This window comes from Pseudoalteromonas luteoviolacea (assembly GCF_001696455.1).
GTDB classification, from domain to species: Bacteria; Pseudomonadota; Gammaproteobacteria; order Enterobacterales; family Alteromonadaceae; genus Pseudoalteromonas; species Pseudoalteromonas luteoviolacea_C.
On the sequence record NZ_MAUJ01000001.1, the window covers coordinates 807,401 to 922,743 of the forward strand.

The window sequence follows — 115,343 nt, forward strand, 5'->3', positions numbered from 1 at the left end:
GGTATTTGTGTCCTTCATGGCAAAGTCGTTTAAAGAAGCGCAATCCTATGTGGCATTTGTACTCTTTGTTCCGATTGGCTTGAGCATGATGACAACGTATGACATAGGTACTGATTACGTGCAATGGATACCCATTGCCGCGCAGCAATACGCGATGATTGAAGTCATAAAGGGAAATGAGCTGCCTTTGTTACAGGTCTTATTGTCCTCAATTAGTACACTGGGTCTATTTGCTATTTTTGCAGCATTAAGTAGCAGAATGCTCAAAAGTGAAAAGGTGGTATTTGGACTTTAATGTCAGTTGTGTAAGCCAATCAAGTTTTTACTTGGTTGGCTATGTCGCACAGATAACTCGTTGGAATCTAGTAACGGAGACACTAAGCTTTCACCACACAGTTTCTTCCTCTATTTTTAGCGTCATAGAGCGCAACATCAAGTTTGCTATAAATTTTGTCTAAATTACTTAAATGATTTTGGTAGGTCAACGTTGAAAAGCTTGCCGTCACAGTCATCTTTTCTCTTGTTTCAGTTGTAATATCATGAGTGCTGAGGCGCTCACGAAATTGGTTGGCTAATTCAAATATTTCGTCATCGGTGACATTAGGAATAAATACCATAAACTCTTCCCCTCCAAATCTTGCGAATAACGCTGTTTGAGGGAAAAAGTTTCTTACAAGTTCTGCAGTTTGGATAAGTACAAGATCACCTGTGGGGTGGCCATATGCATCATTTACCTGTTTAAAATGGTCTAAATCAAACAACATCAACGCATGTTTTTTGCCTAGAGTGGGGTTGCCAAATCTGGTGACGCGACCTACAAATGCCCCACGATTTAATGCGCCTGTTAAGTTATCATGCTGAGCGCGATATTTGTGTTTGTTGTAGCCCCTTAGGCTCAAAAATAACAGAATTAAAGAGAAAACAATTATAACCGCCTGATAACGCTGCCTTTCCTCTAATCTAGAGATCTGTTGTTGTTGTAAGTTGTTGCTTTTTTCAAGGCGGACATTCTCGAGCTGCTGAGCGGTAACTTCTAACTCTGACTCTAATGCAATCATGGCTTGCATGCTCTTTTGAGCATTCAATTGCTCTTTTTCCATAAGTAGTTTGGTATTGAATTGATAAGCTTGTTCATAGTTACCAAGCTTTGCGGTAAGGTCTGAAAGTAATTCCAAGCTTTGAATCAAGTGGGATTTATCATTTACGCTCAATGCTAAGTCATGGGCAATCATTGCTTGTTCTATAGCAGCATCCACCTTTCCTAAAGTAAGCATGTTTTCAGCTGCATGAATGCGTATGTCAGTAATCAAGTTGATATTGTCAGTAACACTAATAAGCGACAGAGCTTGCTCGATTGCGTTTGTTGCTTTTGTTGTCTGTTTTAGCTTTGTATAAACCTTTGCTTTTTGCACCAGTGTATAAGCTTTACGATACGAGTTATTGAATTCAACGTAGAGTTGATAAGCTTTGTCTAACCAAGTTAATGCATCTTGATGTTGGTTGGCTCGGTTAGCAACTATTCCCAAATTAAGCATGGTTAAAGCAATTTTAAATTGGTTATTCTGTTGCTCTCTTAATTTCAAAGATTTTTTTAAATACTTAGTTGCGTCAGAGAAATTGCCTAAATCTAGGTATGTTAATGCCAAGTTGTTGTAATAGGGGGCTTTATTCGCTTCATGTACTGTGTTTGCAATAGCTTGTTGATACATTTCAATAGCCAAAGCATGATCACCATTAAAATTAGCATTGAGGGCTTTAACATTATGTAAGGAATTGACGCCCCAAAAAAGATCATTCATTAGCTGAACATTGCGTTCCACCTCTTTAATGTGGTGATTGAGCTGTACGTAGTTTGCGAGTGAGATTTTTACATTAATGTAGAAAAGTTCTACAGTCGCAATCACTGCGGGCTCTTCTAACGTGTAGGCCTTCGAGATGGCTTGCTTAAATTCGGCCATTGTTTGCGAATAGATATTCTCGTGTGCGAAGAGCAGTGCAGCAACTATGTGCTGCAGTATTTCGTCGTTGATGTTGTTAGAGTACACAATACTGCTGGTAAGAGATTGACCTTCACGAAGTGATATTGCTGTTCTCGCAAGTGTTGCCCCTACATAGATGCGTTCGGAGCCCGGCGCTAGTCGATTTACATGTGATTGCAAATACTCAAAAGCAAGTCGAGTATCCTCGGCCCTTAATTTATCGTAAGTTTGTTGCCAGCTGTTTTCTGGTTGAGGCGAAGCTAATACGGGTAGGGGAGCTATAAGGAGCAATAAAAAGACAACGAAAATGCGCAAAAAACCAGACCTAAAGAAACTATAATTGCATATATTAACATAATCATTAGGTGATTTTACAGTCAGGAAGTTGTTATGATTTGTAATCGTGATTGGTGTGAAAAAACGCCAGCCAAGCTGGCGTTTTTTATATTAGGGGTTATGCAAGGTCTTCTTGCGTGTCTGTATGGTCTTTTTGGTGATGTTCAGAGATTTCTTTCGCGAGTTCATGTTTAGAGCGCTTTTCCGTAAACTTGCGCGCAGTTAACCAATAAAAGAATAGAGGAACAAAGAACACCGCAAGGAACGTAGCTGCCATCATACCACCCATAACACCTGTACCCACACTATGCCTTGCGCCTGCACCAGCTCCTGAACTCAGAACTAGCGGAACAACACCCAATATAAAGGCTAGGGACGTCATGATGATAGGACGAAAGCGAAGCCTTGCGGCCTCAAGTGCTGCCGTGCTCGCGCTCCAGCCCTGCTGATACTTCATTAGCGCATACTCGACGATAAGAATGGCGTTTTTACTTGCAAGACCAAGTAAAGTGACTAGTCCAATCTGGAAGTAGACATCATTGGTTAATCCCGCTATCCAAATTGATACCAACGCACCAAAAGTACCAAAGGGCAGTGCTAACAAAACAGATATTGGCAATGACCAGCGCTCGTACAGTGCCGCGAGGATTAAAAACACCATGACGACCGCAAGCCCCAATGCTAATCCTGTAGTGCCCGTGCTACGCTTTTCTTGGAATGCGGATGCAGTCCACTCAAAAGTCATATCGGGTGGCAACACTTCTGCTGCGATACGTTCGATTTCTGCAATTGCTTGCCCTGAGCTATAACCTGGCGCTGCATTACCCATCAGCTTAACGGCCGATAAGTTATTATAGCGGTGTAAGCTCTCAGGACCTCGCGCAAACTCTATATCGGTAAACGCTGAGATTGGCACCATGTCACCTTGATTATTCTTCACATAAATTCGGCCAACATCTTGAGGTGTCATCCTAAACTGAGCTTCTGCAGATAAAATCACTTGCCAAGAACGACCAAACTTGTTGAAGTCGTTGACATAGTAGTTACCCAGGTTTGCCGCTAATGCATTGAACGCCGAGTTGATGTTAACGCCCATAGCGCGTGCTTGCTCTCTATCCATATGGACTTCTAGCTGCGGTGCATCTGGACGCCAAAGCGTTTGCAGCCCACCTAGAACAGGGCTTTGTTGCGCTGCATTCATCATCAGCTGCATACCTTGTTTCAACTTCTCAGGATCAGCGCCAGTTTTATTTTGAAGGTAGAACTCAAAGCCACCAGTTGTGCCTAGACCAAATATTGCTGGTGGGTTAAACGCTAACACTAACGCTTCATTAATATGCGCTGTTTTCATGAACAGCTCACCGACCAGTGATTTGGTGTCGACTTCACGCTCATCCCAATGAGTTTGCGTTATAAATAGCGTCGCTGCATTGTTCTTATAACCACCACCCAAAAAGTCGAAGCCTGTAAATGCAACCACGTTTTCATTTGCAGGGTTTGACTGGGCAGCTTCTACAACCTGTTTGGTCACTTCTGTGGTTCTTTCTAAAGAGGTTCCATCAGGTAAAAATACTGCACTAATATAAAACCCTTGATCTTCATCAGGCACGAGTGAACCAGGCGTTTTTTGCCATAGAAAGACTGTAGAGCCTATCATTGCAGACATTAATATGAAGCCCAGTGCACCGCGGCGGATCATGAAGCTAACTGAGCCAACATATTTGCCCGTTACACGAGTAAACCAATCATTAAACCACAAGAAGAAGCGCGCAGTTTGTTTGTCTTCATGTTTTAAGATCAGTACACACAAAGCAGGCGTCATGGTGAGTGCAACGACACCTGATAAGCTTACCGAGATTGAAATCGTAATAGCAAACTGACGGAATAGTTCACCTGTCAACCCGCCTAAAAACGCGATAGGAATAAATACAGAGCAAAGCACCAATACTATGGCAACAACTGGACCACTCACTTCTTCCATCGCTTTGTAGGCAGCTTCTCGAGCACTGACATGCTGTTCATGCATAATACGTTCGACATTTTCGAGCACGACGATTGCATCGTCTACCACAATACCAATAGATAACACCATGCCAAATAGGGTCAATGTATTGATTGAATATCCCAGCATGTAAAGGCCTGCAAAGGTGCCTAACAAAGATACAGGGACGGCCAAAGTTGGGATTAGAGTCGCTCGCCAGTTTTGTAAGAATAGGTACACGACAAGGAACACAAGTACCATTGCTTCGCCCAGTGTGATCAGCACTTCTCTGATAGAAACCTCTACGAAACGCGTTGTATCGTAAGAGTTTAAGTGTGCCAAACCCTGTGGGAACTGTGTTTTTAGTTTAGCGATTTCTGCCTCTACTTCATTGGCGACATCTAGCGCATTAGCGCCTGGCTGAAGAAAAATACCCAACAGAACAGCATCTTTACCATTAATAGTCCCGTTGAAATTATAATCCTTAGAGCCAAGCTCAACGCGTGCGATATCTTTAAGCCTTAACGTAGAACCATCTGAGTTCGCGCGGATTATGATGTTTTCGAATTCTTCTGGTGTAGATAAGCGACCTTGTGCTGTTACGCTGTATACCAGTTCCTGTGGGCTTTCGGAAGTAGGAGTTGCTCCAATACTACCTGCGGCGTATTGTGAGTTTTGCTCGCGAATTGCACTGGTAACTTCTTCGACAGTGACTTTCAATTGGCTCATGATATCTGGACGTAACCAAATGCGCATCGCGTAGTCTCTAGCACCAAATATTTGCACATTAGTAGTACCTGGAATTCGCTTGATATTATCCAAGATGTTCATGGTTACATAGTTAGAAGTCCACAAACTCGAGCGACTGTTGTCCGGAGAGTAAAAGGCGTGCACCTGTAGGAAACTAGACGAGCCTTTTGCCACGACAACACCTTGCCTGCGGGTTTCTTCTGGCAACCTTGCTTCGACCTGTTTGACGCGGTTATTAACGTCTACAGCTGCTTGGTCTACATCTGTGCCAATTTCAAATGTGACAGTAATCGTTGTCGCACCAGAACTACTGCTGATTGACTCCATGTACATCATGCCTTCAACACCGGTTATGGCGTTTTCAATAGGCGCAGCTACAGTCTGCTCTAAGACATCCGCCGAAGCACCAGGGTATACGGCGGTAACCTGTACTTGGGGAGGCGATATTTCTGGGTACTGAGCGACCGGTAGAGTACGCATTGCAGCTAAACCAGCCAGCACAATTACGATTGAAATGACAAACGCAAAAATGGGCCTATCGATAAAATATTTTGAGAACATAGGGCTTATTCTCCTTCAGCCGCTACGTTAACAGGCATACCTGGGAAGAAGATTCGCGCCATACCTTCAACGATAACTGGTTGTTGAGGTTGAAGTCCTGAGCGTATTACCCACATATTTTCACCATTTAGTTGCACCCATTCGCCTACTTGAACTGGTGCTGGAAGTGCTACGGTCATGCCTTTTTCATTTTCTGTTGCAACATAGACAAACTTACCAGTTCCGTTGTCTAAAACTGCACGTTGAGGTACTACAATAGCTTCGTTTCTGACAGCGCCACTTAACTGTACACGAACGAACTGGCCAGGCCTTAACTCTCCATTAGGGTTGGCAATTAGAGCTTGTAGCTCAGAAGTCCCTGTGAAGCGGTTGACTCGTACATCTGAGAAATTAACCTTACCTTGCTTTGCGTATAACGAACCGTCTTGCAAGATGATAGTTGCATCAAACTCATTGTTTTTAGGGAGTGTTAACGTTCCTGATTCCACGTCTTTACGCATGGCAAGCTGTTCTCGCTCAGAAAAGCCAAAACGCGCTCTCATTGTGCTTGTGTCTGTTAACTCAGTGAGTAAAACGGTAGGTCCTGAAACATAGCTGCCTTGGGACTCTCGTTCTCGACCGATAATTCCGGACACTGGCGCTTTTACTTGCGCATAATCTAAATCAAGCTGAGCTTCGTTAAGTGCTACTTTTGCAGACTCTAAATTGGCTAGAGCGATGTCATAAGCCGAAACAGCATTATCAAAATCACGTTTCGATACGGAGCGCTCATCTTTTAGCTTTTCTAGTCTGTTTTTTTCTCTTTTAGCCTGCTCTACATTTGCTTCTGCTGCATGTAAATCAGCTTGCGCTTTTTCTAACTCAAGTTGAAAGGGTTTTAATTCAATTGTGAAAAGGGACTGACCGGCAGTAATATACTGACCTTCGTCAAAGTTTCTTGACTCTATTAAACCAGAGACTCGAGCTCGAATTTCAACCTCTTTGTTGCCTAGTAATGTTGCAGGTAATTCAATATTGAATGGTACGCTTTGTGTGGTCACATGCGTGACGCTGACTTTAGCTGGTTGCATACCAAACCCAGCTTGTTGCTGGGGAGCTTCCGAACAGCCACTGATTATACCTGTTGTAAGCAATGCCAGTGAAAGGTGTTTAAGTTTGCGTTTAAATGATGCTGGATACATGAACACTCCAAATCCTATTTTATATCGTGCTTACTAAACCAAACAACGAAGACGATGGTCCGTTGTTCAGTGTAGCGTACTGCCTTGTATAAACTAGTTCACAGAGCGTGAATTAGCGGGCACTTTGTCATTTGATACCTTCCTCACACCAAAGTAAAGGCTAAATACTCGACAATTATACAAGTAAACGCTAGTGTATACCTGTTGAGGTTAAAGGTAAACGGGGTCGTGTACTTTTATTTTTGTGAATAAACGCAAGTGTTTACTTTTTATTGTCCCTAATATTGGTTAAACTTATGTTAATTGATAAGTGAGAGAGAGATTGATGACACAATTATCCGCCAAAAAGCAGGCGATACTCAGTGCTGCAATCGACCAGTTTGCATTGATGGGATTGCAAGCTACAACCATGGAAGCAATATGCCAAAAAGCAGGAGTATCAAAACGTACACTGTATAAGCACTATCCAAACAAAGAAGACTTATTTGATGCGGTTGTAATTTCCCTTATTGAACGAATCCAACCTTTGTCTGCTATTCAGTTTATTCCAAACTATGATTTTGAAGTTCAACTCAAACATTTGGCAAATAGTGCGGTAGGGTTATTGAGTGATCCTGACTACATTAGGCTGTCTCGAATTGTTATGATTGAATCTATGCGTAGCGAAGAGCAGGCGCAAAGGTTAAATGAAAAGTTCAGTGATTGTGAAAAGTCGATGGTTTTATGGTTTGAGGAAGCTTCATTGGCTGGATGTTTAGGGGAGTGTGACGCAGATTTTGCCGCTGCTTTTTTCTGGGGAGGTCTTAAAAGGCTGACTTTTTGGGAAATGGCGATTCGATGGCAACCGCCGATCGACGAAAAGCAACTTACAGAGTTTATTTCGCAGGCATGTAGACTATTTTGCAATGGTGTTACCCCACGGTAGTAAAAATTGCCTGTTTGGAGGTATCCAAAGCATTGTTTGTTCAATGCCTACTCGTGAGTTTTGTTTATGTACTGCAATGATGGCACTTGTATCATTGGCAGCTTAACCGTGTTTGAAAAGTCTTTTATATTAGCAATGGTAAAAAGTGGTTCTTGATACGGCTTGCAATTATAGTGAGTGGTAAAAGAATTTGTGGAGAAGGGGTGAGCGTGAACAGCTCACCAAAATGTCATCGAAGTGCGTTATTCAGCTTCAACTTCGTCATGACCATAAGTTTTGCGCATGATCAATACATAGGCGTTTGTAAAAGCCTGCTCTTGATACTTTCTTAAACCAGTATCTGCATAATCTACCGGAACAGGGTTACGTTTTAATTGCTCTTTAACTTCTGTTGCATTCAATAGGTGAACTTCTGCACCTTCAATAAGTTGCAACGCAGCTTCCATTTTAAAGCCGGCTGCACTGCCTGCAAACTTGCCTTTATGTGCACGTTGGCGGATTGCAATCGTGTCTATCTGATAGTCTTCGACGAGCTTTGTTAGGTCGAAGTGAAACTTGCGCATAGCCTCTTGATCATGGCCTATGTTCGGTAAAGTAAAGCGTGTTTGTCGAATGTCACGAATATCGAATACGTCGCTTTCTTTTGATAAAAGACAAAGCATTGCTTCGCTGCCTGTGATTTCTACGCCTAATGTTCTCATTATGTTTTCCAATTTGTATCTAATGGCAGCGATCATAGCATAGCTTTTTCATTTAATAGTAATTTCTATTGCAATCGCAGCATGATCTGAATAACGAATGTCCTCTTCATCTCTTTTGGGGTCTAAATGACTGGCATAATTATAGTAAGTTAGCGTTTCAACCTTACTGTCAGGGTGGGTGGGAGAGAATTCTTTAGACGTTAATATATAGTCGAGTACATTACCTTCTCCTTGAAAGTAATGGGTGGGTGGTTTGCTGTCAAATTCGAGTTGATTGTCTGAAACAACAAAGCTTTCATATAACCCAACACTGTCAAACTTAGACGGCTCTATAGTAACAGGAAATTGCTGAGTCATAAAAGACAGGGCAGGGCTAGAAATATGTGCATTAAAGTCGCCCATGACCAGAGTGGCGGCAGCTTTTTCTCGTTGAGTTCTTAAGGCATCGTAGTACACAACAGATGCTTCAAGCGAGCGTGATATTTGTGATTGCATTGCGCCAACAGTTTGATTGAGCAAGGTTAAGAATGGGTCTTCTGGATCTGGTTCCCCTAAGATTTGGGCCATTGAATGAACACGCTGCGATTTAAAGTGAACTGCATACACAATTAATGGGCCAAACCCCTCAATGTCGAACGTACACTTTATTGGGGTACGATTGAACTTAAACTGCCCCAAATTATTTAAGTATTCAAGTAGCTCGTGACTCGGTTCAAGCGGTTTGCATTGTGTGAATGGGAGTTTAGACGCGATGGCTACGACAGGGTTAAACAGCACATTTTCATAGACTGGGTCTTGCGAGGGCGTATCGACAGTTGCAAAGTGTTTTAACCCTAAATCGTCGCATAGTGTTGCCAAAATGTCAGGGTTGAATACTTCTTGAAATACTATTACGGTTGGATCAATGTGCTGAATTAGACCCGTAATAAACTGTGTTTTAGTGACCCACTGCATATCACTGTAGGTTTCTTCAGGTTGGTAAAACGCGTAAGGGGGTGCTGCAAAATTCAGTAAATTAAAAGACGCAAATTTCAGCGATTTTGGTCGCACCATATAATTCCCTCATTTTTTAGTAAATATCGACTATTTAATCTTAGTCTTTTCCTTGCAACTCGTCACGCATCAGGTCACAATACCGTCAGGACTGTAAGACCCCAGTCAAATTTAGCATACCACTGAATAACCAATGCTTATTCGTAAAAGCGTTGATGGGCATACATTACATTAAGATAAATTGAATACATGTGACGCGGCGTAGGTGTCACCACTGTAAATAGGACTAAAAATGCCAGTAATTACTCTTCCTGACGGCAGTCAGCGTATTTTCGAAAACCCAGTTTCCACTTTAGATGTAGCCAAAGATATCGGCCCAGGTCTTGCAAAAGCAACCATCGCCGGACGTGTAAATGGCGAACGCGTTGATGCGTGTGACATCATTGAGCAAGATGCGAGCCTTGAAATCATCACCGCTAAAGATGAAGACGGTCTCGAGATTATTCGTCACTCTTGTGCACACTTAATCGGTCATGCCGTTAAGCAACTTTTCCCTGAAGCTAAAATGGCGATAGGTCCTACTATCGACAATGGCTTTTACTATGACATCGACATGGAGCATTCATTAACTCAAGAAGATCTTGATGCAATTGAAAAGCGCATGTTGCAATTGGCTAAAACCAATTACGATGTAGTGAAAAAGAAAGTTAGTTGGCAAGAAGCGAGAGATACGTTTGAATCTCGCGGCGAAACCTACAAAATGGAAATCCTAGACGAAAACGTTGCTAAGGATGACCGTCCGGGTTTGTATCACCACGAAGAATATATCGATATGTGTCGTGGCCCTCACGTGCCAAACATGAAATTCTGCCAACACTTCAAAATTATGAAAGTGGCAGGAGCTTACTGGCGTGGTAATGCAGAAAACAAAATGCTACAACGTATCTATGGTACGGCGTGGGCAGATAAAAAACAGTTAAAAGCATACCTTAAACGTCTTGAAGAAGCAGAAAAGCGCGACCACCGTAAGATCGGTAAAGCGTTAGACCTATGGCACTGGCAAGAAGAAGCGCCGGGCATGGTATTCTGGCACAATGATGGTTGGAGCATTTACCGCGAATTAGAAGACTTTGTTCGTGAAAAGCTACGCGAGTATGACTACGAAGAAGTAAAAGGTCCATTAATGATGGACAGAGGACTTTGGGAAAAATCTGGCCACTGGGACAAGTACTCAGACGCAATGTTCACAACTGAGTCTGAAAAGCGTGAATATGCGATCAAACCGATGAACTGCCCTGGTCACGTACAAATATTCAACCAAGGCCTTAAGTCTTATCGTGACTTACCGCTGCGCATGGCTGAGTTTGGCTGTTGTCACCGTAATGAGCCTTCTGGTGCACTACACGGCTTAATGCGTGTGCGCGGATTTACACAAGATGATGCGCATGTATTCTGTACTGAAGAGCAGATCATGGACGAAGTGTCATCGTGTATTAAAATGGTGTATGACACGTACGAAACTTTCGGATTTGAAAAGATCGTTGTTAAGCTGTCGACGCGTCCTGAAAAGCGCATCGGTGAAGATGAAATGTGGGACAAGGCAGAAGCAGCCCTTGCTGAAGCATTGCAAACGAACGACATTGAGTTTGACTACCTGCCGGGCGAAGGTGCTTTCTACGGCCCTAAAATTGAATTTACATTGTACGATTGCCTAGAACGAGCTTGGCAATGTGGCACAGTGCAGCTAGACTTTGCTCTACCGGGTCGTTTGGGGGCTACTTACGTTGCTGAAAACAACGAACGTAAGACGCCAGTAATGATCCACCGCGCGATTTTAGGTTCAATTGAGCGTTTCATTGGTATTCTGACAGAAGAATATGCTGGATTCTTCCCAACTTGGTTAGCACCGAAACAAGTTGTGATCATGAATATCACAGACAAACAAGCAGATTATGTCCAAGAAGTTGTACAAAAACTGAATAAACTTGGAATAAGAGCTTGTGCTGACTTGAGAAATGAGAAGATTGGCTTTAAAATCCGCGAGCATACTTTAAAACGTATACCTTATTTGCTTGTTGTTGGTGATAAAGAAGTCGAACAACAAGAGCTAGCAGTAAGAACTCGCAAAGGTGAAGACCTTGGCAAATTCTCTGTAGACGATTTTGTTGCTAAAATCAGCGAAGAAATCAAGAACAGAGTATAATTTAGAACCCGTGCGGCAAAACACTATTTCAACGGTGCCGCACGTTTAATTTTGGATTTTTTGGAGGAACGTACCATTAGAGGCGGCAAAAAAGGGCAAACTACTGCTCAAAAGAATCGTATCAATGATGAAATCACAGCGAAAGAAGTTCGCTTAATCGATGCTGAAGGTGAGCAAGCGGGCATTGTCTCGTTACGAGATGCACTGGCGCAAGCAGAAAACGCAAGTTTAGACCTTGTTGAAATCAGTCCAAACGCTGAACCACCAGTGTGTAAAGTAATGGACTATGGTAAGTTCCTTTTTGAAAAAGCAAAATTACAAAAAGAACAAAAGAAAAAGCAAAAACAGATCCAAGTTAAAGAAATCAAGTTCCGCCCAGGAACTGATGAAGGTGACTATCAAGTTAAACTTCGTAACTTGCGTAAGTTTTTAGAAGCTGGCGACAAAGCTAAAATCACTATCCGTTTCCGTGGTCGTGAAATGGCTCACCAAGAAATCGCAATTGACATGCTTAACCGTTTGAAAGCAGATTTGGAAGAGATCGCACAAGTTGAGTCTTTCCCAAATCGTGTTGAAGGTCGTCAAATGGTTATGATGATGGCACCTGTTGCCAAGAAAGCATAAGTCAGGCATAATACGCGCCGATTTTTAAAGAATTTAACACAGGTATAAAAGTACTCTGGCTTTTGTCACGGTCACCTGTGTTGACCGGCTTTAAGTAAACTTTTTGATTTCATTTAGTTTCGCCGGAATAAGGGTGTAAGCTAGGCCAAAAAAGTGATGTTCTCATCCGCCTACTTGCATATATTAAACGCAATATCATTTGGAGTTATTGCAATGGCTTATAAGCTAAAAACACACAGAGGTGCTGCAAAGCGCTTCAAAAAGACTGCTTCAGGCGGTTACAAGCGTAAACAGTCGCATCTTCGTCACATTCTGACTAAGAAGTCTTCAAAGCGTAAACTACACCTACGTGCTAAGTCTATGGTTCATAAGAATGACCTAGGCCTTATCGATCGTATGTTACCATTCGCTTAATAGAGGATATCAGAAATGGCAAGAGTTAAACGCGGTGTTATCGCACGTGCACGTCACAAAAAAGTATTAAAGCAAGCTAAAGGTTACTACGGAGCACGTTCACGTGTTTACCGCGTAGCGTTCCAAGCTGTAACTAAAGCTGGTCAATATGCATACCGTGACCGTCGCGCTAAGAAACGTACTTTCCGTCAACTATGGATTGCACGTATCAACGCTGCAGCACGTCAAAACGGCCTATCTTACAGCCGCTTCATTAACGGCCTTAAAAAGTCGTCAATCGAAATCGATCGTAAGATCCTAGCTGATATCGCAGTATACGACCAAGTAGCTTTCGCTGCTCTAGTAGAGAAAGCAAAAGAAGGTCTTGCAGCTTAATTTTTAATTAAGTTTAAGCGATTTAAAAAGGAGCCTATGGCTCCTTTTTTAGTTTATGCGTTTCATTAATCTACAAGGTTCAAATCGCTGCACCTGTTAATGACATTCCCCCTCGTTTATCACCTATTCTTTAACAGGATTTTGTCCAGAATCGCAGAGCTTAGAATTCGTTTCAGGTATCCCATAAGGTACGTAGGGAATGTCACATAGTATCTAGCTTTTGCTTTTGGTGCCGTGATAGCGTGCAGCAGTTTGTCATAAACAGCTTCTGGACCAAGTGTAAATTTCTGAGGCGCAGTTTGAGCTTTTAATCTGGTTAATTGTGCTTGATATTCTGTTTTATGAAAGCTGTCATTAATGTTGATATGCTCCTCAAACGCAATACGTGCATTTTTTCTAAATTCAGACAAAATCGGACCGGGCTCGATAAGGCTAATTTGGATATTAGTATTGGCCAATTCCATTCTTAAAGTATCCGTGAGCCCTTCTAACGCAAATTTACTGGCATTGTAAGCGCCGCGATAGGGGAGTGCTACAAGTCCAAGCACAGAGGAGTTTTGAATAATTCTACCTTGTCCATTTTCCCGCATGTGTTTTACCGCTAACGTAGTCAATGAATGCCAGCCAAAAAAGTTGACTTCAAATTGCTTTCGTAACACGTCTGTGGGTAGGTCTTCAACGGCACCTGGTTGGCCATATGCGCCATTATTAAACAAAACATCTAGTTTTCCATCACATAAAGACAAGGCCTCTGTAAAGCCTTTTTGTATTGACTGTTCGTCGGCAAGATCGAGCAAGACACAAGGAATACCAAGCGTTTCAAAATGATTAAGATGCTCAGTGTTTCTCACTGAAGCGATGACTTTGAAGCCTTCGTTATGCAATGTTTCAGCACAATATAACCCGATTCCTGTTGAACAGCCTGTAATTAATATGCTTTTACTCATTGGTTTAGTTAAATTTTCCTTAGCTTTGCAGTGTATTAGTGCGATTAACTGTGAATTTTTGTTGAATCACCGCACATTGTAAGCCGTTAAAAAAAATATTGATATAATCAACTTTATACAAAAAAGACACAAAGAATGTTTATGAGTTTAGGTATTGTTCTGCTTTCCGCAACACTAAGTTTAAATAGCCATCTCCCGCCATTACAACCGTGGCAAGGTCAAAGCTTAAGCCTTATGCAACAAGATGGACTATTGACGACGGACTTTGAGCTAAGTGCGGGAAAAGAATCGCCCAACTATGAGCAAACTAATGCATTTATAAAGCGCTTGGTCGCGGCAAATCCTACCCAGTTTAAATCGATCACAATTGGTCAAAGTGATCAGGGTAGAGATATCAATATGCTGCTAGCTGTGGAAGACAGTCAATTTTCTCCTGCAATGATGACAAACAACAATAAGCCCACCATTTTAATCCAAGCTGGAATACACGCAGGTGAGATTGATGGTAAAGATGCGATGTTTATGTTGCTAAGAGACATTGCGACGGGAAAGCGACGCGATATTCTGAGCAAGGTTAATATTCTCTTTATTCCTATTCTAAACGTTGATGGGCACGAGCGAAGCAGTCAGTTTAATCGTATTAATCAACGCGGACCGTTGACTATGGGGTTCAGAACAAACGCAAAAAACCTGAACCTAAACCGTGACTATACAAAGCTTGATACGCCCGGAGTCAGAGCTGTAATGAAGGTTATAAATGACTTTAAGCCTTCGCTTTATATAGATGTTCATGTTACAGATGGTGCGGACTATCAGTATGATATTACATATGGGTTTAACCCCAGTTTTGCGAGTGACTCTCCTGCGATCGCTAAAGTACTTGAAGAGCAGTTTGTTCCTATCATTGATGAAAAATTGACCAAGCAGGGCCATATTCCCGGGCCATTAGTATTTGTCATGAATAAGCGCAATTTAAAGGAAGGTTTAGCTGGTTGGGTAGCATCTCCGAGGTTTTCTAATGGTTGGGGAGATATTAAAGGAATACCGACTATCTTAGTTGAAAACCACTCTTTAAAGCCGTATAAACAGCGTGTATTGGGCACCTATGTATTTCTTGATGGGGCGATAGATGCGTTGTCAAAACAGTACAAATCACTACACAAAGCCATTGAAACTGAGCGTCACAATTTTCCATCTGAATTAATCGTTGAAAGAAGCTATAGCCAAACTCCAGATTATATTAGCTTTAAAGGTATTAAATTTAAGCAATTTAATAGTGCTTTGTCTGGCCATCAGGAAGTAAAGTATCTTGGTGAATCCATTGAATACGAAAAACTGCCTGTATTTTGGCAAAAAGACGTAAAAACTAAAGTCAAAGTTCCAAACGCATTCTACATACCTCCTCAATATAGTGAGATAGTGCAGAAGCTATCTCTTCATGGAATTGAGGTCGAATCTGTGTCTGCTCCTACAGAACAGCATAGTGGCCTGACACAGCTCAAAGTCTCTAGCTACGAATTTGCAAAGCAACCTTTTGAAGCGCGTTTTCGAGTGAGTGCGCAATTCGAAGAGTTACAGCTCAAAGAATCCCCAGTGACTGAAGGCTGGTACAAGGTATCGACACAACAACCTTACTCTGAGTTGGTAACACATCTATTGCACCCACTCGCGCCTGACTCATTTTTTGCGTGGGGAGATTTTCTGAGTATTTTTCAACGTACAGAATATGTTGAAAATTATGCACTTGAGCCATATGCTAGAAAAATGCTAAAAGAGAGTCCTAAGTTGGCGTTAGCATTTGACGAGCGCATAAGTAAAGACGATACGTTTGCAAAAAGTGATGAGCAAAGGCTTGAATGGTTATATGAAAAAACGCCATATTACGACCAAGCCTATTTGAAATATCCAATTTTATTGTCTTACCAGAGCAAATAGTATGAAAGTAATTACAATACCAGTAACCCCTTTTATGCAAAACTGTAGAGTTATCGCTTGCGATAGAACGGGTAAAGCTGCCATAGTGGATCCTGGCGGTGATGTAGAAAAAATTCTATCTGCCGTTGAACAGCACAAGATTACGGTGGAGTTTATACTGCTCACACATGGTCATTTGGATCATGTAGGAGCAAGCATTGAGTTGGCCGAGTCTCTAAACATAGAAATTATTGGTCCTCATATTGAAGATAAATTTTGGTTAGATGGTTTACCAATGCAGGCGCAAATGTTTGGTTTTGAGCCACAAGCTGGGTTCACCCCACATAAATGGTTAAGTGAGGGTGATGTGATTGAGCTTGGCGAACTAAAGTTGACTGTAAAACATTGCCCCGGTCATACCCCTGGGCATGTGGTTTTTTATGAGCCTGAAAGTGCGTCGGTGCTTGTTGGAGATGTATTGTTTAAGGGCTCTGTGGGGCGTACTGATTTTCCAAAAGGAGACGCCGCACAACTTAAGCACGCTATAGAAACTAAACTCTTTACACTTGACGATAATACAAGAGTAATGAGTGGTCACGGAGAAGATACCAGTATAGGGTATGAGAAACGCAATAACCCGTTTATGAGTGGGCGTTTTGGGTAGTACTGCGTGAATAGCGTAAAGTTTAACACTAAAATATAAAGATAAATATGTCATTAAATCAAGTTGATCGTCAGATATTAGCGTTGTTACAGCAGGATGCTAGCCTGTCTACAGCAGAAATTGCAGACAAAGTTGGATTGTCACAATCTCCGTGCTGGAGACGAATAGCTAAGTTGGAACAAGATGGGTTTATTAAAGGGAAGGTTGCATTGCTAGATGAGAAGCAACTTGGCTTTGATATGCTCGTCTATGCTCATGTGAAGTTGTCCAACCATGGACGAAACAACCTCGCTGAATTTGAAAAGCTGATAATGAGCTATGATGAGGTTACAGAATGCTACACCATGGCGGGTACAATGGACTTCATGCTGCGCATTATTTCTAAAGGAATTGAAGGCTACGAGCTTTTTGTCAGAGACAATCTACTAAATCTAGAATATGTTCAGGAAGTACATTCAAATGTAACCATGACGTGCGTCAAGCGTTCAACTGCTTTACCTATCATTTAGTGTCATACAGACATCTCAAATTAACACTATAATGTATCATGTTTGTTAAAAGCGCTGGATTTTGTTAGGATCCAGCGCTTTTCTGTCGTAGTAAAAAACACTGGGGATATAAATGTTTAATCTTATAGGCAAAGCGCCAAGCTCTGCTAAGAACGACGTGCTGTCAGGGTTAACAGTTGCTTTAGCACTGGTACCTGAAGCGGTCGCTTTCGCATTTGTTGCACAAGTCGATCCATTGGTTGGCCTTTATGCAGCATTCATCGTTGGACTTATCACTTCGATATTTGGTGGTCGTCCGGGTATGATTTCAGGTGCTACCGGTGCACTTGCAGTAGTTATGGTAAGCCTTGTGGTTGAACATGGGGTCGAATACCTCTTTGCAACTGTATTATTAATGGGTATTTTACAGATTCTGGCAGGTATCTTTAAGTTGGGTAAATTCATCCGAATGGTGCCTCACCCAGTCATGCTTGGCTTTGTTAATGGCCTCGCCATTGTTATTTTCCTAGCGCAACTTGGTCAATTCAAAGTGATGGATGACTCTGGAACGCTGCAATGGATGCAAGGCTCAGAGCTTTACATCATGGCTGGCCTTGTTGCTTTAACCATGGGAATTATTCACTTCCTACCTAAATTAACTACGGCGATTCCTTCGAGCCTTGCGGCTATTTTGGTCGTAACTGGTATTGTAATTGGCTTTGATTTAGATGCGCGAAATGTACTTGATTATCTAAAGGATATGAGTGGTAATGCTGACGCAACGATTGCTGGTGGCTTCCCTATGTTCCATATTCCGGAAGTACCTTGGAACTTAGAAACATTCAAAATTATATTCCCTTATGCACTTATCTTGGCCGCAATTGGTCTTATTGAATCCCTGCTGACATTGACACTTATCGATGAAATCACAGAAACCCGCGGTAATAGTAATCGCGAATGTGTTGGTCAGGGTGCTGCAAATGTAACTTGTGGCGTGTTTGGCGCGATGGGTGGTTGTGCGATGATCGGGCAATCTATGATCAATATAAATTCAGGTGGTCGCAGCAGATTGTCTGGTATTACCGCAGCATTACTATTGTTAGGCTTTATTTTGTTTGCGGCTAGCCTAATTGAAATGATCCCGCTTGCAGCGCTTGTTGGTGTCATGTTTATGGTTGTACTTGGTACTTTTGAATGGTCGAGTTTCCGATTAATGAAACGTATCCCGAAAAGCGATGCGTTTGTGATTGTACTCGTTTCAGGGGTCACGGTAATTACAGACTTAGCTATTGCTGTGTGTGTGGGCGTTATCGTTTCTGCATTGGTGTTTGCTTGGGAGCACGCCAAGCACATTTATACGAGTAATTACATAGACGAAGAGGGCTCTAAAGTCTATGAACTACATGGCCCTCTATTCTTTGGTTCAGTGAAAAATTTTGCAGAGTTGTTCGACATTGCAAACGATCCAGATGATGTTATTGTCGAGTTTAAGCACAGTCGAGTCGCAGATCACAGTGCAATTGAGGCAATTGATGCTTTGGCCGAGAAGTATACTAAAGCAGGTAAAACACTTCACTTGCGCCACCTAAGTGAGGACTGTAAGCAGTTACTGGACAATGCATGTGACTTGGTAGAAGTTAATGTTATCGAAGATCCAAAATACAAAGTTGCTTCGGATAAGCTTGCCTAAGTTTATATAGATAGTAAGCCCGCATTTAGCGGGCTTTTTTGTGCTTAATGTTTGGTATTAAAGGAGGTTGGTAAAAATAATATCTTTGGCTCATTTTTGCATTAAGCTGTAGCTTATTTACAAAAGCTTCATTAATGTGGACTAAAAATATATAAAGAAGTGAAACCTCAGTATGAAATCAATCTTAGCTGCTGCCATAGTGGCATCGATCTTCTATTGTTATCAATCTGCTGCGCAAGAAAAACAAGTGAGCGTAAAAACATTGGTAAAAACCAGCCAAAGTTGGGACGGTTCTTCGTTGCCAAATTACCCAAATGGCACGCCAGAAATTACGGTCCTCGACATCAACATACCTGCAGGAACAACACTGCCACTTCACTTTCACCCAGTTATAAATGCAGGTGTATTGCTGAGCGGAAACCTTAAAGTGACGAAACCAAATGGCGAAGTCTTGATGTTGAAAGCCGGAGATCCGATTGTTGAGCTTGTCAACAAGGTTCATACAGGCAAGGCTTTAGGCGACGAAGACGTCAGGATTATCGTGTTCTACGCCGGAGAGAAAGGCAAGCCAATAACCGTGAAAAAGTAGCAACATTTCAGGTTAGTTTAAAGTACAACAAACTACCCTGATGGCAGTTACACTGATAAATGGCGAGTGTGATCAATTAAAAACTCACAAAGCGCTTTTACTTTCGCATTTTCTTTTAGGTCTTTGTGGTATGTGTACCACAGTGAGCCTATATAGTCGGTGGTAAACAGTGTGCTACTATCTAACTTGATTAGGTCCGGGTGCTTATTAGCTTCTATTTCAGACACTGGGCCAATACCCATCCCACTTATTACAGCAGATTGAATGTCTAAAAATTGATTGCTAGAGTAGACAATACTCTCATTACTCAATCTTTTTATGACTTGATGAATAAAGGGGATATGGTACTTGCTTTTGTCTGGCATCAACCATTGATGCTCATTCATCTGCTCTTCGCTCTCAGGCAGCCCAAGTGCGTCTACATAACTTTGTGATGCGTAATAGGCCATTTTGAGTGAAACAACATGGCGCACGATTAAGTCTGGATCTTGTGGTTTTGGACCAGCCCTAAGTGCAACATGGACAACCCCACTTTGTGCAGGAATGACTTCGTCAGTTGCCAGAAGTTCAATCCTAACTTTAGGGTATTGCTGTCTAAACGCCTGCATTGCAGGTGCGAGAAGCGATGAATAAGAAGTGACCGTCGTAATCCTTATTTTTCCACTAAAATCTTGCTGAACACTTTGTAACTTATCTTCTAACGCAACAAACTGGGCGTCGATGTCTGGGAGCGTATCACTTAAAATGTATCCCGCATCAGTTAACTTATACCCTCTTTGATGGCGAATAAACAGTTTGACGTTGAGTGCTTCTTCTAATCGATTTATGTGCCGAAGTACGGTTGTGTGATTGCACTGAAGTACCTGAGCTGCTTTCGCCAATGAACCTGCTTTTGCCACAACGTGCGCCACGCGAAAATCATCCCAATTTAGTTTTTGCATAAAAAAATAATATTCCATCTCGTCTATACATTGAGTATATACAATTTTGCACAATAGTTTTTAAATTTATGCACTACCTATGAGCAAATTTAATCGGTAATCTAGATATAAGTATCCGGTGAGGTAGGAGGCAAGGTGCTTAAAAACAGTAAGAAAAGTTATGGTTTGGTAGCCATATTCATTCATTGGCTTATGGCAATCGCAATCTTTTTTATGTTTGGTCTTGGCCTGTACATGGTAGAGCTTACTTATTACGACCCGTGGTACAAAGGTTCTTTAGACCTACATAAATCGATAGGCATGCTCTTGATTGTAATGTGGGTAGCTAGATTGATTTGGAGACAGATGAACCACAGTCCAGATGAATTACCGGGACCAAAACTAGAACAAGCAGCGGCACGAGTAGGGCACTTTTTACTTTATGCATTGATGTTATTCATTCTCGTGAGCGGCTATTTAATTTCCACAGCTGATGGCAAGCCTATCTCTGTATTTGAATTTATTAATGTGCCAGCGCTACCTTGGTCTTTTGATAATCAAGAAGACATTGTTGGTGAAATACACTTTTGGTTAGCGTGGGCGTTAATCGGGTTTGTTGTTGGCCACATTGGTGCTGCGTTAAAACATCAATTTATAAACAAAGATGGTGGTTTAATGCGCATAATAAAAGTTAATAAAGAACACTAATTAAAGTATCTTGAGAGGAATTTATGAAAAAACGTATTTTATCCGCAGTAGTTGCTGCAGGCATGGCGATTTCGGGTGTAGCTAATGCGGCTGAATACCAAATAGATAAAGCGGGTGCACACGCTTTTATAAACTTTAAAATTAAGCACTTGGGCTATAGCTGGTTAACTGGTAGGTTCAATGACTTTGATGGTGATTTTACCTATGATAAAGCGAACCCTAATGCGTCAAAAATAAATGTGGTCATAAACACTGCCAGTATCGACTCTAACCATGCCGAGCGTGATAAGCACCTAAAAGGTAAAGACTTTTTGAATGTTAAAAAGTTTCCAAAAGCGACTTTCGAAAGCACTAAGTATGAGCAAATAAGTGATAAAGATGGCAAACTGACAGGAATATTAGAGTTGCATGGTGTGAAGCGCACAATCACTTTTCCTGTTGAAAAAATTGGTGAAGGTAAAGATCCTTGGGGTGGCTACCGTGTAGGCTTTTCAGGTGAAACGTCTATTAAGCTAAAAGACTTCGGCATTGATTACAATTTGGGGCCTGCTTCTACCCATGTGACTTTAGAGTTACATATTGAGGGTATTAAAAAGTAATTTATAATTGGCCTTGCTATTTGCAAGGCCTTTTTTATTTCAGTGCTGCAATACCTTGCCAGTCCTCTAAATCCTGCTCAGGTTTTTGCAATCGAAACTCTCCATACTGCCTTACGCCTAGTTGATCTTCCAGAATATCAACTTGTAGACCTTTTTCTTCTAACAGGGATTCATTACCGTTCGCATTGGTGACGTCTCCTACCACAACGCGTTTGAAACCTCGCATGTATAAAAGTGTGGCACACACATCACAAGGGCTTAAGCTGGTGTATAGGGTTGTTTTAGAAAAATCAATTCTGCCAGCGTCTCTAATAGCTGATGTCTCTCCATGATTATAGGGGTGAGACTCCTGAACAAGTGTGTTGTGCCCTTTACCTACAATTTTATTACTTTCATTATTAACGATGACAGCGCCAATAGGACAACCACCTTCGTCATAGCTTTTTTTGGCAAGTAATACAGCAATTCTCATGAAGTCAGCATCGCTTAACTTTGTACAAAAGTCATCAGAAACAAGGGTATGTAAGCTTGTTGTAGGCATATGCGCGATGATGTTAAGAGTCGTATCATTCACTTCAGTATCTTGATCAAACAAAGACTGTATCATGGGTTTATCCAAAAAATTGCAATTGATACAACATATATAAGAACAATGAGGAGCAATTGTGAAGTGGGCTAACAATTTAAATAGATATTTAATGGCGGACTAGGAATTAGATTGTTTATTTATTCACTTTAATGCAGAATTTGGGTACAGATAAGGAAAGGAGAAAACCATGGCTAAATTGGAAATGTTGGTTGGGCTGTTTGTGAAAAGTGAAGCGCTGTACTTGAAGTATCGAGAGGCGATGACGCCAATATTGCGAGGAGTTGGCGGCGATTTTGGCTATGATTTTGTTGTCGGGAAAGTCCTAAAAAAGGAAACAAATAATGATATCAACCGCGTTTTCACGATACGTTTTCCAAATAAAGAAGCAATGGACACCTTTTTTAGTGACGAAGAATATATAGCAATAAAAGAAAAATACTATAAACCAGCAGTTGAATTTACGACGATTATTCGCAGCTACGAAATTACCGAATAAATAACTTTTGTACAGACAGATAACGTAATCATACAGATTTAAGTAAAAATAGGGAATAATTGCCCTTTTTAATATTTGTTATTAACTGTATTGTAGCGAGTATTAAGTATTGTAATTCAGTTAGTTATAAGGAAGAAGAATGAAAAGGTTGGTGTTGTGTATGGATGGTACGTGGAACAAGCCTGCACAATATGATCGAGGCAAAAGAAAGCCAACTAACGTCGTGAAACTTGCAAGAGGTATCGAGCTGTGTGCCATGATGGTATTCACCAAGTTGTGTATTACAGCGAGGGGGTAGGTACGCACTGGGGGATGGACAAAATTTTGGGCGGCGGGTTTGGCATTGGTTTATCAGAAAATGTCATTAAAGCTTATCAATTCTTGGTTTTAAATTACCAACCAGGTGACGAGATCTTTGGTTTTGGTTTTAGTCGTGGTGCATATACCATCCGAAGTGCAATTGGGTTAATCAACAAAATAGGTTTACTTCCTAAAGACCACGCCTTTTATATGCCAGAGGCATATCGACTATATAGGAACAATGCTTCAGACACAGAAGTTGCCGCGTTTAAGAAAGAGCATAAGTGCACAGATGTATCGATCAAATTTGTAGGTGTTTGGGATACGGTTGGGGCATTGGGTGTGCCTTTTAAATTTGAACCCATCAATGGTAGGTATCGATTCCATGATGTGAGTCTGACAGAAAATATCGAACATGCTTACCACGCGCTTGCAATTGATGAGAAGCGCGGTCCTTTTAAACCCGCTATTTGGACATTACCGAAGGGCTCGAGCCAAACTTTAGAGCAGAAGTGGTTTGCTGGCAGCCACAGTAATGTTGGTGGTGGATACTCGAAAGATGGTTTAGCTAATATTTCACTGCATTGGCTTAAAGAGCGAGCTAATCGTCATGGGTTAATCTTTAACGAAAAATTTTTGTCATATTATCGACCACATCACTTAGATGAGTATCGAGATTCGATGAGTTGGCTTTACAAACTAACGGAAAAAGTACGTCAGGTAGGTGCAGGTGACAGAACCAATGAATCCCTGCATGAAAGTGTTTATCAACGAATTTTAGAAAGTGAGTCATATCAACCAAGAAATGCTTTTGAATTTATAGATAAGCAGGCGGCTAAAGGTGCATAAGAAAGCATTTTTATAATCGGCCCGCAGAACGTCTTGGCATGGTAGAGGGCAAACCCTCTACCTAAGATGCGAACTTTCATATTTACTGAGCGCTTAGTGTCTACAATACACAGCTTTTTTTATTCTTAGCACTCATCATTTCCTTGATTGCTTTATCTCGATTTTCTTTTTTGATGTATCTAGTTGGTAAGCTTTTGATTTTATATATGTAATCGCCTTTATTCCAATCATCCTTCTCGTTTGAAAACTGAGGGCTAATAACAGCTATCTTGAGCTCAGGAGCAATTCGCTTTAGAGCATCGACTGTACCAAGGTGATAATTGCTATGAAATGCACCGTTAAAATGCACTATTTGGCTATCAGGACTAGTTAGGTGTGCTTTATAAATAGAGTCAGCCATTGTGTTGTCTCGAGCGAGCTGAGCATAAAAACTGTTGCTCAAGGTTATTTTTGTCTCTTTTTTGTTAGAGCCGCCATGGTGCGACATCGCTTTGGTAAATTTATTTTGGTATTCAGGTGAGCTGGAGGTGATATCTGCCGCAACCCAATTTTGTTTTTCTGAGTCGAGAGCGTTAATGAACTCTGGTCCCTTGCGAGCGACACACCGAACAATGCTTATAGGTGTATTTGCGCCAATGACAGGCAAACTATGCTCTTTTGCAAATTCTACCAATTGCCGATAATCACTGGGATAGTTATCCCAAGCATCACCGTCTTTAATTAAGGTTTGTTCGCCAATTTCATTACGCAAATACTGGTCTAATACATCTTGCTTATCGCGCGTAAATTGTTCCATAGATAGCACCAACTTATTATTCTGTTGAAACAAAGCATTTAATAACTGAGTTTGTAGTCTGTGCGATGCACTATGAGAGTGATATTCACCAATAAATATGACATCGCTATCTGCCAAATCATTTCGTAGTTTATTTAGTGAAGTGACTGACTGATTTGTTGCGTTGTACAGTTGATAGTCTTGCATTGTTGCAATCTGAGCGTTTGTTTCCGCACTTGTTGGAATAGTGCTACAGCCTTGAGTTGAGAGGATTGAAGCGATAATTGTGAGGCATTTTATGGTGTTTCTGAAGTTCATAAACTATCCGAGGTAGCGTGATTGGATGAATTCTGGTAATGATAACTATTATCAAATTGGAAGTCACGGAATAAGCTGCTCTACCAAGTTGCTGGCTCATGATGTTACCTTTTCGCATAGTACTGAGAATGAAATAAAAAGGCACAGTGAGCACACTGTGCCTTAGGCCGTTTAGTTGTATGTTATTTATTAGCTTAGAACTTTTCTACTTTTACATCGATCCACGCACTTGCAGAATCCTCTAGCCCACCTTTGGCGATAGGCGTGATCCTAAATCCATTCCATGGATCAGTGAAGCTTTTACCAATAGCAAGTTCGGCATCAGTTTCATCTTCTTGCGCCCAGCGAGAGTTGTCTTTTGAATTAGGAGTCATGTCCAACAGCGCTGATCTATGGTTCCAAAAAGAAGGCTGCGGCTCATTTTCCATGTAACCTTTGATATTGACTAAAACACCGTTTTTAGTGTTCGTGTTATACCTATCATTGGTAGTTCGGTACTCAAGCCAATAGGTATAATTTCCATTACCAGATTTGAGTCGAAGACCGATACTGCCAGGTGCATTTGTTCCAGCTGATGAACCGTGGTCAAAAGCGTAAATGCGGTATGTGCCAGAAGACGATATGAGCGGTACTTCTTCATCTGTTAACCAGCCTTTAAAGTAGCTCTTATACATCAGGTTGTACTCTTCTAGCGTATGAGCGCCCATGCCCATCATGGCATGTGGGTTGCCATAATTGCGAATTGAATCATTACCTGAATTAATGACATGATTACCGGCCTCAACCGACATGGAGTGGCGCAGGCCCATTGCATGCCCCATTTCATGTGCAATGGTACCAGGCTTGTGGTGATAGAGTTGAATAAACGGAGGGCCTGCTTGGGAGTTGATAGTCGAAACTTGTGGTGACGCCATCATGACGAGATTGGCCTCTCCGGGGAAGTTCATATCAACACCAGCTTGTGCAATTTTATCAGCATACAATTGGTGCCATGCTTTTGTATCTGCATCATATTTCGATTTGGGCTCATTGATGTATATTTCTGGTTTTATCTCCCATGTAACGTTGAAACGGCCATACGACTGCTCGGCATAGTATTGTTTCACCGTTTGCATATCGGCATTGATTTGCTCTATAGACCAAGGTAACGGAGTGCCATTAAAGCTAAACGGAAAGATGATTACGTTCACATGTGAAAACTCGTACGCAACATTACCTGGGTCAATAGGGCCGGGCTCTTTTCTGCAGCTTGTCGCCCCAAGGTCTGCAACAATCGTTGCGCCCTTAAAAAGACCGCGCATAACAATGTTGGTCCAGTATTTGGTTGGGTTGGTGATGACAACACACTCGGTATTGCCAACATGTTTGGAGCGTATACTGTCGTCGCCCGGTCGTGGGTAGCCACCTTCACCATTACGGGCCTCAAGAGTTAGGTTACCTTGACCATAAGAAGTGGTGATAGCAACACTTCCTGCTGTGTCAGCGCCAGGCACCGAAAAGCTTTGGAACTGAGAGGAAGACTTGACGCAAACAGGCACGCTGTCAGCTAATGCGGATTGTTCAGCGGGTGGCTGGCTTAGACACATATCTTCAAGTTGTGACGTATCTCGCGGTTTAATGTGGACAGAGTAATCCTCCACTTCGCCTGCGTTAAAGTTTTCGCATGCATTAGCGACGGGGGAGTTGTATTTCATCGCAATACGCATTCTAGAAGTGACACCTTCAGCAGAGGTGGGGATATCCAAAGTGGTTGTTAATGCAGTTCGACTGCTGCCAGAACCAACAAGCTCATCTATATCACTGAAGTCACCGTCATTATTGAGGTCAATGAATACGCTCCAATATTCTGTATAGGCATTATTTACAAAACCGGGTGTGAGGGTGATTTGGTTTTGTCCAACACTCAGCTCAGCGGTTAGATTGGTAAAATCGGTATACGCGGATTGCCCAGCAGATAGGTTATTGATACCCGCAGTAGAGACGCCGGCAATATGCTCATAATTACCCCCTCCAGAACTTTCGCAATAGTTGGTGTTTAAAGGCGAAACTTCATCTTGTGCTTGTAGTTGAGTGCATGTGAGTACACTGGGCAGCAAGCAAGACCCCATTAATAACAGCTTTTTAGTACGTTTAATTTTCACTTTACATGTTCTCCAAATTGTGAGGACGCATGCCTATTTAGGCAATTATCTTCTGGTAAATAAGACCAAAATGGTCACAAAGATTTCATTAAATCTCCGTATTCCATTAACGATCTTTTGAATTAAATGTATATTGTATGCAATAATTGTAAAGGTGAAATTATCTCATATTTATCTAAAATGGGTAAAAAGTGAACGTAATTATCTGATTTAGATGTTTTTATTGGATTAAATAATTGTTTTTTTATATGTATATGTCTTTTTGGAATACTTGAGAGGCACTGAAAAGTGGTTAGTTGCGCAAATTCTCTATTATGATTATTTCTGTTCCAATTTAAGTTCGATACATCATTGTTTTATATAGTTAAATAAAAATAGGTGATGGCAGGTGTATTAAGAGCACAATTCATAAATACTAGGGAGTTTAGCCGAAGGGCAAATCGCCTGTTCGTTAAATCGAAGCGTCATTGCCATTGCAGAAGATTAAAAAAACACCAGATCATCGTTGTCGTCACTAAGATCTTTGTCTTTAGTAATGGCTGCTAGATCATCCACCAACTCATTGAGTAGTGCCATGCTTTTGTCGTCTTGGTGGGTATGGGTGTGTTCTTTAATTTCGTTAATAATGGTATTCATATGATGCAATTTCGCAATTTCATTTAGGCGAATATCAATTGCTTCTACTACATAATGGAATATGTCAATCAAAGAGCCTTTACTGTAGCTATCTGTGGGCATATTTTTAACAATGAGCTCTGCTTGTTGGTATTTAAAAAAGGTGGATTGACCAAAAGATTGTACATTCGCTGTGTTCACCTCTAATTCGTCAAAAAGCTCGAGTTCCATCTCACATATCGCTTCATCATTATTTTTAAAATGATATTCCGTCCCATCGGTGAGTTTTAGCCGCGCGACATAGTCCAGCTCCCAACTTTCCATCAATGAAGCTAAGAAGCCTGAAAATTTACTGATATCATTTAAATTTAGGCATTGCCGATAAAAGTGGATGAGGGCATTATTGTCAAGCTGGGTACGAAATGTCCGGTCTGTTTGCAATTGAGAGTCTTTTTTTGCGTGCTTTAAAGCCCGTAATCTTTTTGCTTGATAATCTAGTAAGCTATCTAACTTTAACTTAAGTAGTTGCTGAGGAATATCTTTTGGAATATAGTTTTCTGCACCTGCTTCAAAGGCCCTCAGCCGCCATTCCAGCTCAGTTTCACCACTTAAGAATACTGTAATTGTTTCATCCTTTTTAGGGGTATTGATAAGGCGACAAAACTCAATGCTATCCCCATCAGGTAAATACAAATCGAGTAAATAAATATCAAATTGATGGTCTTTTAATGCTACTTCAGCCTCGTTAAGGTTGGTACACCACGTAAAGTCAGCCTTATCTTTACCCAATAGCTGAACGAGTTGTGCGTAGATTGGATTATCTTCGACGAGCAATACTTTAAACTTTTTCATGGTGAGCCGCTTATCTATTCAAACAAACTGTTCTAAACAGTCGATGCTGATTTATAAGTATGTCCTTTAGTGCCTCAAACGCAATTTTTTAAAAGGATTCTAGCAAGGGCGTGGCAAATCGTCTTAAGGAGAATAGAGTGGAGATATTAAATTACGCTAGACAATTGTACCCCTACTAGCTATTTTAAAAATGTGTAGATAACAGGGGAAAGTTATATGAGACCACTTATAGCATTACTATGTGTTGCTTCTTCCGATGGGCTGGCTTTCGAGGAAACGTTAGATTTTAGTGAGAGAGTGATTATTCCAGAAGTTAAAACGGTGTCTGTTTCGAATTATACACGCACTCAATTTGACGAAGCGCAGACGTTGCGAAGTAACTCAGTGGGAGCAGGGAATATTGGTAAAATTTATTCAATATTGACTCCTGATGAAAAGATTCAATACAAATATGAAAAAGGAATTTTATCTACCACAGTGACATTTGACCAATATTACACGGTCAGTGCACCAGTGAAAAAGTCACGTAAAAACACAACTCAATATATTTTCTGGGGTAAGTAGGGCAATAAAAATGCGATATGCTGTTAAGGCCAGTTAAGCAGCATATCGCGAAAGTGGTACTTATTGAGTTTTAGTTTTTAATTACAGCCTTTTTGAATTGTTGTAGTCCACACTCTCACTACAAAGTCATTGTAGTCGGCATCATTTTGGTCTTCCCAGAATTGCTTGTCTCCGTAGACTCTATAGTTGCCAGTTAAGTGGTTTGCATTGCCATTGACCGCTAGGACGTAATTGTAGCTGTGGCCTTGCAATACGTCGTAGCTACCAGAGCCGCCGTACTCGTCAAGTAGTTTCACGTAACTACCGTTGACTGTTACACCCCAATCGTTGTTATAACCGGCGCTTTCGCTCACAAACTGGTAGTTAATACGCGTATAATTATCAGGTGTACAAGCTGGGTCATTGTCTATGATTGTGCCAAGTGCCGAAGCCGTGCCAGTAGCATTTTGATCTGCACTTGCATTAAGGGTAAAGGTTTCGTCCCCTTCGTGATCCTGATCATCCACCGCGTCGATAAATACGTTCGCCGAAGTATCACCACTAGGTATAGTCAATGTGGATTGGCCTAGACTGTAATCGCTGCTGTCTGTGGTACCATCTGTTATGCTCAAATCGATGGTGACGTCTTGGTAATAACTATTACTCAAAGTCACTTGATACTCCAACTTACCTGCCTCTAAAGCAGAGTCTGTAACCGCTTCTAACGTAATAGAGGGAAGTGGATCAGTTTCGCATGTTGGAGTTGTATAACAGGCAACTTCTTTGTCTGTATTTGAAGCTAAGTCATTTATTCGAACAGGGACTGTCGCTAATAAGCACGTATTACCTGATTGAGGGTTAAGTTTATAGAGTTTTGACTTATTTACGTGCCCATAGTCATTAATCAGTGTGCGGCTTACGACTATTTCACCACTTTGGTTTAATGCAGCTCCAGTAGCTGCAGTCAGCGAGTGGTTTGCAAGCTTGGTCACGCCATATGTCGTTTTATCAATTTGATACACTGCGCGACTTGTGATCAAGTACCAATTGCCATTTTGGATGACTAAGTCACCTCTGAATTTACCTTTTAGTGAGCCAAGCGCGCCTAGCTCAATGGTAGTCCCTGAGTTTTTATCGATTTGATAGAGTTTTTTAAAGTCTGTGCCAATTAATGCATCACGTTCAGCGTCATAAACGAGGCTTAATACTTGTGTTGTGCGCCCAACGATAGTGTGTGTATCCGTATTAAAATCATAGTACGCAAGGCGAATATACTTAAAGCGATTACCTTCGATAGGCAAGTGTTCTTTTTGTTCTGCCGTCAAACTTAAATGGCTAGTATCTACTTCGTACTCAATTGGACGTGGAGCCGAGATGTAATACATGCGTTTATTGGTGTTATCATAGGCGAGAGCTGATGAACTGAATTCTGCGAGTGTTTGTGCAAAAGCACTGTCGGTTTGTTCATTGAGGCCAAAAAGAATGCCTACATCTCCTCGCCCAGCATTTATACCATACAATTCACCGCTACAGGTGTTGGCGAGGCTAAGCGGTGAAAACGACGCTGTTACTAGAGTTAATAAAGTGAGTGATGTTTTAAGCATGGTAACAAACTCTGGTCGGGTTATCCTAATTAAGCTAACACAACACAAAGTAATGACACATCGACTTCCGATGTAGGATGTGAACTCTTAATCCTTCGAGACAGGCGCTTCCATTATTATCTTTGCAATCTCATTCTATTATTCTCCCATATGAACAAAATTGCAACAATAAATTAGTACAAATGGATTAAATATGACGATGAGTTACGCGTTTTTCTGCGATTCCAAGTAGTTAGGAAGTAACTCTTCAACAATTTTTTTTGCAGGAATGGTGTAACGCACGCCATTGAACATGACAGATGTGTGTTCTTCGATACCAGTGATACCTGTTAATGTCCAACCTTCACCTTTTTCTGTGCATAGCACCTTAGTCGTCGGGGGAATAACGGTAAATTCAGCATTATTTTCGGTCATATTTTTATCTTCACTGGACATTCTTATAAGATTGGGTAGTTTATACCAAAATAATAAAAAATCGACCAAATTGATGAAATGGAATTACTGACACCAAGGCTTTCATTACGCTTGGTTAATTATCGAGACAGCCAAGCTTTATATGACATCTTAAATGATCCGAAAGTCGCCCATTTTAATGATTATGGCAGCGTGGTGACCATGCAAGATATCAAAGCAATGATACAAAGCGACCTTGATCTCTTTTATCAGGGTGTTGGTGTGCGCATGATGTTAATTAAAGAAGGGGTTAAAATAGGCTCTATCGGCTTATTTGATTACTGTGACAGTACGTCGAGAATATATATCGGTTATGAGCTGGCACCACAATATTGGAATCAAGGATATATGAGAGAAGCAGCGAACTGTTTACTCAGCTCGATAAACTTGGTGCTACCTAAAGCCTTAGTGGAGGAGGTGAGGGCTAAAGTTTCTTCGCAGAATATCCGTAGTGTAAACCTGTTAACGCACCTTGGATTCGAAAAAAGGCACAGTGAATATCGACTATGCCTATACATGTCAAGCAGCCAGATGCTGGCTAACCATTAAATCCCTTTTTTGCTAAAAAGAGTCACTCGATCAGAAACAAGTGTGACAGTGATGTTTTTGCTTTCATCACCCCAAACACAATTTGTGTGTAATGTTTTTTCTTCGCATGAGTCAGCTGAGCCTAAAACTTGCTCTAACTCGGCTTTCTCCATCCCAACAGAGATCTTTTCGTAATTTTCTATAGTCACCTTTGAACAAGCAGTTAAGCTCAGCAATGCTGCAATCGTTAAAAGTTTTTTCATTTTGGTTATCCTATTAATGTTTAAATTTCCTAATTTGGAAAATAATGCCCATCTTCGGGTGATCTAAATAATGAATGTCTCCACTGTAGACTCGGGTAAATTGAGACATTCTAGCGGATTCCAATTCGCCTTCATCGGTTAGATATCGATAGTCAAAATTGCTTGTGACATACAAGTAATGACGAATATGAATTTTGATGGTCCCATCTAATTCCCACAGGTCTTCCCCTTGGGTTTTTATGGCGCGTTGTGGTGCTGAACTAAGCAAGCTAATAAAGCTGTCGTTTTGACCACCTTCAACATATTTGTAACTAGCCGGTTGTTCAAACTTCATGCCTCCATAAACGACAACATTGGGTGCACGTTTTTTACTCTGATCTGGGAATCGCCAGCCTGTATGCAAAATTGGATTTTTACCTTGTCGCTCAAGTTTGTTTCTAATTGCATTAAACCTAAGCTGCTCAGGTGCAAGAAGATACATTGATTGCATATGATCCAGTGGCTCACTGACAGGAATAACAGGTAATTTCTCATAACGCTCAACATAATTAATGTTGTCATCACAATACCAAGAGCTTTGCTGTCGAGTGAACCTTTCTGTTACTGAGCGAGGGTCGTACTTCACATCGCCAGACAAACAGGCTTGGTGACCGACGTTGTTATACCCCTTAGTCAGTAAGTCAAGGCGCTTTTCTCTTGGGATTGGCCCTGTTTCAATGGAAAAGTCTTCGCGAATTTCTGCGCCTTCTTTTTGTGAAAAGGCGATTAGTTCAACCTCAAACCAACGCACCGCAAATGCTGGCGTAGCTGTTATACCCAACGTACCTAAAAGAATTGCTTTTAGTACCAATTGCTTCATGCAACCGCCTTTTTCTGAAAGTCATCCATCATGGCATTAACGAGTTTTAGTCGTTCCTGTCCATTTTTTTCTTCTATATTAAAGCGTAACTTACTCGCACCTTCCATTCTATATACTGCAGGGTTGCTTTGTATCAAGCCAATGATGAATGTTGGGTTAACGCTCGTCGTGTTACTAAATTCAAAGTAGCCGCCTTTGGGGTTGGCTTCAATTTTAGAAATGCCAAGCTGCTGAGCCTTGCATTTTAATAACTGAATATTGAACAAGTGCTTGGTCGCGTCTGGCAAAAGTCCGAAACGGTCGATAAGCTCAACTTTAAGTTCGTCCAGTTCAGGCTCTGTATTCATGCTAGCTATGCGTTTGTACATACTTAGACGAATATTTACATCGTGAATATAGTCATCGGGGAGCAATGCAGGCACTTTTAAGTCAACTTCGCTTTGTTGTTGCAGCAGGTTTTCTAATGTCGGCTCTTTACCATCCTTTAACGCCTGAACAGCTTGCTCTAGCATTTCCATATAGAGGGTAAAGCCAACGGTTTGGATCTGACCGCTTTGATCATCACCGAGCAACTCACCTGCCCCTCGTATTTCCAAGTCATGGGTCGCGAGTGCGAAACCTGCGCCTAGGTCCTCCAATGACTCGATGGCTTGTAAACGTTTGACCGCGTCTTTGGTCAATGCTTGGCTATTTCTGGTCAGCAAATAGGCATAAGCTTGGTGATGACTTCTTCCGACACGGCCTCGCAGCTGATGGAGTTGCGCTAAGCCCAACTTATCAGCCCTATCCATGATAATGGTATTGGCCGTTGGAATATCTATACCTGTTTCAATGATTGTCGTACAAACAAGGACGTTATGCTTTTGATGATAGAAATCACTCATTAAGTGTTCTAGTTCACGTTCGCGCATTTGACCATGGGCAACAGCAATATTAGCCTCTGGCACCAATTCAGAGATGTCCGCAGCGGTTTTTTCGATGGTTTCCACGTTGTTATGTAAGAAGTAAACCTGACCGCCACGTTTAATTTCACGCAAAATCGCTTCTCGGATCAGTTCATCGTTGCGTTCGCGAACAAAAGTCTTAACTGCTAAGCGTTTTGCTGGTGGCGTGGCAATAATAGACAGATCTCTCATTCCGCTCATTGCCATATTGAGCGTACGCGGGATAGGGGTTGCGGTGAGTGTTAGGATATCGACATCCGCTCTGAGCTTTTTGATCTTTTCTTTTTGTCTTACACCGAAGCGGTGCTCTTCGTCGACTATGAGCAATCCAAGGTCTTTGAATAAAATACTCTCTTGAATAAGCTTGTGGGTGCCTATGACGATATCAATCTTGCCTGACTCAAGTCCTGCAAGCGTTTCTTTTTGCTCTTTAGTGCTATTAAATCGAGATAATACACCCACCTCAATCGGTAAGTCGGCAAATCGATCTTTGAAGTTTTCGTAATGCTGCTGAGCAAGTAGGGTGGTCGGAACCAGTACCGCTACTTGTTTGTTGTCATTGATTGCTACAAATGCCGCCCTCATAGCAACTTCAGTTTTACCAAAACCAACATCACCACACACAAGTCTATCCATTGCTTGGTTGGTTTGCATATCACCAATGACCGCTTCTATGGCATTACGTTGATCATCGGTTTCTTCAAATGGAAAGCTGTCACTGAATTCTCGATATGCGCTACTCTCTAATTTAAACTGGTGACCTGGCTTACTTTGTCTTTTAGCGTAAATGTCTAAAAGCTCTGCTGCGACATCTCGCACTTTCTCTGCGGCTTTGCGTTTGGCTTTTTCCCAAACATCTGAGCCAAGTTTATGGAGTGGCGCGCTGGCTTCCTCACCACCGGAATAGCGGCTAAGCATATGCAAAGACGAAACCGGTACGTATAGTTTTGCATCTCCTGAGTAAGTAATAGTAACAAACTCAGTAGCAACCCCTGCTGCATCTATTGTTTGAAGGCCTAAGTAACGGCCAACACCATGGTCTAGGTGTACAATTGGTTGACCTTCTTTTAGCTCAGCTAAATTGCGAATAAGGGCATCTTGCCCTTGTTCATACTTGTGCTTTCTGCGTCGTCTTTGTGATACCTTTATTCCTAGTAATTCTTGCTCAGTAATAAGAGACAGAGGTTTCTTGCCGGCAAGGAAAACCGAAGATTCTAAAGGACTGACGATAAGCCCTACATCAGATCTGCTACTGGCAAATTTTTCAAAGCTCTCAAACTCTTTGAGCTTCAACCCAGAGGGTTTTAAAAGCGTTAACAGTGATTCACGTCGGCCATCAGACTCCACACTGAAAAGGATTTTTCCCTTCTGCTTTTTTTGCTTTGTGATGTAGTCAATAACCGCATGGTAAGGATCCGCATGTTTGTGATCGACTCTTACATCATCAATTATTTGTGCATTTAGGTTAGTATGACCCGCTTTCGTACCGAGTTTTGCTTCACTTAAACGAATACGGGGAAAATGCGCGAAAGCCTCAAATAAAGATTCGACGTTCAGGTACAATTCTTTTGGTGCGAGCAATGGGCGCAATGGGTCGACACGTCTACTTTCATAGCGCTTGCAAACATCCATCCAAAACTCATTTGCCGCGTGTTCAACGTCACCGAGGTGCATAAATACGGCGTCACTGGGTAAATAGTCGAAAATGGTCGCTAACTTGTCGTAAAACAGGGGTAAATAGTACTCTATACCTGCGGGCCAGTTACCTCGCGTGACTTGCATATAGATAGAGTCTTGCTCAGAGCTTGCACCAAACGTTTCTCTATATTTGATCCTAAAACGCTCAATGTCCTGCTCATTCGTCGGAAACTCATGTGCTGGTAGTAGATCGATAGCATTGATAGTATCGCTTGAGCGCTGTGATTCAATCTCAAATAGGCGGATGCTATCAAGCTCATCATCGAAAAAATCCAATCTATAAGGACGCTCGCTACCCATTGGGAATAGATCAATTATTGAGCCTCTTACTGCAAACTCACCATGCTCCATAACCTGTTGAACATGTCGATAGCCAGCTTGAGTCAGTGTGTCTTTTAATGCTTGTGCATCTAAGGTATCGCCTGCTTTGAATTGTAATGCATTGCCGTATATAAATTCAGGTGGGGCCGTTCGTAACATAAGAGTGGAGACCGGAACGAGCAATACACCGTATTGTTTTGTTTTAAGGGCATTCAAGCTAGCTAAGCGCTGCGAAATAATATCTTGATGCGGTGAAAAGTGATCATAGGGTAGGGTTTCCCAATCAGGAAATACCATCACATTTTCTTCACCGATTAGATATCCAAGCTCCGTTTCTAGGCGCAGGGCACTGGGTGTGTCTGGCGTGACCAAAACCACTAAAGATTGATTTTGTTTTACCCCTTCACTGATGGTAATTGCCAAACTGCTACCAAGAAGTTGACCCCAATGGATCTTATCTTTGTGAGACTTCACCCAAGGTAGCTCATTCCACTGCACTAGCGCCATTATTTACTCCTAACTACTTAATCTCGGTATATTTTACATAGGTCTTGATAATGATCTATACGTCTATCTCTCAGATATGGCCAAATGCGGCGTACAGATTCACTGCGATTTTGGTCTATATCTACGACCAATACTTGTTCATTTTCTTCTGAACCGTGAGCTAACAACTCACCTTGAGGGCCGGCAACAAAAGAGTTCCCCCAAAATAAAATCCCATCACTTTGGTTACTTGGGTCTGATTCATGTCCAACGCGGTTTACACTTATCACCGGAACGCCATTTGATACGGCATGCGCTCTTTGTGCGATCATCCATGCGTCTCTTTGGCGAATTTGTTCTTCTTTATCATCTCTTGGGTCCCAGCCGATTGCCGTTGGGTAGATGAGTAACTTTGCTCCTGCCATAGCCATCAATCTAGCGCCTTCTGGGAACCATTGATCCCAGCACACGAGCACGCCAAGCTTACCAACCGAGGTTTGGATGGGTTCGAAGCCTAAATCGCCCGGGGTAAAGTAAAACTTTTCATAAAAACCAGGGTCATCAGGAATATGCATCTTTCTATACTTTCCGGCAATTGTTCCATCAGATTCGAGCACCACAGCTGTGTTGTGATAAAGACCCGTTGCGCGTTTCTCAAATAATGATGCAACAATGACGATATTGAGCTCTTTGGCTAATTTGCCAAGTGATGCCGTACTTGGGCCAGGGATTGTTTCTGCTAAATCGAAGAGGTCAGTGTCTTCCGTTTGGCAAAAATATAAACTGCGATGAAGTTCTTGCAAAACGACTAACTTTGCACCTTGCTGGGCTGCCTCTTTGATACCTGCGATAGACTTTTCAAAGTTTTCATCTAGGTTTTCGCTATTGCTATGTTGGACAAGGGCGACTTTCAAATTATTGTTGCTCATTTGGACTCCTACTTTAAAAAGCCTTGGGGTAATTGCATCGTGATACAATGCAAACTACCAAACTGATGAATGATTGGCAGGCAGTCTATACCTATCACGGTTCTTTCTGGGTGTGCTTTTTGCAATTGCGTGAGCGCGAGTGCATCTTTCTCGTCACCATAAATTGGTAGCAAGACCGCATCGTTAATGATTAGGTAATTTGCGTACGTTGCTGGCAACCTATCCCCATCATTGTTGTATTTGGCACTTGGCCAAGGTAGCGGCACAAGATTATATGGTTCACCAGTTGGCGTAGTAAATGTTTTAAGTTGTGACTCCATGGCTTGTAAGGAATCATAATGCTCATCTGCTTCGTCGTCACATTGCACATACACCAATGTATTATTTGGCGCGAATCTAATCAGCGTGTCGATATGACTATCAGTATCATCACCAGCTAAATAGCCATGTTCTACCCATAGAAAGGACTCTGCACCTAACTCGGTTTTTAACTTTCCTTCTAATTGTTCCTTTGTCAAATGCGGGTTTCTATTTGGATTTAATAAACACTCTGAAGTTGTCAGCAACACCCTATGTTCATTGATTTCAATACCGCCACCTTCTAGTACAATATCAACTTGTTTAACTTGGTTTTTAGGTGCAGCTAATTGACTACACAGCGCTGCATTGACTTGTGTATCCAACTCGCTGGCGTATTTATTTCCCCAACCGTTAAAAATAAAATCTTTGATGCAAAGGTTACCTTGGCTATCGGCAGTAGTTAATGGGCCATGATCTCTTGCCCAAGTGTCATTGCAAGGCGCATCCACTAAACGAATTTGAGCCATGTCTACATTTGCTTCACTGAGCAACTGATGTATGTGTGCTTTTAATTCAAGATTATGGGCAATAATCACGACTTTTTGAACTTGAGAAATGTGTTGGCAAAGTGCCACATATACTGGCTCTACTTGATCGAGGATTTCGACCCAGTCAGTTTCTTTATGCGGCCAAGTGAGCATCACAGCATCTTGCGGTGACCATTCGGGTAATAATGTAAAACTCATGACGATTATAATTTTTAATTGCTAGGGGCTAAGTGTATCACTGCTTCGCGCGGTGTCAGCTATTTTGTGTCAGATTCGCTGTCCGATTGGCGCTTTTTTAACTGCCTAGTTTGAGCATGCAAGCTCGCACGTACTAACAGCTCCTGATCTGAATCTCTTATTTGCGTAAAAGCGAGTGTATATTGAATCTGGTTATCTTCTTTTTGACTAATCTCAATGATTTGGCTGTAGCAAAATATTGCACTGGCTTCGTGCTGTAAAAAAATCTTTGTCCGAAAATTTTGACCAATAGGAAACTGTTCATCGGACGTGACTTTAATTCCACCACCGCCATAGCTGTCGCAATAAGACGTATCATCTTCAGGTTGCTCATTGGCGAGTATATGGCTCATGATAAGGTCAATTTTTCTCGATTGCGCTTGTAAATAGGCCGCCAAGTCATTGGCAACATCACCAAGGTTTCTAAGGGGTCTAAGCGCATTTAAATCTAACTCGTTTATCTCATTAGCCAGTTTAAAAAGGGGAGGGATAGCAGCCTCTAATTGTGCCGCATTTTTGGGCACCATATTCTGTTCGACGGGAAACAAATTTATTTGGTTTGTTTCGTCAATCTGAAAGTATTGTTCAAAATTTTCTTTTAATTCTGTTTGCATTTAGTTGCCAATGTTACTGGGCTAGATGAGCGATTGCTGTATTCTCGCGGCTCTAGCCCATTAAATCAAGATGTTAGAGTTTTATACTTTAAATTGCTCCAACATATCTTCTTGTTTTGCGATTTTGTCTACCTGTGATTTCATCGTATGGTCGACAACTTTCGCCTCGTCAACGACTGTATTAGATAAGTTTCTAATTTCAGAAGCGTTATGATCTACTGCTTCAACTACGGTGCGTTGTTCCTCTAGCATGCTAGCAATGTTAACATTGAGCTCAACAATATGATTTATTGATTCTCTAATAGCATGCAGTGCATCTTTGGTTTCCTCCGCTTTTACGACTGTCTTCTCAACAATTGTTTGGCTTTGCTTCATAACGCCTACTGCATTTTCGGCGCCAGATTGCAGCTGATCAATCATTGATTTAATCTCTGTCGTAGCCTCTTGTGTCCTTTGCGCTAGGGTCCTTACCTCATCAGCAACAACCGCAAAGCCTCGTCCCGATTCGCCAGCGCGTGCGGCTTCAATGGCGGCATTTAAAGCGAGCAAGTTTGTTTGTTCAGCGATCCCATTAATAACTGACAGTATTTGTTCAATACCAGACGAAGACACTTCTAGTTCATTGACCACGTCAACAGCGCGCTCAATTTGAGATGATAGTTCCGCGATAGAGGTCGTTGATTGTACGACAATACCTTCGCCATCTGATGCAAGACCATCGGTCGTTTTAATTGCTTCAGCGGCCTGTTGCGCTGTATTAGCAACTTGTTGCTCGGTGTTGGACATATTAGCTGTTGCATCAACCAGTGAGTTGAGCGATTCTAATTGCCTCTGTATTGCCTGAGTCGCGTGATTAGCACCCGCAGAAGTCTGTTTGGCATCTGCCAGTACCTCATGACCTAAGGTTTGAATTTCAGCAATGATGTTTTGCAGCCGCGAAGTGAAGAGATTAAAGTTTTCAGCAAGAGCAGAAAACTCAGGTTCCTTAGATGCTTGCAGCCGCACCGTTAAGTCTGCGTTACCGCGGGCGATATTTGACATTGCGGTATTAATCACTTCTAAGGGCTTGAGCAGAATATTGATAACGTAAGACAGAGCGATAAAACTTGCCACAACAGCAATGATAGTCACGATGGTTGCGTCATAAGCGAGTGTGTCCATTGCCGCAAATACTTTCTGTTTCTCAAGCGCGACGCCTACAAACCAATCATAGCCCTCAACTGCTTTAAACATAACAAGGTATTCTACGCCATTAATTTCAATTTCCTGCGAAGACTCCCTGATTACGGTGTTTCCCAAAAAGTTTTTGGCCGGTTGCCCATTCAATGACACATTTGGGTGGGAAATGGTATCGCCACCAGAGCTGACCATAAATGCGAACCCAGCGTCAAAAAGGTTGAATGAATTAATCATCTTCCCAAGCTTTGCTAAACTTACATCATAGAAAATAGCACCGTGGAATCGACCATTCTTTTTGACTGGCGCACCAATGGAGACTACGATTTCTCCACTAACAGCATCAGCGTATGGTTCTGTCACAACGAGTGTGCCTGCTGCTTTGGCATCTTTATACCAAGGCCTAACACGCGGATCCCATGTTGAGCCTGGGTCCCAATTAGGGTCGCTGGCGACATACTTACCAGAGCTTTCTTCTCCGTAGCCTATTAATATAAATTCAGAAGTAAGTTTAGATTGAGAAATCATTGGATATGCATCTTGCAATGAGTCTACTTGTTCTACGAGTCCCGTAGACAGAGCGGCGAGATTCATTGAACCTTGCATTTGTGCGGTTACAGTATTACTAATTCCTTGAATCACCTCTTCCATACTATTGGTGACTTGTTGTTCTAAATTATCTTTGAGAAGGAAATACTGCTTTAGTGAGAGCAAAAACAAAGCAAGCACTAATACACAGGCAGAAACGGCGACTACTTTAAACTTGAACTTCACTGAACGTCTCCCATGAACGAGCTTATTATTAAAGGTAAATCATTAGCCAATAGTTGCAATAAATTCCTAGAATTTAAAGTGTTTATTTACAAAATAGATACAAAAATTTTGAAATTTAAGAATTTAGGCCGACTCGAGGTCAGAATATAGCTCTTCCAACTCCTCTTCTGTGAGGCCGACAAAGTCTAATACCTCATCACTGATGGTTTGCCACTCTTCATCAATGTCAAGAGCGCCGGCTACCTGCGTTAAGAAGTTACCGTGGCGCGCCAGCTTTAATATTGATAGCAACTCTAGACTCAGCGAGTCTAACTCTCCAGATTGAAAGATACCGCTGACATCATGTTGGTAATAAATAACATTAATCATGGGTTTGGGTAGCTTCCACTGCTGTGCGAGCAACGCACTTATTGTTGCATGACTCGTATTGTATTTTTCAAACTCAACAGCACAGGCGCTACTCCATCCTTGCGTTTTTGCGCAGTCTAATACGGTTTGGTAATCCTCAAAATGTACACAGAGCAGAGGAATACCGACGGTATGGAAGAGTCCTAGCATGTATGCGTGATTTGCCAATGCGGGTTTATTTAACTTATTGCACAGCGCGGTGCATAGCTGCGCAATATCACTTTGATCTGCCCAGAAGTTTTCGAGTGACTTTGGCGTTTCAACGGTTGCTTTAACTGCCACAGCCTTAACCAGTGGTATAAGCCTTTTTAAGCCCAAAATCATAATTGCTTGATCTAGAGACTCGATCTCTTTAGCTCTTCTAAAAGCTGCCGAATTAACAACCTGTAATATAGCCGCACTAATGGCAACATCACTTTGTAGAATTTTAGTTATCTTTGATATGTCAGGTTCTGCAGATTTCGTTTCTTGAGAAAACTCTACGAGCGCTTCGGGCCTCGGGGGAATGGAAATTGTACGTAAGATTTGTTTTTCTTGTTGCGTTAAAGATATGGCCATAACATCGCTCACTTCATCTTAGTTATATCTAAGAATAGTAAATATTAGCCAAACAGGGAAAATGGGTAGCAATGCAATTTTTAGTGAACATAAAAAAGGCCAGCAGAGGCTGGCCTATTTAAAACGTAACTTTACATTAAGCGTTTTCAACTGCTGAACGAGGATCTACAAATTCCATGTTGAAGCCTTCTGCAACTTCTTTACATGTAACTTGGCCTTTAAGCACGTTAAGACCATTTAAGAAGTGTTGGTCAGAAAGTAGTGCTTCTTTATAGCCAAGGTTCGCTAGCTTGATAATGTACGGAAGCGTTGCATTGTTAAGTGCGAACGTCGATGTACGTGGCACAGCACCAGGCATGTTAGCAACACAGTAGTGTACAACATCATCAACAATGTAAGTAGGTTCAGCATGCGTAGTTGCTTTAGAAGTAGCAATACAGCCACCTTGGTCGATAGCTACGTCAACAATTGCAGAGCCAGGTTTCATTGCCTTGATGTGGTCAGCAGTAACTAGTTTAGGTGCTGCTGCACCAGGGATTAGTACGCCACCGATTACTAGGTCAGCTGCAAGTACGTGCTTTTCAAGTGCATCTACAGTTGAGTAGATAACTTTAGCTTGGCTACCAAACTGAGCATTTAAGCTACGTAATACGTCGATGTTACGATCTAAAATAGTAACGTCAGCACCCATGCCTACCGCCATCTGTGCAGCGTTACGACCAACCATACCGCCGCCAATTACAACAACTTTAGCTGGCTCTACGCCTGGTACGCCACCAAGTAACATGCCGCGACCTTCGTTTGACTTTTCAAGCGCTTGAGCACCTGCTTGAATTGACATGCGGCCAGCAACTTCTGACATCGGTGCAAGAAGAGGTAGACCACCACGTGCGTCAGTAACTGTTTCGTATGCGATACAGATTGCACCGCTCTTGATGAGATCTTCCGTTTGTGGAAGGTCAGGTGCTAGGTGAAGGTATGTGAAAAGAATTTGATCTTCACGAAGCATTGCACGCTCAACTGCTTGCGGCTCTTTTACCTTTACAATCATTTCTGCTTTAGCAAAAACATCTGCTGCAGTAGAAAGAATTTCAGCACCTGCTTGAATGTAATCTTCGTCTGTGAAACCAATGCCGATACCAGCATTTGTTTCAACGATAACCTGGTGGCCGTGGTTAATTAGTTCACGAACACTCGCTGGAACCATACCAACACGGTATTCGTGGTTTTTAATCTCTTTAGGTACACCAATAATCATAATAAATCGCCTCAATTAAGAACGGATAACATTTTCGACTATTATAATTATGCAAAGCTAGTGTGTCCTACCTTTTTTGTGCTATTTTAAAGTTTAAATCACTGCAAAATAAAAAAATATAGGATAAAACACTTTTCATGCATACTCAGCTTGATAGAACTGATAGAAAGATTTTAGTTGAATTACAAAAAGACGGTCGAATTTCGAACGTTGAATTAGCAAAGCGTATCGGGTTAAGCGCGACTCCATGTCTAGAGCGGGTAAAAAAGCTAGAGCGGGAGGGGTTTATTACAGGATACAAAGCGGTTGTTGATCCTGTTAAGCTTGGACAAGGGTTACTGGTATTTGTTGAAGTGACCATTAACAAAAACTCGCCTGACGTATTTGAACGGTTTAACGAAGCCGTAAAACAGCATGACGAAATAATAGAATGTCACTTGGTATCAGGAAATTTTGACTTTTTACTCAAAACACGAGTGACCGATATGTCTGAATATCGCGGTGTGCTAGGTGAAATCCTTTTGAAATTACCAAATATTAATGAAAGCCGCACTTATGTTGTTATGGAAGAAGTAAAAGGGGAGCAAGGTGAGGTTATAAAACCTTGTGCACCTTAAAGAATTTCTTGATATGGTGTACTCTATAAAAGACATTTTTAATATAAAGATAATACAGGTTGAGTTTAATGCGCTTAAATGGTGTTCAGCGCCTACTTGAAACAGGTCTAATCGTTAGCACTGCAGCTGCAATTTTTACGCTGTGTGCCTTGATATCATTTGACCCTGCCGATCCTGCTTGGACTCAAGCTGGTGAATTTATAAAGGTCAACAATATTACGGGGGCTGCGGGAGCTTGGGTTGCAGATATTTTGCTACTTAGCTTTGGCTGGCTGGCATTTTTGGTACCAGCTGCCATGCAATTGTTCGGTTATTTAATTTTTAAAAAGCCGCATAAACTCCTGCAATTAGACTACACGACACTTGGTTTAAGAGTGATTGGGGCAACTTTGTTTGTCGCATCAGCCAGCGCCATAAGTAGTATTAACTTTGACGATATTTATACGTTTTCTTCCGGTGGGGTAGTAGGGGACATAGTCGCTGGTGCGATGATGCCTGCTTTTAATTTTACCGGCACCTCTATCTTACTGCTGTGTTTTTTCTTTGCAGGTATAACTCTGTTAACTGGCGTGTCTTGGGTAGAGGCTGTCGATTATCTGGGTGAAAAAGTTGTCAATTTAATTCGGTTTCTATTTTTCAAATTCAAAGAGCGTCAAGCAGGGTCAGTCACACCTGTTGAAGGTAATAAATTGGTAGAAGAGTCTCCGATAGACGATACTCCTAGTCGCATTTTGACTGACGAAAATGAGACTAAAAACGAAGAAAATGAGCGTGCTCATATTGATGCATCTGAAGCCGAAGAACCCTCATTAGATTCAGTTCGGGAAAATACGGCTGAAGCGCTACCGAGCTCATCAAAGCCTTTGAAACTAAAAGACAAGCTGTTTTCTGCTGTTGCTCGTAAACCAGAACCAAAAGCAGTCGTTGAACCGGCAATCGAGCCTAGTTTTTCTTCTAATCAAAGCGAGTTTGGGGAACCTGTTTCGTCAGATGTGTTTGATGAACTTGATCAGATATTAGAGCAAGAAATTAACTTTTCTGCCATCGATGATGAGTCGCTAGATACAGTCGCTGCATTAAATGCATTAGATGACGCAGCAGTTAAAGAAGAACCTGTTACAAAAGTGGTTTCACCCGCGCGACCGTTAAAACAAAACCAAACTAATTCTGAACCAAAGCCGGCATATCAACCTCCGCCATCAGCAAAGGAGCAATTTGAAGCACTTCTTGAAGCTGAGCCTCCGGCGGATCCCTTGCCGTCTTTAGATTTGTTAGACAGACCTGACAAAGCCAAGAACCCGATTACGAAAGAAGAGTTAGAAACGGTATCAAGGCTCGTTGAAGCTAAACTTTTAGACTTTAATATTCAAGCAGCAGTTGTAGGTGTTTATCCCGGTCCTGTTGTTACACGCTTTGAGTTAGATTTGGCACCGGGAATAAAGGTGGCAAAAATAACTGGCCTTGCAAAAGATTTAGCACGGTCATTGTCTGCGGTAAGTGTACGTGTGGTAGAAGTGATTCCAGGCAAAACGTATGTCGGTATAGAGCTACCTAATAAAAATCGTGAAATTGTCCGTTTATCTGAAGTGATTAATGCCCCCAAATTTGAACAAAACGCGTCACCTTTGACAATGGTGTTGGGTAAAGATATTGCAGGTGAACCGGTGGTCGCAGATCTGGCGAAAATGCCTCATTTGCTTGTGGCTGGTACTACCGGTTCAGGTAAGTCAGTTGGCGTTAATGTTATGATATTAAGCTTATTATATAAATCGCCCCCTGAAGACGTACGTATGATAATGATAGACCCCAAAATGTTGGAGCTATCTGTGTACGAAGGTATTCCACATTTATTGTGTGAAGTTGTTACGGACATGAAAGAAGCAGCCAATGCACTTCGTTGGTGTGTGGGTGAAATGGAACGTCGTTACAAATTGATGTCAGCTTTAGGTGTTCGAAATCTTAAAGGTTATAACCAGAAGGTATTGGCTGCAAAAGAAGCTGGGCATCCAATTTTGGACCCGCTGTTCAAAGACACGGATGGGATGGCTGATGAACCAGAAGAGCTAGACAAATTGCCTAGCATCGTTGTTGTGATAGATGAATTTGCTGACATGATGATGATTGTTGGTAAAAAAGTCGAAGAGCTAATCGCGCGTATTGCTCAAAAAGCGCGTGCAGCTGGTATTCATTTGGTCCTTGCGACACAGAGACCGTCAGTAGACGTTATTACTGGCTTAATTAAGGCAAATATTCCGACGAGAATGGCGTTTCAGGTTTCTAGTAAAATTGACTCTCGCACCATACTTGACCAACAGGGTGCAGAAAACCTGCTGGGTATGGGTGATATGCTTTATTTACCTCCTGGAACAAGTGTACCTATTCGTGTGCATGGCGCATTTGTTGATGACCACGAAGTGCATGCCGTGGTAAATGATTGGAAAGCCAGAGGTAAGCCTAATTACATAGAAGACATTTTATGTGGAGAAGCAACGGAAGAGATCTTATTGCCTGGAGAGCAGCCCGAAGGCGGTGATGAAGAATCAGATCCACTTTATGATGAAGCGGTAGCATTTGTAATCGAAACGGGGAAGGTATCTGTTTCAAGTGTCCAGCGTAAATTGAGAGTAGGTTATAACCGAGCCGCACGTTTGGTAGAGCAAATGGAAATGTCGGGTGTTGTTAGTGCACCAGGGCACAATGGCGCAAGAGAAGTATTAGTACCGAAAGGTGGAGCAAATTAGAATGAAGTTTAAATCAATAGCCTTAGTACTGGGTGTAACAATTGGCGCAATGTCACAGGCAGTCGCAAGTGACGCAGAAGCACTAAAGTCAAAATTGAAAGCGTTAAACACATTTCAAGCAGACTTTAAACAACAAGTTAAAGACGAAGATGGTACGTTGCTGCAAGATGGAGAAGGAAATATAGCGCTTAAATACCCATCAAAGATCAGATGGGAGCAGACAGCGCCAGATGAAACTCTACTTGTTTCTGATGGAAAAAAGACATTTTATTTTGATAGCTTTGCCGAGCAAGTTACTGTCATGAAAACTGCAGGTTTGATAGACACAACGCCTTTTGTGTTGTTAACCACTCAAGACAAGTCGCAATGGCAGAAATATTCAGTAGAGAAGACTGAGGTCGGCTATCGAGTTTCACCAAAGAAAAACGTCGAATCTCAAGTAGAGTTGTTAGATATCGTCTTTAAGAAGCAGGGGATTGAAATTGACTCTATTCGTATCAAAGATGCTTCTGGCCAAACATCTACGTTTAAGTTTGCCAACAGTAAAACGAACCTAGAGTTAGATGACGCATCATTTACTTTTAAAATTCCACACGGGGTGGTCATAGACGACCAAACAGAAAGTGACTAACTTAGGATTCGATTTTTCACCAGATGTTAGACCTTTGGCCGCTAGAATGCGGCCAAAATCGTTACAGGCCTACATTGGTCAGACACATATCCTAGCCAAAGGATCGGTTTTGTATCGCGCGATAGAGCAAGGTAAATGCCACAGTTTAGTACTTTGGGGGCCACCAGGCGTTGGCAAAACAACTTTGGCTGAGATTATTGCTCACCATGCGGATGCTGAGCTTGCAAAGCTTTCGGCGGTGACTGCGGGCGTTAAAGAAATCAGGGAAGTTGTCTTAGAAGCTAAAAGCCGTCTATCTCAATCGGGTCGCAGAACTTTATTATTTGTTGACGAGGTCCATCGATTCAATAAATCTCAGCAAGATGCATTTTTACCACATATTGAAGACGGCACATTTGTGTTTATTGGGGCAACAACCGAAAACCCGTCTTTTGCGCTCAATAACGCGATTTTATCGAGAGCTCGGGTGTATACGCTTAAGTCACTGACTGTTGAGGAACTTACACATGCCTTAAACAGGGCCTTGCAAGAGGATGAGCAATTAAGCAAAGTTAAGGTTGTGATTGCGCCTCAAGCAATGTTAGCAATCGCAAAAGCGGCAGATGGTGATACCCGAAGAGCGTTAAATCTTTTGGAGCAGGCTGTTGACTTGGGTACACAACATGATGGCCATATTGAAGTCGATAGCAAAGTACTAGAGCAAATCCTACCGAGTCACTTGGCTAAATATGATAAAGGCGGTGATATATATTACGATTTAATCTCTGCTTTTCATAAATCAGTTAGAGGAAGCGCACCTGATGCTGCGCTTTATTGGTACTGCCGGATCCTCGCTGGTGGCGGAGATCCGCTTTATGTTGCGCGTCGGCTACTTGCAATTGCCACCGAGGATATTGGCAATGCGGATCCAAGGGCGATGCAAGTTGCGTTAAATGCGTGGGATATCTATCACCGTGTCGGACCTGCCGAAGGTGAACGAGCCATTGCGCAAGCGACTCTTTATCTTGCCAGTGCAGCCAAAAGTAATGCGGTCTACACGGCATTTAAACAAGCTAAACGTGATGCAGCGTCAGATCCTGATTTACCCGTGCCTGAGCATCTGCGCAACGCGCCAACGAAATTGATGAAAGAAATGGGCTTTGGGGAAGAGTATCGTTACGCGCATGATGAACAAGGGGCGTATGCAGCCGGTGAAAATTATTTTCCTGAAGCTGTATCGGATAGGCAATACTATTTTCCCACCGATAGAGGACTCGAAAAACAAATTGGAGAGAAGCTCAATTATCTCAAATCGCTTGATGCAACAAGTAGCCGACAAAGATATGGAAAATTCCCGGATAAATCCTAGATGGAAATGCTTAAAACGTATTTAATGATTGCGGTTGGCGGCGCATTTGGTGCGTGCCTTCGCTTTTTTATTAGCGATATTGTGCTAAAACTCGCAGGTAAGGGATTCCCTTTTGGGACATTGACCGTTAATATTCTGGGTTCACTGTTGATGGGCATTCTTTACGGATTAATCGAAAAGCAAATAATCGATGTCTCGCCAGCCAAAGCTCTGGTTGGGATAGGATTTTTAGGTGCTTTGACGACATTTTCGACATTCTCAATGGATAGCTTGTTGTTATTGCAACAAGGTCAAATCGTGAAAATGGCACTGAATATTACGTTGAATGTTGTTATATGTATTTTTATGGCCTGGATAGGTCTTTGCTTAGTCATGCAAAAAGGTTAAAAGAACAAACATGTTAGATCCAAAGTATTTAAGACAAGACATTGAAGAAGCTGCAACGCGCTTGAAAAAACGCGGCTTTGAATTAGATGTTGCTGCAATTAATGCACTTGAAGAGCAGCGTAAAACTCTACAAACAAGAACTCAAGAATTACAGAGTGAGCGTAACAGCCGTTCCAAAGCAATCGGTCAAGCAAAAGCGAAGGGTGAAGATGTTCAACCTTTGTTGGATGCAGTGGCAGATTTAGGTGATCAACTATCTGCGGCAAAAGCTGAGCAAGATAAAGTACTTGCTGAACTTCAAGACATTGCTTTGACTCTACCAAACTTACCAGCGGAAGAAGTACCTGCAGGCGCTGATGAAGATGATAATGTTGAAGTGTCAAAATGGGGCGAGCCGAAACAATTTAGCTTTGAAGTAAAAGATCACGTTGATTTAGGTGAAGCACTTGATAAAGGGTTAGACTTTGAAACTGGTGTAAAACTAAGTGGCTCTCGCTTTACTGTGATGCGTGGTGGTGTTGCAAGAATGCACCGTGCACTTGTACAGTTTATGCTGGATACGCACACTGATAAAAACGGTTATACAGAAATGTATGTACCGTATTTAGTTAATAAAGCGAGTTTGTTTGGTACGGGTCAGCTTCCTAAATTTGCCGCTGATCTGTTCCATACTGAGGTTTTGGAAGAAGATCAGGATGGCTACAGCCTAATCCCAACAGCCGAAGTGCCTCTGACAAACTGTGCGCGCGATGAAATCTATGATGAAAAAGAATTGCCAATTCGTATGACTGCGCATACACCATGCTTTAGAAGTGAAGCGGGTAGCTATGGTAGAGACACTCGCGGCCTTATTCGTCAACATCAGTTTGACAAAGTTGAATTGGTACAACTTGTAAAGCCTGAAGATTCTATGAATGCACTGGATGAGCTTACAGGGCATGCCGAGGCGATTTTGCAAGCATTAGAGTTACCTTATCGTAAAGTGGTACTGTGTACTGGTGATATGGGCTTTGGTGCGGCGAAAACCTATGATCTGGAAGTATGGTTACCTGCGCAAGACACTTACCGTGAGATTTCTTCTTGTTCAAACATGCAGGATTTCCAAGCTCGTCGAATGCAAGCGCGTTTTCGTCGTGCAGGTGAAAAGAAGCCTGAATTACTTCACACATTGAATGGCTCTGGCCTCGCTGTTGGCCGTACGCTGGTTGCAATATTAGAAAATTATCAACAAGAAGATGGTTCTATAATCGTACCAGAAGCGCTTAAGCCATACATGGGTGGTTTAGAAGTATTGAAGTAACTTAGACAAGTTATTGAAAAAAGGCCGCTATCTAGCGGCCTTTTTTATGACAAAATAATGAATGTTTTTTTACATGATATTAGATTATTTTAATTTGATTTCTTATTTGTATCGAGAGGTATAATCTAAATAATTTCTAAAATTGGATATTTCTACCTTTTTGCAATGATCGTCTATTGTTCTTATCGTTAAAACATTGCATGTGATTCTGATCTGTGATTAATTGAGTCTTGAGGTTTGGCCATTCCTACTGAATAAGCAATGCGCGCAAAAATTTATCTGCGAGCAGGGTGCTTATTGTTACCATTATTGCAAAACTAAATTTTGATTCTATCCGATATAGTTTGGCGTAATTCTGTGCAACGAGTGTTTAACTAATTAAGCTAATATCGCAATTTATACGAGGTACTTCTCACACTAGCTGAGTTCAAAACACAAAGAAGTTGAAAATTACGGTTGCGTTAACTATTTATTAAATGTGGATGTCATAAGACTAAAGCAATCAAAAATTAAAGGTGAGGAATTTACCTATGAAGAGACAGAAAAGAGACCGTTTAGAGAGAGCACACTCACAGGGATTTAAGGCAGGTTTAGCAGGGCGGTCTAAAGATTTATGTCCATATCAGCAAATTGAGCACAGATCAGAATGGTTAGGTGGCTGGCGAGAGGCCATAGACAATCGCAACATGTTTAAAACGTAAAACAAAACCGTCAACGAATTTGAGTAAAAAAAAGCCCCTGAACTAGGGGCTTGTTTTTTAATGGGTTATCATTAAAAAGCACTTGTGTCTTGGAATAGACCTACTTTTAAGTCTTTTGCTTCGTAGATAACACGACCATCTACTTCAACAACGCCATCAGCTAGTCCCATGAATAGTTTGCGCTTGATAACACGCTTCATGTTTACACGATAAGTTACTTTCTTAGCTGTCGGCAAGATTTGACCCGTGAATTTAACTTCGCCTACGCCTAGTGCTCGTCCTAAACCTGGGCCACCTGACCACCCTAGGAAGAAGCCAACAATTTGCCACATTGCGTCAAGACCTAGGCACCCTGGCATTACCGGGTCACCACGGAAGTGGCAGTCGAAGAACCAAAGGTCTGGGTTGATGTCCAGTTCAGCGATGATCTCGCCTTTGCCGAATTCACCGCCGTCTTCGTTGATTTCGACAATTCGATCCATCATCAACATGTTGTCGATAGGTAGGCGGCAATTGTTTTCACCAAACATCTTTCCTTCAGCACAAAGGATTAGTTCTTCTTTTGTATAGCTATTTTTAGGTTCCATAGTCTTCATTCTTTATTTCTAATTGCGGGTACTCTAGCGTACACTTGTACGCTAAACAACTCTGAACAGTTAAATTTTTACTTAGAATAGTCGTCAACAGCATTAAAGTTAATTCTCTTTACGATTAACGCGATTTTTGGTTGAAAAAACTTTATAATCAGTTTGTTTTGTTAGAAATTTAATGGAAGTTTATGATCCTTTTTGTAGATGCCTTAACGGTAATAGATTTTTCTTACTTATGTGCCAAGCGCGGAGCAGTTGGTGAAAGTTGGATTGTAGATATGACTTTGCATGGTCAGTTGAATGAAGAGTCAATGGTACTAGACTTTGCAAAAGTAAAAAAACAAATCAAAAGTATCATCGACAATACAATAGATCATAAGCTGGCCATTCCTTCTAAATTAGATTGCCAGTTTGAACAGAATGATGGCCGAGTAGCTTTTGACTACTATTTCAACGATCACCACTTAGCAATGAGTGCGCCTGACGAGGCCGTTTGTATCGTGGAAGGTGAGCAGATTGATATCGAATCTGTGATTGCATTTCTCAAAGCACAAATTTTGCCAGAAATGCCTGATAACGTTAAAGATATTGAGATTGCATTACGCCCAGAAGAAACGAGCAGTTTTTATTATCACTATAGTCATGGGTTGAAAAAACATGACGGGAATTGCCAGCGAATTATCCATGGTCACCGTTCATTAATTGGTATTTTCTTTGATGGGGTTAGCATGCCTCGATTGCAAAAAGAATGGTCCCAAAAGTGGGAAGATATTTATTTAGGCACCCAAGAAGATTTAATTGAGCACGCTCAATTAAAGTATATTACAGCTATTGATGATGACTATGCTTTTGCCTATGAATCCACTCAAGGTTACTTCGAAATGAGCATCAGTCAGCAAAGGTGCGAGATTTTACCTTGTGATACAACAGTCGAGTGCATTGCAGACTATTTGGCAACAGAGATTAAAAATACTTATCCAGACAAACAAGTTAAGGTACGTGCATACGAAGGTGTTGGCAAAGGAGCGATAGCTTATGCATAAACTGTTTCTCGCGCTTGGGGCTTGCTTGGCATTGAGTGCGCAAGCAGTAGAACTTAAAGGGCACCTTACGCAGGGTGGAATGGTAACTGGCACTATTGAAGATGCAAAGTCGGTATCCTTCAACGGTCAGCCTCTGCAATTAACGTCAAATGGCAAATTTGTGTTCGGATTTGGGCGTGACGCTAAATCAGAACATACGCTATCGTGGGTCGATTTAAACGGCAAAAAGCAGTCTAAACAGTTGCTCATTACTAGCCGTGATTACGACATTGACAGAATAACTGGTGTAGCCAAAAAATATGTTTCACCTCCTAAGGAGGTACTTAAGCGAATTCGCAGCGATGCAGCTAAAGTAAGTGCTGCTAGGGCAAAAGCGAGTACACTAGAATATTTTGATAAGCCAGTGTACAGGCCAGCTAAAGGTAGAATCTCAGGTGTTTATGGCAGCCAACGATACTTCAATGGCGAGCCACGCAGACCGCATTTTGGTTTAGACATTGCCAATAAAACTGGCACGCCTATTTGGGCCCCATTGTCTGGCACAGTGGTGTTAGCTGAACCAGATTTATATTACAGCGGTGGTACTCTCATTCTCGACCATGGCTACGGGATTACCTCAACTTATATTCATATGAGCAAGTTACATGTAAAAGTGGGTGACAAGGTCAATACCGGCGAGCTGATTGGAGATATCGGAGCGACAGGTCGTGTGACGGGTCCACATTTAGATTGGCGTTTTAACTGGTTCGGGGAGCGTTTAGACCCTGAGCTATTAATGATTGATAAATTAGCAAACAGTAAAAAGCAGTAAATAAATGACAGATTTAGAAAGAGATGCGGTGATCAAAAAGCGTATTGAAGACTCTACAACTTCAGTAACAAAAACCGTTTTCCCTGGTAGAACAAACCACCATAATACTCTTTTTGGTGGAGACGCACTGGCTTGGATGGATGAAGTTGCTTTTATTGCTGCAACACGATTTTGTCGTAAGCCGCTGGTTACGATTTCTTCAGACCGCGTTGATTTTAAAGAAGCAATTCCCGCAGGTACTTTTGCAGAGTTGGTTTCAAAAGTTGTGCACGTAGGTAATACGAGTTTGAAAGTAGAAGTTCAGATCTTCTTAGAAACAATGCACAAAGATGATAAGCACCTAGCTATCTCAGGTAATTTTACATTTGTAGCCGTTGATGATAATCACCGCCCAACGCCTGTTGTGTGTGAAAAAATGCTGAATGGTTTTCAGTAACGCGTTCAATGGGGATTGAGCTTTACTTAAGAGCCTCTCCCCATCTCTATATTACTTTGCGAAAAAACAGTAAAAGCAAATTCATTTTTTTGAACTTATCTTAAATATCCCAATTCTTACCTTATTCAAAAAATCAATAGCTTAATTTTAATCAGGCATTGAGCTAATGCTATACCTACTGATTGTACAGGGTTTTTCCGTGATGGCTGAGGAGGATAATAACTTCAACTTTACAGTATTATGCAGGAGGAGAAAGCGCGTTTATCTATGCTGAGAAAGATTCATAAAAATTTAATGTGCGAGTTTTTCATTTTGAATGCTGCACATATGGCATCGGTATTTTTTCAGAGAAGAATAATCAATCGTGCTTTTAAATACTGTTCTACACTTATCTTTGGTTGATACTAATGGTTAAGGAGGCAGTGATGATTTCTGTACATAGAGAGTATTGTTTATCGGGTGACAAGAACTTGCATGCTCATGTTGAAGTGTATCCAACGGGCACTTTAGATGTGGATATTGTTGAGCTTCACGAGCATCACACAACTCAATTTAACAATATAAAGTATGAACATAACGGTGCCGATATTGCGTTAACGGGCAAAGAGGGAGCAGTGACTTGGCAGGTTGTTTTAAAAGAGCGAGATGCAAGAGAGTTGTCTCATTTGATTGCTGATGCAAATGAGGAATACGAAATTTTAATGCGTGACTTGGGGTAAATACTTTTTGAGTATGGCTGCTTGAAAGTAGGAAGTTATTTAGCACCGATTCGTGGGCCTTATGGTGCAAAATCATAGTTTCTCAAATAAAAATGGCTGGGATTTAAACCCAGCCACAGTGTCTAATAAGTAATTAAATATTAATTAGAAGAAATAACGCTTACCGTTCCATAGCTGTGTTTTACCAGCATCTAAGCCAACGAATTGCACGTTACCTTGACCATTTACATCATCAGGTAAAGAGAACTCAACTAGTTTTGCAGCAGGGCCGTATGCATACACATTAATACGCTCAACTTTTACATCGTTCACATACACATCTACATGTTCAGTGTTTTTAACTTCAATCGAGAATACACCTTGCGTCTGAGCCAGTTCTACTACTCGAGGTTGTAAGAAGTTTACTGTAGAAGCTGATTGTGGCTGGCTAAGTAGGTCACGAGCAATCGTGTCAAAGTTGCCAACATCATTGTCTAAAATGCTGCTAAGTGTCTTTGGTACTACCTGGTTTGAAACACAGCCAAAGTCTTCAATCAGCGCGTTCTTATTATGGCCGTGACGCACCATTTGTCTCCAAGAAACGGTCATTTCTTGGTTATAAGGTAGGAATTCAAATTTAGGCGCTCCAGCGTAACGCGCAAATATTGAGTGTCTTAGTACGTTTGCACCACCAGCGCCGGTACGCAGATTTTCACCATAAACTTTTGCAGCACCATTATCTTGTACAGCACAAGTAAATACGTCACCTGATGAATACGTTTTCGCGTTTGACCACACACCTACAGGTTTATAGTAAGACTGACCAAATGCATTGTTTTGCGCTTTTGTCACATACGTTTCAGTTGCTGTATATTGTGCATTTGTGCCAGCGACATCTGCTAGAATATTCACCCAATTTTCGCCAAGCGTGGAGAAAATGGTATCGTTCAACAAGTGATGGTTGATGTCTGAGTTAATGAAACGAAGTTCTGTCGGTGAAGTTCTTTTCGCTGTGAATAGTTGTACTAATTCATCTGCGTATAGGATATTACCGCCCGGATTGTTACGTACGTCAAATACGAGTGCGTCGGTATTAGCAAGCTCATTTTGCATCAAGCTGCTAACAATCCACACAGCTTCTTCTTTTGTGTTATTAGGAGAGAAGCTATCTAGCTGAATATAACCGACAGTTTGTCCATCAACCTCTCGGATAGCCCATGAAATTTCGCTATCTGCTGTTGGGGTCGTAGCAAATGGTGATGCATTATCTTCATCTAATTCAGCTTTAATATCAGCAAACATCTGAGCGTCTAAATTCGTGCTGTCAGAAATTGAATCTGCTAGCGCTGCATCTGAGCTGTTTGACGCTGCTGCTGTGCGAGGTAATCTAGCTACCCAAGGAACAACGGTAGTATATGTTTCGCCTGTAGCATGTGATACAAACTCAATTGTCACTTCGTTTTCTTCTGGCACCAATGAGATTGCATGGCCTTTATATGTAATTGCTTCAAGTGCACGAACAAAGCCTGCATCAGGGTTTGCACCGAATCCAGTATTTAGATTTTGTGCTACAACGTCATAAATAGATACACCATTGTAAGAAATTACTTTATCACCAACCTCTGGCAGTCTCACGCCACCAACATAAGGTACTAAGTTTTCCAGCAGGTTAGATACACGCACCTCTGGATTACCTAATACATCAACTGTTTTGTCGAATTCGAAAGGTAAAATAGAAGCAAAGTTTCTAACAGGTGTTGGGTGAACATAAACTAAGTGCAGGTCACGCTGCGCCTTAAAGATTTTAGTTAGGCGCTCATTTAGCTGTTTTGAGCTTAGAGAGTCAAGCTCCGCGATTACGTCGTTGATAGCGTCAACTGGGTTCACATGACCAGTTGGTGAAATACCATAGTAAAGGTCTTTTGCGTAACGGTGTACGTATAGCCCTTCAAGCAGTTGTTTGGCTTGATTAACAACCGTTAATTTTTCCTGTTGAGTGTATTCTGGGTATTGGATCTGATCTCTTGTTTCAGAAAGTAAAGCGTAGTTACTAGCAAAAGCTTGAGAACCGAATGTAAGTGCTAAAACACTAGCCAATATAGACTTTTTCATATCTTTTTCCCTAAGGTTGTTTTTGTTGTTCCTGAAATACAAACCTGTGTTTTTAAAAAAAATAACAATAAAGACAAAAAAAACGATGTTTTTTATCAATTTATTTTCATTGGTTGTATCTTAAATGGGTAAAAATCCAATTAAAACAAATGGATATATTTTTTTAGTTAAATTGAAGAATTGTGGGCTCAACGTACCAATCAGATAAGAGAACGTCGTAATTTTATTTTTATTGAGTAAATGCCGTAATTCACTAATTAGAGAGTTTTGTCTATGGTTAAATCTTGCGTGTAGGTGATGCAAAATTGCTAAATTTGCACGATTATTCAATTTATTAAGGAAGGTGGAATTATGCGACTGGTAGTGTTTTTGGTATCAATGGTAAATTTTAGCGTTCAAGCTGGCCCTTGTAATAGCGATCAATATCGTAACTTTGACTTTTGGCTTGGAGAATGGCGAGTTGAGTCTAATGGAAAACTGGCTGGTAGCAGCAAAATCAGTAAAATTTTAGGTGGTTGTGTTTTGCTAGAAGAATACGAGACGCCGACTGGTTTTAAGGGAAAAAGTCTAAACATTTTCGACAAATCTTCTGGTAAGTGGCATCAAACCTGGACTGATAACACCGGTTTATTACTCAAATTAGAAGGTGAGTTTTTAGATGGTAAAATGGTTCTGCGTGGGCAGACTAAGCAACCTGATGGTGTTGTCAAAACGCATGAGATTAGATGGGAAAAAAGCGCGGAGCATAGGGTACATCAGCATTGGCGTACGTCTTTAGATCTAAAACTTTGGAAAACGGAATTCTACGGAGAATACAGCTTAAAAGCAGACGCTGAATCAAAGATACAAAGTGTTACAAGTAAAGAAGGGCAAAAACCTCAGTACTGATTGACATACATTGTCTAGTACTATTAATTAAGACTGTATAGTTTATGAGACTCGAAAATCGACTAACCAATTAAAGGGTAGGTGAGCTCGGCGTTGTGCTGACTTCATTATTAAAAAGTTTCATTGATACAATTGAATTAATGCAAAGATTAATAAATTGCCAAGATATAATTTAACGAATGAATTGTGTTGTGCATTTTTGTATAGTGCTTAAAAGGTAATATTGAAGTATGTGTAAAGGGAAGTCATGCCTATATCTGTATTTGTTTTAATTTGTTTAATAGGTATGTTGCATCACTATATTGGTTATAAGCTCATCCTAACGAAAAAAGCGTTAGACAAAGTTGAACCTAAATATCTACTAGGTAAGTACTGTACAAAAAGGGTCTTGAAAAATATCTGGCATTTCTCTACAGCGTGTTGGTTCGGGTTCGCAGCTTTAATCTTTATGCTTACAATTGGTAAAACACCGACCAAAGATGCTTTGATCATGATAGTAACTGTGATTTTTTCGGTAAGCGGCTGGCTATCCTCTACATTCAGATGTGCAAAGACCATTTATTGTCTTACTTTTATATTTGTCGCCGGGTTTAGCGCGGCACATATTTAACCTTTTTGGTATGAACAATTCAGCCAGAGTCGATATTATTCCTGATTCTGGCTGTAGGTTAGTTTGGCGCTACACTATTTTAAAAGTGCCTTTCATAATCGCAAAATGACCAGGGAATGAGCAAAAGAATTGGTAATTACCGTCCTTACTCAGACCTTTTGTTGAAAAGGTAATAGAAGTAGATTCTCCACCGCCTATCACTTTAGTTGAAGCAAAGACTCTCACATCGTCTGGTTTAACGTAATTGTTTTTCACACCAGCGCGCATCCCATCAGAAGCGACTGCCTTTACATTCTTCTTCTCTGTTAGTACCCAGTTATGGCCCATGGCGGCTGCTGGTAACTTACCTGTGTGGATCAAAGTGAGCTTAACCTGCTCACATTTACTAGGAACTGACATTGTTTTCTTAGAAAACTGCATCATGTCATTTGACTCTACAGATAATTCACATTCGTTTGCACTACTATGGAAAGCCGACGATGCCAGCGCTGCAACTGTAAATTTAGTCAAGTTGTTCATTGATGTTACTCCTTGAATAGAAATTATTATCATTATCTTGCAAACACATGCGTTAGTAAATTGCTAATTTCCTAAATGAGGTAAGTTTGAAGAATTTATTTTGATTTAGAACACCACATCTTCTTTTGGATGAAAGACACTTGAATTTAGATTTGAGTTAGCAAAATTTGTTAAACCTGATATCTTCTATTTTGCGTGAGTTTTTGAATTCATTTTTAGTTTTTCGTCGGTAGTAATCGTCCTGTTTACTTCATTATCTGGATCATAATGTTCACCGTAAATAAGAACGTTTCCACCTTTCATAATTACCTCTCGGAATTATCTTCAACTTTAAGAATAGCCTGTATAGGCTTGAAAGATCACGTCACTTTTTTAAAACAGACTATTCAGCGTTCTACGAAAACCACTGAATGCTCGGAACTGACACACATTAAACTGTCAGATTTTTTCAGTTCTAGACAGGCCAAGTTAAGACTTTCCAGTTTTCACGTTGATTTTATACTCCTATCGTTCTTTATCTAGGTGAAAGAGCTCCTACAGCTAGTTAATTACTTTTCACTTTCTTCCTGCCTTAGACATTTTAAAAATATTTTAAGGTGACTGTTATTTCTTCGAGTGTTTACGGTTTGTAATAATAAGTTTCATTTGGCTAATGATTTTAACATTTTCATGAGCTCAAGTTGATTGTTGAGCTTTTGACAGTCTTCCCGCCTTAATTCTACGTAAATTGACATTGTTTTTTAATTTTTCTGACAAAAAACTTTAATAAAAGGTTGCAATGTTAAAAATTAACAGATAACTTGTATTTGAAAGGGGTACAAAATAACAGCAAGTAGGAAACTATCGCAGTGGAAGCGACAACAATAAAAACTATCCACTAAGGAATTAACATGAAAAATACATTTAAGCTAACTTCGTTAGCACTGGCCTTATCAGCACTTTCATCAACAGTCGTACAAGCGCAAGAGACTAAACAGTACATTTTAAAGCAAAGTGACTTAAGCATTTTTGCGCCTGAAACGAGTCGTTTTTCCAGAGCGAATATTGCACTTGATTTTGGTGCAGAGCCAGCTGCGGAAATACTCTCTAATGACCATTCTGGCAAAGTTGTCACGATGGCACTTACACCGGAACAGGCTGCTAAATTGAAAGCGTCAGGTCAGTACAAATATGTTGAAGAAGATTATGAGTACAAGCCGTTCAATGCTGCGTCTTCAGGTGAGGTTTCACCTTATGGTCTAGCAGAGGTACAAGCACCATTGTTACAAGATACGAATGCAGATCTTTTTAAAGTTTGTGTTATTGACTCTGGTTATGACCTTGGGCACCCTGATTTACCTCAAAACGCAACTGGTTTTACTGATTTACCGGGTGGCCTTACTTGGTATCAAGACGGTTCTGGACATGGTACACACGTAGCGGGAACAATCGTCGCACTCAAAAATGGTACTGGTGTTGTTGGTGTTTTACCAAATGATAAAGTAGGCATTCATAATGTGCGTGTATTCGACAACGATGGTAAACAAGGTTTAACGTCACGTATTGCCCGTGCAGTAGACAACTGTGTTGAAAATGGTGCTAAGGTCATCAATATGAGCTTAGGTGGTGGTAGCCCTAGCCAATACTTCCAAGAGCGACTGCAAGCCGCATATGATAAAGGTGTATTACTGATAGCTGCAGCTGGTAATGACGGCAATGCCACAATGAGTTATCCAGCAAGCTACGATACGGTAGTATCTGTTGCGAACATCGATGAAAACCGCGTTAAAAACCCATCATCTCAATACAATGCACAAGTAGAGATCTCAGCTCCGGGCACAAATGTATTATCTACAGTGCCTAGAGGCACAGGTGTACTAGCTGGTGTTACTGCTGGTGGTGTGTTTGTGCAAGGTGCCGGTATGACTAATTCAGTTGAAGGCAAAGTGAGCGCTGAGCTAGTTGATTGTGGTCAAGGCCTAACAAGTTGTGCGGCAACGCAAAGCATCTGCCTAATTGAGCGCGGTGGTGCGTCATTCAAAGACAAAGCAGCAAATTGTCAAGCAGGTGGCGGTGTTGCAGCTATCGTTTATAACAATGCGCCGGGTGCCTTTGGTGGTACATTGGGTGATGGTGTTCACGGTGTAACAATTCCTGTTATTTCTTTGTCGCAAGAGCAAGGTACTGCACTGCAAAGTTCGGTTGGTTCAACGGTTGAGTTGCAGCTAGAAGCTATTTTAGATTACAGCGAAAAATCAGGTACTTCGATGGCTAGCCCTCATGTTGCAGGTGTTGCAGCGCTAGTATGGAGTCAGCACCCAAGCTGTTCTAATGTTGATATTCGAAATGCACTTAATGCAACTGCAATTGACCTAGGTACAGTCGGCCGTGATGATGAATATGGCTATGGATTAGTACAGGCTAAAGCGGCATCTGACTATATCGCAACAAATGGTTGTGGTGGCGCGCAAGATAATAATGCGCCTGTTGCGAACTTCACTTTTAGCTGTAATGACTTAGCTTGTACGTTCGACGCAACTTCTAGCCGTGATGCAGATGGCCAAATTATTAGCTACGACTGGAATATCGATGGTTTTAACGCAACGGGTTCAAAAGTGGCTCACACTTTTGCTAATGCAGGCAGCTATCAAGTTTCGGTAACTATAACTGATGATTTTGGTGCAACGCACAGTGTTGCGAAATCTGTAACTGTTACAGATGGTGGAAATCAAACTGGTTGTATCGGTTTAGACACTTGGTCTTCAGCAAAAATCTATGTCGGTGGCACCGAGGTTGCTTATAACGGTCGTAAATATCGCAGTAACTGGTGGAACAGAGGTGCAAACCCTGAGCAAAATTCAAATGTAGGTAATGATTGGAAAGTTTGGACTGATTTAGGACTATGTAACTAATTCCTTATTGTACGATTGAGTAGTAGAGTTAAAGGCGACACTAGTGTCGCCTTTTTTTGTATTGAAGAGTTCTAGCAAGGGGAAATGTTTGCCAGCCTTTTATCAGATGACTTTTGCTCAATGTTTTACTTTTGCGATACTTAAGTGGGGAGTTAACGTGCTGACAGTAAAGTCAAAGTGGAATTGTAATTTTCTAACGAGCCGTGTGTTGGTCTCAAATGTAACAGTGTCCTTCCTTGAACACTGTTACAGCGTTAACGAAAATAATTTAGAAACGATACTTTAAATTGGCAGTCACTGTACGACGTTGGCCATAGAAGCAATCGCCTCGTACTAGACAGCTTGTAATAACGGTTTTATCAGCGAGGTTATCGACATTTAAGCTCAGCTCGTAGTCACCAAAGTTATAACCGATCATCATATCAAAAAGAGTAAAGCTGTCGGTTGTCAGTGCTTTGTGATAGTCAACACCACCAACACTTACAGAGCGACTTCCATCAAAAGTCTTTCCTACGTAACGAATGCCAGCACCGAACTTTAACCCTTCAACAAGGTTATCAGCGCGGTAAGTTGCCCAAACTGAGGCCAAATGCTCAGGGGTAGCCGACAGTGGTGCATCATCAGTGGCTATTGCTCCAACTGCACCTTGTAAGGCTGCTGCTCTTAAGGTTGGATCTTGAACAGCAAATGCGCCAGACAAAATTGTTTCAGGTGATTGTGGTGTTGTGTCATTTTCTGTAGTCGTGTAAGCATATGATGCATAAACATCAAATTGTTCCCACTCTAATTGAGCTTCTAACTCAAAACCTTCAACAGAAACTTCGCCATCTTGCAAATGCAAAGTAGGGGATACACGACGAATATGGTTTTTGTCTTTGATGTGGAATACGCTTGCTGTAATTAGATGCTCAGTACCAGCTGGCTGATACTTAACACCATACTCAAATTGCTCACCTTCTTTTGGCTTATACGCGCCGCCTTGTGGCTTTAAATCATAGAGCGGTTGGAAAGATTCTGAATAGCTTGCATAAGGTGAAAGGCCATTGTCGAACAAATACAAAGCTCCAATTCGACCTGTGGTAGCGCTTTGGCTATCGGATTTTCCTGATGTCTCTGTATCAACATTATCGTGACGCAATGCAGTATTAACAACGAAGCCACCGTATTCGAAAGTTGTTTGAATATATCCACCCAGCTGTGTATCTACTTTTTCAGGTGCGTCGACAGTGACTGTTGTTGGGAGTGCATCGGCTTGACCATAAACAGGGCTATACAAGTCTAGTAAGCTACTCACTGCTCCACGTTGGGTATCAGCATCTGTTTTTGCATCTTGGTAGTCGATACCGGCAACTAAGTTAACTTCCAGATCACCAAAATCAACATATTGATGTATCTGAATATCGCTTAAAAAGCTGGTCGCGTCACCATCTGTCATACTAAAGGTACGGCTTATTGAGCGCTTGTCCTGTTGAAATGCTGGTGGCCAAGAAAAGATCGTTCTGTACTCCGATGCACTATCACTATAACGTGTTGACCAGCTGATATGTGTGCTATCTGAAATACTGTGTTCTAAAATTGTTGTTAACGCAAATTGCTCTGTGTCGTATCGATCCCAACCCGGTTCACTAACAAATCGCTCGCTGGGGATCTGTCCGTATTGCGCTGGTTTGATAGTACCTTCGTGTGGGAAAAACTGAGTCGAAGATCCCGACTCGTTTTTTTGCATGTTTGCCAATACAGTGAAGCGTGTATCGTCATTGATATCCCACGCAAAGCTAGGTGCAAAAACAAGCGTATTGTCATCTACAAAGTCTGTTTGTGTACCACTGTCTCGGTAGACGCCAACAACGCGCGTTTGAAACTCGTTACTATTGCCAAACGACGTATTGTAATCTCCAGCTATTTGTACTCTGTCGTAGTTACCTACCTGAGCCCAAAACTCGCCTTGAGTTTCTTCATGCGGACGCTTTGATACAGAGTTAACAATACCACCCGTTGAACCTTGACCATATAAAACGGAAGAAGGGCCTTTTAATATTTCAACACGCTCTAATGTATAAGGGTTGACTCGGGTATTGTTGTAGTGGCCGAATTGCATTTGCAAGCCATCTACATATACCAGCGGGTCAACACCGCGGATTTTAGACCAATCGCCTCGCGTGTCTACGCCATAAGGACCATTGTAAACACCTGCCACATAGCCAATTGCATCTTGTAGCGTTTCTGCGCCAAGGTCAGCAATACGTTGAGAGGTTAATACAGAAACCGAAACGGGAGTTTTTGTGATCGGCACGTCTGACTTAGACGCACTTGCACTAACGTATGAAATTAGGCCCTTCGGGCTGACTTCAATGACTTCAATGACTTCAAGATCTTTATTTTTTGTGTTGTCGTCTGCAACGGCTGCACTTGAAAGTGCGATGGCGAGTGCAGAAATAAGCGTTGGATATTTTTTGTTGAATGAGCGCATGTTATTCCCTATTTAGAATTATTGCGCAAATGATATTGAAAATGATAACGGTTATCAATGGGGTTTTGTTGTTGTTTTGTTCATTAAACAGACTGTTATAAATTTAGAAATATTCACTACATAAGTTGTTTCTATACTTTTACATATGTTCCCATTGGAGGAAAATTTGGTTCGACAAAAATTGAGTATTTACTCGGTTCTCTCAGAGTTAATATGCTTTCACTTGAAAAATTAAGTGCCTGTATTGAATCACAATTAGCAGCTATCTCATTGTATGTTTTTTGCGGTTAACAGAGGGAAATACAGGACCATTGGTAGTGATTAAGCCGATCTCAATAGGATATAATCGAGGTAAGCTATAAGAGGTAAATGTAAATTTGAACTGGCAAGCTCTCGTCGATAATCGACAACGATTTTTTTGGGTACTACAAATTTCAGGGTGGATTGGCTACGCGTTGGTCAATTATATCGGCTCTAAAGTCTTTGAAATGCGTGATATTTATGTCTTTGTAATTGTACTCAATGCGTATGCTGGTTGTTTGATGACGGTGCCATTGAGGTATCTTTATCGACGAGTATGGAACGCAAAACCTTGGATACTTATATTCGTTGTGTTTAGCGTGTCATATATAACTGGCACGTTATGGTCAGTGGTTCAAAAGTACAACCTGTGGGAAATATATAGACATGGATATCGCCCTGATGAGTGGTTCTATTATCTTCACCAAGGGCTAGATTCAGTTTACATTGTACTTTGTTGGAGTGGATTGTATTTTGGTATTAAGTACTATCAATTACTTCAAAGTGAAAGGCAAAAGGCATTAAAAGCAAACACGATGGCTCACGAAGCACAACTTAAAATGCTTCGATACCAGTTGAATCCTCATTTTTTGTTCAATACTTTAAATGCCATTTCGACGTTGGTATTGGTTGAGGAAAATAAAGACGCAAATCAGATGGTTTCTAGGCTAAGTGATTTCTTGCGTTATACCTTAAATACAGATCCAATCAAAAAGGTTCCTCTAGAGCAGGAACTTCATGCATTGAAGCTGTATCTAGAAATAGAGAAGGTTAGGTTTGATGAACGCTTGGCTATCGATTTAGATATTACGGAGCAAGCCAAACAAGCATTAGTGCCTAGCTTAATATTGCAGCCCTTGATTGAAAACTCCATTAAATATGCGATTGCGCATATGGATGAAGGTGGCAAGATAGAAATTAAAGCACAAGTATTTGCCAATGAGCTATTGTTAGAAGTTGGAGACAATGGTCCCGGCGCAGATTTGGACAATGGGCAGTTGAAAAGCGCTGGTGGTGTTGGCATAGCAAATACGCAAGATAGATTAAAAACGCTTTACGAGAACAATTTCTCGTTTGTGCTATCAAATAATACGCCTTCAGGACTGAAGGCTAATATACGAGTTCCGTTTGAAAAGGCCGAGAAGTGAAGTAATGAGCAAGATTAAAACGCTAATTGTTGATGATGAGCCGTTAGCCAGAAAAGGGTTGGCCGTCAGACTTAAAGATTTTGAAGAAATAGAAGTAGTTGAGCTATGTAATGGTGGCCAAAAAGCCATTGAGTTATGCCAGCAGCAAGATATCGATTTGGTCTTTTTAGATATCCAAATGCCTGGTATGAATGGCTTTGAGGTAGCTAGAACCCTTAGCGAGAGCGTTAAACCCCTACCAGCAATAGTCTTTGTTACGGCTTTTGATCACTATGCGGTAAAGGCGTTTGAGATTCATGCTTTGGATTACATACTCAAACCAGTAGATGACAACAGACTAAAACAGGCGATAGAAAAAGTGCAGAGCTATCTAAAAACTCAACAAGATAATGCCCATAAGAAAAAGCTTGCTAGCTTTGTTGCAGGGATCACAGGTAATAACTGTGAAGAGATCCTGAAAAAACTAGCAACTGGTGATGTAATAGAAGACAAAAAGTTTCCTGAATCACTTGCGGTAAAAGAGCAGGGGGAAATCATTAGAGTTTCCACAGCAACGATTCAATGGATTGATGCGGCAGGCGACTATATGTGTCTTCACTGTGCAGATGGCCAGACTCATATTTTAAGAAAAACCATGAAAGAACTAGAACAAGAGCTGGATCCAAAGCTATTTGTGAGAGTTCACCGTTCTGCAATTGTTAACACGGGTCAAATCAGTAAACTTGTCACGCAAAGTAGTGGTGAGTATTTGTTGGTTTTAGACAATGGTCAGGAGCTTAAAGTTAGCCGAAGCTACCGCGACAAAGTAAAGTCTGCATTGGCGAGTTAATAAGTATCTGCATTTAGTTTTAGTCTGGCAACAAAAAAGCCCAACTTGCAGAGCTGGGCTTAAGAAGTTTATAGGCTAATTATACCTTTAAACGGTGACTATTTTCATTGTATTGGTTGCACCAATAGTTTCCATTAGGTCACCGTGTGTCAGAATTACCGTGTCGCCTTTCTCTAGCGAGCCACCTTCAACGAGTGTATTCAGTGCATCGCGAACAATTGTATCAGCTGTGCAGCTTGTTGAATCAAAATACACTGGGTAAACACCGCGATAAAGTGCTGTTTGGCCGAGTGTTGAGGCGTGTCTTGAAAGCGAGAAAATTGGTAAACCAGAGCTAATTCTAGACATAAGCTTAGATGTGTTACCAGACTCTGTCAGAGCAACAATTGCTTTTACTGAATCCAGGTGGTTAGCTGCATACATGGCAGACAATGCAAGTGTTTCTGAAGTGTCAGAGAACATACTGTCCAGCCTGTGTTTAGATATGTGTGTTTCAGGCTGTGATTCGGCACCTAAACATACACGTGCCATTGTAGCTACCGTTTCTTCAGGGTAATCACCGGCTGCCGTTTCTGCTGAAAGCATTACGGCATCGGTACCATCTAGCACAGCGTTAGCGACATCCATAACCTCTGCACGTGTTGGCATTGGGTTATCTATCATTGACTCCATCATTTGTGTTGCTGTAATTACCGTTCTATTTAAAGAGCGTGCGCGACTAATGATTTGCTTTTGTTTGCCTACCAGTGCGGCATCGCCAATTTCAACACCCAGATCGCCACGTGCTACCATAACTGCATCTGATGCTAAAACGATGTCATCAATCGCTTCGATAGTATCTACTGCTTCTGCGCGTTCAATTTTCGCTAGCAACTGTGCGTTTGAACCGGCTTTTTCCGCAAGGCTACGGACATAGCGCATATCATCGCCACTGCGAGGGAATGATACAGCGATATAATCAACACCGATTTCTGTCGCTGTGATTAAATCTTGTTTATCTTTGTCTGTAAAAGCTGGTGCAGTAAGTCCACCACCAAGACGGTTGATGCCTTTATTGTTTGAAAGGATGCCGCCAACTGTCACCGTGCAATTGACTTTTTGACCAACGACGTCGTCGACAGTCAATTGAATAAGGCCATCGTTTAACAACAGTAGGTCGCCTGTTTGAACATCTTGTGGTAGCTCTTTATAGTCGATACCCACAGACTCAATTGTCCCTTCACCTAAACCAAGCTCAGCATCTAGTGTAAACTTTGCGCCCACTTGCAAGTCAACTTTACCTTCTGAGAAAGTTGATACACGAATTTTTGGCCCTTGGAGGTCCGCAAGAATAGCAACATGTTTGTCTAATCTTTTTGCTATTTCTCGAACTGCATCGGCTCTGTCTTTATGATCTTGTGCCACCCCGTGGGAAAAGTTTAGTCGTACTACATTAGCACCGGCGCGTATGATTTTTTCTAAATTATTATCTCTATCTGTAGCTGGTCCCAATGTGGCAACTATTTTTGTGCGTCTAAGCATCAGATTCTCCTGTAGGCTGTACTTGCTAACATCTTTCTTGAAATTAGGTTGAAAAGTAATCGTTTACAGTGTGTTTGATTAAATAATGTCAGATAATCACGTTTTTCTGTAAAGTTTTGCCGTTTAACCCTTTTTCATACACAAATTAAATTATATGATCTGTATGACGTGATTATGACACCGGTGTCAGGTGTCGTCAATCTAAGAGTGAGATAAGATCTCTTTTAACACTCTGACTTATAATGCGATCAGCCAGTGTGTAAGGCAAAAAAATTTGCTTGTGTTGAAGCGTGTTATGACTGAATTAGTACTAAACTTTAACAGCTTAGTATAAAGAGTGGCCAGAGCAGCACATTGCATGCTACTCAGGTATAATGTACTCGACATCGTGAAAACGAATTAAAGTGTGGTTGTTACCGAGGAGGAAACTTAATGCAAGTTGCATTAGTTGGTTTAGGTGTGATGGGCAAGAACCTCGCGCTTAATTTAATTGAAAAAGGTATGACGTTAGTCGCCTATGATAAAAATCCAGACGCTGGTGCAGAGTTAATTAGCTGCGCACAATCGTTAGGTGTAGAAGAGCGTCTCCATATCGTATCGGATCTCGGTGATATGGTTAAAAGGCTTGAGCCTCCTCGTTCGGTTTTATTGTTGGTACCAGCTGGTGAGTTGGTTGATACCGTATGTAATGAATTGATTGAAGCCGGCGTGTCAAAGGGTGATATCATTGTTGATTGCGGTAACAGTAACTACAAAGATGGTATTGCACGTAAACTTAAATATCAAAATAAATTTGAGTTTGCGACTATGGGTATATCTGGTGGCGCTGAAGGCGCCCGTCATGGCCCCGCGATGATGGCCAGTGGCTCTGAAGGTGGTTGGGAGCGTTTGGTTCCTTGGTTTGAAAAAGTAGCTGCAAGTTACAACGAAGAGTCTTGCTTTGCGCGTGTAGGTCAATCAGCAAGCGGCCACTTTGTAAAAATGGTTCACAATGGTATTGAGTACGCTTTAATGCAGCTCATTGCCGAAATTTATCATTTACTACGAATTGGTACGGGCAGAACACCTAAAGAAGTCGCTGAAATTTTTGAGTCTTGGTCAGAGGGTGAACTAAATAGTTATCTACTATCTATTTCTCGTCATATTCTAAGCCTTGAGGACAGTAATCAAACGCCTCTAGTTGACTTAATTGACAACAAAGTTGGCGCAAAGGGGACTGGCCTTTGGACTGCTCAAAACGCGTTAGAGTTGGGCATTGCGGTTCCTTCTTTAGTTGCTGCGGTACAGGCTCGCCATTTAACAAACACGATTAGCACGCTAGCGGCTAAAGAAATGACTTATCAAACGAAAGAAACCAATAAGGTGGACATTGACCTTGAAGAGCTTAAGTCAGCATTCTATTTTGCTAGCCTGCTTTGCTATCGTCAGGGTTTAGCCTTAATTAAAGGCGCATCTCGTTCTCATCAATGGAAAGTGGATCTAGCTAAAACGCTACAAACATGGCGAGCTGGTTGTATTATCCGAGCTGATTATTTAGATGATATTGCAAAAGGCGTAGATTTTATTGATACGCTTTCAGACGAAGCCAATGCACTGAGAAGTATTACAGGACAAGCAATCCAAACGGGTTTGGCGTTTCCTGTACTGGCTTCTACACAGACATACATCGCGACATTGAGTACGCCAAGCAATGGACATTTAGTGCAAGCACAGCGTGACTATTTTGGTGAGCATGGAATTAAAACGCACAGCGGTGAAACATCTCACCTTACAGATTTAGTGGATCTGCCTGAAAAAGTGAGATAACCAGCTAGATTAGAAAAGGCCACGGTGGTGGCCTTTTTAATGTGCAATGCTAACCCTTTAGTTCTCATAAGTATAAATACAATCGAGGACTAACGAGTGAGTTCACCTCTTAAATCGTCTTGCATCAAGTGGCGAATTGTTTCTAATTCAAGCGCTTGGCTAAATAAGTAATGTAGTTTAGTGAGACAGGCCTCCAAGGTCATATCGTAACCACTGATCACACCACAATTCAGTAGGGCATTACCTGTCGCATATCCCCCCATATTAACTTGGCCTTGAATGCACTGGGTGAGGTTAACAATAACAACACCGCGTTCTGAGGCTGCTCTCAGCGCATCGAGTATCTCTTTTTGTTGCGGCGCGTTACCTACACCAAAGCTCAGTAAAATCAACGCTTTTACGTCACTTGAAAGAACGTTTTCAACCATGTTAGCGCTTATCCCTGGGTAAAGGTGTAACACAGCAATGGGTTGCGATTTAATAGACGTGACTTCAAGCTCTTGATCAACGTAAGGGCTCAGTTTACCTTCTTGCAATTGAATGTTAATCCCAACTTGGGCAAGCGGAGGCAAGTTTGGTGAAGCAAATGCATCGAAACCATCGGCATGTGCCTTCAATGCTCTATTTCCCCGAAACAATTTATTATTAAAAAATAAACTCACCTCGGCAATAGGATAATTGGCAGCGAGGTACATCGCATTGAGTAGATTTACCTGACCATCGGATCTTAATTGTGACAAGGGAATTTGTGAACCAGTAACGATAATTGGCTTTGTTAAATTTTCAAACATAAAAGACAAAGCAGAGGCTGTATAGGCCATTGTATCTGTACCATGGAGCACAACAAATCCATCATAGTCATTGTATTTTGACTTGATGTCTTCTGCAATTAACTGCCAGTGTTTTGGCGACATGTCTGAAGAGTCTATCAGTGGGCAGTATTCGTGAATGTCGAATAACGGCATTTCTTCACGGGTGAACTCGGCGTTATTTTTTACCGTTTCAGTTAGGTAACCAGCAACAGGCACGTAGCCTCTGCTAGATTGTTTCATACCAATTGTACCACCTGTATAGGCAATGTAGATTTTTTTTCTTTTCATAAAAAAGCCCAGAAACATTTCTGGGCTTAGTATATCAACTGCAGCATCACATTGCAGTTTATTCATCAACCTTATGTGTGATGGACACTACTGTGCCACGTTACACATGGTGCAGACACTATATATACTGTTAGGGTCGTTATAAAGTTCAATCATTTTTGCGCTTTTCTGAACTTGCTCAAACAGTTGGTTCACGCCTTGTTTTGTAATAACCTGAAGTGGGTCAGTTGATTGCACTTCATTTTCAAGGAAAGATTGTACTATCTGGGCACCAAAAATTTGCTGCATTAATAGTTCCTTTTCAGAAAGCGTTTGCTCAACGGTGATCACGTCGTAATGCTCTAGGCTCGCTAAACTGGCGGCAGCTTCAACAGCTTGCTGTTTGGAGCCCAATTTATCAATAAGGCCAAATTCCAATGCATGAGGTGCCAACCAAACTCGGCCTTGAGCAACTTCATTTACGGCGTCTTTTGTTAAGTTTCTAGACTCAGAAATCATAGATAGGAACTTATCATATGCATCTTCAATGCTCATTTGAATAATGTCTGCGTACTCGGGGTCTAGACCTCGAGATACTGACGACGACTTAAGTTCTGTTGTTGCTACGCCATCTGAATAAACACCCAGCTCTTTTAAAGAATTCTCAAAAGTGAAGATAGTACCAAAAATACCGATAGAGCCTGTAATTGTACTTGGAGACGCCCAAATTTCATTTGCCGAAGCTGCAATCCAATATCCGCCTGATGCAGCTACAGAGCCCATTGACGCGACGATTGGTTTTCCAGCTGCTTTGATGGCTAAAACTTCATTACGAATCTTTTCAGAAGCAAACATACTACCACCGCCTGAATCGATACGAAGGACAACAGCCTTTACTTTGTCATCTAAGCGGGCTTTACGTAGTAGGGCGGCAGTTGAATCACCGCCGATGACGCCAGCTTTTTGTTTACCGTCCACAATATGACCTTTCGCAACCACAATCGCAACTTTGTCGGAAATTGGGTTAGGGAAGTTCTTAAATCCAGAGATTGATGTGAGGTAATCACTGTATTTGACTTGTTTGTATTCGCTGCCGTTGTTTTGCTTTCCAACAAGATTAACGATTTTGCTATTGAACTCTTGATCTGTTTCTAGTCTATCAACCCAACCGTATTTAAGTGCAAACTGTCCAGAGTCTCCAGAAACCGTCTCCATTTTGTCACTAAGCTGAGAGAGTGTTTCGTCAAAGTTTTGCATATCAAAAGGTCTTTTGGCAGACACATCTTCTTTATACTGTGCCCAAAGACTATCTAGCCACAACTTGTTTGCTTCTTTTGCGGCTTCTGACATGTCGTTTCTAATAAATGGCTCCACAGCTGATTTATAGGTTCCTACACGGAAGATGTGCTGTGTTATCTTCAATTTATCCAAAGCATCTTTAAAGTACATTGGATAAGTACCAAAGCCGCTCAGACTAACAGCACCATATGGGTGCATCGAAATTTCGTTCGCACTCGCAGCTAAGTAATATTGTGTTTGCGTAAAGTAAGGGCTGTGGGCATAAACTGGTTTGCCAGTCTCTTTGAACGCTTCAAGCGCATTGGTAATATCACGAAGTTTATCAAGGTGTCCGTGATGGAGGTGTCTAAGATCTAGGGTGATGGCGCGAATGCGAGCATCTTGTGCTGCAGCATTAACAACTTTTACAACATCATCAACCAAGATTTCTGTGGGCATGTCTTTAGAGCCCATAGCATCTGTAAGCGCAGCGTCTAGTGGGTCAACATAAGTCAACTGTTCGACTAAAACACCCGACAAGTTTAACCTTAAAACACTGTCCTGCGGCACTAAGATTTCTTCTTCCGACGACATTATTGCAGCAATAAAGACGACAATAAGCGCGACAAAGACAAAGTTTACTATTAGCCTGCGTGAAAAGTTCAGCGCATGCCAGATACCTTTAAATAGTTTTGCGATCAACTTCAATGTGATTCCTCTGAATATAGTACCTAAATACTCTCAATTAATATCATAACTTAGTTGTGAGCTGAGTGTTACACCTAAAACGTAACGAAGTATTAATTTCCGTACATATTTGAATAATTGACGAAAGATTCAAGGTTTCTACAACCTATGAATAAATAATTTACGCTTTTTACTTGCCAAAATTTTGAAATTGGTTAATGTTCACAGGTAAGACCAGTTACATTGGGGCGAGCAATGTTAGAACAAAAACTACAACTTAAAAATTCTGAGCTACGTAACCGCTTGGTCATGGGATCAATGCATACAGGATTAGAAGAGGGGTGGCACAATCGAAAAAGGCTTCGCGCTTTTTATGAGGAGCGTGCAAAAGGGGGCGTCGGCCTAATTATTACAGGTGGGTATAGCCCTAACTTGCGTGGTAAATTAACCCCTATCTCTTCCTCTTTCAATAGTCGCTATGATGTTATTAAGCATCGAGCATACACCGATGTTGTGCATCAGTACGACGGTAAAATCTGCCTGCAATTATTGCATGCGGGTAGGTACGCTTATCACCCTTTTAATGTCGGACCGAGTCCGATAAAAGCACCGATTAATCCTTACACGCCCAAATCTATGTCTTTGGGCATGATCAAACAAACCATAAAAGATTTTGCTAAGTCAGCTTATATGGCTGAAAAAGCTGGATACGATGGCGTTGAGATCATGGGCTCAGAAGGCTATTTAATTAATGAATTTATGGCACCACATACAAATCAACGGGAAGATGAGTATGGTGGTTCACTAGAGAATCGAATGCGTTTGGCGGTCGATATTGTCAAAGCAGTTCGAGCGAGAGTGTCAGATAAATTTATCATCGTCTTTAGACTGTCAGTGATGGATCTGGTGCCAAATGGCTCTACGTCTGATGAAGTAACTGTGCAAGCAAAAGCGCTTGAGTCCGCTGGCGTTGATATTCTAAATACAGGGATTGGTTGGCATGAAGCGCGTGTTCCAACCATTGCAAGTATGGTGCCTCCTGGAGCATTCAGAGAAGCATCAAAACGACTGAAAGATGTCGTAGACATACCCGTTGTCGCTGTAAATAGAATTAATACTCCGGATCTCGCTAATAACATTTTAGATAAAGGTGAAGCTGATTTAATTTCTATGGCAAGGCCACTTCTCGCTGATCCAGAGTTTTTCAACAAGTATGCACAAAATCGATCTGAACAAATCAATATTTGTATAGGGTGTAATCAGGGGTGTTTAGATCATGTATTTAAAGGCAAGCGAGCGACTTGCTTGGTGAATCCACAAGCGGGTTTTGAGCTAGATTACCCGCTTGAAAAAACGAAAGCCCCAAAAAGTGTGTTGGTTGTTGGTGCTGGACCTGCTGGCTTATCGGCAAGTTGCTACTTGGCACAAAAGGGTCACAACGTAACGTTAATTGATAAAAATGAGCACGCGGGTGGTCAATTTAACCTAGCCATGCGCATCCCAGGAAAAGAAGATTTTAAGTTAGCACTTAAATATTTCTTAAATGAGGTTGCAAGGCTGGACGTAAATATGGAACTTGGGCGTGAATATAGCGAGCAACTTGGTAGTCAATTTGATGAGGTTGTTTTCGCAACTGGCGTCAGCCCTCGTTTATCAAAAATCGAGTGCAGTGATGGCAAACGCGTATTGGCTTATGATGAAGTCATTCGCAAAGAGGTAGAGATAGGAAATAAAATAGCCATTTTAGGTGCTGGTGGCATAGGCTTTGATATGGTGGCATTTCTTACAGAACCTGAAAATCAAAGTATCGAAGACTTCAAGAGCCAGTGGGGAATCGAGCAAAATGTTTCGCCTTCAAAAGAAACGCGTAAACTTTACATGTTAAAACGCAGTGCAGGTCGATTTGGCTCTGGTCTTGGTAAAACCACAGGGTGGATCCATCGAGCTGTTGCAAAGCATCATCAAGTAGAGCAGATTGCAGGTTGTGAATATATTTCTTTTTCCAATCAGGGCTTGGTTGTACGCATTGGTGAAAAAGAGCAAATATTAGATGTCGATACGGTGATCGCTTGTATAGGCCAAACGTCTAACGAAAACGACTTTGATCGAGAAAAGCTACCTGACAACCATCATATTATAGGTGGCGCGCTGCTAGCGAGTGCAATTGACGCTAAACGCGCGATTTTTGAAGCACTTCAAGTCGCCAGAAAGATATAGAATATCTAAGATAAAAAATCGGCTCGAGATGGCCGATTTTTTTATGCTGCAATAAAACTTAATGTGGTTCGGTCTACACTGTATGAATATCCTTAAAAGTGTAGATCTTCCTATGATTAAAAAAATCCAATCTATTTATCAAGCTAGCGTAGAAAAAACTGAAATTATGAGCGGCCTTGCACCTTTGTTGCTTAGGCTAATCATAGCGCCAGTGATGATCATTGCAGGCTATAATAAGCTCAACCTTAGTAAAGAGGACGCAGGCTTGTTCGAAAGCTTGCTTGCAGATGAAAACGTTGTTGCTTGGTTTGGCAATGCAGATTGGGGGCTTGGCTTACCCTTTCCAGACCTGTTGGCTTTTCTTGCGGGTTGGACCGAATTTTTGGGTGGGTGGCTGATTTTATTAGGCCTGCTAACAAGGTTAGTATCAATTCCGTTAATGGTTACCATGTTTGTTGCTGCGACTCAGGTACACTGGCATAACGGCTGGTTTTCAGTTGCGCCAGCAAATCCGGATACCAGTGCTGCACAAGTTTTCGCATGGTTAGGTAGTGACACTGCGCAAAAAAGCTTAGAGAACAGCCTTGAAGTGGCGGAGCGATTAGATCGTATCAAATCAATTGTTAGCACCCATGGTTTTCCTGAGTACCTATATGAGAAGGGCAATATCGTGGTGTTGAATAACGGGATTGAATTTGCAGCGATTTACTTTGCCATGCTACTGAGTCTATTTTTTACTGGGGGAGGGCGTTTCTTTAGTTTAGATTACTGGTTATCTCGCAAGTTAGGTGGCAATGACTGAAAAATTTAAGGGAAAGGACTAAACTTTCCCTTTTAGTTCACGTTAGAATAGCAATCGTTTGTTTATTAGTAAGGAATTTCAAATGGATGCAATAGAGCTATTGCTGACTCGACAATCGGATAGCAAATTGTCCTTTCCTGGTCCTAGTGAGTCTCAATTGGAGATAATTAAAAAAGCGGCGTTAAAAGTGCCAGATCATGGCGGACTCGCACCTTGGAAGTTTATCGTTGTGAATGAAGATGCACGAGATAAACTTGGCGAAATATACTACAAGGCCGCAGTCGAAGAAAACCAAGAAGAACGGACCATTTCTCGTGCTAAAGAGTTACCTCACCGTGCCCCGATGATGATCATTGCGGTATCACCTTATCAAGAGCATCCAAAAGTCCCGAGAATCGAACAGATTGAAAGTGCAGCGTGTGCTTGTTTTGCGATGCAGCAGGCAGCATTTGCACAGCACCTTTCTGGTGTGTGGCGAACAGGCTTTTTTGCTCAAAGTGCGACAGTAAAAAAAGAGCTGGGGCTTAGCGAGAAAGATGAGATTGTAGGCTACTTATACCTTGGTACACCAACGGTGCAATGTACAAAACCAGTTCGTCACGAACCGTCATCTTTTTTCACAGACTTATAACGAGAGGCTTCTATGGCACTACATGTTGTTGAACATCCGCTGCTACAACACAAGGTTGGACTTTTGCGTGAACATGGCATCTCGACTAAGAAATTTCGTGAGTTGGTCTCAGAGGTTGGTAACTTACTTACCTATGAAGCGACACGAGAGCTGACTACAGAAACGAAGACTATCAAAAGTTGGACGGGTGAAGATTTAAACGTACAAGAAATTAAAGGTAAGAAAATTACGCTTGTGCCAATTTTGCGAGCAGGTCTTGGTATGCTTGATGGCGTAATGCAATTATTGCCTGCAGCCAAAATCAGTGTAGTTGGACTACAGCGTAACGAAGAAACTCTCGAGCCCGTATCATACTTTGAAAAGTTAGTCGGTAATTTGGAGTCGAGAAAAGCGCTGGTTGTTGATCCAATGCTAGCAACGGGTGGCTCTTTAATAGCGACGATAGACCTACTTAAAAAGTCAGGCTGTAAAAACATTACTGCTATTGTGTTAGTGGCGGCGCCAGAGGGCGTGGAAGCTGTTGAAAAAGCCCATCCAGATGTCGATGTTTATACGGCAGCACTGGATAGTCACTTAAATGAGCAAGGTTATATTGTGCCGGGCCTTGGCGATGCAGGCGATAAAATATTTGGCACTCAGATATAGCAGTTGGCACTAGAAAGCTTATGTAAGTTTCCGTGTTAAAGCACGCGGCGCAAATGCCGACGTTTTAATAGGCTGAATGATTTCTTCAGCCTATTTTATTTTAACTATCTATTGAACATCCTAGCTTTTTTATCGTTTTTGAATTTAACCTTTTGTAGGCCCACCAACTCAACCAAAGAAAGCCAGTTAAACCGATTGCAGTATAAATTGCAGGTTTTGGATTTTCCAAAGTGCTTATTGAACCTGCATAGGCCGCAATTATTGAATAGGGAATAATGCTAATTAGCCAGCAAGTTAAAAATGTTTTAAACGGCATTTTTGTCATCCCCGCCATACACGCACTGACTTCTGGTAATATTGGTGAGGCGCGAGACAGTAAAATAACCACAGGTCCTCTAGTTTTAAAGTTTGAAATTGCTAAAGATTTTTCTTCTTCTGTTTTTAGCAATTTATCTATCAACACATGGCCGTAAATTAAACTTATCCAATACCCGCCCAGCCCAGCTAGCAACATACCTGTTATGGCACTAACAGCTCCTAAAGTGGGTCCGATGAAATAACCAGCCAGTATAATTAAGGTAAGAGTAGGTACTGCGACAAACAAATCGAGTACTAGCAGTGCAATGATGATGGCTGCCACAAGATATGAATTGAGTGATTGAGCATGCGTTAACCAGTTTTTTATGGCGTCGATACTAAGTAAGCCACTGATTTTCAGAACAACAAAAGTGCATGCAAAAAAGCATATTAGAACAAACATTAGCTTTAATATTGGCTTCATTGTGCTCTCCAATTGTCGGTTTAAGGGTATCGAAGGGTAATTTGTACTGGGTTAGACAACCCAGACAGAGTCAGTTTTGCATCTTTAAATTTGGGGGCTCCCCGCCAACTAATTGTGACGCCATTAGAAAAGCCAAGGCCTTCTGCTGGTACTATACCTGTCCAGTTCTTGGTTGTTTTTCTGGAGTTATCTTCATCGTGTAATACTTTGATTGCAAACTCAGAAATAGGTACGGACAGCCTTACGTTATGCGTGGCCTGATTAGGGGCTAGGTAAATGGTTTTGAGTGCTTTTTCATGGTTAATGGGAAAGCCATCTTTTCCGAACAGCATCACCATAATTTGTCCTTTTCGTGATGTATCTATACCGTTTACTTTTACCTCAATGGTGTGTGCGAGTGTGGAATGTGCCATCATAGTGAATGCGCTCGATATAACTAAAGTGTGAAGTATATTTGTCATAATTAAGACCTTTTCAAAAGTTTCTTAGCAAGAGAAGGGGACAAAGCTATCAAAATTCTAAGTAGCTTAACTTTACCAATGTCATTGATTGTGCTTTGTTTTTCTAAGCCTTTTATAATCTCAATCGCAGCCTGTTTTGAAGTGAGTTTTGTGCTTTCTCTGCCACTTGTCATTGGTGTGTCGACAAGAGGTAGAAAAGCCTGAAGCACCTTCACGTTCGTATGCTCGAGTTGGTAGTTCAAACTTTGCGAGAAAGCATTCATTGCGGCCTTACAGGCGCAATAAATAGCGGAGCTTTTTTTGGGAACCAGAGAGAGTCCTGAGTTAATATTTAAAATGATAGCGTTTTCAATCGCACTCATTAGGTTTGGGAGAAGCAGGTAAGACAGTGAACAAATCGCGTTTAGGTTAACGTTAATCTCTCGTTCTATCGTATCGTAGTTAAAATGTGTTTCTGTGAATGTCGGTGTATTTTGAATTGCTGCATTATTAATTAATACGTCAATGACAGGAAACATTTGCTGAATTTTTTGTGCCAGTCCTTTGTATAGGGTGGATTCGGACAAGTCGGCAGAGAAAACGTGTATATTCTGATGGGCTTTTTCTAATTTGGTTAATCGTTCACTGGGACGGGCTACGACAATAATCGTGTTATCGTCGCACAGTAGAGAAACTAATTGACGACCGATGCCAGAGGTACCACCTGTTATTACAATGACTTTATTTACTAGGTTCAAAGGTTTGTCTCCATTTTATGCGATTCGTGCTAATTTATCGTTCGGGCGCAAGGTGTGGCATTAACCTATGTTAAAATTTCAAAATATTTATCGGGCGGTTCGTTAGCTAGTCTAAATTTGGATTTAGTGCGTATTTAACATAAACATCAAAGTAGAAAATAATGGAATTAAAAAAACTAATCGCTGAGCAAGGCATCCGGTGCTCTATTGAAAAAGGCACACGCGTATTTAGCCAAGGAGATGAAAGTGAGTATGTTTATCTAGTTGAACAGGGGTTACTCAAAGCCTTTTATGTTACCGCCAATGGCAAAGAAACCATTAAATCCTTTATCCAGCCACATTCGATTATTGGCAGTTTAAACGCAGCTCACTGCCAAACACCGTGCACATTCAGTTTAGAAGCGATAGAGCCGAGTTTCTTAATTCGATTTCCTTTTAGTCAATTACTTAAAGCAAGCGAAAGATCTTTAACCATCTCGCAAGAAGTTATTCAAATACTTTTGGGCTTAGCGTTAAAAAAGGAGCGAAGAGAGTTCGAATTATTGACATTGTCGGCAACAGAACGATTTGAAAATTTAAAAAACGCAGAACCTGCATTAATCGAAAAGTTGACCCAAAACGATATTGCTAAATATTTGGGCATCACACCAGTCGCACTAAGTAGAATTAAAAATCAATAGTTGATAATACAGCGTGCAAACGCTGTATCTCATTCATTTGATGCAATAATTCGTATATTCCCCCCATTCATTTTGCCTTCTTTTTTCTATATTTGCCCCATAGCTTTACGACATTAAAAGTCACTGAAAGACAGTGAACTGTTCTGACGCGAGTGAGTTTTAACATATTCGCTAGTAAGGCAGGTTTGTAAGCATACAAAGTACTAAGAAAAAGCGTATTGAACCGTAATCAATATGGGTTTTGGCAATTAATATAAAAGGCGTTTACATGATAATTTTTCTCGGGGGCACGTGTAATCAGTCTACTTGGCGCGACAAACTTATTCCGCACTTGGCAGTGGACTATTTTAACCCGGTGGTCGATCACTGGGATGAGCAGTGTTACGAGAGAGAGTTAATCGCGCGTGAAACGGCTGACTTTTGTCTGTTTGTGATCACGCCAAAAATTGAAGGCTTATTTGCCCTCGCCGAAGTTGTCGACACATCATATAAACGCACAGATCGCACAATATACTGCTATTTAGAAGAAGATGGTGATCAAAGCTTTACCGCCCAACAACTTACTGTACTTGAGGATATCGGTCATTTGGTTGAAGGGAATGGAGCAGTATGGCTTAAGTCACTTGAAGAGATTGCTGATTTTTTTCACCAAGCCGCACAAATTACACCGCCAGAGACTGAAAATGACATATATGATGTGTTTATCTCTTATGGCCGAAGACATAGTAAAGAATTCGCAGTTCAGCTAAGGCAATCACTGATAGACCAAGGTTATAAAGTTTGGCTTGATACTGAAAATATTGCCATTGCAGTTGAATTCCAACAAAAGATTGATGAAGGGATCCGATACTCTCATAACTTTTGCTTTATTTTGTCACCGCACTCGGTTAACTCGGAATATTGCCAGCGTGAAATTCAGACTGCGTTAGCACTGAATAAGCGAATTATACCAATCCACCATATGGATATGGGCGCGAGTGAAAGCGATATTCCTGAAAAACTTCAAAAGCTCAACTGGATGATGTTTCACTGCAACCGGACATACACTCAAACACTCTCTTTGTTAGTCAGTGCATTAAACCAACATACAGAATTACTGCACCCGCATTGTGAATTGCTATTACACGCTGATAGATGGGTTAGCTCCCTGAAAGGACATGAAGACTTACTTTACGGAAAAGCAATGCTCAATGCGTGCAACTGGTTGGCGCAGCTGAAACGAACAAAAGAATTGGAAGTGTATCCACTTGTGGAGCACACCTGTTTTATCAATGCGTCTAGGCTCTATCATCAAGATGAAATGTCTGATATTTGCTTGGTCCATCACTCATGTGATCAAGAGCGCGTGAACACGTTATGCCACCTACTAATCCAGCAGGGCTATGTCACCGTTACAGAGACGCTAGACAATGTACAGAGCAGCTCTTTGGACCAACTCTTATATCGGCGACTGGGCACCGCAACGTTTATTGTTGTACTTGCAAGTGATGGTGCAACGCACACCTCTGCTTGGAAGTATGTAAGAGAGTATGTGAGCAGCAATGATAAAGTGAGCTTTACTCTACTTGAGAACCTCTCTCCTGAAAAAGGCTCTGATTTAGGTCAAATTATTCGATTCGATGGTAAGGCGAGTGAACAGGCGTTATGTGACCTGCTATTACACTACCTTGAGCAAGACAAGGAGTATCTAACATTACGAAATCGTTTGTTTTGCAGAGCTGTACAGTGGGAGGAGCGTAAAAGTAATGGTATTTTATTAACTCACAATGAGCTGATTGATTATCAGCAATTCTTGGCCATAGCTCAGGCTCGAAACTGTTATGGCGCACCAAGGTGTCTGATTGACTTTGTTGATTATAGCGCTCAGGCAGTTGAGCAAAGAGCTGACAACTGTGTAGACATCTTCATTTGTGCCGATGTTGAAGATAGCCATTTTGCACAGCGCCTCAAGCGCCGTCTGACCGAGTTGGATAAAACTGTTCACTTTACTCAAGAGGATTACAATGAACTAACTGAGACTCAATATACAGAGATGATTACCTCTTCGTGTCGCGTGATTGTTATTTTGCCACGGCACTTATCCGAGTATGTTAACAAGTTACTATGTATCGCGGGCGGATTAGGCAAACCGATCACCTATATAAAGCTAAAGCGTTTTAGAAATGCGAGTTACCACGAAGCTTACCTTGAGCACGTTGACACCGCTTTTGAAGTTGATGAACTTCTAGAAGTATCCCTCACGCATTTGTTAGCAAAAATCAGTGGAAACACCGAATATCTAGAGTCTTATCGTTACTGGTCACAAAAGCTACATTTTTGGAAAGAACAAAAGTGTACTGACGAGTTTCTGTTAGGTAACACCGAATCAATTCTGGCCAGCGCTTGGTTAGATGGCGCATTAACCCACGTAAGCGAGCCGCAACCGCCAGAAAATTTAATTCACTTCATTAATCACAGCAAATCCTTTGTTGAGCAAGTAAAGAAAAGCGAGCGAAAAAACAAGTACAGACTAAAAGTATTTTCAGCTTTGTCTTTATTTTTATGTTTCATTTCTTTGTTTCTTGGGATAAATGCTATCCAAGACGGTCGCATTGCAAAACAGCAAACGCAAGCAATTCAGCTTAAAAATTTGGCGCTCGAAAAGAAAACGAAGGAAGCCAATGCATTAGCGAAACAGGCGGAGAAAGCGCGCTTAAAAGCTCAGGAAAAAACCCAATTGGCACTGGCTAAAACAGAATTGGCCAATAGACAAAAGCTCAGAGCGGAACAAGAAAAGGACAATGCCCAGAAACAAAGAAACCTTGCTCTCACATTAAAGCGTGAGGCAGAAGAAGCGAAGCAAGCTGCGCTTCTACATCAGCAAGATGCGCAAACCCAAGCGGCCAAGGCACTGCGTTTAAAGCGAGTAGCAGAAATTGAAGCCTTGATATATCAAGCGCAAATTCAAAATGAAGGTGAAGAAAGGCTTTCTCTGGCAATTAAAGCATATCGTCAGTTGATTAATTTGAATGCTGATGTAAGACACAACACACTCTATAACTTGCTGTATAGAGAGATAAAACCGCAACTTGTATCAATCGATGTGCATTCTGAGCCGATAGATCATCTTACTTATTCATCACGAAAAAGAATGTTATTAAGTGTTGATCGGGGAGGGCGTTTAATCGCTCACCTATTGGAGAATGAACGCCAAGTTAAAAAATTATTTGACCATCAACTTGAGTTCAAAGCGACGCAATTGAAGTCTGCACAAGGCAGAATGCTGATCCTCGGAGATAATGGAAAGATTTATGAAATAACAAAGAGTAGGGGAAAGTGGACACTGGTATCAATTGCTACAAATATTGATGTTGAAAAAATCCTGCATATTGAGAAACAGAAAACTTGGGTTCAAAGCGGTAATACGTTATCTCGCATTGGACAAAACAACGCAAAGATTGAGCAATATACATTTAAAGGTGCACACGCCTTGTTTGCTAGTCGTGATATGAAATACATCTTTGCTCAATCGCAAGACGACCTGATTCTTTGGTTGAAAAAAGAAGGGCGCTATGAAGAAATTTGGCGCTCACCTCATCAAGCATACATTTCTCACGCAGAGTTTGTTGCCAATCGACTCGTGTTTGTTGATTCCAAAAGTGTATTCAGCAGCTTTATTGTCGAGCCAAATAAGGTGTCACTCTCAAGGCGAGGCAAGGCACATGAGCATCCTATCTCCGACGCTTTTTATGTTCCGACTATGCAGCAAATGATAAGTACAGGTGTCGGCGGTACAGTTAAGTTCTGGCCATTTGGCGCTAATCTTTCGAATCGAACGCCGATTGAAGTACAGCACTCAAGCTGGGTGCACAGTGCGACTCATGTCGAAAGTGAATCCGGATCTTTTATTTATTTGGGCACTGACAGTGGCCTCATAGTCCCATTACCCCTGAATATCGATTATTTAGTTGCACATGCAGAAAAGAAATTACGACAAGGAGTACATGATTTATGAAGTTTATGGCAATACTTTTTCTTTTATGGGCAAACTTGAGTCAAGCCAAGGTTATTGGCAAAGTTACCAATGCTTTGAGCGAAGAGTGGTTAAATGAAGTAAAAGTTATCAATGTGCGCAATGGCGCGGTGTCATTCACAAATGAATACGGCGCATTTTCAATAGATGCCATTGCCAGCGATCAACTTACTTTTTCGCTGCAAGGATTCGACAGTGAAATCCGTTCAGTACCCAGCAACAAATTAATTTACGTCTCTTTAGAGCCCTATGAATTTCAAGATACAGGGTCGTTAAATAGCTTTCTCTCGACAGGTGGTAAGACAGATCAAACGTTAGCGAGCACACCCGCAAGCGCAATTGTAATCACGCAAGCTGAAATCAACAAATTTGGTTATCAAACTATCAAAGAAGTGCTCAATCACATATCAGGGTTATATCTCGTTGAAGAATATAGTTGGACTGGCTCTGGCCCTAATGTCGGTGTGCGTGGATATGTGAGTAGTGGGGTAAATAATGGGCTTCTGATCATGATAAATGGTGTTACCCAATACGAAGATTATTGGGGGCAATTCCCCCTTTCGCGCATTGATATACCTGTCCCAGCTATAACTCGAGTTGAGGTTGTGCGCGGCCCAATGTCTGTGACTTACGGTAATCAAGCGCTTTTGGGAACAATCAATATCATAACGCGTACAGATTCAAGTGAGTTGAATGACGCGAGCATTGATCAAGTCGGGTTCTCATTGAACAATGAAAGCGATAGTAGGTTTGCGGCTAAGCTTTCATATGAGGGAAATACTAATCATACCCTTACCTTTGGCGCAAGCTTTGAAGCGGGAAAGTTTGATACAAAAAGTTTGAACACTGGTAATGAGTTTGCTTCTGAATATGGAGGTTCACTGTCTGGGCAATCTTTCTTTTTGGGGATTTCGTCAAACTACAGAAAAAATTTGGTGCTGACTGCCAACCTCTCCCAATCTAAAAAAGGGATTTTAGCGGATTTAAGGTTTGCATCGGAGCATTTCGGAAGACTTTCTGGCCGTCAGTACGCAGATATAAATGGCTCTAATCTAAGTATGAGTTACAGGCATCCTTGGTGGGATGGCGCCGCCCAAACAAAGGTGACTTTTGGTTATTATTCTCATAACTCAATGCAAGACTATTCCGCGGGTGGAGTCACATACGGCTTTGCAAGTTACCGCTCAAAAGCAATGCAGCTTGAATGGGACCTCTCTATTAATGGAGACAAACTCTTTCACTTACCAGTAAACGTCCGATTTGGTGGACAAAGTCGTCGAGCATTAGATTTACATACAACTTTTGATATCGGAACCGAAGTGCCCAGCGTGATAGATAGGTACATTGCGCTTGATCACGACGATACGCTAGATACTCACTCTTTGTTTTTTCAGTTTGACTATCGCTTCGATGACAAATGGTTGATAGACCTTGGCGTGCGAGCTGAGCGTGTATCGGGTTACCAAATGGTGTTTGGTTGCAAAAATGCGATTGAAATTTGTAAGTCTTCAACTCACTCAAAAGTGCCTTTATCGGTTTATGAGAAAAAAGCTGATGTGGCAGCGCTGGCGACCGAGTATACCCCTAAGGCTGCGCTTATTTATCTAAGTAACTCAGACTCTGTTTATAAAGTCATTTATGGCGTTGGTGCACGAAACCCTTCATTTGGTCAAAATGCAGATGCGATTGAGTCAGAATCTATTGACCCATTTACGCGTGAAAAAGTGAAATCAGTTGAGTTTATCTATTTGAATCAATTTAATGACGACTCTATTGATTTGGCAATTAACTCTCAGTTAGGTATTTATTACAGCAAACTAAATAACCTAATTGTTCGTCAAGGACTGAAAAGCTTTGCTCGCACTGGTGCAAGTAAAGGGATCGAAGTGGCTGCTGAAATCACCTGGAACAGACTGTTTGCCAGAGTAGGTTTTAATTACTATCGAACTGAAGACTTTCGAATAGACCTGCAAATACCAGCTTCGCCTCATAGATTGGCACAATTGAAAATTGGAAAAACATTCACAGATGAGCTAAGTGGCGGTTTGTCTCTTAGGCTGATAGATCGGATGTACAACAGCTTTTCTGAGTGTAATCCACAAGCCAGTTGCAAATACATCAATCCAGAACGCCCTTATACGCGAAAGGTCTGGCTAGTGGATACCGCCTTTACCAAATCTAAAATTTGGGGCACACCAGTATCTGCGCAATTTGGTGTAAAAAACTTATTTAATACAGATCACCGTTACCCAATAACGTCAAATAATGCTTGGTTAGAGCAAGGTTTTCCTGCCGAGCCTAGACAAATTTTCATGTCATTTAAATATCAGCTTTAAGGAGTATGGCCAATGTTTAGAAATTTGGTGGAGCGCTTGAGGTATCGAGCTATTGAGTTCCCAACAGAGTTGGCGATTAGGGATGACTGTCAATCCTACAGCAATGAAGCGCTGTGGCAAAAAGTCAATAATAGAGCGGTCTGGTTTTTAGAGAAAGGCATTAAAGCACAAGATAAGGTAGCGGTCTGTCAGCCTCGAAATGTTGATTTGGTTGTGAGTATTCTCGCTTTGGTTAGTATTCGAGCGGTGTTTGTGCCCATAGATAGGCAGCTGTCACACAGCGCTATCAACAGCAGGCTTAAGAAGGCCCAGTGCAAAGTATTTGTCAGCGATAAACCGCCCAAATTTAGGATGATTGGAAGTACTACCGTCGAATTGGCCAAAGAGCAAAAAATGGCAAAACCCCTAAGTAAATGTGAACCATATCGTTTTGGCGACTTGGCCTATATTTTATTCACTTCAGGCTCTACCGGCGAGCCGAAAGGGGTGATGGTTAAGTATGATTCGATGTATAGACACCTTGCGTGGAAAACGACTGTTTATCCGGTAGCAAGCGGTAGTATCGAGTTGCTTAAAGCACCACTAAGTTTTGATGTATCTATCAGAGAGTTATTTGGCTTTCTCTTTTCTAAGAATGCACTTTTCATTCTCTCTGATGGCGAAGAAAAACGACCTGATATCCTGTGTAAAAAAATTAGTCAACTCAAGCTTAAGGAAATCAGTGTGGTACCGAGCTTTTTATTTGCACTGGTAACGTACATAGATAAATTTGTACATATTGATGAATTGGCCTCCCTTCAGCGGGTCCTTGTTGGCGGCGAGGTTTTACCTAGTAGTCTGGTCAACACATTTATACGCATATTCGGTAAAAATGACGTATCGCTTATTAATCTTTACGGTCCAACAGAAGCAACGATAGAAGTAACGCATTTCGATTGTTTATCTCAAGCACATACAAATACCCAATCAGTACCGATTGGAAAACCAATTTACAGGGATACGTTATTTATATTGGATGTCAATGGATGTCCTGTTAGAGATGGCGATATTGGAGAGCTCTACATTGCTGGAGAGCAAGTTGCACTTGGGTATGTTGGACTAGAAGAAGAGACCAATAAGGCCTTTAAAACCAATTGGCTTTCGGGTAAGCGTACCTATAAAACGGGAGATCTTGTAAAGCGCTTAGAGGATGGTCATTTGGTGTTCTGTGGTAGGGCCGATCGTCAAGTGAAAGTGAGTGGAAAAATTATCAATCTAGACCACCTTGCAAGAAGTTTAGAGCCCTTACTCAGTGAAGATGACGTAAGAGTGATCGCGCATACTAACCCAGAAGCACATACAGCAATACATGTATTTGTGCAGGTCAACGCCATTAATGAAGGCAAGGTAACCCCGAGGGACATCCAGCAACATATATTGCAAAAGGCTGGAGTCAAAATAGCGCTAAATTCCATGTTTGCTGTGATACAGTGGCCAAGCTCTCAAAGTGGTAAGTGTGATTTAAAATCCGCATCTAATTATACAGTACCTTGGCCATCTTCCTTTGGCATGCAAAGCGATGCTAATTATAAAGTAACTGGGATCGTTGAGCAGTTTGAGACAGTCGTTGACGCTGCACCGAATAGAACCGCTCTTATTTTTAAAAACGAAAAAATATCTTACGCGTCATTGAATGCACAAGTGAATAGGATTGCTCACTGTCTTCGCTATGAACACAATATCGGACAAGATTGTATAGTCGCTATTTGTGCGTCTCCAAGCATTGCGCTTATTGCAGCGATTTTGGGGGTTTTAAAATCGGGTGGCGCGTTTATTTCTCTTAATTCAGGCGATAAGTTACAAGTCCAAGAGGCTTATACTCGGTTATCTGAGTGTTCAGCGGCATTGCTACTAACAGACAAAGAACACGAAAATAGCTTTATTTATCCGAGGCTTTGCATAGAAAGCCTTACATTGGACAATTACTTAGCCAAACAAAACCTACCATGTGTGAGAACGCCAAAAAGTTTGGCTTATATCTGCTATACCTCAGGCTCAAGTAGTAAAGCAAAAGGGGTAATGATTGAAGACTTTGGCTTGCATCATCGGTTGTATCAAAAACAATTAAGAGATCCTATTCGTCCCACGCAAGGGTATTTGCAGCTAACGACACCACAGTTTGATGGCGCAATTTGGGAACTATTTGGCTGGATTTACTCAAGTAGCTTTCTAGTTATCATCCCTGAAGAAGCGCGTAGTAATCCAGACAAGGTTATCCACTATATCAGTGAATACAATATTGGTGAGATATTGATGGTTCCTAGTCAATTACATGCATTTTTAACTTATGTACGAAATTACAATTACGAAAATCAGCTCAGTGTGTTGACGAGAATTCGTGTTGGAGGAGAGGCTATTCAACGAGACACGATAGAACTGTTCAAGCAGTCTGATGTAAAGAATAAACTCTGTCTAGTTAATAATTATGGCCCGACCGAAACGACGATAGATGTATCTCAGAGCTACTTGCAAGATCTTGATGTTCATGACCGTATTACAGTTGGACGCGCCCATAAAGGGGTGGAGCTATACGTGTTAAATGAGCAGTATAAAGAGGTTACAAAAGGAGAGCTTGGACAACTTGCAATTGGCGGGATTGGATTAATGCGGGGCTATATTAAAGCACATGGGCTTAACCAAAACCCCTTTTGTACGCACCCGTACAACATGCAAGCCCAGTTGTACTTAACTGGCGATTTAGCTTATCAAACAGATTCAGACGAGTTCGTGATTGAAGGGCGAATAGATGATCAAATAAAAGTGCACGGACAGCGAGTCGATCTATCTGAATTAAACACGGTATTTGCTGAAATATTACCATTCGATATGTTCAAGGTGGTGACCACAAGTTCACACTTAGGCTCGCACATTGTGGTATTCATTTTAAATCGCGCGGTTAACAATGTTGCGTCTTTAAATATGGAGGAGATAAAAAAGCTAATTAGATTTAAATTACCTGATCACATGATACCTAAAGCATATTACTGTGTTGAAGACTTTCCAACACTGGAAAGCGGTAAAATTAATCGCGCCGCTTTATTAAGTATGCATATTGCGCGCACTAATGACGAGCCGCATAGTCATATGGTCATAAATTTCTATGAGGTAGTCAGGCGAGTATTTAATCTAACAACAACACCAACTGCCGATCAGACTCTCGAAGACTTAGGTGCAGATTCGGTGAGCATCATTCTATTAGCAGCCGAGTTAAAATCTCATTTGGGGTGGCAAATAGAATTAGAGGTGCTGACTCCAGACAGGAGGTTAGAGAGCATCAGTAAATTACACTTTAGTGATGTAAATCGAGCTCGATATATAAAATATAACTCTCATCAGCTGCCGCCCTTGTTTTGTTTTCCACCAGCTTCAGGTTTGGGGTTTTGCTACCAAAATCTGGCTAAAGCGCAACCCAAATTTTCAATCATCGCTTTTCACTTTCTGGAGTCATGTGGCGATATTATTAACATCTACTGTGATGATGTGATTCGACTATCACAGGGGGATATTCACTTATTGGGATTTTCAGGGGGCGGAAATCTTGCAATGCAAGTTGCACAAGAATTAAAAGCGCGAGGTGTAGAGATTAAAAGTTTAATTTTGATTGATGCGTATATTCACACTCAGCAATTTAAGTGTTTACCAAGCAAAATCAGTAACATGCGTGATTCTCTCAAGGCCAAAGTGTGTGAGGAATTAAAAAGCTCAGGGCTGCCATTGACTGCGCTGGAAAATCGCATCAGTGCCTATTACCAGTTTCATTGGAAAAGTCAGATTAAGGGAAAAAAAGTTAATTGCCCCATTTTACAAATTAGTACTCAACAACAAGTTTTACTAAAAGAAATCAATGATACCCCTGAGCTGGGCCTGCTTTTACATGATCGATGGTCAGAGTGGACAGAACAAACATGTATCAAAAAGTATATAGATACAAGTCACTACGAATTAATGAATGAGCCGTATATCAGGGCGATAGGTCAATTTATAGACCAGTTTCTAATGAGAGAAAATAAGGATTGTGGCGATGCACATTGAGATTTATGCGAATAGGGAAAGCGTAGTAATTGAAAGGCTGTTTTACAGTGCAAAAAAGGTCAATTGCGCTTTTGTTGATAACAACTTAGAGCTGGCCCCGGATTTATACTTGTTTGTCTATTTACCAGAAGAGCTAGCAAACAGACATATTCCTCCAACCCTACCTAAGCTGGTGGACTGCTCAAATAAACACCCTGAAAAAACCATTTTCTGCTTCGCAGAAGACCAAGGCATTGAACAGATAACGAATCATCAACTTAAATCGATTAGAGCTGTCGGCAAACTCGTTGAAGATAACGGAGCTAAATGGTTAACACAACTGCCAAATAGTTTAGACGCATTTTTTGATTGCAAAGAGCCGTTGGTATGTTGAAAGTTGAATTAGTAACAGGGTTTGACCATTTACATGTTAGCGGCGCAATTGATGCTTGTTCTTTGCATCAGCACGCCCTAAAGCACAAAGAACAAAAGAGGATTGGCTATTTAGAAGCGCTAGCAAGTTCGTTACCCGCATCAAAGCGGCTTGATATATCATCTGTTGACCCCCTATTTAAGCGCTATGAAGCAGGCTTTGGCCCCATCAAAGATTTCTTACTCGGGCTTAAGCTGATTTCTAACCGGGATGGGGTAAGTATTAAAGTGAGAGTGAATATTTTTATTTTTGCTTTTCTGGCACACGCGAAAAACCTTGACCTGATGTTTCATACAGAAATAAAAACTAAGCATAAATCTCGATTTTTGACTTGGCAAAAAGCGATTAATAGCTTGGTATTGTTCGAGTCGAAAGGGAGGGAAGTTAACTGTGAGCAAAAGGTGCTGGTCGCGCCATACTTAAAGCTGCGGAAAATTCTTGAACGCGACTCTGCACGCAATGAACTTGCATTACTGGCGTTACTCACTTTTTCATGCCCTATGCAGGAAAAGGAAATACTAAAGGTGTTAGGCGGATCTGATTCAGGTTTAAAAGCTTTGCTCTTTACCCTGCAAGACACGGGCGTTGTCACGGTGTCATGTGGCTTAGTAACCATTGAACAGGTGTATATCCCCATAGCTGTGTTTTTTGTGCGGGCAAAGCTCGGTGTTGACCTAATGCAGTTATCGCAGCGGTGGGTATAATGGCGGAATTAATCCAGTATTTCCAAAACATGTATGTCGTCATCTATCTAATTCTCTTGGTGGTGAGTCAGTTAGCAGTGTTAGCGTTATTTACGCTTTTCAAAACTCGGCGCAAGACAAAAAGAGCAAAAGCAGGACTGTCTGAACATCGGCTGTTGTCTCATGCGAATGAGCTAGAGCCGCATCGACAGTTTACAAAATTACAGGCTTGGGTGTTTATTTGCCAGCTCTTTGGTTTACCGGTTGTCTTATGTGTTATCGCTTATTTTGTAAGCAAAGAATCAAAAGATATTATAGATAGTTTAACTATCTCATTCTTATTAATGTTTTTTTGGTTAACCTTTGTTGGCACGGACGCACTCAAATCTCTACTATCTGGGTTTGCTTTTAAAGTATTGACTGGCTTTAATAAAACGGTTCAAGTTGGTGATGTAATGAAAATCGCAGAGTGTAAGGGAGAGTTGATTAGCTTGGACAGCTTTCACACAAAGCTTAAACAATCCAATGGGTATGTTGTTACCTTTCCCACAGCGGATATGTGGCATATGCAATTTTCATGTGCAACCGCAGGCAGTGCAAACTCACCTTGTGAAATTCCATTCTTTTTAGCGAGTTACTTAGATGCGGATAAATTGCAACGTTTTGAGCGGCGTCTATGGAATGAGCTGCAAAACTCTAGGTATGTGGATTTGAGCGAACCGATTAAAATTCATTTTAAGCAAAACAAAGAGAATATTGAGATTAGCGCGTTAGTTCATGTTGCACTGGCTCGAAATGAGTCGGTGTTCAAAAGCGAGCTATATCGCGCGATGTTACTGATTTGCGCCAAAGAACACATTAGCCTTTCAAACTCTGAGTTGGACTAGTTATTTAGGGTGGTTATTTGTTATTCATAGGTAGCGAGTTTGAAAATTTGCAACTAAGCAATCTTCTATAATTAGACTATCTTTAAACCGTAGCAATATCTGATTGACGATATGTATCTGAGATTCTGCAGTAAAGAGTTTCGACGTTTTGCTACAGTAGTGAAAAAAGTGACGATAAAGGTTGGCGGTATCAATGCCAAACTTCATTTTAGATTTGTTTAATTATTCTAGAGAGTTAAATATGAGCTCAAATAATATCAGCATAGTGAACTTAATTTTTGCTATTTTCCTACCTCCGATCGGTGCTTTTTTGCAGGTAGGGTTTAGTGCGCACTTTTTTATTAATATTGTTTTGACCTTACTTGGTGGGCTGCCAGGTATGATCCACGCGATTTGGTTGGTTGTTACTAATAAAACGGGCGACTAAAAGCAATTTGAACTCCCTTGATTTTTAACACCATGGAGGCTAGTTATTTGAAACTGGTGAGTGCGCAGCGTTAGATGAACTATTTAGGTCGCACTGTTTATCACTGTGGTTTGCGGACATTGCTATGTTTATTTTTTGCAGTGGTAACAGTGCGCTAAAAAACGGGGAAGTGTTAAAACTAATATTGGTTACGGCGCTGAAAGTAAGCTGGAGGCGCTTTCGTTCTCACTTAAATCTGGACGCTAAGTTTTCAAAATCATCGCATCCACTTTCCATAGAATTATTATAGTGATACTTGGCTTTGCTCAAGTGAGTGTTTAAAAACCAAAAGTACTGACTTAATAGATTATCGTCGTTTAAAAACAAATAGTACCGGCCTAATTCATAATCAGCTTTGCACTCACCATCGTCAGCAGCTTCTAACAAATACCCAATTCCTTTATCAATGTTTTCTATTTCAGGAACCTATAAATAGGATAGGCCAAGTAAAAATTTAGCTCTTGAGTTACCTTGATTTAGCGCCTCAGTGAGCCAATATAGGCCTTTATTCGGGTCATGGTCTAGCCTTCCGGCAAGTTGCATATACTCAAATCCTAGATTAGCTTGTGACAAAGCGACACCAGTATCGGCTGCTTTTCTGAGCCAGAAAATAGATTCTTCCATCAGTGGCCTATTAGCAAGTAAATTGCCATGCAGAGCTTCGAGTATCACCGAAAGATTGTTCATTGATTGTGGGTGTCCTTGCTCGGCTGCACGGTGGTAATAATTCTTTGCTTTTAAATTGTCGGCTGTTTTGCACTCGACACTTGAACTTGAAGAGTAAGTGTGGCCAAGCTGATATAAAGCCCATACATTTCCTGTTGAGCTTAGATCTTCTAGTCGGTTTGTCGCAAAGTCACAACTCCAAAGGCCTTCGTCTTGCATATAATTCGTGTATAAGACAACTGGCAGTGTATTGTTTTTATGTGCTTTTTCTAAGACTAATAGAAACTCAGGCACTGCTTTATGATCAGAGTTCTTAAATTTATTGTAATACTGATTGGCTTTTCTGAAATCAATCTCTACACCATATCCAGAATTGTACAAAAAGCCCAACCGATTAAAAGAAAAAGGATGCTTGGAATTTTCATAATGTGATTTTGCTTTGTTAAAGTCCTGCTCCACCATGTAGCCAAATTCGTAATACATGCCCATAACTAAATTGGAATACTCAGAATCATCAGACTTTAGTTCCTCAACTGTTTTTAAACTGAGGTCTTGAGTCGCTGCAATTGAATCGGGCACACAGGGCGTTAAAAACAATATAACGATAATTAGTGTTCGCATTTTTCTCTTTTTATGTGGGTAAGAGTTGCTGGCGCAAACACGCAGAAACAAGTCCGGTATCGAGCCTTTATATGCCTTTTGCTCAGTATCATGCAAAAGTCGGTGTTAAGAAACTGGTCAATAAGTGCATTTTTAATGGCGTTGTCTCGCTTAAAGTTTAAAGCGAGACAACTCTTCGGTAAGTTGGATACTGTCTTTATTGACTGTTTCGAGCATGGTGATGACTTTGTCTAGCTCAGCGATTGAGTCCGTGGCTAAGTCTCTCAGGCGGATAATATTATTATCCATTTCCAACGATGCATCTGACTGTTGTACCATGGCTTGGGCAATATTATCAACGGCTGCATTCGCGTCATGCTCAAGTTCCATTGCCTGCTTAAGTTGTTCGGAAACTTCTCTTACTTCATCGCGAGTTTCATCTGTTAGCGTGTTGCCATTTACTACTTTATCTACGGCTTCGCTGCCCATACGTTGAAGTGCATCCACTGTGCCTTGAATTTGATCGATAGACTGCTGCGTTCTATGCGCCAAAGCTCTTACTTCATCTGCGACCACCGCGAAACCTCGTCCTTGCTCACCAGCTCTTGCGGCTTCTATCGCAGCGTTAAGAGCGAGTAGGTTGGTTTGTTCCGCAATCGATTTAATAACGTCCAGCACCACACCTATTTCTTTGCTTTCGGAGCTTAAGTTTGTAATTACAGTAACTGATTCTGACATGACCTGAGATAGGGAGTTGATGTTTTCTACCGAGTGCTCCATTTGTTTACTCGCTGAGATCAAGTTTTTGTCGGTTTCATTTGTGCTCTGAGCAGCTTGATCAGCATTATTGGATATATCTTTGATGCTCACTGTCACTTCATTAATGGCTGAAGCGATTGATTGTGTTTGCGCTTCTTGCTCTTGAATTTTCGTATGTATCGTACTGGTCGCATCTCGCACATTATTAACTGATACCTCAAGATGATTGGCTGTTTCTATTATCGATTCGATCAGTGACTTAAATTTCCCCTGAAAATGATTAAATTGAATTGCAACATTTCCTATTTCATCGTCATCGTCTACTTCAATAAATTTGGTTAAGTCGCTTTGCCCAGAGGCGAGATTGGCTAAAGAGTCTTCTAGCTTTTTAGTTCGACGCAGTACAAAACGTTCAAACATAGTGACAAGCGTTACTATCATGAGGATTAATACGAAACATGCACCAATTAAAATATAGTTTCTGATGTTGGATGTTAATTCGGTAACGTTGTCGAGTGGTTTTGTTACTTCAAGCACTCCTCTAACATCGCCAAGCTTCCAGTTTGCTCTGGGAGTGAGGGGGTGCGTGTTGTGACAGTTTACGCATGCTTGCGCTTGCATAGTGTCTGCGACAGCAATTCTTAAATATTGACTACCGTTTGCATCGTAAAGTTTGGAGTATACTTTTTTGGGGTTTTCGGTCAGGAAGTTCCATGCTTCTTTTTGAAATGAATCTAGCTGCCTCTGCTTACGATTTGGAAACGGGTACTCACTGTACAATTGCACTTTGGTTCCTGACTGAGAAATTAACTCGCTTAGTTCGTGAATTAATGTTGCAGGCAACGGAAGTGCATTTTTATCATTTCGGTGCTCAAAATGTGGAGACATACCAAAAGCTTTGGCTTTAGAAATGACGTTTTTTGTATAGTAACCTCGGAGTGTTTTGAATTGATTGACAGTCACAACTGCATCATCTGAGGTAATTTGTAGCATCGTTGATTTAATAATGGAAGGTAAAGTGGTGGCGACCAAAATGGCGACGACGACCATCATTAACCCCAGCGGCAGCACAAAACGTTTGGTCATGGACTGACTTTTCATTATGGTAATCACTTTTTGTAAAACTCTAAAGAAAGCATAGTACAAACAAACCAATTGCTGATACTTAAGCGTGATTGAAACCTATTTATTTGTCCAATGAGGTTGAGTCTCGGTGTTAACTCAGTGTCGTGAAGGTTCAACTGCTGCCAAGAGAGTCAAAATAAGTGTTGATTAAGTAATCTATAAATTATCAACAGTTATTAAATGGCGAAAAACAACGCTATAATATCAAATTAATTCAAAAGGTTAGTGATTAAAGTTATAAAGGTGCACTGATAGTAAGGAGGCATGGCGAAATAGGGTAACTCACTCTTATTATGGTGAAAAAGTTTATTTCTTGGTTTTGAGCTACGCGCACCAGAGGCGCTTTTCCTTTCACCAATCTTAAATTGTTAAGCAAACACACGTTTTTAATATTAAATTTATATAGTTCCGGCTATTTAAATCTTAAAAAAGAATAAAAAAATCCATAAAATTTAGTCTAATGCCAGAGCTACTTATTGAGGATAGTTGAATATTTAGAATGAATGTGCTTCGGGGAAATAAATTAGTTAATAAATACTAAGGTGAATTTTCATATTATTACTTATCTCCATGTCAGAGTACGGTCTAACTATGTTTATATTATGTAATAAAATAATCGAATTCTATCCAAGTTCGATAAAACTTTATTTCTTTTTGGTGGATACTAAAAATAGGCGTGAGTCGGAGATACCTTTAAAAAAACGACTTTAATGGTTTGTTATTCAATTGTTGACACGGGGTTTATGGAATGACACATTGATGCACGGCAGTACTAATAAAATAATAAAAGGAAATTTAAATGAATAAATATACAATAGCGGCCGTTTTAGGTTTAGGTTTGGCAAGTGCTTCTGCTTCTGCACAAGATCTCGTTGTTGAGTGCTTAATAAGTGGCACACCCACTCAGCAAACTTTAACACCTAACTTTTGCTACAGCCGAACAAATGTCCCAGACGCGGGTGTCTACTTCAAATTAAAATCCAGTAAATCAATTGCAGATGTCACTTGGTCTTATGGAGGCAGCTCTGGTAGCTGGAGATGTAATGGTAATACTTCCTGTTTTTACACGGTTGCTCGTAATGTAACATATGGTTCTGTAGAAGCTTGTGTAACGCGCGTATTATACACTGACGGAACGTGGGAAAATGCCAACGCCTGTGCAACAGGTGAGTTTTGGTATAGTGGCGGTGGCCCAAACCCTTTAGAAAATGAAGACGCACAATAAACACGGTTTTTGTTTTCAATAGGTTGTGAACAGTCCGCCTTGATAAAACTATGCCCAGTAGCCCCACTTAATAGGGGCTTTTTATTTACTGTAAATCCATTCATTGGACGATGGTGCTCTCTTATTATGAACTTGCGTATGTATGTTCTGTAATAGGGTATACGTGAATACATGGGGTGTAGACCCTATTTCCTGTACTAGACACTTTTACGAGTGCGCCCGTTGTTACTTTTAGGCCAGCGCTTACGCTAAAATAAAAACAGGAATTGGTGGGGTATAGCTGAGAGCTAACTCCTTGATTTGTAATCGGCCTAGTCTTTATCACTTCGCTTTCATAACTTATTTCGCCATTTTTATCAGTAACAATCAGACCTAAATAGTTATTTAAAGAACCAGCAGTTAATCCATAGCCGATGGAAAAGTCTTCGTGGTAATTGGGGTCTTGTTCAATTAAACGCCCGAGCAATCTCGAGTACGCATTATGAGCTATGATATTTTGGCGTAACTCCCTTTTTTCAATTTCCCAACTCGCATATCGGACATGATAATTGTGTAGGCTGTGCTTATGAATTGCCATAATACACACGTGTTTTTTTGAGTTGCCAATTGCGACATTTTTAAATTGGCATGATGTGTACTTTTTACCAAGTTTAAAAAAGGAGGTGTTGCGATTATTTAAGGGGCCTATGACGATGAAAAATTCATAGTTTGGGTATCTGTCAGTGAGCTGAGTAATGAATTTTGCGGTTCCTTGAGGCGTTGGGGCAATGTTGTTAACTAAGTTGTTATGGTGGATAAAGCCCATCAATCCATCGTCTTTTGAGAATTGCGCTTTACACAATTCATGTGTATGAAGCGATAGGCGCTCTGCAAGCAAGAAATGCGATTTGAAATAGCTGGGTAAGCCAGTGCATGTGATTACAATGTTATTTTTTCGGTCGTTGTTTAATATTGCCTCGACAGAAGCGTGTTCTAGGCTCTTAAAGTATCCTTGGTAGAGACGTATTTGCTTATGTATTTCTGCCAACAACCTTTCTACAGTGCGCGTTTTAATGTCGTGGAAATGTGAATCCGTGATTGATTTGTCATAAATTTTTTTAATTCTTAAGGACTGAATTTGTTCCTGTTCATTCGCCTTTATGACTAAAAGTTCCGCTATTAATTCCTTCATCCAGGATGTAGAACATTGATAGTAGAGCAAACTTATCACCATCGCTTGCATGCTCACGTCATCATAAAACACATCTCTCGAAAGCGTTATTAACTCGTCAAATAGGTGTGACTCGCTGTCAAATAGTTGCAGACTAAGCGTTTTTACATGCTCGATCAGCTTAGTTATCTCATCAATAATCCGCTCTGCATCCTGCTCTTTGTCTAGCGCAAGGATGTTATCTATACGTTTAAAGCCACTGCAAACTAGGTTTTCAAAGTTAATATAAGTCGTCGATTGTGGTATCAGTTCAACCTTGTGCTCAAGTCGAGCAAATAGAGCCTTCATTCTATCGGGTAATGAATCAATATGTGCGTCGATATTACAAAGCACGTTATTATTCGCAAAACCACAGTTTATTGAGAGTCGCAGCACTGTGGAAGTGAGCACTGCGCCGTTGTGAAGAGCCAAGTACTTACCGACAGAGTTGCTCACATAGCTTCCATAGTGAACAGGATTTTTTCGAATCGCAGTTAAGACGCTTTCATTTCGAAGCCCGGTAAAACAAAGGGTGCTAATTTGTGTAAGTCTAATGAGAGAATCTTTTGCAATTCGTTGGGTTTCAAAGCCCGTAGCAGTGTTTTGGGGCGATATGCTAAGCATGTTTTTATTCCAAAAAATACAAAAATAAATCCATGCCTATTTTTAAACATAGGTACAAATGATGGTATTACACTTTATTACGTCAGCTTTTCAACGAGATAGTCTATTAGCACTCTGACCCGTTTCGCTTTTTGTGTATTTTGGTGAAAGTATAAGTATAAGGGAGAGTATGGGTACCAGTAATTTGTCAATACAGGGACGAGTTGCTTAGAATCGAAATAATCTTGCACCATCGGCGCAACAATACGACCGATGCCCAGTCCGCTCAGCGCCGCATCTAGCATTAAATCTGTGTCGTTGACTATCAGTGAGTGTGGCATATCAACTGGCAGTGTTTCACCCTGATTATCAAGTAATAAAGGAGCCAATTGATTAGATGAAATAAAGCGATATTGAATTAACTTATGCTGTTTTAAGTCATGTGGTGTATCGGGGTTACCATACGTCTCGATGTAGCCTTGTGAGGCAAAAAGCGCCTCTTTCATTGGTGTGGTGAGCCGCTTTGCAACCATACCTTCTTGAACACGCTCTCCAAATCTTATCCCTAAATCGAAACCGTCTTGCAATATATCAACAGTGGCATCCGAGATAGAAATTTCTAGTTCGATATTAGGGTAGCGTTTACAAAACTCAGCATAAACCGGCCTGAGCAAACTCTGATATACAAACCTTGGCGTAGTTAAGCGTACTTTACCAGATGGGTCTTTGCTTAGCTCGCTGATACCTTCAACGGCGCCAGTGAGCTGCTGTACTGTGTGATAGGTGCGCTCAAATAGTTGTTTGCCAGCTTCAGTGAGTTCAATTCTTCTCGTTGTGCGCGTAAAAAGTGGCAGTCCAAGTTCGGTTTCTAACGCTTTTAAAGCGTTGCTAACGGACGGTGAGGCTATCTCCAGTTTACGAGCAGCTTTTGCGATACTGCCTTCTTGAGCAATGGTATGAAATGTCACGAGTTGATTGAATGTAGAACCGTTCATGCGTAATGAATATAATTGTTAGTTACTAGCTACTAATCTATTACATTTTTACGATCTAATCATTATTAATTGTGTAACGTAGACTGAGCTTGTTCGTTCAAATAAGACAAGCGAGGTAAGTATGAGTGAAATTGTTGTAATTTCGGGACATCCAAATTCAGCGGGATCATATGCGAATAGTGTCATCCTACATGAATTAAAACAATCAATTGCAAATATAGACATTAGGTACTTGGATAAGCTTTATCCTGATTTCAAAATAGACATTCAAGCTGAACAAAATGCCTTGATAAATGCAGATGTCATCGTATTGCAGTTTCCATTTTATTGGTATTCCATACCGGCGTTACTTAAAAAGTGGCTTGATGATGTGTTTGCTTACGACTTTGCATTTGGTGCTAATGGCGACAAGTTGAAAGGCAAAGACTTAATATTGTCATTTACTGTCGGCGGCCCTGAAGAGTCTTATGATCCGCTAGGTTACAACCACTTTACAGTTGAACAATTAATATACCCATTGCAGCAAACTGCTTACCTGACCGGGCTTAACTTTTGTGAACCAATTTATACCCACAGAATGGTTTATGTTGAAGGTGTGTACAATAAACTAGAAGATGTTCAAAATCGCGCGACTATTCATGCCAAAAGGCTAATAAAGCGAATAGACGTGTTGCAAAACTCGCCAGAGATAATCATTAAAAGGTTTGCTAAACATTGGTTTGAAAACTTTGACACCTTACCAAACGACTCAACCATTTTTACGGCGCATTTGTCTGAGGGCATCACGTTGAGTATGCCCGAGGGGGAGTTTACAGGACACAGCGGCTTTAGAGATTGGTATAAAATGGCGAGGGAAACTTTTAAGCCAAACTGTGAGCACATCGTTGAGCAAATTGCAGTTAAAAAACAACGAGAGCAGTCTTATCAGGTTGAACTAAGAATTAGGTTACTAGCGGACACATTTGAAGATTCAAAATTACAAGGTGAACAAGTCAATCTGCTCGTAAATGAGTTGTGGGATCTAAAACTGAAAGACAATGGCCAAATTGAAATCTCACAATATAGCGTAGAGGTTGCGTAGCGAAATTGTATTTACGCTTTATGAGCTGGTCATGATCGTTGAGTTTTAAAGCCTGTGTTCAAGGGAAATGAGCGCTCGACGAGTATTCAGCAATTTTATTTTGTTTACTTTGAGTTTTCAGTATGTATATTGAGCTTATTAAATATCCAGTTTTCACTGAGGCGCTTTCGACATTTTTGCTAATCGTGTGTAGTTGGTTAGTTTTTTGAATTGAAAATGAAATACGGGGCCGCAAAGAATTAATGTGTTTTTAGAATTAATTAATCAGACTTTTTTATATTTTACAAAGTGGATATTCTCAGGATAAATCTAATGAAGGTAAGGTAAAAAGTTAGGTGGTTGATGAGGTTAAGCAAATCGGCTTTGATTTTTTAAAACCGAAGGCGATAACTTTTTAGCGTATTTAAGAGATTAAAGTACGGAACAAAAGCTGAGAAATGATAATTGTAAAAAAAGCAATTTATATAATTGGGTAAATTTAACACGGTTAGTTTACTAGGAGAAATATATGAGCATGGATATAGCTATATGGGTCACGTGTATTGCAACATTACCCGGAGATCTTCCAAAGTCAAACGAATGGAACGTAGAGACATGGGAAGATTCTACATCGTATGTATACCCAAGCCCCAACATGGATTGGCAGCTTATTGTTGAAAAGCTAAATGCCTTAGAAAAGCCAACAAGCAAAGCGTTAAAGTTGAATTCAGATGTAAAGTATGGATATGTTTTTTCTTTAGAGCCTATTGGGGCAGATGATACCGGTTATAAAATGCTCGAAGAGTCAATTCAGTCTATAGCAAATAAATGTGGTGGAGCCGTAATCGAAGCGCCTACTGGTATAAGTAAAATTGACGTGCAAGGCAGTTAGGTTTTGATTTAACGGTTTATGAGCAAATCAGTATCTTGCAAAAGAGTGAACACAAACGCTTGGATGTGCTCGCTTTTAACTAATTATAATCCAAGTTTTTTAGCCGCTGAGTCGGTACTTTTATTTGTTATTCGAGGAAATATTCAATATGTCTATGATTGCGTCTTTAAAAAGCATTAGTGAAAGCCAGTTAAGTGAGATGATAGAAGCGCCTTCAAAATTAGTTTCATATTTATATGACGATGAAAGCGGTAAAGTATGTGTTATGGATAAAGCATGGCACGGAATTCACTTCTTACTTAACGGAAGTGCTTGGAGCTCTGTTTCAATAGAGGGTTCTATCTTTCTGGGCGGAGTTCCAGTTTCTGATGAGGATGTGGGTTATGGGCCGGCACGATATTTTACGGCTGAACAAACGAAAGAAATTTCTGCTGGTTTACAAAAAATTTCTGAAAACGACTTACTAGTGAAGTACCTTTCTCTCGTTGAGGAGCCTGAAATTTATCCGGGCTTTGAAGATAATGAAGTAGATAGAAATTATATCACTCAGAATTTTGCTCACTTAAAGACATTTGTGGAAGGCCTCGCCAAATCAGGTGATTGCCTACTAAGTTTTATGCATTAATAATCGAATATACTTCTTATCGAATTATTGGCGTAAAAACTTTTTGGATTGGACACAAGACCATTTAAAGGAGATTGCATCATGGATGAAGATAGCACCTTTTTTTTAATCTATTCCATTTCTAATGGAGTTACTGCTTTATTAGGTATAGCAAGTATTATCATTGCTCTGCTAGCAGCTTATAAATTCAGTAAGGTTAAGGGGTTACCATGGGGAAATGTATTACTTTTTTCAATATTAGTATCCTTTGTTCTTTAACTTATTGAGTGGTTAATAATTGATTCTTTTTGGGAATCTTCTACAGAAAGGCTGGTATTAGCGCAGAACGTATTTCTCGTTGTATTTGCAATACCAATTTTAACAGGCTGTATTGCCATTTATAAAATTGCTGGTCATATTAGCCAAAATAATTGAACGGCATGGAAATTTATTGTGCTACTCCTAGCTCTGTTTCCAGTAGCGCGAGTGCCCAAGAAAAGCAAAACACAGGCTCTAAAAATGTGGCTGCGCTTGTTGTAAAGAAACAGCTTGGCCTAATGAAAATATCAACCGATATTTGTGCGTGTTTAAACTAAATACTGTAAGTCCTTTCTATCGAGAAAAAGCGCATGGAGGTTATAAAGAACTTTGTAGAGTCGCAAAACGCGAAGTGTGAAGTATCTGACGGTATTGAAATGACGGACCCAAAGAGCTGATATTGAGCAGGCTATGCTTTTGATTGTGTATCGTATCAGTTGTGTTTAACGAAGACCTGATCAGGTTATAAAAATTAGTTGGCTATTTTCACTGTCCACTTTTCACGTTTGAGCTAACAATTTATTGCCTACTGTGTGCGTGTTATCTTTAAAAGAGATTTCACTAAAGCAACATTATAAGCCCCTAATAAAGGGGCTTATGGTATTTATCTGCTAAACAATAATCCCTGGGATCTCCTTACCAAATCCAAGGTCAACACTACACGCTTTAGCAGCTGTATGCAGCACATCATGTTGGTTATAACCAGAGCCCATATTACTGACTACGCCTCGGTTTATACGAGCGCCGCCGCCAGCAATGAGGTAAGAACAAGGGTTTGCAGAGTGTTTATCTGCGTGCCCCATATCCGAAGTTTCTAGCACGACGGTGCTATCCAATATGCCTGCCGCTTTTAGCTTTTGGATTAAATACGCGCTTAGGCTACCTAAGTGGCTACGCATTTCGGTGTAATACGGATAGTTTGGTTGCCCGTTACTGCCGCCATGAATTGCATTGTGATAATGTCCTTGGAAATTTAACTCTGGAATACGAAACTCCGCTTGGTGGTTACCAAATGCCAGAGAAATAGAACTGGTCAAATTGCATTGCAAAGCGGCCACGGCAATATCAGCCTGTAAGCGTGCCTGCTGACTGAATGTATCAAAGGTCAGAGGAAACTCGGTATTATCAGGCGCGATACCGCAAGACGCGCCGCCATATAAGTCGTCTAAGCGGCGCTGAGTATCAGAAATCGCATCGAGATGGTCATTCATCCTTTGCACCTCATAACCCGCGAGCCTGTTTTTAATTGCATTAGCTGCGGACATGTGTGCATTCATGATAGGTGTTTTACTATTGCTGCCTTGTGCACTACCAAACACCATTTTGAATACGGTGAACGGGTTTTCTTGGAATGGCAGGTGATTGCGATTGTCTTTGGTTAATTGGCCTTGGCCATTACTGTGGACGCCCAAGTTAAGATAGCGAAACGGTAAATTAGGTCCTAAAGCATTACCCATAATCACATCATAACTGTCACTGCCCCAATTTTGGGCGAGTAAGATAGGCATACGGCCATGACCCGCATTGGAATGTGACATATTGACCATAAAGTTACATTCGGTTTTTACCGGTTCATAACCTGCGGACATTACGCCGAGTTGCATGCTATCTCCACTTCCCGCAGGGTTCCAAAGTGACGATATTGACCCGCCAGGTATATAAATCGATACGGTTTTATTGGGTAGTCCCGCGCTTTGTGCATCCGCATCTCTAGCAATCAATAGACCAGATACTAATGGCGAAGTGCGGATCAGGGCGGTAGAAATCCCCGAAGCCATAAACACTTTTAGTAGTCTTCGGCGTGACATCATCATGTTATTTAAATGTTCATCTTTCATTTTATTAACCTTCTGTATTGTGACCCGCGCTATTCATTTCTGGACCAAGCTTTGCGATAACGTACAGACTTTAATGAACCAAACTTTTCTAGCATGGCTCTTGGGCTGTTCTGCATCATTGCATCTTTAAGTGTGTCTATTTCACACATGTAACCGATTTGCTCTGTTTCAGACAGGCGTTTATCTTCTTCGCTGGTCGGGTCGACTGAGTCGTGACCAACGCCCATCACGTAACGGAACATTTGCTGTGGCAAGCAACTTTGCGCTGAGGAAAGATCAGCGATCACAGCACCTAATTGCTTGGCACCATTAAAGGGGATAGACTCGCTGACTTCTGCGTATTTTTCAGGCGCGAAGAGGGTACCCGACGCATCTATGGTATTACCATTATTATCAACCCCTCTGACTTTACCAACTGCGTCGAAGTCTTCCATCCCGAATCCCATGGGGTTGATATACTTTTCATGGCAAGTAGAGCAAGGTTGGCCTTCTGTTAAACTGTGATATTTAAGTTTGTTTGTGGTTGTAGGGTCTTGGAGCATGTCAGATAACTCTGCAAGTCTTTGCTCTCTGGCTTCAAAGGTGCCTGCTGGCGGATCGGGTTGATCTTGACACAGCATGCGGCGGCGCACGCGTACCGAGCGTAAAATAGGGTGGGATTCAGCAACCTCAGCCCAACGCGACATAAATGCACCATTGGCTAATATGCCACCGCGCTCAGTTGTATCTACCTTTTGCAGCTCTTCGCCAGTGACACCTGCAATATTGTAGTGCTCGGCAAGTAACTGATTGACGAAGGTGTAGTTTGCAGTATACAACGAGCTGAAACGCTCATTGGGCTCGGTCATGATGTATGAGAATGTCTCATTCATCTCAGCTTTCATGGCAGGGACCAATTGTGCAAAACCCGGATAGATGTTTTGATCTTTGGTTGCCACTTCTAAACTTCCTGTGCCCAGCCAGCTGCCAACAAAGTCGCCAAGTACCGACTTTGAGCTATCTGCAAGACGGTTTGCATGGGCAATGATATTGGCTTCCTCGCGCAGTTCGTCACGCGCAGCTGCTTGCCAGAGTTGTTGATCGGGTGTTGAATCTGTAAATGTGTAAGATAAGAAGGTCGCCATTTCCCATGAAGTCAGCTCGAAGGCATCCGCATCTAGCTCTGAGTTATCAGGGTTCGGTTCGCCTAATTCGTGACGATAGATAAATTGCGGTGAAGACAACAGTCCTTCTAACGCTAGCTTCATACCTGCTTCAATATCTCCATTGTGGAAAAAGCCTGTCGCGATCAGTCTGTAGTTTTGTGCCTCATCTTGTGTTAACGGGCGGCGGAAGATTTGAGGTGCTAGTTCATCCACTAGGCGGTTTGCACAATCTTCGTTTATTGAAGTACAGCTTAAAGCTGGTGAAAAGTTATTTTCAGCTACCCACTCAGATAACTCTTCAGCCACTAACAAGTAATTACTGTAGTTAGATGGTTGTACGCTTGCGTGGGTATTATTTATGAAGAAACCAACTTGAGAGTCAGGAGATAATCCATCTGATACAAGAAAATCGACGCCCAGCAAATCTTCGACCGTATTTTGATACTCTGTTTGAGTTAAGATCTTCAACTGTCTTGCCCCATATGCCACGGGTGCAACACCGACATCACAGGTCAAAGGTGCAGGCCAAAGTGTTTGTAGATAAGCAGCGATATCTGTTGCACATTGTTCATCACATGCACTCGGAGTGCCATAAGGCATGGTAGTGACAATGGTATCAATCATGGTTTGTATATCTCGCTCAGTATCAAGTGCAGGGAATGATCCTAAACCACCTGCTTCTGAGCCGTGACAACCAGCACACCCAGTTTGATATAGCTGCATACCACGGGCAACTGGATCTGTTTGTGTCACAACGACACGTTCAATATTACTTGGTTCTGAAGGCACTGAATTGTTGAGTGCAATGATCTTGTAGTCAAATTCGCCTGACTCAGGTAACCCAGACTCATAAAAGCTCGAGTTTGATGCCAGCTCAGCAGCTGTTTGCCAACGCCCATCCAAGCTTTTAAAGCGCACTAGATAGTCGGTTTCGTTATTGCTGTTGTCGCGCCAATTTAATTGCGCTTTGGCATCAATTGACAGCACACTGGCACTGAGTTCTGTCGGCGCTGCTGGCTTTTCTGGCATCGCAACTGGCTCAAAGTTGTCTTGCTCGGCAGCCAAATAAGTCAGGTTGAAATAGACTGGTACCGATTCACCAATGCTAGTGAGGTTAGCAACAACACGCAAAGCTTCTATGCCATAGTCCATTTCAAAGCTTTTACTGTCGATGATTATGGGTGAAAGCGTGCTGACATTGACTTTACCGGAAGCAAGTTTGACAACCAGCACGTCAAGCGTCATCTGATGGTTGATGCCATGTAAGCTCATTTCACCAGTCACATTTTGAATAACTGGTTGGCCAATTTCTAAATTACTTAACAGTGCATTGTCTATTTGAGCACTGAAATAAGCTATGGGCAATAAATCGGTCTCAAAGAGCAAGTCTAAAATTCGAGTGTTTCTGATATCTACACCAGTCGAAATGGTACTTAGATCAACTGCCAGTATTACGTTACCGTCGACGTCGATACTGCCAGACAGGGCGGGGGAGTCATTGTTTTGTGTAACAAACTGATTTAACTCTGCAACGTGATCTTTTTTTACTGATACATAACTCAGTAAAGACGTCGTGCTATCAAGTTGCCATAAACCCGTTTCAGTTACATCACTCGGTGGCGTAGTGGGCTCTGAATTTGTGCAAATATCACCACTTAAGGTCATGGTGACATCACCAGTTAAGCCATTTTTGTTGGCAACAAAGCCTAAACCAAATGAATGATTGGCGTGTATGGTATGGCTTTGTGACGAAATGGTGCAGCCTGCATCATGGCAATTGAAATCACCATTCCAGCTGTTTTGCAGTGAAATACCTTGATCCCATGTAAGCTCGATGGACCAATCATTGAGGTCCTGATCTGACGGGTTTTCAATGACAATCTCGGTTTTAAAGCCATTGTTCCAATTGTCTGGAATAGTGAAGGAACACTGTGCAGCTTGAACATAAGAGGCACTGGTTAGTAGGCTTAAACAGGCAGCGAACCTAGCGATTTTTGGCGTATGAGACCAGATATCAGTCAAGGTAAAAAAGCGTGTTAAATTATTGCGTATCATCTTCTTTCCCTCCTATTTCTGCGCTTCAAAAACAAGGTTAAAACTCACGGGCACTGCGTAACTGATCACCGATAAGTTTGCCAATGTTCTAAGCGTTTCAATACCAGGTTCTAAACCAAAGTCTGTGGCGTCTAGCACAATTGGTGTTATGGTTTGCACCATAATTTTATTGTTTGCAAGACGTCGAATAACAACATCAGCGTTCACTTCTTTTATAACGCCAGTGAGGTTGAGTGTGGCTGAGACGGATTGGTTTTCAGTGCTACCAATAGGAAGTGTAACGAGCGCAGCATAATCAATGGCAAGCAGAGCCTCGGCGGTTGGGAATGACTCGGTATCGAATAAAAATTCTTTCATTCTGCCATCACGGGTGTCGTTAGCGGTATCTACACTGCTCAAGTTAATAGCTAATCTTGCTACCCCTTCAGGTGTAATACTGCCACTGATATTGTTAAATGTGTGTGATTCAACGAGGTGCTGTTTTTTGGTCGATACAAAGTAAAGATGAGAGCTTTGTGGGTCTAATACAAATGGTGCGCTGATTGGTGGCGCCTCAGGTTCTGAAACTTGAATAGTGACTAGATCGCTGACTGTGCTTATAACACCGTCGTTGACTGTTAACGTGACGCTAAATGTGCCTTCTTCTTCATAAATATAAGTAGGGTTTGGCTCGCTTGAAGTCTGTCCGTTGCCAAAGTCCCAGCTAAATGTGAGTGCATCACCGTCTAAATCAGAAGATTCATCGCCTTTAAAGTTTATCGTTAGTGGGTAATCACCGGATGTAGTAGAGGCCGATGCAACTGCTAATGGCGCGTGATTAATATCACCGTCTAATGAGCATAAACCGCCAAGGGAAGGAATTGCTGGTGTATCATTTTCTTGTGCTTTTTGGGCATTGAAGCCAAAATTTAAACTCTGGCCTGGGTTTATGGTGCTGTTGTAATTTTCATTGATGATTTCATACGGGTTATTGCCACTATGCCTAGCATGCCAAACGCCTGTCAACTTGGTGTTGTCTGAAAATGCCATGAGTACTTTCCAATTTGAAATGGCGACACTTTCAGTATTGGTGATGGTAACTTTGCCACGAAAACCGGAGATCCACTCTTGCTCAACCTCAAAAGTACATTGCGCCGATTCTGGCTGGGCTTCACTAATTAAAACTTGAATGGGCGATGCAGAGTGGTCATCTGTGCCATCGTTGACTGTCAATAAAACAGAATAATCACCTGCTTGTTCGAAGATATGCTGTGGGTTTATTTCATTTGAGCTGCTGCCATCACCAAAGTCCCAGTGATAACGCACATTATCTGAAGGTAAATTAGTCGCTTCGCTGGTAAAACTGATTGTTGCTGGTGCAGTGCCTTGATTGTCTGATGCGGATGCCACTACCTTAACATCATTATTTTGTGAGCCTCCTTCACAAATGCCAAATAACCTTGGTGTGGTAACGGCTTGCCCATTGCTCTTTTTGACATTAAAGCCAAAGGCTTTGGATGAGCCCGGCTGAATAGTGCTATTCCAATTAAGGTTGCTAAATTGATATGGACTATTGCCACTCAATCTGGCGCGCCAAGCATTGTTGATTGACTCACCTTGATTAAACTCTAACCCAACTTCCCAACCATTTATGACGGTCTCCGTATTGTTATACACGCTGACTTCTGCGGTATATCCACTCTGCCATTCGTTTTTTACCTTGAACTCGCATTGCGCGGCCAAGCTGCATATGGGGTGCCCCAAAACCATTAAACAGAGTCCGACTTTTAAAAAGCGGTCCTGCTTGTAGTTATTTCTACGTTGTCTCATGAAAATTCCCCGAAACATTACCATTTGACATGTTATTTCCTTACTGTTCTTCGCCATTTTGGGCGTTGACCAGAGCTAACAGGCGGCAATAGTTAGAGCAAGTTCAGGTATTAAGGAAGGGACGTAAATAAAAGGAATGACAATAAATGTCACATGCATGAATGCCGATCAGCTACGCAATGAGCATACGCAAAAGTGTGCTCACAACAGCATTATTGATGTTGGCATTCAGCAACCCCGCTATCTTAGTTTCCACCTTAGACCGGAAGCTTTGCGTCCCTTTCTTTCGAAAGGTTTGCTATTTTAAGCCTGTTAAAGCAAATTAGCTTAAAATTGCAATTACCGCAAAGCTCTGACCGCAACTTTCACAGTATTTGCACATTTCATCCTAATTATCAGTGCGCCTAATGAAAAAGCCTGATCGAATCCCTTAAAAGCGTTTATGAACTGAGCCCTGTTGCAAAGTTGCATTGCAAAAGCGAGGGTAAGTATCTGAAATGAACTATTTTACAAAACGCTGATAAATGACAGGTTACGCATGCATTTCACATTGTTATTATTTACTTGTTCATAATGTGAACAAGATTAAAACTACAGATATTAATTAAGGATAAATATGAAATTAGCAGTGAAAAAGAAAAATATTAAAAACTTGTCAGATAAAAAAGCGCTAGAGCAGGACTTAACACCGCACGTAGCAGGCGGTGGTTTTACTTCTAGCTGGTTTGAAGAATTGAGCAGAGCATATTGCCATATTTCTAAATAATATAATAAAGACTGATTATAATAATCTGTGATATAGATAAGATTTAAAGTCCGTCAAAGACTAGGGGAGGCCCCTATGATATCTGCCTCCCCATTATACTTATTATCTAACCCCTATCCACTCGTTCAAATTTGCCATTTCAAGCCTGTTAGAATAATTAGCTCAAAGAGACAGTGCTTGATAAGTCATTGATGACGTCGTCAATATAGAGTAAATATCTGAATAAATCGTGTGTGATTAACGGTAGACAAATTTGAAAAATTAAAGTGCTTCTAGTGAAGAGTCGACCTTTGACATGTTAAGATGAGTGACTTATATCGTTCCAATTTTTAGGGTGCTAAATGAAAAAAATAATATTTGATACCGATCCTGGTATCGATGATGCGATGGCGCTTCTTCTCGCTCATGCAAGTCAGGAGATTGAAGTGATTGGAATTACGACAACTTTCGGCAATGCCAGTATAGAAAACACGACACGTAATGCATTGTTTTTAAAACAAAGGTTTGGGATGCGTGCTGAAGTGGCCAAAGGTGTTGACACACCGCTAGATCATGTGAAGACAGAGCCAGCCACGCTAGTGCATGGTGAAAATGGATTAGGGGATATTGTAATACCTGATCATGTAAACGCAGAACTATCGCCTCTCGTCGCGCATGACTACATTATTGAAAAAATCAAAGAACAGCCGGGAGAAATTACGCTCGTTGCGGTGGGTAGGCTCACAAATTTAGCGCTGGCAATTCAAAAAGACCCCGAAATTGGCAAGTTAGTGAAAGAAGTCATCATTATGGGCGGAGCCTTTGGACATAATGGCCATACAGGAAATCTGACGCCATTTGCAGAAGCGAATGTGTATGGTGATCCACTTGCAGCAGACATTGTTATTAATGCAGATTGGCCAGTGACCATCGTTGGGTTAGATGTTACGCAACAGACCTTGATGTCAAATGCGTATTTAGAGAAAGTCAGGTCTCACAGCACAAAATACGGTGAATTTATTTATGATATTACACGTTTTTATGCACAGTTTTACAGTGATGACCTTGGATTAGATGGGTTTTATGTACATGACTCTTCAGCAATCATGTATTTAGTTGCTCCTGAAATTTTTACAACAAAGCAAGGGCAAATAAGAGTCATAACCGAGGGACCCGCAAAAGGACACACACTATACAAAAGTTCAGACCGCGTTTTTCCAATTGATGAGTGGGCCACTTCACCAAAACAAACAATAGCAATCAATGTGGAATCTCAAACATTTAATCAACGTTACTTCGATATTATTTGTGGCAATTAAGCTAGCTAGTCAGGCTGAGAAGATGTAGGTTTTGGGTGGGTCATTGAGTTTGAAAAAACTTCATAGAATATAAAATGCGCCAACTTACCATGCGAATTGCAAGTCAGAACAAGAAGGCCTTTTAATAGGTCTTCTTGTGACTGAGTTAGCCTAGCGGGTGATGTCTATCGTAAATCCGCCAGATGGGAAACGGGCTGTCCCTGTGTTCGCATTAACGAAAGCTATTTCGACGCGGTCAACGTAAATTCCGCGAATAACAGTGTCAAGCCATCCACTACTTATAATCGGCTGGAAGTCTACGCTATAGTTGGTATCAGGTAAGGTCTCCGTGAAGTAAATTATATATTTATCATTTGTTTTGATAGCGTTTGAGATTAAGCCGTTGGTGAATACTGTAGATCCGTCTTGGTTAAAACGCGCATTGTTCGGGGCGGGAATTAGATCTGTGACCTTGAGCGGAACGAGGTTTTGACGTTCATCATAGCCGAGTACTGTTCCTGTGGTTCCTTTTGCGAATATAGGGCTGGATGTTCCTTCAACAGCAACGCAGCCTTGGCCGTACTCGTTATCACACTCATACAATTGTCTTCCTTGCGCTGTGGCAAAAAGAGGGATGATGGAACTTAAAAAAACTAATTTTGTGAGTTTCATAGGTTGTACTTTTCCTTAAGAGATAGATTAATGAAGGCTTTGTTAGCTTATTTAAGCTGAAGTTTATGCAGCGCGTAATGACGGCATATCATGAGCCTTCTGCGTTTATCAGCTAGGCTTAAAGTATATTAAATGCGTGCTTTGTCAATTAATGCTTTAGAGTTCAAGCTAGCGTTGCTGTTATTAATGTATTAGGTCTAGCAGGGATTACACTGTTTTTTATGCCATATTAATAATAAACCTGTATTAATTGCTATTTTCTAGACTGTATTTTAAATTATATAGTTTGAGTATATTTCCATTTGTATAGCATAAATGTTTTATGAAGTATTTGTTTATAGTATCTCTTTTATCTCTCAGTGCATTCGCAGAATAGTTAAGTCTAGTGTCAACCTTTGAGAAGATGGATTCCGACGACAGCTATAAGAAGTTAACCTCAGAATGTCCGGCTGATTTTTTTCCAAATCAAGATCTGCCTTATAAAGACTTTATTAATTACTGTTCAAGTCATCCGAGTCTTTGTTTTGATTTCTGTAATAAAGGTGATGCCAATTATTGCTCTTCACTGGCAAATTACGTTCAAGAGAGTTCAGAAAACACATATTATTCTGAAGCTTTGTTTTCAAAGGCCTGTAAAATGGGCCTAGTGAATGCCTGTACAAATAGAGCTTCTGGTTTAATCAAGCTTAACGGCGAATCATCTTTAAGTTGTGCGGTTAAAACCTTTGAGCTTTCCTGCTCGAAAAATGATGCGTGGGGTTGCACAATGTTTGGCGCCTATTTAGCGCAAGGGAAAGGTGTCGCAAGAGATTTTGACAAGGCTTTGAAAGTGCTAGAAATAGGTTGTCAAAACGGTTTAGAAGACCCAGCTTGCCAAAGTGCTCAACACATCAGTAGTCAAATTAGGGCTGTACTAACGCAAAAATAGTAGTTAGAACCTGAAATTAGTAGAGTCTATAACTTGAGCTTAAAAGCCCTTTTAACCTTACTGCTTTTTTAAAGCTAGATAGCGCTTTTATGCGATTAAGGTTTAGGCGTTTGGTTTTACCTGATTGGTTGCATCTTATTTTACTCGTGACTCTGCTAATGGTTTAGGAGAAAATACATTGTTATTTTAACTTTTCTTAGGGTCCAAAACATGAAATGGATAAAGCTTACAGCTGTATTAGTGTGTCTTTTAACTTTGAGCGCTTGCGTTACAACGGCGTTATACGGTGAAGAATTTGAGTTAAAAGATAATAATCAGTACTCTCTTCAAATTGCATTTGGTGGTTTGCCATTGACTCCAGAAGCCGAAATTGAGCTGACAACTAGAAATGCACTAGACGTTGAAGCAAAGAAGTTTATGCGAAGAAATCCTCAATTCACTTCCTATAAAATTATTTCGTACTCGAGAAAGCATATACCTTCGGCAATTGTTTATTTAGTTGAATTTGAGCCTACGCAACCCAAACAGAGTAATAGCCAATAAACACTCATTAGCGGCAAACAGCTCGTCTTGTCGCATTGACTTCGTATATATTATTTGGCTTTCACCTATACCTTCTAACCTTAGCGCGCTATTTTTAATTGGATAGGTCAAAGCCTTATATACACGAATAAAGCGCGCCTTCAACAAACGTGAATATTTTTCTCACATCTTAAGTTCAAACTGACAGCGGCTAAAAGGGCGAGCTAGAATTTATCAATCGCGAAAAGTACAATGCACAAAATATTCTCCCTGATACATTTTTTGTTGTAGTTTTCCTTGTATCTGTTGCGCTACTAATTCCTGCCCACCAGCAACAGAGTGGAGCTCACATTGGTGTGTTTGCAAGTAGTCTTGCATCATGTGACTATCAATATCCCACAGTACGGGCTCCCCAAGCTTTTCTAAGTGACGGTATAGAATTTTGGGCACGGTGTTTCTGGGGCTCTCTTTAGGTTCTAGAGTGGAAAAAATAAACTGTGTTCCACACCCAGTTAATGCCCGAATAGAATCAAAGATAGTATCGACGTCTTTCTCGTTTAAATACATTAAAACCCCTTCGCAAATAAACAAGGTCGACTGCTTCGGATCGAATGCCTCGAACTCTGTCAGTGCAGTTTGGAGTTTTTGGCGGCCAAAATCCACTGCCAAAAAGTGCATGTTTTTGCCTTGAGTCGCGCCTTGCTCTAATGCCTTTACCTTTTGTTTTTGAGTGGCAGGGTGGTCAATTTCGATGAAATTAACTTTGGGGTAATCATGTTGCAGGCGCCAGCACAAAGAGTCAAAACCAGCACCTAAGACTACTACCTGTGAGATACCGTCTGATAGGGCATTCAGAGTCAGTTGTTCAATATGGCGCTTACGCAAAACATAATGTAAGGAAATACCGGGCAATAATAGCCGCTCTCTGAGTTTTGCGAGCTTGCAAAACCACCAGCTCTCGAGTTGTTTCAGTCTGTGACGACCTTGTTCGCTACCCAGCAGTATTTGACGTGAAACAGAGATCACATTGTCGTTGACTAAATCTCCATACTTTGAGGTTTGGGCTGCAAATAAAAGTCCTTGAGCCACGGTAAAAGCGGTAGAACTAGCATCATTATCTTTCATTAACGTGCCTCACTATAAAAAACGATACTGTTTTCCGTTAAGCCAATACTGCCTGTTTGTGCCTGCCGTTCAAGAAATGCCTGACTTTCATTACGCTCAACTCCTGATATTACAGAAAACGCCTGACCGCCCATTCTGACGACCCGTTGATGTGGCTTTCTAAGCATAGGTTGTGCGGTTTTTGCAAGTTGTTCTAGGAAAAACTGCAATCTTTCTTCACGTGAAGCATGCGCATAAATCAAGGCTCTACGGCCGACATCCCGAAGCTTTTGATCCATTACTTTGAGCACCTCTTTCATGTAGTTCTGATCTTGATTGACCTTATTCCAGAAGTCTCTTTTCCTTAGTACAAGTAAGTCTGTGTTGACAATGGCGATGGCATTGACTTTGCGAGCCTGTTCATCAATGAGGCATGATTCACCGAATAGCTCTCCCGCAGTTAAAGTTGCTAGATCAAAGTCTTGTTGCTGTGCGGTTGTGTCCATAGTAATACCTATCGCGCCGCTGCTTATTAAATAAGCTTCATCGGGGTTTTCATCCGCAGCGTAAAAAATCGGAGTGCCAGCACTGACCAATAAGTATTCATAACAAAGGGCAAATAATTCTGTTAGTTTAGAGTTTTTCCGAGCGCCACCGAACGCCCATTGCGTGATCTGCGCCATGCTGCAATGCATGGGCACCATTGAGACAGAAATATGTTCATGACGGATTTGCGCGCCAAGTGCCTTTAACCCCATACGCTTGTATAGCGCCAGAGTTTCAATATTAGCGGTTGTAATAATATCCGTGACGCCTCTTGCTTCCCCGATATCGCAGCTCAGTTTAAACAAAGCACGAAACAAATCACGGCGATTTCGCCATCTAGCATCGATAGCAAACATGCCTGAGTTAGCCAGTAAAGGCACAGGCAAGCCTTTTGAATGGGCTTGC

97 protein-coding genes and 1 riboswitch (2 of these 98 running past the window's edge) are annotated in these 115,343 nt (G+C 41.2%); of the genes, 55 read left to right on the forward strand and 42 right to left on the reverse strand.

Features of this window, described 5'->3' with window-relative positions; translation table 11 throughout:
* Positions 1-295, forward strand: partial view of an ABC transporter permease gene (locus tag A7985_RS03380; protein ID WP_081310405.1) — the 3' portion only. 842 nt of this gene lie to the left of the window's left edge; only the last 295 of its 1,137 coding nucleotides appear in the window; the start codon falls outside the window, past its left edge; its stop codon occupies positions 293-295.
* Positions 296-377: 82 nt separating this feature from the next.
* On the opposite strand, the gene A7985_RS03385 is transcribed toward A7985_RS03380, so the two are convergent.
* The 3 genes from A7985_RS03385 to A7985_RS03395 all read right to left on the reverse strand — a co-directional run bounded on the left by A7985_RS03385 (position 378) and on the right by A7985_RS03395 (position 6,788).
* Positions 378-2,294, reverse strand: a complete 1,917-nt coding sequence (locus A7985_RS03385) for a tetratricopeptide repeat-containing diguanylate cyclase (protein WP_065789005.1) — start codon at positions 2,292-2,294, stop codon at positions 378-380.
* A gap of 139 nt (positions 2,295-2,433) precedes the next feature.
* Complete coding sequence (locus A7985_RS03390) at positions 2,434-5,607, reverse strand: efflux RND transporter permease subunit (RefSeq protein WP_065789006.1); 3,174 nt, start codon at positions 5,605-5,607, stop codon at positions 2,434-2,436.
* Positions 5,608-5,612: 5 nt separating this feature from the next.
* Complete coding sequence (locus A7985_RS03395; protein ID WP_065789007.1) at positions 5,613-6,788, reverse strand: efflux RND transporter periplasmic adaptor subunit; 1,176 nt, start codon at positions 6,786-6,788, stop codon at positions 5,613-5,615.
* Between the two features lie 325 nt (positions 6,789-7,113).
* On the opposite strand from A7985_RS03395, the gene A7985_RS03400 reads away from it, so the two are divergent.
* On the forward strand, positions 7,114-7,713 hold the full coding sequence (locus tag A7985_RS03400) for a TetR/AcrR family transcriptional regulator (protein ID WP_065789008.1): 600 nt from the start codon (positions 7,114-7,116) through the stop codon (positions 7,711-7,713).
* Between the two features lie 242 nt (positions 7,714-7,955).
* Here the strand turns inward: A7985_RS03400 and A7985_RS03405 are convergent, their stop codons facing one another.
* Both A7985_RS03405 and A7985_RS03410 read right to left on the reverse strand, forming a co-directional pair.
* Positions 7,956-8,414, reverse strand: a complete 459-nt coding sequence (locus A7985_RS03405; RefSeq protein ID WP_065789009.1) for a DUF3010 family protein — start codon at positions 8,412-8,414, stop codon at positions 7,956-7,958.
* 48 nt (positions 8,415-8,462) lie between these two features.
* Positions 8,463-9,467 (reverse strand): endonuclease/exonuclease/phosphatase family protein, encoded by a 1,005-nt coding sequence (locus tag A7985_RS03410; protein WP_065789010.1) that lies wholly within the window; start codon positions 9,465-9,467, stop codon positions 8,463-8,465.
* 232 nt (positions 9,468-9,699) lie between these two features.
* On the opposite strand from A7985_RS03410, the gene thrS reads away from it, so the two are divergent.
* The 4 genes from thrS (at position 9,700) to rplT (ending at position 13,023) form a co-directional block, all read left to right on the forward strand.
* Positions 9,700-11,610: a threonine--tRNA ligase gene (gene thrS, locus A7985_RS03415; protein WP_065789011.1), complete on the forward strand. Its 1,911-nt coding sequence runs from the start codon at positions 9,700-9,702 to the stop codon at positions 11,608-11,610.
* Between the two features lie 60 nt (positions 11,611-11,670).
* Positions 11,671-12,234, forward strand: coding sequence for a translation initiation factor IF-3 (gene infC, locus A7985_RS03420; protein ID WP_081225566.1), 564 nt, complete (start codon positions 11,671-11,673; stop codon positions 12,232-12,234).
* A gap of 213 nt (positions 12,235-12,447) precedes the next feature.
* A complete protein-coding gene (gene rpmI, locus A7985_RS03425; protein ID WP_023398350.1) occupies positions 12,448-12,648 on the forward strand; it encodes a 50S ribosomal protein L35 in 201 nt (66 codons plus the stop codon).
* Positions 12,649-12,663: 15 nt separating this feature from the next.
* Positions 12,664-13,023 (forward strand): 50S ribosomal protein L20, encoded by a 360-nt coding sequence (rplT, locus tag A7985_RS03430; RefSeq protein WP_065789012.1) that lies wholly within the window; start codon positions 12,664-12,666, stop codon positions 13,021-13,023.
* A gap of 119 nt (positions 13,024-13,142) precedes the next feature.
* Here rplT and A7985_RS03435 read toward each other — a convergent pair whose 3' ends face one another.
* A complete protein-coding gene (locus A7985_RS03435) occupies positions 13,143-13,970 on the reverse strand; it encodes an SDR family oxidoreductase (RefSeq protein ID WP_065789013.1) in 828 nt (275 codons plus the stop codon).
* A gap of 141 nt (positions 13,971-14,111) precedes the next feature.
* On the opposite strand from A7985_RS03435, the gene A7985_RS03440 reads away from it, so the two are divergent.
* The 5 genes from A7985_RS03440 to A7985_RS03460 all read left to right on the forward strand — a co-directional run bounded on the left by A7985_RS03440 (position 14,112) and on the right by A7985_RS03460 (position 19,315).
* Complete coding sequence (locus tag A7985_RS03440; protein ID WP_370671156.1) at positions 14,112-15,905, forward strand: M14 family metallopeptidase; 1,794 nt, start codon at positions 14,112-14,114, stop codon at positions 15,903-15,905.
* A gap of 1 nt (position 15,906) precedes the next feature.
* On the forward strand, positions 15,907-16,548 hold the full coding sequence (locus A7985_RS03445; RefSeq protein WP_065789015.1) for an MBL fold metallo-hydrolase: 642 nt from the start codon (positions 15,907-15,909) through the stop codon (positions 16,546-16,548).
* A gap of 47 nt (positions 16,549-16,595) precedes the next feature.
* On the forward strand, positions 16,596-17,057 hold the full coding sequence (locus A7985_RS03450) for an Lrp/AsnC family transcriptional regulator (RefSeq protein ID WP_063355950.1): 462 nt from the start codon (positions 16,596-16,598) through the stop codon (positions 17,055-17,057).
* 112 nt (positions 17,058-17,169) lie between these two features.
* A complete protein-coding gene (locus tag A7985_RS03455) occupies positions 17,170-18,726 on the forward strand; it encodes a SulP family inorganic anion transporter (protein ID WP_065789016.1) in 1,557 nt (518 codons plus the stop codon).
* 172 nt (positions 18,727-18,898) lie between these two features.
* Complete coding sequence (locus tag A7985_RS03460) at positions 18,899-19,315, forward strand: cupin domain-containing protein (RefSeq protein ID WP_065789017.1); 417 nt, start codon at positions 18,899-18,901, stop codon at positions 19,313-19,315.
* A gap of 47 nt (positions 19,316-19,362) precedes the next feature.
* Here the strand turns inward: A7985_RS03460 and A7985_RS03465 are convergent, their stop codons facing one another.
* Positions 19,363-20,256, reverse strand: coding sequence for a LysR family transcriptional regulator (locus A7985_RS03465; protein ID WP_065790012.1), 894 nt, complete (start codon positions 20,254-20,256; stop codon positions 19,363-19,365).
* 135 nt (positions 20,257-20,391) lie between these two features.
* Here A7985_RS03465 and A7985_RS03470 point away from each other — a divergent pair, with 135 nt between their 5' ends.
* Entirely contained in the window at positions 20,392-20,943 is a 552-nt protein-coding gene (locus tag A7985_RS03470) for a cytochrome b (RefSeq protein ID WP_065789018.1), read from the forward strand.
* Between the two features lie 23 nt (positions 20,944-20,966).
* Complete coding sequence (locus A7985_RS03475; RefSeq protein ID WP_065789019.1) at positions 20,967-21,542, forward strand: YceI family protein; 576 nt, start codon at positions 20,967-20,969, stop codon at positions 21,540-21,542.
* Positions 21,543-21,576: 34 nt separating this feature from the next.
* Here A7985_RS03475 and A7985_RS03480 read toward each other — a convergent pair whose 3' ends face one another.
* Positions 21,577-22,149: a nucleoside deaminase gene (locus A7985_RS03480; RefSeq protein ID WP_065789020.1), complete on the reverse strand. Its 573-nt coding sequence runs from the start codon at positions 22,147-22,149 to the stop codon at positions 21,577-21,579.
* 169 nt (positions 22,150-22,318) lie between these two features.
* Between A7985_RS03480 and A7985_RS03485 the strand changes: the two genes are divergently transcribed.
* The 3 genes from A7985_RS03485 (at position 22,319) to A7985_RS03490 (ending at position 23,776) form a co-directional block, all read left to right on the forward strand.
* On the forward strand, positions 22,319-22,627 hold the full coding sequence (locus A7985_RS03485; protein ID WP_065789021.1) for a DUF1330 domain-containing protein: 309 nt from the start codon (positions 22,319-22,321) through the stop codon (positions 22,625-22,627).
* A 139-nt stretch (positions 22,628-22,766) separates the two neighbouring features.
* Positions 22,767-22,925 (forward strand): phospholipase effector Tle1 domain-containing protein, encoded by a 159-nt coding sequence (locus A7985_RS26175; RefSeq protein ID WP_141685256.1) that lies wholly within the window; start codon positions 22,767-22,769, stop codon positions 22,923-22,925.
* Positions 22,904-23,776 (forward strand): DUF2235 domain-containing protein, encoded by an 873-nt coding sequence (locus A7985_RS03490; protein ID WP_176716675.1) that lies wholly within the window; start codon positions 22,904-22,906, stop codon positions 23,774-23,776. The genes A7985_RS26175 and A7985_RS03490 overlap by 22 nt, the downstream gene beginning before the upstream one ends.
* Before the next feature lie 100 nt (positions 23,777-23,876).
* On the opposite strand, the gene A7985_RS03495 is transcribed toward A7985_RS03490, so the two are convergent.
* The 3 genes from A7985_RS03495 to A7985_RS03505 form a co-directional block, all read right to left on the reverse strand.
* On the reverse strand, positions 23,877-24,869 hold the full coding sequence (locus A7985_RS03495) for a ChaN family lipoprotein (protein ID WP_081310408.1): 993 nt from the start codon (positions 24,867-24,869) through the stop codon (positions 23,877-23,879).
* A 194-nt stretch (positions 24,870-25,063) separates the two neighbouring features.
* Complete coding sequence (locus A7985_RS03500) at positions 25,064-27,010, reverse strand: GEVED domain-containing protein (RefSeq protein WP_081310409.1); 1,947 nt, start codon at positions 27,008-27,010, stop codon at positions 25,064-25,066.
* A gap of 483 nt (positions 27,011-27,493) precedes the next feature.
* Positions 27,494-28,477, reverse strand: coding sequence for a response regulator (locus tag A7985_RS03505; RefSeq protein WP_065789022.1), 984 nt, complete (start codon positions 28,475-28,477; stop codon positions 27,494-27,496).
* Between the two features lie 216 nt (positions 28,478-28,693).
* On the opposite strand from A7985_RS03505, the gene A7985_RS03510 reads away from it, so the two are divergent.
* A complete protein-coding gene (locus A7985_RS03510) occupies positions 28,694-29,041 on the forward strand; it encodes a hypothetical protein (protein ID WP_065789023.1) in 348 nt (115 codons plus the stop codon).
* A gap of 77 nt (positions 29,042-29,118) precedes the next feature.
* Here the strand turns inward: A7985_RS03510 and A7985_RS03515 are convergent, their stop codons facing one another.
* Both A7985_RS03515 and A7985_RS03520 read right to left on the reverse strand, forming a co-directional pair.
* The gene (locus tag A7985_RS03515; RefSeq protein ID WP_065789024.1) at positions 29,119-30,624 is read right to left on the reverse strand and encodes a Calx-beta domain-containing protein; all 1,506 of its coding nucleotides are present in this window, start codon (positions 30,622-30,624) and stop codon (positions 29,119-29,121) included.
* A gap of 204 nt (positions 30,625-30,828) precedes the next feature.
* On the reverse strand, positions 30,829-31,038 hold the full coding sequence (locus A7985_RS03520; RefSeq protein WP_065790015.1) for a hypothetical protein: 210 nt from the start codon (positions 31,036-31,038) through the stop codon (positions 30,829-30,831).
* A 78-nt stretch (positions 31,039-31,116) separates the two neighbouring features.
* On the opposite strand from A7985_RS03520, the gene A7985_RS03525 reads away from it, so the two are divergent.
* Positions 31,117-31,626 carry a GNAT family N-acetyltransferase gene (locus tag A7985_RS03525; protein ID WP_065789025.1) on the forward strand — a complete coding sequence of 170 codons (510 nt, stop codon included), beginning with the start codon at positions 31,117-31,119 and terminating at the stop codon, positions 31,624-31,626.
* Here A7985_RS03525 and A7985_RS03530 read toward each other — a convergent pair.
* The 9 genes from A7985_RS03530 to ald form a co-directional block, all read right to left on the reverse strand.
* Positions 31,623-31,868: a DUF3862 domain-containing protein gene (locus tag A7985_RS03530; RefSeq protein WP_065789026.1), complete on the reverse strand. Its 246-nt coding sequence runs from the start codon at positions 31,866-31,868 to the stop codon at positions 31,623-31,625. The genes A7985_RS03525 and A7985_RS03530 overlap by 4 nt on opposite strands.
* Before the next feature lie 13 nt (positions 31,869-31,881).
* Positions 31,882-32,727 (reverse strand): CsiV family protein, encoded by an 846-nt coding sequence (locus A7985_RS03535; RefSeq protein ID WP_065789027.1) that lies wholly within the window; start codon positions 32,725-32,727, stop codon positions 31,882-31,884.
* A complete protein-coding gene (gene mfd, locus A7985_RS03540; RefSeq protein WP_065789028.1) occupies positions 32,724-36,197 on the reverse strand; it encodes a transcription-repair coupling factor in 3,474 nt (1,157 codons plus the stop codon). The genes A7985_RS03535 and mfd overlap by 4 nt, the downstream gene beginning before the upstream one ends.
* Before the next feature lie 17 nt (positions 36,198-36,214).
* A complete protein-coding gene (locus A7985_RS03545) occupies positions 36,215-37,105 on the reverse strand; it encodes a carbon-nitrogen hydrolase (protein ID WP_065789029.1) in 891 nt (296 codons plus the stop codon).
* Positions 37,106-37,113: 8 nt separating this feature from the next.
* A complete protein-coding gene (locus tag A7985_RS03550) occupies positions 37,114-38,151 on the reverse strand; it encodes an agmatine deiminase family protein (RefSeq protein WP_065789030.1) in 1,038 nt (345 codons plus the stop codon).
* A 59-nt stretch (positions 38,152-38,210) separates the two neighbouring features.
* Positions 38,211-38,804, reverse strand: a complete 594-nt coding sequence (locus A7985_RS03555; RefSeq protein ID WP_065789031.1) for a PilZ domain-containing protein — start codon at positions 38,802-38,804, stop codon at positions 38,211-38,213.
* Positions 38,805-38,885: 81 nt separating this feature from the next.
* Complete coding sequence (locus tag A7985_RS03560) at positions 38,886-40,754, reverse strand: methyl-accepting chemotaxis protein (protein WP_065789032.1); 1,869 nt, start codon at positions 40,752-40,754, stop codon at positions 38,886-38,888.
* A 123-nt stretch (positions 40,755-40,877) separates the two neighbouring features.
* On the reverse strand, positions 40,878-41,720 hold the full coding sequence (locus A7985_RS03565) for an HDOD domain-containing protein (protein WP_065789033.1): 843 nt from the start codon (positions 41,718-41,720) through the stop codon (positions 40,878-40,880).
* 136 nt (positions 41,721-41,856) lie between these two features.
* The gene (gene ald / locus A7985_RS03570; RefSeq protein WP_065789034.1) at positions 41,857-42,978 is read right to left on the reverse strand and encodes an alanine dehydrogenase; all 1,122 of its coding nucleotides are present in this window, start codon (positions 42,976-42,978) and stop codon (positions 41,857-41,859) included.
* Between the two features lie 137 nt (positions 42,979-43,115).
* Between ald and lrp the strand changes: the two genes are divergently transcribed.
* The 7 genes from lrp (at position 43,116) to rmf (ending at position 50,703) form a co-directional block, all read left to right on the forward strand.
* Entirely contained in the window at positions 43,116-43,595 is a 480-nt protein-coding gene (lrp, locus tag A7985_RS03575) for a leucine-responsive transcriptional regulator Lrp (protein ID WP_063373585.1), read from the forward strand.
* Positions 43,596-43,663: 68 nt separating this feature from the next.
* The gene (locus A7985_RS03580) at positions 43,664-46,336 is read left to right on the forward strand and encodes a DNA translocase FtsK (RefSeq protein ID WP_065789035.1); all 2,673 of its coding nucleotides are present in this window, start codon (positions 43,664-43,666) and stop codon (positions 46,334-46,336) included.
* Position 46,337: 1 nt separating this feature from the next.
* Positions 46,338-46,967, forward strand: a complete 630-nt coding sequence (gene lolA, locus A7985_RS03585; protein ID WP_065789036.1) for an outer membrane lipoprotein chaperone LolA — start codon at positions 46,338-46,340, stop codon at positions 46,965-46,967.
* Complete coding sequence (locus A7985_RS03590) at positions 46,960-48,315, forward strand: replication-associated recombination protein A (RefSeq protein WP_065789037.1); 1,356 nt, start codon at positions 46,960-46,962, stop codon at positions 48,313-48,315. Before lolA ends, A7985_RS03590 begins: the two co-directional genes overlap by 8 nt.
* 6 nt (positions 48,316-48,321) lie before the next feature.
* Complete coding sequence (crcB, locus tag A7985_RS03595) at positions 48,322-48,702, forward strand: fluoride efflux transporter CrcB (protein ID WP_065790016.1); 381 nt, start codon at positions 48,322-48,324, stop codon at positions 48,700-48,702.
* Positions 48,703-48,712: 10 nt separating this feature from the next.
* A complete protein-coding gene (serS, locus tag A7985_RS03600) occupies positions 48,713-50,002 on the forward strand; it encodes a serine--tRNA ligase (RefSeq protein ID WP_065789038.1) in 1,290 nt (429 codons plus the stop codon).
* A 530-nt stretch (positions 50,003-50,532) separates the two neighbouring features.
* Entirely contained in the window at positions 50,533-50,703 is a 171-nt protein-coding gene (gene rmf / locus A7985_RS03605; protein WP_023398857.1) for a ribosome modulation factor, read from the forward strand.
* A 71-nt stretch (positions 50,704-50,774) separates the two neighbouring features.
* Here the strand turns inward: rmf and fabA are convergent, their stop codons facing one another.
* The gene (gene fabA, locus A7985_RS03610; protein ID WP_065789039.1) at positions 50,775-51,290 is read right to left on the reverse strand and encodes a bifunctional 3-hydroxydecanoyl-ACP dehydratase/trans-2-decenoyl-ACP isomerase; all 516 of its coding nucleotides are present in this window, start codon (positions 51,288-51,290) and stop codon (positions 50,775-50,777) included.
* Between the two features lie 191 nt (positions 51,291-51,481).
* Between fabA and A7985_RS03615 the strand changes: the two genes are divergently transcribed.
* The 4 genes from A7985_RS03615 (at position 51,482) to A7985_RS03630 (ending at position 54,302) form a co-directional block, all read left to right on the forward strand.
* Complete coding sequence (locus A7985_RS03615; RefSeq protein WP_065789040.1) at positions 51,482-52,336, forward strand: 6-carboxytetrahydropterin synthase; 855 nt, start codon at positions 51,482-51,484, stop codon at positions 52,334-52,336.
* Positions 52,329-53,147 carry a M23 family metallopeptidase gene (locus A7985_RS03620; RefSeq protein ID WP_065789041.1) on the forward strand — a complete coding sequence of 273 codons (819 nt, stop codon included), beginning with the start codon at positions 52,329-52,331 and terminating at the stop codon, positions 53,145-53,147. Before A7985_RS03615 ends, A7985_RS03620 begins: the two co-directional genes overlap by 8 nt.
* Positions 53,148-53,151: 4 nt before the next feature.
* Positions 53,152-53,583, forward strand: a complete 432-nt coding sequence (locus A7985_RS03625; protein ID WP_065789042.1) for an acyl-CoA thioesterase — start codon at positions 53,152-53,154, stop codon at positions 53,581-53,583.
* Between the two features lie 425 nt (positions 53,584-54,008).
* Positions 54,009-54,302: a hypothetical protein gene (locus tag A7985_RS03630; protein ID WP_065789043.1), complete on the forward strand. Its 294-nt coding sequence runs from the start codon at positions 54,009-54,011 to the stop codon at positions 54,300-54,302.
* A 144-nt stretch (positions 54,303-54,446) separates the two neighbouring features.
* Here A7985_RS03630 and A7985_RS03635 read toward each other — a convergent pair whose 3' ends face one another.
* Complete coding sequence (locus tag A7985_RS03635; RefSeq protein ID WP_065789044.1) at positions 54,447-56,393, reverse strand: S41 family peptidase; 1,947 nt, start codon at positions 56,391-56,393, stop codon at positions 54,447-54,449.
* A gap of 351 nt (positions 56,394-56,744) precedes the next feature.
* Here A7985_RS03635 and A7985_RS03640 point away from each other — a divergent pair, with 351 nt between their 5' ends.
* Complete coding sequence (locus A7985_RS03640; protein ID WP_065789045.1) at positions 56,745-57,281, forward strand: hypothetical protein; 537 nt, start codon at positions 56,745-56,747, stop codon at positions 57,279-57,281.
* 679 nt (positions 57,282-57,960) lie between these two features.
* On the opposite strand, the gene azu is transcribed toward A7985_RS03640, so the two are convergent.
* Complete coding sequence (gene azu / locus A7985_RS03650; protein WP_065789047.1) at positions 57,961-58,410, reverse strand: azurin; 450 nt, start codon at positions 58,408-58,410, stop codon at positions 57,961-57,963.
* 890 nt (positions 58,411-59,300) lie between these two features.
* Between azu and A7985_RS03655 the strand changes: the two genes are divergently transcribed.
* A complete protein-coding gene (locus A7985_RS03655) occupies positions 59,301-61,301 on the forward strand; it encodes a S8 family serine peptidase (RefSeq protein ID WP_065789048.1) in 2,001 nt (666 codons plus the stop codon).
* A gap of 268 nt (positions 61,302-61,569) precedes the next feature.
* On the opposite strand, the gene A7985_RS03660 is transcribed toward A7985_RS03655, so the two are convergent.
* The gene (locus A7985_RS03660; RefSeq protein WP_065789049.1) at positions 61,570-63,771 is read right to left on the reverse strand and encodes a TonB-dependent siderophore receptor; all 2,202 of its coding nucleotides are present in this window, start codon (positions 63,769-63,771) and stop codon (positions 61,570-61,572) included.
* A 377-nt stretch (positions 63,772-64,148) separates the two neighbouring features.
* Between A7985_RS03660 and A7985_RS03665 the strand changes: the two genes are divergently transcribed.
* Both A7985_RS03665 and A7985_RS03670 read left to right on the forward strand, forming a co-directional pair.
* Positions 64,149-65,219: a sensor histidine kinase gene (locus tag A7985_RS03665; RefSeq protein ID WP_065789050.1), complete on the forward strand. Its 1,071-nt coding sequence runs from the start codon at positions 64,149-64,151 to the stop codon at positions 65,217-65,219.
* A gap of 4 nt (positions 65,220-65,223) precedes the next feature.
* Positions 65,224-66,048: a LytR/AlgR family response regulator transcription factor gene (locus A7985_RS03670; RefSeq protein WP_063373605.1), complete on the forward strand. Its 825-nt coding sequence runs from the start codon at positions 65,224-65,226 to the stop codon at positions 66,046-66,048.
* Between the two features lie 87 nt (positions 66,049-66,135).
* Here the strand turns inward: A7985_RS03670 and pyk are convergent, their stop codons facing one another.
* On the reverse strand, positions 66,136-67,569 hold the full coding sequence (pyk, locus tag A7985_RS03675) for a pyruvate kinase (protein ID WP_065789051.1): 1,434 nt from the start codon (positions 67,567-67,569) through the stop codon (positions 66,136-66,138).
* A 432-nt stretch (positions 67,570-68,001) separates the two neighbouring features.
* On the opposite strand from pyk, the gene gndA reads away from it, so the two are divergent.
* Positions 68,002-69,375 (forward strand): NADP-dependent phosphogluconate dehydrogenase, encoded by a 1,374-nt coding sequence (gene gndA, locus A7985_RS03680; protein WP_065789052.1) that lies wholly within the window; start codon positions 68,002-68,004, stop codon positions 69,373-69,375.
* An 89-nt stretch (positions 69,376-69,464) separates the two neighbouring features.
* Here gndA and ansA read toward each other — a convergent pair whose 3' ends face one another.
* Complete coding sequence (gene ansA / locus A7985_RS03685) at positions 69,465-70,475, reverse strand: asparaginase (protein ID WP_065790017.1); 1,011 nt, start codon at positions 70,473-70,475, stop codon at positions 69,465-69,467.
* An 87-nt stretch (positions 70,476-70,562) separates the two neighbouring features.
* On the reverse strand, positions 70,563-72,434 hold the full coding sequence (sppA, locus tag A7985_RS03690; protein ID WP_065790018.1) for a signal peptide peptidase SppA: 1,872 nt from the start codon (positions 72,432-72,434) through the stop codon (positions 70,563-70,565).
* A gap of 240 nt (positions 72,435-72,674) precedes the next feature.
* Here sppA and A7985_RS03695 point away from each other — a divergent pair, with 240 nt between their 5' ends.
* The 4 genes from A7985_RS03695 (at position 72,675) to upp (ending at position 76,714) form a co-directional block, all read left to right on the forward strand.
* Positions 72,675-74,636 (forward strand): FAD-dependent oxidoreductase, encoded by a 1,962-nt coding sequence (locus A7985_RS03695; RefSeq protein WP_065789053.1) that lies wholly within the window; start codon positions 72,675-72,677, stop codon positions 74,634-74,636.
* Positions 74,637-74,748: 112 nt separating this feature from the next.
* On the forward strand, positions 74,749-75,438 hold the full coding sequence (locus A7985_RS03700; protein WP_065789054.1) for an HvfX family Cu-binding RiPP maturation protein: 690 nt from the start codon (positions 74,749-74,751) through the stop codon (positions 75,436-75,438).
* A gap of 82 nt (positions 75,439-75,520) precedes the next feature.
* Positions 75,521-76,069 carry an NAD(P)H nitroreductase gene (locus A7985_RS03705; RefSeq protein ID WP_065789055.1) on the forward strand — a complete coding sequence of 183 codons (549 nt, stop codon included), beginning with the start codon at positions 75,521-75,523 and terminating at the stop codon, positions 76,067-76,069.
* 12 nt (positions 76,070-76,081) lie between these two features.
* On the forward strand, positions 76,082-76,714 hold the full coding sequence (gene upp, locus A7985_RS03710; RefSeq protein ID WP_065789056.1) for a uracil phosphoribosyltransferase: 633 nt from the start codon (positions 76,082-76,084) through the stop codon (positions 76,712-76,714).
* Positions 76,715-76,814: 100 nt separating this feature from the next.
* On the opposite strand, the gene A7985_RS03715 is transcribed toward upp, so the two are convergent.
* From A7985_RS03715 to A7985_RS03725, 3 genes are read right to left on the reverse strand one after another with little or no spacing between them, the layout of a single operon-like run.
* Positions 76,815-77,495 (reverse strand): TVP38/TMEM64 family protein, encoded by a 681-nt coding sequence (locus A7985_RS03715; protein ID WP_065789057.1) that lies wholly within the window; start codon positions 77,493-77,495, stop codon positions 76,815-76,817.
* Positions 77,496-77,515: 20 nt separating this feature from the next.
* Positions 77,516-77,956, reverse strand: coding sequence for a DUF2141 domain-containing protein (locus A7985_RS03720; RefSeq protein WP_141685257.1), 441 nt, complete (start codon positions 77,954-77,956; stop codon positions 77,516-77,518).
* A 2-nt stretch (positions 77,957-77,958) separates the two neighbouring features.
* Positions 77,959-78,693: an SDR family oxidoreductase gene (locus A7985_RS03725; protein WP_065789058.1), complete on the reverse strand. Its 735-nt coding sequence runs from the start codon at positions 78,691-78,693 to the stop codon at positions 77,959-77,961.
* Between the two features lie 161 nt (positions 78,694-78,854).
* Between A7985_RS03725 and A7985_RS03730 the strand changes: the two genes are divergently transcribed.
* The 8 genes from A7985_RS03730 (at position 78,855) to A7985_RS03765 (ending at position 92,201) form a co-directional block, all read left to right on the forward strand.
* Entirely contained in the window at positions 78,855-79,373 is a 519-nt protein-coding gene (locus tag A7985_RS03730; protein ID WP_065789059.1) for a Crp/Fnr family transcriptional regulator, read from the forward strand.
* Positions 79,374-79,641: 268 nt separating this feature from the next.
* Positions 79,642-83,367, forward strand: a complete 3,726-nt coding sequence (locus tag A7985_RS03735) for a TIR domain-containing protein (protein WP_065789060.1) — start codon at positions 79,642-79,644, stop codon at positions 83,365-83,367.
* A complete protein-coding gene (locus tag A7985_RS03740; protein WP_065789061.1) occupies positions 83,364-85,721 on the forward strand; it encodes a TonB-dependent receptor plug domain-containing protein in 2,358 nt (785 codons plus the stop codon). The genes A7985_RS03735 and A7985_RS03740 overlap by 4 nt, the downstream gene beginning before the upstream one ends.
* Positions 85,722-85,733: 12 nt before the next feature.
* The gene (locus A7985_RS03745) at positions 85,734-89,792 is read left to right on the forward strand and encodes a non-ribosomal peptide synthetase (protein ID WP_065789062.1); all 4,059 of its coding nucleotides are present in this window, start codon (positions 85,734-85,736) and stop codon (positions 89,790-89,792) included.
* On the forward strand, positions 89,782-90,165 hold the full coding sequence (locus tag A7985_RS03750; protein WP_065789063.1) for a hypothetical protein: 384 nt from the start codon (positions 89,782-89,784) through the stop codon (positions 90,163-90,165). Before A7985_RS03745 ends, A7985_RS03750 begins: the two co-directional genes overlap by 11 nt.
* Positions 90,159-90,908, forward strand: coding sequence for a hypothetical protein (locus A7985_RS03755; protein ID WP_065789064.1), 750 nt, complete (start codon positions 90,159-90,161; stop codon positions 90,906-90,908). Before A7985_RS03750 ends, A7985_RS03755 begins: the two co-directional genes overlap by 7 nt.
* Positions 90,908-91,774: a mechanosensitive ion channel domain-containing protein gene (locus A7985_RS03760; RefSeq protein ID WP_065789065.1), complete on the forward strand. Its 867-nt coding sequence runs from the start codon at positions 90,908-90,910 to the stop codon at positions 91,772-91,774. Before A7985_RS03755 ends, A7985_RS03760 begins: the two co-directional genes overlap by 1 nt.
* Positions 91,775-92,015: 241 nt before the next feature.
* Positions 92,016-92,201 (forward strand): YqaE/Pmp3 family membrane protein, encoded by a 186-nt coding sequence (locus tag A7985_RS03765; RefSeq protein WP_063373621.1) that lies wholly within the window; start codon positions 92,016-92,018, stop codon positions 92,199-92,201.
* A 465-nt stretch (positions 92,202-92,666) separates the two neighbouring features.
* Here the strand turns inward: A7985_RS03765 and A7985_RS03775 are convergent, their stop codons facing one another.
* Positions 92,667-93,527, reverse strand: coding sequence for a tetratricopeptide repeat protein (locus tag A7985_RS03775; RefSeq protein ID WP_065789067.1), 861 nt, complete (start codon positions 93,525-93,527; stop codon positions 92,667-92,669).
* A 150-nt stretch (positions 93,528-93,677) separates the two neighbouring features.
* Positions 93,678-95,351, reverse strand: coding sequence for a methyl-accepting chemotaxis protein (locus A7985_RS03780; RefSeq protein ID WP_176716676.1), 1,674 nt, complete (start codon positions 95,349-95,351; stop codon positions 93,678-93,680).
* Between the two features lie 838 nt (positions 95,352-96,189).
* Between A7985_RS03780 and A7985_RS03785 the strand changes: the two genes are divergently transcribed.
* Positions 96,190-96,615 (forward strand): hypothetical protein, encoded by a 426-nt coding sequence (locus A7985_RS03785; RefSeq protein ID WP_065789069.1) that lies wholly within the window; start codon positions 96,190-96,192, stop codon positions 96,613-96,615.
* A gap of 124 nt (positions 96,616-96,739) precedes the next feature.
* Here A7985_RS03785 and A7985_RS03790 read toward each other — a convergent pair whose 3' ends face one another.
* Together A7985_RS03790 and A7985_RS03795 are read right to left on the reverse strand one after the other, a co-directional pair.
* Positions 96,740-98,260, reverse strand: a complete 1,521-nt coding sequence (locus tag A7985_RS03790) for a hypothetical protein (protein WP_141685258.1) — start codon at positions 98,258-98,260, stop codon at positions 96,740-96,742.
* Between the two features lie 245 nt (positions 98,261-98,505).
* Entirely contained in the window at positions 98,506-99,402 is an 897-nt protein-coding gene (locus A7985_RS03795) for a LysR family transcriptional regulator (protein ID WP_065789071.1), read from the reverse strand.
* A gap of 121 nt (positions 99,403-99,523) precedes the next feature.
* Between A7985_RS03795 and A7985_RS03800 the strand changes: the two genes are divergently transcribed.
* From A7985_RS03800 to A7985_RS26350, 4 genes are all read left to right on the forward strand, one after another.
* Positions 99,524-100,483, forward strand: a complete 960-nt coding sequence (locus A7985_RS03800; RefSeq protein ID WP_065789072.1) for an NAD(P)H-dependent oxidoreductase — start codon at positions 99,524-99,526, stop codon at positions 100,481-100,483.
* A gap of 508 nt (positions 100,484-100,991) precedes the next feature.
* Positions 100,992-101,354, forward strand: a complete 363-nt coding sequence (locus A7985_RS03805) for a hypothetical protein (RefSeq protein WP_065789073.1) — start codon at positions 100,992-100,994, stop codon at positions 101,352-101,354.
* A 148-nt stretch (positions 101,355-101,502) separates the two neighbouring features.
* Entirely contained in the window at positions 101,503-101,979 is a 477-nt protein-coding gene (locus A7985_RS03810; protein ID WP_065789074.1) for a YfbM family protein, read from the forward strand.
* An 81-nt stretch (positions 101,980-102,060) separates the two neighbouring features.
* Positions 102,061-102,237 carry a hypothetical protein gene (locus A7985_RS26350; RefSeq protein ID WP_176716677.1) on the forward strand — a complete coding sequence of 59 codons (177 nt, stop codon included), beginning with the start codon at positions 102,061-102,063 and terminating at the stop codon, positions 102,235-102,237.
* Between the two features lie 650 nt (positions 102,238-102,887).
* Here A7985_RS26350 and A7985_RS03815 read toward each other — a convergent pair.
* From A7985_RS03815 to A7985_RS25645, 3 genes are read right to left on the reverse strand one after another with little or no spacing between them, the layout of a single operon-like run.
* Positions 102,888-104,114, reverse strand: a complete 1,227-nt coding sequence (locus tag A7985_RS03815; protein WP_081310410.1) for a DUF1552 domain-containing protein — start codon at positions 104,112-104,114, stop codon at positions 102,888-102,890.
* 29 nt (positions 104,115-104,143) lie between these two features.
* Positions 104,144-107,314, reverse strand: a complete 3,171-nt coding sequence (locus A7985_RS03820; protein WP_065789075.1) for a DUF1592 domain-containing protein — start codon at positions 107,312-107,314, stop codon at positions 104,144-104,146.
* Between the two features lie 12 nt (positions 107,315-107,326).
* Positions 107,327-109,123 (reverse strand): cellulose binding domain-containing protein, encoded by a 1,797-nt coding sequence (locus tag A7985_RS25645; protein ID WP_081310411.1) that lies wholly within the window; start codon positions 109,121-109,123, stop codon positions 107,327-107,329.
* A gap of 227 nt (positions 109,124-109,350) precedes the next feature.
* Positions 109,351-109,433: riboswitch (cyclic di-GMP riboswitch) on the reverse strand.
* A 306-nt stretch (positions 109,434-109,739) separates the two neighbouring features.
* Between A7985_RS25645 and A7985_RS26355 the strand changes: the two genes are divergently transcribed.
* Positions 109,740-109,889, forward strand: coding sequence for a hypothetical protein (locus A7985_RS26355; RefSeq protein ID WP_176716678.1), 150 nt, complete (start codon positions 109,740-109,742; stop codon positions 109,887-109,889).
* A 341-nt stretch (positions 109,890-110,230) separates the two neighbouring features.
* On the forward strand, positions 110,231-111,187 hold the full coding sequence (locus tag A7985_RS03830; RefSeq protein ID WP_065789076.1) for a nucleoside hydrolase: 957 nt from the start codon (positions 110,231-110,233) through the stop codon (positions 111,185-111,187).
* Positions 111,188-111,337: 150 nt separating this feature from the next.
* Here A7985_RS03830 and A7985_RS03835 read toward each other — a convergent pair whose 3' ends face one another.
* A complete protein-coding gene (locus A7985_RS03835) occupies positions 111,338-111,838 on the reverse strand; it encodes a hypothetical protein (RefSeq protein WP_065789077.1) in 501 nt (166 codons plus the stop codon).
* 385 nt (positions 111,839-112,223) lie between these two features.
* Here A7985_RS03835 and A7985_RS03840 point away from each other — a divergent pair, with 385 nt between their 5' ends.
* On the forward strand, positions 112,224-112,766 hold the full coding sequence (locus A7985_RS03840; RefSeq protein WP_141685259.1) for a tetratricopeptide repeat protein: 543 nt from the start codon (positions 112,224-112,226) through the stop codon (positions 112,764-112,766).
* A 210-nt stretch (positions 112,767-112,976) separates the two neighbouring features.
* Positions 112,977-113,309: a hypothetical protein gene (locus A7985_RS03845; RefSeq protein ID WP_065789079.1), complete on the forward strand. Its 333-nt coding sequence runs from the start codon at positions 112,977-112,979 to the stop codon at positions 113,307-113,309.
* 213 nt (positions 113,310-113,522) lie between these two features.
* On the opposite strand, the gene A7985_RS03850 is transcribed toward A7985_RS03845, so the two are convergent.
* Positions 113,523-114,413 (reverse strand): class I SAM-dependent methyltransferase, encoded by an 891-nt coding sequence (locus A7985_RS03850; RefSeq protein ID WP_065789080.1) that lies wholly within the window; start codon positions 114,411-114,413, stop codon positions 113,523-113,525.
* Positions 114,413-115,343 carry the 3' portion of an N-acyl amino acid synthase FeeM domain-containing protein gene (locus tag A7985_RS03855; protein WP_065789081.1) on the reverse strand. The gene runs 275 nt beyond the window's last position, so the window shows 931 of its 1,206 coding nt (coding positions 276-1,206); its start codon lies beyond the right edge, outside the window; its stop codon occupies positions 114,413-114,415. Before A7985_RS03855 ends, A7985_RS03850 begins: the two co-directional genes overlap by 1 nt.

Bases quoted from the DNA above. Each gene is read 5' to 3' on its own strand.
- A7985_RS03390 (WP_065789006.1), bottom strand. From the start codon at position 5,607: ATGTTCTCAAAATATTTTATCGATAGGCCCATTTTTGCGTTTGTCATT.
- A7985_RS03395 (WP_065789007.1), bottom strand. From the start codon at position 6,788: ATGTATCCAGCATCATTTAAACGCAAACTTAAACACCTTTCACTGGCA.
- A7985_RS03400 (WP_065789008.1), top strand. From the start codon at position 7,114: ATGACACAATTATCCGCCAAAAAGCAGGCGATACTCAGTGCTGCAATC.
- A7985_RS03405 (WP_065789009.1), bottom strand. From the start codon at position 8,414: ATGAGAACATTAGGCGTAGAAATCACAGGCAGCGAAGCAATGCTTTGT.
- A7985_RS03410 (WP_065789010.1), bottom strand. From the start codon at position 9,467: ATGGTGCGACCAAAATCGCTGAAATTTGCGTCTTTTAATTTACTGAAT.
- thrS (WP_065789011.1), top strand. From the start codon at position 9,700: ATGCCAGTAATTACTCTTCCTGACGGCAGTCAGCGTATTTTCGAAAAC.
- rpmI (WP_023398350.1), top strand. From the start codon at position 12,448: ATGGCTTATAAGCTAAAAACACACAGAGGTGCTGCAAAGCGCTTCAAA.
- rplT (WP_065789012.1), top strand. From the start codon at position 12,664: ATGGCAAGAGTTAAACGCGGTGTTATCGCACGTGCACGTCACAAAAAA.
- A7985_RS03435 (WP_065789013.1), bottom strand. From the start codon at position 13,970: ATGAGTAAAAGCATATTAATTACAGGCTGTTCAACAGGAATCGGGTTA.
- A7985_RS03440 (WP_370671156.1), top strand. From the start codon at position 14,112: ATGAGTTTAGGTATTGTTCTGCTTTCCGCAACACTAAGTTTAAATAGC.
- A7985_RS03445 (WP_065789015.1), top strand. From the start codon at position 15,907: ATGAAAGTAATTACAATACCAGTAACCCCTTTTATGCAAAACTGTAGA.
- A7985_RS03450 (WP_063355950.1), top strand. From the start codon at position 16,596: ATGTCATTAAATCAAGTTGATCGTCAGATATTAGCGTTGTTACAGCAG.
- A7985_RS03455 (WP_065789016.1), top strand. From the start codon at position 17,170: ATGTTTAATCTTATAGGCAAAGCGCCAAGCTCTGCTAAGAACGACGTG.
- A7985_RS03460 (WP_065789017.1), top strand. From the start codon at position 18,899: ATGAAATCAATCTTAGCTGCTGCCATAGTGGCATCGATCTTCTATTGT.
- A7985_RS03465 (WP_065790012.1), bottom strand. From the start codon at position 20,256: ATGCAAAAACTAAATTGGGATGATTTTCGCGTGGCGCACGTTGTGGCA.
- A7985_RS03475 (WP_065789019.1), top strand. From the start codon at position 20,967: ATGAAAAAACGTATTTTATCCGCAGTAGTTGCTGCAGGCATGGCGATT.
- A7985_RS03480 (WP_065789020.1), bottom strand. From the start codon at position 22,149: ATGATACAGTCTTTGTTTGATCAAGATACTGAAGTGAATGATACGACT.
- A7985_RS03485 (WP_065789021.1), top strand. From the start codon at position 22,319: ATGGCTAAATTGGAAATGTTGGTTGGGCTGTTTGTGAAAAGTGAAGCG.
- A7985_RS26175 (WP_141685256.1), top strand. From the start codon at position 22,767: ATGAAAAGGTTGGTGTTGTGTATGGATGGTACGTGGAACAAGCCTGCA.
- A7985_RS03495 (WP_081310408.1), bottom strand. From the start codon at position 24,869: ATGAACTTCAGAAACACCATAAAATGCCTCACAATTATCGCTTCAATC.
- A7985_RS03505 (WP_065789022.1), bottom strand. From the start codon at position 28,477: ATGAAAAAGTTTAAAGTATTGCTCGTCGAAGATAATCCAATCTACGCA.
- A7985_RS03510 (WP_065789023.1), top strand. From the start codon at position 28,694: ATGAGACCACTTATAGCATTACTATGTGTTGCTTCTTCCGATGGGCTG.
- A7985_RS03515 (WP_065789024.1), bottom strand. From the start codon at position 30,624: ATGCTTAAAACATCACTCACTTTATTAACTCTAGTAACAGCGTCGTTT.
- A7985_RS03520 (WP_065790015.1), bottom strand. From the start codon at position 31,038: ATGACCGAAAATAATGCTGAATTTACCGTTATTCCCCCGACGACTAAG.
- A7985_RS03525 (WP_065789025.1), top strand. From the start codon at position 31,117: ATGGAATTACTGACACCAAGGCTTTCATTACGCTTGGTTAATTATCGA.
- A7985_RS03530 (WP_065789026.1), bottom strand. From the start codon at position 31,868: ATGAAAAAACTTTTAACGATTGCAGCATTGCTGAGCTTAACTGCTTGT.
- A7985_RS03535 (WP_065789027.1), bottom strand. From the start codon at position 32,727: ATGAAGCAATTGGTACTAAAAGCAATTCTTTTAGGTACGTTGGGTATA.
- mfd (WP_065789028.1), bottom strand. From the start codon at position 36,197: ATGGCGCTAGTGCAGTGGAATGAGCTACCTTGGGTGAAGTCTCACAAA.
- A7985_RS03545 (WP_065789029.1), bottom strand. From the start codon at position 37,105: ATGAGCAACAATAATTTGAAAGTCGCCCTTGTCCAACATAGCAATAGC.
- A7985_RS03550 (WP_065789030.1), bottom strand. From the start codon at position 38,151: ATGAGTTTTACATTATTACCCGAATGGTCACCGCAAGATGCTGTGATG.
- A7985_RS03555 (WP_065789031.1), bottom strand. From the start codon at position 38,804: ATGCAAACAGAATTAAAAGAAAATTTTGAACAATACTTTCAGATTGAC.
- A7985_RS03565 (WP_065789033.1), bottom strand. From the start codon at position 41,720: ATGGCCATATCTTTAACGCAACAAGAAAAACAAATCTTACGTACAATT.
- ald (WP_065789034.1), bottom strand. From the start codon at position 42,978: ATGATTATTGGTGTACCTAAAGAGATTAAAAACCACGAATACCGTGTT.
- lrp (WP_063373585.1), top strand. From the start codon at position 43,116: ATGCATACTCAGCTTGATAGAACTGATAGAAAGATTTTAGTTGAATTA.
- A7985_RS03580 (WP_065789035.1), top strand. From the start codon at position 43,664: ATGCGCTTAAATGGTGTTCAGCGCCTACTTGAAACAGGTCTAATCGTT.
- lolA (WP_065789036.1), top strand. From the start codon at position 46,338: ATGAAGTTTAAATCAATAGCCTTAGTACTGGGTGTAACAATTGGCGCA.
- crcB (WP_065790016.1), top strand. From the start codon at position 48,322: ATGCTTAAAACGTATTTAATGATTGCGGTTGGCGGCGCATTTGGTGCG.
- serS (WP_065789038.1), top strand. From the start codon at position 48,713: ATGTTAGATCCAAAGTATTTAAGACAAGACATTGAAGAAGCTGCAACG.
- rmf (WP_023398857.1), top strand. From the start codon at position 50,533: ATGAAGAGACAGAAAAGAGACCGTTTAGAGAGAGCACACTCACAGGGA.
- fabA (WP_065789039.1), bottom strand. From the start codon at position 51,290: ATGGAACCTAAAAATAGCTATACAAAAGAAGAACTAATCCTTTGTGCT.
- A7985_RS03615 (WP_065789040.1), top strand. From the start codon at position 51,482: ATGATCCTTTTTGTAGATGCCTTAACGGTAATAGATTTTTCTTACTTA.
- A7985_RS03620 (WP_065789041.1), top strand. From the start codon at position 52,329: ATGCATAAACTGTTTCTCGCGCTTGGGGCTTGCTTGGCATTGAGTGCG.
- A7985_RS03625 (WP_065789042.1), top strand. From the start codon at position 53,152: ATGACAGATTTAGAAAGAGATGCGGTGATCAAAAAGCGTATTGAAGAC.
- A7985_RS03630 (WP_065789043.1), top strand. From the start codon at position 54,009: ATGATTTCTGTACATAGAGAGTATTGTTTATCGGGTGACAAGAACTTG.
- A7985_RS03635 (WP_065789044.1), bottom strand. From the start codon at position 56,393: ATGAAAAAGTCTATATTGGCTAGTGTTTTAGCACTTACATTCGGTTCT.
- A7985_RS03640 (WP_065789045.1), top strand. From the start codon at position 56,745: ATGCGACTGGTAGTGTTTTTGGTATCAATGGTAAATTTTAGCGTTCAA.
- azu (WP_065789047.1), bottom strand. From the start codon at position 58,410: ATGAACAACTTGACTAAATTTACAGTTGCAGCGCTGGCATCGTCGGCT.
- A7985_RS03655 (WP_065789048.1), top strand. From the start codon at position 59,301: ATGAAAAATACATTTAAGCTAACTTCGTTAGCACTGGCCTTATCAGCA.
- A7985_RS03660 (WP_065789049.1), bottom strand. From the start codon at position 63,771: ATGCGCTCATTCAACAAAAAATATCCAACGCTTATTTCTGCACTCGCC.
- A7985_RS03670 (WP_063373605.1), top strand. From the start codon at position 65,224: ATGAGCAAGATTAAAACGCTAATTGTTGATGATGAGCCGTTAGCCAGA.
- pyk (WP_065789051.1), bottom strand. From the start codon at position 67,569: ATGCTTAGACGCACAAAAATAGTTGCCACATTGGGACCAGCTACAGAT.
- gndA (WP_065789052.1), top strand. From the start codon at position 68,002: ATGCAAGTTGCATTAGTTGGTTTAGGTGTGATGGGCAAGAACCTCGCG.
- ansA (WP_065790017.1), bottom strand. From the start codon at position 70,475: ATGAAAAGAAAAAAAATCTACATTGCCTATACAGGTGGTACAATTGGT.
- A7985_RS03695 (WP_065789053.1), top strand. From the start codon at position 72,675: ATGTTAGAACAAAAACTACAACTTAAAAATTCTGAGCTACGTAACCGC.
- A7985_RS03700 (WP_065789054.1), top strand. From the start codon at position 74,749: ATGATTAAAAAAATCCAATCTATTTATCAAGCTAGCGTAGAAAAAACT.
- A7985_RS03705 (WP_065789055.1), top strand. From the start codon at position 75,521: ATGGATGCAATAGAGCTATTGCTGACTCGACAATCGGATAGCAAATTG.
- upp (WP_065789056.1), top strand. From the start codon at position 76,082: ATGGCACTACATGTTGTTGAACATCCGCTGCTACAACACAAGGTTGGA.
- A7985_RS03715 (WP_065789057.1), bottom strand. From the start codon at position 77,495: ATGAAGCCAATATTAAAGCTAATGTTTGTTCTAATATGCTTTTTTGCA.
- A7985_RS03720 (WP_141685257.1), bottom strand. From the start codon at position 77,956: ATGACAAATATACTTCACACTTTAGTTATATCGAGCGCATTCACTATG.
- A7985_RS03730 (WP_065789059.1), top strand. From the start codon at position 78,855: ATGGAATTAAAAAAACTAATCGCTGAGCAAGGCATCCGGTGCTCTATT.
- A7985_RS03735 (WP_065789060.1), top strand. From the start codon at position 79,642: ATGATAATTTTTCTCGGGGGCACGTGTAATCAGTCTACTTGGCGCGAC.
- A7985_RS03740 (WP_065789061.1), top strand. From the start codon at position 83,364: ATGAAGTTTATGGCAATACTTTTTCTTTTATGGGCAAACTTGAGTCAA.
- A7985_RS03745 (WP_065789062.1), top strand. From the start codon at position 85,734: ATGTTTAGAAATTTGGTGGAGCGCTTGAGGTATCGAGCTATTGAGTTC.
- A7985_RS03750 (WP_065789063.1), top strand. From the start codon at position 89,782: ATGCACATTGAGATTTATGCGAATAGGGAAAGCGTAGTAATTGAAAGG.
- A7985_RS03755 (WP_065789064.1), top strand. From the start codon at position 90,159: ATGTTGAAAGTTGAATTAGTAACAGGGTTTGACCATTTACATGTTAGC.
- A7985_RS03760 (WP_065789065.1), top strand. From the start codon at position 90,908: ATGGCGGAATTAATCCAGTATTTCCAAAACATGTATGTCGTCATCTAT.
- A7985_RS03765 (WP_063373621.1), top strand. From the start codon at position 92,016: ATGAGCTCAAATAATATCAGCATAGTGAACTTAATTTTTGCTATTTTC.
- A7985_RS03775 (WP_065789067.1), bottom strand. From the start codon at position 93,527: ATGCGAACACTAATTATCGTTATATTGTTTTTAACGCCCTGTGTGCCC.
- A7985_RS03780 (WP_176716676.1), bottom strand. From the start codon at position 95,351: ATGACCAAACGTTTTGTGCTGCCGCTGGGGTTAATGATGGTCGTCGTC.
- A7985_RS03785 (WP_065789069.1), top strand. From the start codon at position 96,190: ATGAATAAATATACAATAGCGGCCGTTTTAGGTTTAGGTTTGGCAAGT.
- A7985_RS03795 (WP_065789071.1), bottom strand. From the start codon at position 99,402: ATGAACGGTTCTACATTCAATCAACTCGTGACATTTCATACCATTGCT.
- A7985_RS03800 (WP_065789072.1), top strand. From the start codon at position 99,524: ATGAGTGAAATTGTTGTAATTTCGGGACATCCAAATTCAGCGGGATCA.
- A7985_RS03805 (WP_065789073.1), top strand. From the start codon at position 100,992: ATGAGCATGGATATAGCTATATGGGTCACGTGTATTGCAACATTACCC.
- A7985_RS03810 (WP_065789074.1), top strand. From the start codon at position 101,503: ATGTCTATGATTGCGTCTTTAAAAAGCATTAGTGAAAGCCAGTTAAGT.
- A7985_RS26350 (WP_176716677.1), top strand. From the start codon at position 102,061: ATGGATGAAGATAGCACCTTTTTTTTAATCTATTCCATTTCTAATGGA.
- A7985_RS03815 (WP_081310410.1), bottom strand. From the start codon at position 104,114: ATGAAAGATGAACATTTAAATAACATGATGATGTCACGCCGAAGACTA.
- A7985_RS03820 (WP_065789075.1), bottom strand. From the start codon at position 107,314: ATGATACGCAATAATTTAACACGCTTTTTTACCTTGACTGATATCTGG.
- A7985_RS25645 (WP_081310411.1), bottom strand. From the start codon at position 109,123: ATGAGACAACGTAGAAATAACTACAAGCAGGACCGCTTTTTAAAAGTC.
- A7985_RS26355 (WP_176716678.1), top strand. From the start codon at position 109,740: ATGAAATTAGCAGTGAAAAAGAAAAATATTAAAAACTTGTCAGATAAA.
- A7985_RS03830 (WP_065789076.1), top strand. From the start codon at position 110,231: ATGAAAAAAATAATATTTGATACCGATCCTGGTATCGATGATGCGATG.
- A7985_RS03835 (WP_065789077.1), bottom strand. From the start codon at position 111,838: ATGAAACTCACAAAATTAGTTTTTTTAAGTTCCATCATCCCTCTTTTT.
- A7985_RS03845 (WP_065789079.1), top strand. From the start codon at position 112,977: ATGAAATGGATAAAGCTTACAGCTGTATTAGTGTGTCTTTTAACTTTG.
- A7985_RS03850 (WP_065789080.1), bottom strand. From the start codon at position 114,413: ATGAAAGATAATGATGCTAGTTCTACCGCTTTTACCGTGGCTCAAGGA.